Origin of the sequence: Leifsonia soli, assembly GCF_013408745.1 — a bacterium.
GTDB classification, from domain to species: domain Bacteria; phylum Actinomycetota; class Actinomycetes; order Actinomycetales; family Microbacteriaceae; genus Leifsonia; species Leifsonia soli.
Map to the genome: position 1 here is coordinate 730,448 of NZ_JACCBJ010000001.1, position 112,144 is coordinate 842,591.

Sequence of the window (112,144 nt, forward strand, 5' to 3'; positions counted from 1 at the left end):
AGGAGGGTCTCTCCGACCTCGCGGCGACCGGCGACCCGCGCACCCTGCGCTGGGGTACTGTGCTGTACGACCTGCGCGGCTGGGTGCTTCTGCGCGACGGCGACGCGGATGCCGCGCTCGCCTCGTTCGAGGACGCGGTGGAGTACGCGGAGGCGTACGGCACCCTCGATCAGCAGTTCGCCGCGCACTGGGCCGTCGGACGCTGCCTCCGCGAGCTCGGCCGGACGTCCGAGGCGCGCGAGATCCAGCGGCGCCTGGCGTCGGAGCGTCCGGACGAGCCGGCGGTACAGGCCGAGCTGGAGGCGCTGTCGAGCGCACCGGACGAGACGTGACCGCACGACCGGTGATCCCGGCGGTGGAATGCCGGAGGGGAAGAATACGATCGAGTCATGACCTCCGCCCCCGCCCCGGCCGGCTCCGGGCCTGCTGACGCCGGCACCGTCGGTCTCGACACCCGGCTGAGCGGCGTGCTCGGGGGACGCACAGCGTCCGCGTTCGAGAAGGCGTTCGGGATGCGCACGGTGGCCGACCTGCTGAGCCACTTCCCGCGGCGGTACGCCAAGCGGGGTGAGCTGACGGCACTGGCGAACCTGCCGCTCGACGAGAACGTGACGATCATCGCCGAGGTGCTGCGGGTGCAGGAGCGCCCGATGCGGGCCAGGCGCGGCAGCATCCTCGAGGTGAAGATCTCCGACGGCGAGGGCATCCTGACCCTCACCTTCTTCAATCAGGCATGGCGCTCGCGCGAGCTCCTTCCCGGCGTCCGCGGTATCTTCGCGGGCAAGGTGTCGGCGTACCGCGGCGCCCTGCAGCTCGCGCATCCCGACTACGAGCTGTTCGAGCCGGATGCGGAGAACGCGGTGATCCCCGGCAGCGCTGCCGCGAAGGAGTGGGCGCAGACGCCCATCCCGATCTACCCGGCGACGGGCACGGTGGCCAGCTGGCAGGTGCAGAAGGCCGTCGGGCTCGCCCTGGACGCGCTCGGGCCTGTGGACGATCCGGTGCCCGACCGCGTCGTCGTGGAGCGCGGGCTGGTGCCGTACCGCGATGCGCTTGAGGGGATCCACCGGCCGCAGAAGGATGCGCAGTGGCAGCGGGCGCGCGACACGCTGCGATTCCAGGAGGCGTTCGTCCTCCAGGCGGCGCTGCTGCAGCAGCGTGCCGCGTCCCGGCAGGTCGCGGCCACGCCGCGCGCGGCCGTGCCCGGAGGGCTGCTCGAACGATTCGATGCCGCCCTGCCCTTCTCGCTCACCGGCGACCAGGATGTGGTGGGCGGCGAGATCGCGCGCGACCTGGCCGGAACCGCGGCGATGCACCGTCTGGTGCAGGGCGAGGTCGGCTCCGGCAAGACGCTCGTGGCGCTGCGCGCCATGCTCGCCGTCGCCGATTCCGGCGGGCAGTCGGCCCTGCTCGCGCCGACGGAGGTGCTCGCCGCGCAGCACCTGCGGTCCATCGCAGCGATGCTCGGCCCCGATCTCTCGGCGCAGCTCATGCCGACCCTCCTCACCGGCCAGCTCTCGGCCGCAGAGCGGAAGCGCGCACTCCTGCGGACCGTGTCCGGGCAGGCCCGCATCGTCGTCGGGACGCACGCCCTCCTCGGCGACGCGGTCACCTTCTTCGATCTGGGGCTGGTGGTGGTCGACGAGCAGCACCGCTTCGGCGTCGAGCAGCGGGAGGCGCTTCGCGCGAAGGGCGGCACTCCGCCGCACGTGCTGGTGCTGACCGCGACGCCCATCCCGCGCACGGTCGCGATGACCGTGTTCGGCGACCTGGACGTGTCGACGATCGCGCAGCTGCCCGCGGGGCGGCAGGGCATCGAGAGCTTCGTCGTGCCGCTCGCCGACCGCCCCGGATGGGAGCGCCGGATCTGGGAGCGCGCATCGGAGGAGATCGCGAAGGGCCGCCAGGTGTTCGTGGTGTGCCCGGCGATCTCGGGCAAGGATGCGGAGGACGACGGCGAGGAGCCGGAGCCCGACGAGCCGGATGCCGACGGGGCTCCGCCGCGGCCGATCGCGAATGTGGAGGCAGTCGCCGCGCAGGTGCGCGCCGACCCGCTGTTCGCGGGCTCGCGGATCGGCGTGCTGCACGGCCGCCTGCCGTCGGACGAGAAGGACGAGGTCATGCGCGCGTTCGCGGCGGGCGCCATCGACCTGCTGATCGCGACGACAGTGATCGAGGTCGGGGTGAACGTGCCGAACGCCTCGGCGATGGTGGTGCTGGATGCGGACCGGTTCGGTGTGTCGCAGCTGCACCAGCTGCGCGGCCGTGTCGGGCGCGGCGAGATCCCCGGCCTCTGCCTCCTCGTCACGGCGGCGGAGCAGGGCACCCTCGCCCGGGAGCGGGTCGACGCCGTCGCGGCGACGCTGGACGGGTTCGAGCTGGCCACCATCGACCTCGAGCTGCGCCGCGAAGGCGATGTGCTCGGGAGCCGTCAGTCGGGCGGTCGATCGTCTCTCCGGCTGCTGCGCGTCGCGACCGACGGCGAGCTGATCGCTGAGGCGAGGGTCGCCGCGGAGGAGACCCTCGAGGAGGATCCGCCGCTCGCCGAGCATCCCGCGCTGGCCGCGGCGCTGGCCCGCAGGCTCGACGAGAGCGAGCGGGCGTTCCTCGGCAAGTCCTGAGCCGCCCGGACGAAACCCGTTGGTAACGGATTCACAACGAAATGCCGGGAACCGCGGGATAGTCTGGGGGTCTATGAACAGGATCGCCGTTGTCCCTGGATCGTTCGACCCGGTCACCCTCGGGCACCTCGATGTGATCGAGCGTGCCGCCGGTCTGTGGGACGAGGTCCACGTCGTGGTGGTCCACAACCCGGACAAGTCGGCCCTGCTGCCCATCGCGCAGCGCGTGGCCCTGCTGGAGCGATCGATCGAGGATGCCGGCATCGTCGGGAACATCGTCATCGCCTCCTGGTCGGTCGGGCTGCTCGTCGACTACTGCACCGACGTCGGCGCCCACGTGCTGGTGAAGGGCATCCGGTCGTCGGTCGACGTCGCCTACGAGACGCCCATGGCGATCGTGAACCGCCACCTGGCCGAGGTCGAGACCGTCTTCCTGCTGCCGAACCCGGCCAACGCCCACGTCTCCAGCTCTCTGGTGCGTCAGGTGTCGGCTCTGGGCGGTGACGTGAGCCCGTACGTGCCGCCGGCCGTGCACGAGTACCTCCAAGAGACCTAGCCGGGGGAGTCATGAACAGTTACGCGACGCGCCAGCCCACCGAGTCCTCCGTCGCACCCGAGGAGGACGCGGGCACAGCTCCTCTCATGGACCTCGACGAGCTGCGGCGCGCCGCGGAGCAGATCACCGCCAACGTGGAGTCGGTGATCGACGGGAAGCACGAGGCGGTGCAGACCGCTCTGGTGGTCCTGCTGGCCGAGGGGCACCTGCTCATCGAGGATGTGCCCGGCGTCGGGAAGACCATGCTGGCGAAGTCGCTGGCCAAGTCGGTCGACTGCACCGTCAGCCGCATCCAGTTCACCCCGGATCTGCTGCCGAGCGATGTGACCGGTGTGTCGGTCTACAACCAGGCCGAGCGCCGGTTCGAGTTCAAGCCGGGTGCGATCTTCGCGAACATCGTGATCGGCGACGAGATCAACCGCGCGAGCCCGAAGACGCAGTCCGCACTGCTGGAGTGCATGGAGGAGCGCCAGGTCACCGTCGACGGCTCCACCTATCCGCTCGCGGCGCCCTTCATCGTGGTCGCGACGCAGAACCCGGTCGAGATGGAGGGCACCTACGCGCTGCCGGAGGCGCAGCGGGACCGGTTCATGGCACGCATCGCGATGGGCTACCCGGACGAGGACTCCGAACTCGCCATGCTGACGACGCGCGACACCTCCAGCCCGCTGTCGCGCATCCGGCCGGTGGTCACGTCGGACGAACTGCGCGCGATGATGGTGACCGCCCGCGCCGTGTTCGCCTCGACGCCGGTCAAGCAGTACGCCGTCGACCTGGTGCGAGCGACGCGCGAGGACCGCGACCTGCGGCTCGGCGCGAGCCCGCGGGCCACCCTCCAGCTCATCCGCGCGGCGAAGGCGATGGCGGCGCTCGCCGGCCGCGACTTCGTCCTCCCCGATGACGTGGACGCGCTGGCCGTTCCGGTGCTCGGCCACCGGCTGCTGCCGACCAGCCGGGCGCTCGGGCACCACCACGAGAGCGCGCCCGTGATCGCGGACATCGTCCGCCGGATCGTCGCGTCGACACCGGTGCCCGTCGGCTCCGGCGGGGCCGCGGCGCCGGGCGCGACGGGTCGCTGACATGCCGCAGGGCGGCCGTTCCTCCTCTCCGCTGAAGCGGCCGCGTCCGACCGCCCGCGGCTGGACCCTCGGCGCCGTCGGGGTGGTGGCGCTCGTCGCCTCCGCCCTCTTCGGGCGGACGGACGTGCTCTTCGTCGGCGTCTTCCTGACCGTGCTCCCGCTGGCCGCGATGATCTCCGTCACCGTCGACCGGCCCCGGCTGACCGTCACCCGCAGCTTCCATCCGGATGTGGTGGCGGTGGGGGAGAAGGCCACCATCGTCACGACGGCGCGCAACCAGGCGCCGCGCCCGAGCCCCGCCGCGCACTGGCGGGAGTCCGCTCCGGCCGCGGTGGGCGTGCAGGGCTCGGCGCCCTTCCCGCGGCTCGAAGGCCATCAGGCCGACAGTCGCCTCGGGCGGGACACCGTCGTGCTCCGCCAGGACGTCGTCCCGGAGCGCCGGGGCGCGCATCCCGTCGGGCCGCTGGTGGTGAGCCGCGCCGACCCGTTCGGGATCGCCTACGCCGAGTACGCGATCGGACAGCCTCGTCAGCTGCTGGTCACCCCGCGCGTCGTCCCGCTCTCCCGCGGCGAGCTGGATGTCGCCCACAGCGAGGGAACGGAGCACGAGCTCCTGCGCCACAGCATCCCGAGCGCCGACGAGCTCATCGCGCGGGAGTACCGGCCGGGCGACCCGCTGCGTCGCGTGCACTGGAGGGCCACCGCGCGGCACGATCAGCTGATGGTGCGCCAGGAGGAGCAGCGGAGCAACCCGGAGGCGTGGATGCTGATGGACACCCGCCCCCTGCCGCCGCACACCCCGGAGGCGGCCGACGAGTTCGAGACCCTCGTCGACCTGGTCGCCTCGATCGGCGTGCACCTGCTGGACGAAGGATTCGCGGTGAGCGTCGTCGAGACCGGCGAGCGTCAGCTGTCCGGTCGCAGCGGCGCGGGCCGCACCGGGACGATGGGGGCGACGACGGCGACGTACGACGTCGGCAGCGCCGACCGCATGCTCCTGGCCGACCTCGCGGCGGTCGAGACCAGTGTCGCGTCCCGCGACGACGCGGTCGCCGAGCTCGGTGCCGGCCTGCGCCGCGCCGGACGGCCCGTCCCGGTGTTCGCCGTGCTGGCCGGGTCGCCGCCGGCGGAGCTGGGTGCTCTCGCGGCCCTGCGGTCCATGGGCGATCCGGCGGTGGCGTTCGTGGGTGCGACCCTGCCGCAGGAGACGGCGGAGGTGCTCGCCGACGCCGGCTGGCTCTGCGTGACCTTCGCCGCGGGGGACGACCCCGCCGAGTGCTGGCAGCGCGCCCTCCGGCGGCAGCGTGCGGGGGCGGTGGCGCGTGGCGACTGAGTCCGTGGCGTTCCCCGTCTCTCGCGTCGGCGTGCGGCGCCGGGTCGGCTACTGGCGCATCACCGGCGCACTCGTGCTGCAGGTGGTGGCGCTGAGCTACGCGCTCTCCGGGCTCATCCAGGGCGTCGGCTGGTGGTTCGCCCTGGTGGCGACCGCCTCCGCAGTGCTCGTCACCGGTGCCGGACTCCGCAGCCTCGGCATCCCGAAGGGCGTCGTGCCCGTGCTGCTGCTCGTGGAGTCGGCGGCGATCATGACCGTGGCGTTCGGCCGGGGGAGCGGGCTGCTCGGGGTCATCCCCACCCCGACGACGGTCACGAACTGGATGCAGTACCTCCAGCAGGCGATGCTCTCGATCTACCAGCAGGGAACACCGGCGGAGGCACTGCCCGAGTTCCTGTTCCTCGTCGTGGGCGGCGGGTGCCTGCTCGCGCTCATCCTCGACACCCTCGCCGTGGCGGTCCGCACGCCCGCTTTCGCGGCGATCGGCATCGCGGCGGTGCTCGTCGTGCCGGGCGCGCTGCTCGGCGACGGTCTCGACCCGATCGCGCTGGCCGCGTCGGCGGCCGCCTACCTGTGGCTGCTGCGCTGCGACGTGCGCAGCCGCCGCCCGGGCACACCGCGCCCCGGTGCAGCGCTCTCGGTCGGCGCGTCCGCGGTGACGATCGCGGTCGTGCTCGCCGGCACGGCCCCCGGCTTCGACCAGGGCGGCGCGACCTCCTTCACCGCAGGGGGAATCTCGATCGGCGGCACCGTCACGCCGCTGGTCGACCTCGGCAAGGACCTCCGCCGACCCGCGGCGGTGCGCGCCCTCACGTACACGACAAGCGCGGCCACCGGCCAGTACCTCAAGCTCGCCTCGCTCGACCAGTTCACCGGCTCGGTGTGGAAGCACCGGGAGCGCGACACCAACCGCCTGAGCGATGGCGCCAAGATCGGCCCGGTCGCCGGGCTCTCGGACACCGTCAAGACGACGAAGATCACCACGACGGTCGCCATCGACAACATGACGAGCCGCTGGCTTCCCGCCCCGGCGCCCGTCCAGTCGGTGAAGGGCCTGAGCGGCACCTGGTCGTGGGACCCGGACGACCTGACGATCGGCGGCATCAACTCCACGACGCAAGGGCAGAAGTACACCGCGACCTCCCTGGTGCTGCAGCCGACGGTCGACCAGCTGAAGGCCGCGGGCGGGTTCGTTCCGGTCGAGGTTCAGCGCGACCTCTTCCTGCCGCCCAATCTGCCGTCGATCATCGAGGACACGGCGCTCACCGCGACGAAGGATGCCATCTCCGAGTACGACAAGGCGGTCGCCCTGCAGGACTACTTCCGAGACAACGGCTTCGTCTACTCCACGCAGACCCCGCTCAAGCAGGGATACGACGGGGACGGCGCACGGGTGATCGCGAGGTTCCTCGAGGTGAAGAGCGGGTACTGCGTGCACTTCGCGTCCGCGATGGCGCTGATGGCCCGCACCCTCGGCATCCCGTCGCGGGTGGCGGAGGGTTATCTGCCGGGTGCGACCAGCGGGGGGACGGCGACCAACCCCGGCGAGTACACGGTGACGAGCGACGACCTGCACGCGTGGCCCGAGCTCTACTTCGCCGGTGTGGGCTGGGTGTCGTTCGAGCCGACCGTCGGCCGCGGCACGGTCCCCGACTACACCCGCCCGCAGACCGACCCGGCCGCGGCGCCGCCGAGCTCGGCCGCCACCTCCAGCTCCGCACCGCGCGCACTCGTGCCGACCGACCCCGCCAACCCGGCCGGGTCGGCCACGTTCACGCCGTCGTCGGGCGCGCAGCCGCTCGCGACCGGCATCGGGGTGGCTCTCCTCGTCATCGTCGTGCTGCTCGTCCCGGCGGTCTGGCGCAGGATGCGGCGGCGCAGACGGCTGCGTGAGCTGACCGACGAGTGGGGAGGAGCATCCATCGTCTGGGACGAGCTGCGCGACACCGTGCGCGACCTGGGCTGGACCGCCCCGCCGACCGAGACCCCCCGCGTCTTCGCCGGGCGGGTCGCCGCGGCGGTGGCCGGGACGCCGGCGGAGGACGCGGTGCTCCGGCTGCTCGGCGAACTCGAACGCGACGCCTACGGTCCGCCGACCCGCCGCTGGGCGGGCGGCCTCTCGGACGATCTCGAGACCGTCCTGTCGGCCCTGGAGGCGCAGGCCGGCCCCGTGCTGCGGACGAAAGCGCTGCTCATTCCTGTGTCCTTGCTGCCAGCGGGCTGGCCTTCCGCCGTCCGTCCCCGTGGAGCGGCGTAAAATAGTCGCTCGTGACCACCAAGAACTCGCCGTACACCGTCAATGTGTACGACCTCATCCGCCGCCCGGGCACGATGCGCGAACAGCGCATCTCCATTCCTGTGTCGGAGAAACTCGGCGAGGGCCTGATCGGCGTCCCGGAGGGCGAGACCATCGATCTCGACCTCCGTCTGGAGTCGATGCACGAGGGAATCCTCGCGACCGGAGACGCCCAGACGACCGCCGTCGGCGTGTGCGGCCGCTGCCTGATCGACATCGAGCAGACCGTCCAAGTCGATTTCCAAGAACTTTTCGCGTATTCTTCTGACGAAGCTTTCGATCATGAGGTTCACGACGACCACGTGGATCTTGAACCTCTGATCAGGGATGCGGTAGTGCTGGCACTGCCGTTCCAGCCGGTGTGCCGGCCGGACTGCCCAGGTCTCGACCCCGAGACCGGGGAGAGGCTGGCGGATGTACCGGACCGCGAGCCGTCGCAGATCGTCGATCCGCGCTGGTCTGCGCTTGCGGCCTTCCAGGCTTCCGACACCGATGAACCCCGACCGAACACAGAGAAGAGATAGTCATGGCCGTCCCGAAGCGGAAGCAGTCGCGCGCCAACACCCACGCCCGTCGTTCGCAGTGGAAGGCTGAGGTCCCCACGCTCGTCAAGACGATCGAGAACGGCAAGGTCACCTACAGCCTGCCGCACCGCGCGAAGGTCGTCGAGGACTCTGCGGGCACCGCCCTCTTCCTCGAGTACAAGGGCCGCAAGGTCGCCGACGTCTGATCGTCGCTGACGATCGGTGAACACGGTGGTCGGAGAGAACACTGACCGCACAGCACTTCTCGAGAAGCTCGGGGTCGTCATCGACCCCGAGCTTCTCGAGCTTGCGCTGACCCACCGCTCGTACGCGTACGAGCACGGGGGCATCCCCAACAACGAGCGCCTCGAGTTCCTCGGCGACTCGATCCTCGGGCAGGCCGTCACGGTCAAGCTGTTCCGGGAGAACCCGGACCTCGACGAGGGCGAGCTCGCCAAGCGTCGCGCCAGTCTCGTGAGCTCGGTCGCCCTGGCCGAGGTCGCACGCGGCATCGGACTGGGGGAGTACCTCCGGCTGGGCCGCGGCGAGAACCAGAGCGGCGGCCGCGAGAAGGCGTCCATCCTCGCGGACACGGTCGAGGCGCTCATCGGAGCGACGTACCTGGACGCGGGAGGCGATGCCGCGACCGCACTCGTCCTGCGGTTGGTCGAGCCGCTGCTCGACGACCCGGACCGTTTCGGCGCGGCCATGGATCCGAAGACCAGCCTGCAGGAGGTCGCGGCCCACCGCGGCGCGGGCCTTCCCGTCTACACGGTGACGAACACCGGCCCGGACCACTCCAAGATCTTCCACGCCACGGTCGAGGTGGGCGGGCTCGTCACCGCCACGGGCGAAGGGACGAGCAAGAAACAGGCCGAGATGGCCGCGGCGCTGAGCGCCTGGACGGAACTGACGAGACGACGTGCCCGAGCTTCCCGAGGTTGAGGTCGTCCGCGCGGGCCTGGCGCCCGCGGTCACCGGCGCGACCATCCTCGGGGTCGAGGTCTTCGAGCCGCGATCGCTGAAGCGGCACGACCCCGTCGCCGGCGCGTTCGAGGCGCTCCTGACCGGCCGGGTCATGGAGCAGCCGGTGCGCCGGGGCAAGTTCCTGTGGATCCCGCTGGCCGGCGATCCGCGACGCGCCATCGTGGCCCACCTGGGAATGAGCGGCCAGATCCTCCTGCGGGAGCCCGGAACCGAGGAAGCGGGGCTGCTGCGCATCCGTCTGCACATCGAGCATCCCGTGCACGGCGAGCTCTTGGTCGATTTCGTCGACCAGCGGATCTTCGGCTCCATGGCGGTGGACGCGCTCGTCCCCACCGCGGACGGCGCGCCGGGCGGCCGGGGCACCGACGAGCCGCTCGTGCCGACCCAGGTGACCCACATCGCCCGCGACCCGCTCGATCCCGCCTTCGACGACGCCGGCTTCGCCGCGGCGCTCTCCCGCAAGAACACGGGCATCAAGCGCGCCCTGCTCGATCAGACGCTGGTCAGCGGCATCGGCAACATCTACGCCGACGAGGCGCTCTGGGCCGCGCGCATCCACTACGCCCAGCCGGCGAACTCGCTCAGCCGGGCGAAGGTGCGCAGCCTGCTCGCGGAGGTGCGCCACGTGCTCGACAGGGCCCTCGCCGAGGGCGGGACCAGTTTCGACGCGCAGTACGTCAACGTGAACGGCGCCTCGGGGTACTTCGCGCACAGCCTCAACGCCTACGGACGCCAGGGCCGGCCGTGCCCGCGCTGCGGCACGCTGATCGTGCGCGAGCAGTTCATGAACCGCGGGTCGCACTTCTGCCCGCATTGCCAGAGGCTGCGACGGGCCCGCCCCCTGCCTGCCGCGAGCTGACCGCCGGAACCTCCGCTCCGATCCCTTCGTCGTTGCGGAAACGGAGGAGTCGCGTCGCCCGTTCGCCCGCGATCGCCTCCGTTCACAGCCGACACGCCGGTGCGCAGCCACGAACTCCTCCCTTTCGCCGGCGCGGCCTCCGCTCGCGGCGGGCTGCCGATCAGCCGACGGTCTTCTGCCAGTGGCCGGTGAGCGCGTGCGGCCGGAAGCCGAAGGCGCGGTTGATCGCGAGCATCGGGTCGTTCTCGTCGGCGTTCCAGGTGAGGATGCGCCGGATGTGCGGTGCGAGGCGGCCCAGCTCCTGGATGTTCCGGAGCTTCACCGCGGTGCCCAGCCGGTGGCCGCGGTGCGCGCGCGCCACGAGGGTGTCGTACTGCTCGGCCTTCGTCCCGTCGGCGGGGACGGCCAGCTCGGTGTACGCCGCGATCTCGCCGGTCGCCTCGTGGACCGCCGCCGTGACGAGCAGCGGCTCGCCCCGGGCGACGAGCGTCCGCTCCTGCGAGCGCACCCGCTCCCCGTCCCAGTCCTCCGGGTCGACGGCGATGCCGCCCTGCGGGATGTCGGTCGACATCCGCGCCTTCATCGCGGCGAACCGCTCCAGCAGATCGTTCGGGGCGGCGCCCCACCACGACACCAGGCGGAAGCCGCCGGGCGTCATGGTCAGGCCGGCCTCGCGCTCCGGCGGGAGCGGCAGGTGCAGCTCGCTCGACCGCTCGATCTGACCCAGCCGGTAGCCGTGCCGCAGCGCGAAGCGCACATCCCGGGATGACGCGGGCAGCCCGGCGGTGCCCGCTGGGGCCCGCACCAGACGGTCGGCGCCCTCCAGCGTCCGGACGGGGTGCTCGGTGTACGCCGAGACGACGCGCCGTCCGCCGTCGGCCGCGAGCTCCTCGCCTTTCGCGAGCAGCGCCGCTCCGATGCCGCGCCCGCGGAGCGCCGGAACGACATCCACCAGCAGCGACACCGTCTCGGAGTCCTCGTCGAGCGGGAAGATCGCCTCCACCCGGCCGACGATCGTGCCCTCCTCGATCGCGACGAAGACGATCCGCTCGACGTAGTCCTGCTCGCGATGCGCCGCGAGTGCCTGATCGGCCGTCTCGACGAAGTCGTCGTCGCCCCACAGATCGACGACGATGCCGTTGAGGACGCCGACCATCTCCTCGAAGGCGGCGGAGTTGGGGGTGCCGAGCGCGTCGGGGATGTCCAGCCGGGTCACACGCATGCGGTCGGGCACCTCCTCGAGCCGTTCGACGGCGAAGGATCAGCCTACCCAGGCGCGCGGCACAGTGTGAAGAGTCGCGCTCGGTTTGGTTTCGATCGTGTAAATCTGCGTTCCGATCGTGGTTGCAAAACGTTGCAATCCATGTATTCTCAGCACACATATTCGTGGCACGAACCGGCGAAAACGGCGAGTTCGTGACGGATTAACGTCGAGAGGCAGAAGATGCTACGGAAGAAAGTCACCATCGGTGCGGCTGTTGCAGCGTCAGTCGCACTGTTCCTCGCGGGATGTGCGAACCAGCCGTCCACGGGAGGATCCAGCGACGGGAACTCGTCGAAGGTCGACATCCCGGCGATCACGTCGGTCGATGTCCCCAAGGACGCGGTGCTCCCCGCGGGCGACGGAAAGGCCACCTGTCCTGCTGGCCTGACCATCGGCTACGTGGGTGCGGAGACGGGCCCGAACGCCCAGCTCGGTATCAACATCTACAACGGCATCCAGCTGGCCATCGACCAGCACAACGAAGCCAACAAGGGATGCCAGGTCGGCTTCAAGAAGTTCGACACGGAGGGCGACCCGAACAAGGCAACCGGCCCGGTCACGCAGGCCGTGAACGAGACCGACATCGTCGGCGTCGTCGGCCTCCCGTTCTCGGGTGAGTCGAAGGCCACCGGCAACATCTTCGAGCAGCAGGGCCTCGTCCACATCACGCCGTCGGCCACCAACCCGGGTCTGACGCAGAACGGATGGAAGACCTTCTTCCGCGGCCTCGGCAACGACGCCGTGCAGGGTCCGGCGGCCGCCAAGTTCCTGACGGACAAGCTGGAGGCCAAGAAGGTCTACCTGGTCCAGGACGACTCCGACTACGGCATCGGCCTCGGCACCCAGACCTCGAAGGCTCTCGGCGACGCGCTCGTCGGAACCGACAAGGTGACCACCGGCCAGAAGGACTTCTCCGCGGTGATCTCCAAGATCATCAACGCGAAGCCCGACGCGGTCTACTACGCGGGTTACTACGCCGAGGGCGCCCCGTTCGACCAGCAGCTGGTCAACAAGGGCTACAAGGGCACGTTCGTCGGCCCGGACGGCGTGAAGGACGACCAGTTCATCAAGCTGGCCGGCGACGCGTCCGGCAACGCGTACTTCACCTGCCCCTGCATCCCGGGTGAGCTGATCCCCGACTTCGAGTCCGCCTACAAGAAGCTCGCCAGCGCCGAGCCTGGCACGTACTCGATCGAGGGCTACGACGCCGCCACCGTCCTCCTCTCCGGTATCGACAAGGGCAAGACGACCCGCGCCGACCTGCTGGCCTGGGTCAAGGACTACGACGCCGACGGTCTGAGCAAGCACTACAAGTGGGACTCCACCGGTGAGCTCCAGGCCCCGGCCGTCTACGGCTACAAGGTCGAGAACGGCAAGATCGTGCCGATCGGCACCATCGGCTGAGGCGACACCTGAAGGGTGCCGCGGGACACGACGGCCCGCGGCACCCTCGTTTTTCGACTACGCTCGCTTTGCTTGTCGGATCGACGGAGATCCGGCTCTGAACCCTGGATGCTCGAATGCTCGAAACCCTCCTCCTTCATCCCGCCCTCGACAGCTCCTGGATCAATTTCGACGTCAACGCGCTGGTCCAGAACTTCTGGAGTGCGACGTTCGACGGCCTCACCTTCGGCGCGGTCTACGGCCTCATCGCCGTCGGGTACACGCTGGTCTACGGTGTGCTGAACCTGATCAACTTCGCCCACTCCGAGGTCTTCATCGTCGGCGCGTACGGCGTCGTGATCACCCTCACCTCGCTGGGCTTCGGGCCCAGCGCCCCCAATCTCAGTCCCGGCGCCATCATCGGCGATCTGATACTGGCGCTCCTCGTCGGTGTCGTCGCATCGGCGATCACCGCCTGGGTCCTGGAACGCGTCGCGTACCGGCCGCTGCGAAGGCGGAACGCGCCACGCCTCGTGTTCCTCATCACGGCGATCGGCGCCTCGTTCACCATCCAGTACCTGATCTTCCTGATCCGGGGCGCGAACGCGGAGCCGGCGGTGACGATGTTCATCCCGCAGCCGATCTTCGACGTGTTCGGCACCATCGTGAACAGCCAGCAGCTCATCATCGTGATCGCCTCGGTCATCCTGATGGTGGCGACGGACTGGTTCATCCGCAAGACCCGCACCGGCCGCGGTATCCGCGCCGTCGCACAGGACCCGGACACAGCAACCCTGATGGGTGTGAACAAGGAGCGGATCATCCAGATCACGTTCATCACCGGCGGCATCCTCGCCGGTGCTGCCGCCCTGTTCTACGTCATGCTCGTGCCCTCCGGCGTCATCTACAACGGCGGATTCGTGCTCGGCGTCAAGGCGTTCGCAGCGGCCGTCCTCGGCGGCATCGGCAACGTCCGCGGCGCTCTGCTCGGCGGTCTGCTGCTCGGCGTCATCGGCAACTACGGCCAGATCCTCCTCGGTGACTCGCAGTGGACGGACGTCGTGGCCTTCGTGGTCCTCGTCCTCGTGCTGCTGGTCAAGCCGAGCGGCATCCTCGGCACCTCGCTCGGAAGGAGCCGCGCATGAGCATGACAGAAGGACCCAGGGTCCTCCCCGACGGCCGCGAGGAGCAGGCGGTCGACGCCCTCGAAGCGGCCCGGGGCAAGCGCAGCACCGGACCGTTCGCGAAGCTCCGCGACCGCTGGAACAACCTGCCCCGTCCCGTGCAGTGGGCGTGGCTGCTGATCGTGGTCGTCATCGCATACGCGCTGCCGTACCTGAACTTCTTCCCGCTCACCACGGCGCCGGGAAACGACTGGGCGCTGGCCTGCTTCTCGATGGCGGTCTACGCCCTCATCGCGATCGGCCTGAACGTCGTGGTCGGCTACGCAGGCCTGCTCGACCTCGGCTACGTGGCGTTCTTCGCCGTCGGGTCGTACACGGCGGCCATGCTGACCAGCCCCGATTCGCCGTTCGTCAAGATCCCCTACCTGTGGACGATCCCGGTCGCCATCGCGGTGACGATGACGTTCGGCATCATCCTGGGCGTCCCGACGCTCCGCCTCCGCGGCGACTACCTGGCGATCGTGACGCTCGGCTTCGGTGAGATCGTGCGCATCCTCGCCACGATCATCCCGGCCATGAAGGGACAGGTCGGCTTCCAGAACGTCGGCCACCCGCCGGGGGAGAACGCCGACGGCATCCCGATCTTCTCCAACTCCAACGGCGTCCCGTGGTATTGGCTGACGATCACCGTCATCATCGTCATCCTGCTGCTGGTCGGCAACCTGGAGCGCAGCCGCGTCGGCCGCGCCTGGGTCGCGATCCGCGAGGACGAGGACGCGGCGGAGATCATGGGCGTCCCGACCTTCAAGTACAAGGTGTGGGCGTTCGCGATCGGCGCCGGTGTCGGCGGGCTCTCTGGTGCGCTGTTCGCCGGGCAGGTCGGCTTCGTGAACAACCAGAAGTTCGACGTGCAGACGTCGATCCTGTTCCTCGCGGCCGTCGTCCTCGGCGGCGCGGGCAACAAGGTCGGCGCCATGCTCGGTGGTGCGATCGTGGCGTACATCCCGCTGCGGTTCACCGTCATCGCCGACTACAAGTACCTGATCTTCGGCATCGCGCTCGTGCTGATCATGATCTTCCGTTCGCAGGGCCTGTTCCCGGCCCGGCAGAAGCTGCTGGCGTACGGCAGGCATGCCTACCGCCGGGTGGTGGATGCCACGACGGGCCGCCCCGGCCCGCGGACCGGGGCGACGCCGGCGGTCGATCCCGGCTCACTCGACGGCGACGGCGCGAAGGGAGGCGCACGATGACGGACGCACAGAACACGGTTCCGGAGGAGCCGGCGCTCGGCGCGCATGAAGACGAGTTGGAGGCCGCCGGCATCGATCTGGAGGTCGCCGAGGCCGCCGCCCCCGACCGCGAGATCGCGGTCGAGGTCGGTGAGAACATCGTCGAGGTGCGCAACCTGACGGTGAAGTTCGGCGGCCTGACGGCCCTCGACGACGTCACCTTCGACATCCGGCGTGGAGAGATCCTCGGGCTGATCGGCCCGAACGGCGCGGGCAAGACGACCTGCTTCAACGCCATGACCGGCGTATACAAGCCGACCAGCGGCGACGTGCTGCTGGAGGGTCAGACGATCAAGGGGCGCAAGCAGCACCAGATCACCCGCCTCGGCCTCTCCCGGACGTTCCAGAACATCCGGCTGTTCGGCGAGATGACGGCGCTCGAGAACGTGGTGGTCGGGCTGGATGCGCGGCACCGCACCTCGGTCCCCGGCGCGCTGCTCCGCCTCCCGCGGCACACGCGCGAGGAGAAGTCGTCGATCGAGCGCGGCATGGCCCTGCTCGAGTTCGTCGGCATCGCCGACCAGGCGGGGTCGCTGTCCCGCTCGCTCCCGTACGGCTACCAGCGCCGCCTGGAGATCGCGCGGGCGCTCGCGACCGATCCGAAGGTGCTGTGCCTCGACGAGCCGGCAGCCGGCTTCAACCCGGCGGAGAAGGAGGAGCTCATGGAGCTCATCCGCACCATCCGGGCCGACGGGTACACCGTCCTGCTGATTGAACACGACATGAAGCTGGTCATGGGAGTGACCGACCGGATCGTCGTGCTGGAATTCGGACGCAAGATCGCCGACGACACTCCGGAGGCCATCCGGAACGACCCGCGCGTGATCGCCGCCTACCTCGGGGAGCCCGAAGATGACGTTGCTTGAGCTGAAGAACATCAGCGTTTCGTACGGCCGGATCGAGGCCATCCACGACATGTCCTTCTCGGTGGAGGAGGGCGAGATCGTCAGCCTGATCGGGGCGAACGGCGCCGGCAAGTCGACGACCATGAAGACGATCTCGGGCATCCTGAACCCGTCGAAGGGGTCCATCCTGTTCGACGGCGAGGACATCACGAAGATGAAGGCGCACATCCGCGTCGTCCGGGGCATCTCGCAGGCGCCGGAGGGCCGGGGGATCTTCCCGGGCATGACGGTCCTGGAGAACCTCGACATGGGCGCGTTCGGCCGGAAGGACCGCTCCAAGATGGGCGAGGACTTCGACCGCGTGTTCGCGCTGTTCCCGCGGCTCGCCGAGCGCAAAACGCAGGTCGGCGGCACGATGTCGGGCGGCGAGCAGCAGATGCTCGCCATCGGGCGCGCGCTGATGTCCAATCCGCGGCTGCTGCTGCTGGACGAGCCGTCGATGGGCCTCGCGCCGCAGTTCATCCGGCAGATCTTCTCGATCGTGACGGAGATCAACAAGCAGGGCACGACGGTGCTGCTGGTGGAGCAGAACGCCAACCAGGCGCTGGCCCGCGCGAATCGCGGCTTCGTCCTGGAGACCGGCGTGATCACCCGCGCCGGAACCGGCAAGGAGCTCCTCGCCGACCCCGCCATCAAGGAGGCCTACCTGGGCGTCGCCTGACGCCCTTCCCACCCCTCCGCACCCCCGTCGAGTACGCGAAAACTGCACGCCATCCACCCGGATGACGTGCAGTTTTCGCGTACTCGACGGTGGGGGGACGGGGGCGCGGCGTGAACGTCCGGTAAATTCGCCTGCGTGTACTTGAAGAGTCTGACGCTCAAGGGCTTCAAGTCGTTCGCGCAGCCGACGACGTTCGCCTTCGAGCCGGGCGTCACCTGCGTCGTCGGCCCCAACGGCTCCGGTAAGTCGAACGTGGTCGACGCGCTCGCCTGGGTGATGGGCGAGCAGGGCGCCAAGACGCTCCGCGGCGGCAAGATGGAGGACGTCATCTTCGCCGGGACGGCCACGCGCGGTCCGCTCGGCCGGGCCGAGGTGCAGCTGACCATCGACAACGCCGACGGAGCGCTGCCGATCGAGTACTCCGAGGTGACCATCTCGCGCACTCTGTTCCGCAACGGCGGCAGCGAGTACGCGATCAACGGGCAGTCCTGCCGGCTGCTGGATGTGCAGGAGCTGCTGAGCGACTCCGGTCTCGGCCGCGAGATGCACGTCATCGTCGGCCAGGGTCAGCTCGACGCCGTGCTGCACGCCAGCCCGGAGGACCGGCGGGGTTTCATCGAGGAGGCGGCCGGCATCCTGAAGCACCGCCGCCGCAAGGAGAAGACCCTCCGCAAGCTGGAGGCCATGCAGACCAACCTGACCCGGCTCAGCGACCTGGCGGGGGAGGTGCGCCGTCAGCTCAAGCCCCTCGGGCACCAGGCGGAGATCGCGCGCGAGGCGCAGTCGATTGCCGCCGTCGTGCGGGATGCGCGAGCGCGGCTGCTCGCCGACGAGGTCGTCACCCTGCGCCGCACGCTCGACGATCACGGCCGCACGGAGTCCGAGCGGCACAGCGAGCAGATCGTGCTGCAGGAGCAGCTGGAGCAGAAGCAGCTGCGCCGCACCCGGCTGGAGCAGGCGCTCGTGGGCGACGCGGTGGACACGGCGCGCAGCACCGCGTTCGCGCTGGAGTCGGTGCAGGAGCGGCTGCGCGGTCTGTTCACCCTCGCCAACCAGCGGGTGGCGTTGCTGGGCAGCCAGGGCGACGCGCCCGATGCGAGCCCGAGCGTGACCCCGCAGAACGTGCAGGACGCCCGTGACGAGGTCGATCGCCTCCGCGGCGTCGTCGTCGAGGCGGAGGCCGCGTGGACGGCGGCGCAGGCGGCGACGCGGAGCGCCCGGTCCCGCCTGGATGCGGTGGACGAGGAGATCGCGGCGCAGAGCGCGCTGGTCTCCCGTCACGACCTGGAGATCTCGAAGCTGAACGGCCAGGCCGACGCGGCCGCGCAGCGGCTGGCGGCCGTCCGCGGCGAGGTGCTGCGGCAGCAGAACGCGCTGGACGCCGCGACCGAGCGCCGCGAACGCGCCCGCGCCGAGTTCGCCGCCCGCGAGGCGGAGGCCGCGACCGCGGATGTCGGCGAGGGCGACCTCGACGAGGCGTACGAGCTGGCGCAGGCGACCGTCTTCGAGGCGGAGGGCGAGATCGAGCGGCTCCGGGAGGAGCTGCACACGCTGGAGCGCGAACGCGACGCCCTCGCGGCGCGGGTCAGCGCCCTCTCGCTCGCGCTGGACCAGAAGGACGGATCCTCGGCCCTCGTCGCCGCGCGCCTCCCGGGGGTGCGCGGGCTCGTGGCCGAGCACATCCGCGTCCATCCCGGGTACGAAGCGGCCATCGCCGCCGCCCTCGGCACGCTCGCCGACGCCGTGCTCGCCGACGACCGGGATGCGGCCGTCGCCGCGGTGACGCACGCGGCGGCCGACGACCTCGGGAGGGTCGAGGTCGTCATCGCCGACGCACCGGCCGCCACCGTCGATCTCGGCGGCATCGCCGGCGTCGTTCCGGCGACGAGTGTGGTGGATGCGCCGGACGGCGTCCGCGGCATCCTCGCCTTCACCGCCATCGCCGACGACCTGGATTCCGCCCGCCGAGCGTTCGCAGCCTTCGGCGGCCGGTCCGCCGGCGGGCCGATCACGATCATCACGACCTCCGGCGACGTGCTCACCGAGCATGTGCTGCGCGGCGGGTCCGGCGCGAAGCAGAGCCGCATCGAGCTCATCGCCGACCGCGACGCCGCGCAGGAGCGTCTCACCGAGGTCACCTCGCTGATCGACCGCGCGAAGTTCGCCCTCGCCGAGCAGCGCGGCGTTCTGCAGGTCGCCAAGGAGCAGTCGCAGGCCGCGCTCGCCACCTTGCGGGAGTTCGACGCCAAGCTGGCGGCGCAGACCGAGCAGGTGAATCGGCTCAAGGTGCAGCTGGAGGCCTCGCAGGCCGAGTTCGACCGGCTCAGCCGGGCGCTCGAGCAGGCGGGCGAGCGCGTCTCCGAGGCCGAGCAGGCAGCGGAGAAGGCGAAGTCGGAGCTGGAGGCGGCGCGCTCGCGTCCGCGTCCCATCCTCGACGTCAGCGCGCGCGACGCCCTGTCGACCGAGCTGGACGCCGCCCGCGAGGCCGAGGTCGAGGCACGCCTGGCGGTCGAGACGGCGAAGGAGCGTGTCCGCGCGGAGGAGGCCCGCGGGGTGGCGCTCGCCCGGCGGCTGGAAGCCGAGCGCGCCGCCGCCGAGGAGGCGGCCCGGCGCGCCGTCATCCGCCGTCGCCAGCTGGATGCGGCCGAGAGCGTCATCGCGGCCCTCCCGGCCGTCCTCGCGTCCATCGACCGCTCCGTCGCCCAGGCGCGGCTGGAGCTCGCGACGGCGGAGGCCGAGCGCGCCAGCCGCAACGACGAGCTGTCGACCCTGCGGCGCGATGAGGACGCGGTGCGCCAGAGGCTGCAGGCGATCACCGAGTCGGTGCACGGCCTGGAGCTGCAGATCTATGAGAAGAAGCTGCACCTCTCGAGCCTGCTGGAGCGGGCGGGCAGCGAGCTGGGGCTGGTCGAGGATGTGCTGGTGGCCGAGTACGGGCCGGAGGTGCCCGTTCCCGTGGACCTGGCGCGCGACGAGGTGCGCGAGCCGGACGCCGAGGTCGAGACCGTCCCCTTCTCACGCGAGCAGCAGCAGAAGCGCCTGGCCGCGGCGGAGCGCAAGCTGTCGCAGCTCGGCCGGGTGAATCCGCTCGCCCTCGAGGAGTTCGCCGCGCTGGAGCAGCGCCACAAGTTCCTCACAGAGCAGCTCACCGACCTCACGAACACCCGCAAGGACCTGCTGACCATCATCGAGGACATCGACGAGCGGATGCAGACCATCTTCGAGTCGGCGTTCGCCGACACCGAGGAGGCATTCAAGCGGGTCTTCCCGATCCTGTTCCCGGGCGGGCAGGGCAGCATCAGCCTGACCAACCCCGACGACCTGCTGACGACCGGCATCGAGGTGTCGGTGAAGCCGGCGGGCAAGAAGATCGAGCGGCTCTCGCTGCTCTCCGGCGGCGAGCGGTCCCTGGCGGCCGTTGCGCTCCTGATCGCGATCTTCAAGGCGCGGCCCAGCCCGTTCTACATCATGGACGAGGTGGAGGCGGCGCTCGACGACGCCAACCTGGGCCGCCTGCTCACGATCTTCGAGGACCTCCGCGAGAGCAGCCAGCTGATCGTCATCACCCACCAGAAGCGCACGATGGAGATCGCGGACGCCCTGTACGGCGTCTCGATGCGCCAGGACGGCGTCTCCGCGGTCGTCGGCCAGCGCGTCGCGCAGGAGAAGGCGAGCTAGGGCCCGTCGGGAGCCGTCACTCCCCGGCCACGGCTTCGATCGCGGCGACCTTCTCGTCCAGCCCGGCGAGGAGCCCCTCGGCCCGCTGGTCGCACTCGGCGGCCAGCACGGCGATCCCGGCGGCCGCCGACGCGCTGAGACGCCTGGCGTCGGCCCGGACGCGCAGATGGCGGGCCAGGAGGACGAGGTCGCGATGATCGCCGAGCGCATCCTGCACCGTCTTCGCCGCCGCGGCGATCCGCACGGCCTCCCGGCCCAGGTCGTCGACGACGGCCTCCGCCGCGTACCGCAGCCGGCGCGCCGCCTTCCGGGTCTCGTGCCGCTGCTCGAGGCTCTCGCCGGAGCTTCTCCGCACCCGGCGGGCGGCTTTCGCCAGTCCCTTCCTGGCGACCCGTCGCGGGTGCCTCCGCCCGGGCTTCGCCAGCGGGGGAGCGGCGGCGAACCGCTGCAGATCCGCGAGCAGCGTGCGGTGCGCCCGGCTGCGCAGGTGCCGCAGCAGCTCCGCGTGCGCACGCTCGTGCTCGGCGCGGGCCTCCGCGGCGATGGCCTCGACCGCATCCACCAGCTCCGGCGCCGACTCCGCGCCGAGCAGACCCTCGAGGTCGCGAGCGCGCACCTCGGCGTCGCGCACCCGGCCGAGCCGCTCGCCGAGCCCGGTCAACCGCCCGCGCATCGCGCGCTGCGCCTCCCGGTCGAACGCCGGCCGGTACACGCTCAGGATGCTGCGCAGCCGCCGGACGCCCGTGCGCGCCTGGTGCACGGCATCCTCCCCGCCGGTCTCGATCGCGACCAGCTGCTCCGCCAGCTCCGCCGAGACCCCCACGAGCGCGTACATGAGCACACCGTACAACCGCGGCTAGTCTGAGTGTCATGGCTGACCGCACCCCCTGGTCTCTGTCGAACGCCCTGCGCGGGCTGTTCGCCAAGAAGACCATCGACGACGACACCTGGGACGACCTCGAGACGGCGCTCATCACGGCCGACTTCGGTCCGGACGTGACCGAGGCCGTGGTCGACGACCTGCGCGCGAAGGTGGAGCGGTACCACACCACCGACCCGGCGGATCTGCAGCGGATGCTGCGCGAGACGCTCGAGGAGCGGCTGTCGAAGCTCGACACCACGCTGAAGCTGAGCGAGCGGCCGGCGATCGTCCTGGTCGTCGGGGTCAACGGCGTCGGCAAGACGACCACGATCGGCAAGTTCGCGAAGTTCCTGCGGACCTACGACCGCTCGGTCGTCGTCGGCGCGGCCGACACCTTCCGTGCCGCCGCCGTCGAGCAGCTGGCGACCTGGGCCGAGCGCGCGGGAGCCGAGATCGTCCGGCCGCAGCAGCAGGGACAGGACCCGGCATCCGTGGCCTTCCAGACCGTCGAGAAGGCCAAGCGCGACGGCACCGAGATCGTCATCATCGACACGGCGGGCCGCCTGCAGACCAAGGGCGGCCTGATGGACGAGCTCTCCAAGATCAAGCGCGTCGTCGAGAAGCAGGCCCCGATCGCCGAAGTGCTGCTCGTCCTCGACGCGACGACGGGTCAGAACGGACTGGCGCAGGCGGAGGCCTTCCTCGAGCACGCGGGCGTGACCGGGCTGGTGCTGACGAAGCTGGACGGCTCCGCGAAGGGCGGGTTCGTGCTCGCGGTGCAGGAGCGCACCGGCATCCCGATCAAGCTCGTCGGCCAGGGCGAGGGCATCAACGACCTCACCGGCTTCACGCCGCACGTCTTCGCACAGCAGCTGGTCGGATAGGGAGGCGCGGCATGGCGATCGAGCACGACTTCTTCGGCCTCATCGACGAGACGGCGAGCGGCGGACTCGCATGGGACGACACCGTCGAGCTGGGCGACCAGACCGTCGAGGTCGAGCTCCTGGCCGACGACGAGAGCAGCGTCCCGGAGTTCGCCCTGGACTCGGCGGCAGCACTCATCCAGGCGCTGGAAGGCTTCGACGCCCGCGCCCGCGACGCGCTCATCGCCGAACTGAGCTCCCGGCAGTCCGCCACCTCCAGCTACATCGACGACCACGTCGAGAAGCTGGGCGACAGCCTCGTCGATCTGCTGGTCTACAACTCGGGCGACATCGCGATCGATGTGCTGCGGTCCCTCCAGCTGATGAGCGTCGTCATCCAGGCCGACCACTCCGACGAGGACGAGGTGTTCGCGACGTTCGACTACTCGATCGCCCCGGACGAGACGGATGCGCTGCTCACGGTCGCCTTCGACATCCGCGGCGATGTCGTCTCGGTCGAGACGTCGGGCGACTGACGGGCGCTCACGACGCTCAGCCATCGTCGCCCGGTAGAATGACGGGATCATGGCTACTTTCGGCACGCTCTCCGACCGTCTTGCGGACACCTTCAAGAATCTGCGCACCAAGGGCAAGCTGTCGCCGGCGGACGTCGACGGCACCGTGCGCGAGATCCGCCGCGCCCTGCTCGACGCCGACGTGGCGCTCCCGGTGGTCAAGGACTTCACCGCCAGGGTGCGCGAGCGCGCGCTGAGCGACGAGGTCAACAAGGCTCTCAACCCGGCTCAGCAGGTCGTGCAGATCGTCAACGAGGAGCTCGTCGGCATCCTGGGCGGCCAGCAGCGCCGGCTGCAGTTCGCGAAGCGGCCCCCGACGGTCATCATGCTCGCCGGCCTCCAGGGCGCCGGAAAGACGACGCTCGCCGGCAAGCTCGGCAAGTGGCTGGTGAAGGACGGGCACACCCCGCTGCTGGTCGCCGCCGACCTTCAGCGCCCCAACGCCGTGACCCAGCTGCAGATCGTCGGAGAGCAGGCCGGCGTCCCGGTCTTCGCGCCGGAGCCGGGCAACGGCGTCGGCAACCCGGTGAAGGTGGCGAAGGACGCCCTGAAGTTCGCCGAGACCAAGCAGTACGACACGGTCGTCATCGACACGGCCGGCCGTCTCGGCGTCGACGCCGAGCTGATGAAGCAGGCGGCCGACATCCGCAAGGCGACCGACCCCGACGAGGTGCTGTTCGTCATCGACGCCATGATCGGTCAGGACGCGGTGGCGACCGCCAAGGCGTTCCAGGACGGCGTCGACTTCACCGGCGTGGTGCTCTCGAAGCTCGACGGCGACGCCCGTGGCGGTGCGGCGCTGTCGGTGGCCTCCGTCACCGGCCGTCCGATCATCTTCGCCTCCACCGGTGAGAACCTCGACGACTTCGAGCCGTTCCACCCGGACCGCATGGCGTCGCGCATCCTCGATCTCGGTGACATCCTCACGCTGATCGAGCAGGCCCAGCAGGCCTTCGACGAGGATGAGGCGCGCAAGGTCGCCGAGAAGTTCGCGACCGACTCCTTCACCCTCGACGACTTCCTCAAGCAGATGCAGCAGCTGCGCAACATGGGGTCGATCAAGAAGATGATGGGCATGCTGCCCGGCGCCGGCCAGATGAAGCAGCAGCTCGACCAGTTCGACGAGCGCGAGATCGTGCGGACGGAGGCCATCATCCAGTCGATGACGAAGGCCGAGCGCACCAACCCGAAGCTGCTCAACGGCTCCCGCCGGCTCCGCATCGCGAAGGGCTCCGGCTCGACGGTCACCGAGGTGAACCAGCTCGTCAACCGCTTCGAGCAGGCCGCGAAGATGATGAAGACGGTCGCGAAGGGCGGTGTGCCGAACGTCCCGGGCATGGGGCCCATCCCCGGAGCCTCGTACGCCGGCCGCAAGCAGCAGAAGAACAAGAAGAAGGGCTCGCGCTCCGGAAACCCGGCCAAGCGGGCGGCGGAGAACGCCGCCCTGGCGGCCGGCGTCACGACCGGCGGCGCGTCGCCGAGCGGCAGCGGGTTCGGCCTCGGCGGCGGTGCTGCTGCTGCGCCGCAGGGAGCGCCGGCGGGCGGGCCGTCCGAAGAGGAGCTGGCCGCGCTGCAGAAGTTCCTCGGCCGCTGATCCGCGGCGGACCGGAGGAGTTCCGCCCGGTCGCGTGCCCCGGCCGGCCGGCGGTTACAGCGCCAGGTTGAGCGGTTGGAGCTTCGACTCGATGGTCCGGGCGACGACCTTCTGACCGGCCGCGTTCGGGTGGATGCCGTCCGCCTGCAGCAGCTCCGGGTGCCCGACGAGCGGGAAGCCGATGTCGAGCCAGGTGCCGTCGACCCCGCGCACAGCGTCCCCGACGATCTCGTCGACGCGGGTCATGGTCGCGGGGGGCTGGTCCGAGCCCCAGACCCCGGTGATGCCGACGATCGTGGCCTCCGGGAAGCGCTCGCGGAGTTCGCGCAGCATCCGGTCGGCGTTCGCGGTCACGGCGGCCGGGTCCTGCTCGCGGTCGTTGCGCGTCGCGGCGAGCAGGATCACCTGCGGATGGAGGCGGAGCGCCGCATCGACCTGCTGACGGTAGGTCGTGCCGTTCCACCCCGGCTTGACGAAGCCGGAGCCCGACACCGCGAGGTCGGTGAGCTGCCAGCCATGTGCCTCCGAGACGAGGGCGGGCCACGCCTGATCGGCCGTGACGCCCTTTCCGAACGCGATCGAGTCGCCGATCGCGACCGCGTCGACGACGCCGGAGGCGTCGCGCGCCGCACTGCCCGCTGCGGGTGCGGCGACTGCGGTCGCCTGGGCAGCGGCGGGCCGGGCAGACGGTGCGGAGGTGCAACCGGCGAGGGCCATCAGTGCCACCGTGAGTGCCGCGGGCGCGAGCAGGGGGAGCCGGGTCCTGAGCGGGCGCGAGCGGCGTCGGGTGAGGGTGCGCACGGGTGCGAGGGTAAACGGTCTCAGCTGCGAGTACGCTGTGTGCCGCTTTTGGGCGTGTCGGAACGGTGGTAGCCGGAGTTCAGACTTTCAGCTTGTCCGCGACCACCGCCGCGATCGCCTGCTGACCCGGCAGGGTGGGGTGCTCGTCGTCGTCCTGCACGAGCCCCGCCTTGCCCCGATAGGGCTGCCCCAGATCGAGCCAGGTGCCGCCCGCGGCGATGACCGCCTGTCGCAGTGCGTCGTCTCCGCCGGCGAGCTCGTCGTCCCCGGCCTGGCCGCTGAGTGCGTTGAACCCCGCGATGCGGGCATCGGGCAGCGCCGATGCGAGACGGTCGACCGTCGAATGGATGGCGGCGCTCAGCTCGGCGGGGTCGGTGCCGAGATCGTTGTCCGATGCGCCGATCAGCACGAGGTCCGGGCGTGCGGCGATCGCGGCATCCACCTGGGCGGAGAAGTCGTGACCGTCGGACCCCTGTGCGACGAAGCCGGCGCCGGGAACGCTGAGGTTGTCGAGCCGCCAGCCGTGGTCGGCGGCCACGAGGGCCGGCCACGCCTCGGACGGATCGAGCCCGAGTCCGGACTCGATGGAGTCCCCGATCACGGCGACGTGCTCTTCGTGTGCGGCGGACGACTTCGCGACGCCGGCGATGGACGCGGCGGTCGCCGACGAGCACCCCGAGAGGGCGGTCAGAGCCAGGAGCGCGGCCGTCATCGCTGTGGCCGCTGCGGCAAGGGGGCGTCGAGCGAGCATGGCAACACCGTACGCCCGGACCCTATGGATCGGCTTTGGCCGGCCGGTGGATCGGCTCGCCGCCGAGGGGCTCAGCGGGCCAGGCCCGAGCGCAGCTCGTGCGTCAGCGAGCTGACCACCGCCTGGAGGCTGCCGCCGTTCTGCTCCGCCACCGCGAGCTGCCGCTGGTAGCTGGCGCCGGTGTCCAGGATGGTGAGGACCGTCGACAGCTCGTCGACGCATCCCAGCCGCTCGGCCTCCGGCTGCAGGTCGTCCACCAGCTCGCGCAGGGAGTCGGAGACCAGACGCTCGCTGCCGTCCGGGGCCTGGATGATCTCGGCGTCGAGGCCGTACCGGGCCGCGCGCCACTTGTTCTCGCGCACGAACCAGGGCTGAAGGGTGACCGGTTCGACTCCCGCGTCCAGCTGCCCCGACATCCGGTCGGTCAGGCAGTGGATCAGCGCGGAGACGGCGCCGACTTCGTCGGCCGTGGAGAGCCCGTCGCACGCGCGCATCTCGACCGTTCCCCACTTCGGCGACGGGCGGATGTCCCAGCGCACCTCGGAGTGGTCCTCGACGACGCCCGTGGCGACCAGGTCGTCGACGTACGCCTCGTAGTTGGCCCATGTGCCGAACTGCCACGGCAGACCGGCCGTCGGCAGCTGCTGGAACATGAGCGCGCGGTTGGAGGCGTAGCCGGTGCGCGCTCCGGCCCAGAACGGGCTGGACGCGCTGAGCGCCTGGAGATGCGGGTAGTAGGTCAGGAGGCCGTTGACGATCGGCAGCGCCTTGTCGACCGAGTCGATACCGACGTGCACGTGCACGCCCCAGATCATCATCTGCCGCCCCCACCACTGGGTGCGGTCGAGCAGACGGTCGTACCGCTCGTTCGGCGTCACCTTCTGGTCGAACCACTGCGCGAACGGATGCGTCCCCGCGCACATCAGCTCGACGCCCAGGGGATCCGTCACCTCGCGCACCAGGCCGATGAGCTCCTGGAGATCGGTGATCGCCGCAGGCACCGTGCGGTGGACGCGGCTGACCAGCTCCACCGTGTTCATCAGCAGCTCGTGGGTGATCTGGGGGTGCTCGCGCCCGTCGGGCGTTCCCAGCTCGCGCAGCACCTCGTCGGCGATCTGGACGAGGTCGCCCGTCGCGCCGTCGACGAGGGCGATCTCCCACTCGATGCCCACGGTGGAGCGCTCGGACTCCGAGAAATCGATCTGCATGCGGTCGTTCCATCCGTCCGATTGTTCAAAGCAGCGCAGTATCTGACAGAATAGCTAGTTGAGTTCGACGTACCCGACCCTCTATCCGGTGCGGCGGACGAACAAAGACCTCCTGCCGCGTGTGCCCCCACGCCCACGGCAGTCAGTTCGATACAACTCATCCATTCACACAGGAGAATCGTGGCTGTCAAAATCCGTCTGAAGCGCCTGGGCAAGATCCGCGCTCCCTACTACCGCATCGTCGTCGCCGACTCGCGCACCAAGCGCGATGGTCGCGTGATCGAGGAGATCGGTCTGTACCACCCGACCGAGGAGCCTTCGCGCATCGAGGTCGACTCCGAGCGCGCGCAGTACTGGCTCGGCGTCGGCGCCCAGCCGACCGAGCAGGTCACCGCGCTGCTCAAGCTCACCGGCGACTGGGGTCGCTTCAAGGGCGACAAGAACGCCGTGAGCACCGTCAAGGTCGCCGAGGGCAAGGCCGAGTTCGTCGCCGACGAGAAGAAGAAGCCGGTCCTCAAGCCCAAGTCCGAGAAGCCCGCCGACGTCACCGCCGAGGCGGAGGCCGTCGTCGAGGCCGAGGTCGAGCGCGAAGAGGCCGCCGAGGCCAACGTCGTCGCCGAGGCCGAGGCCATCGCGGACGACGCATCCGACGAGAAGGCCTGACGTCTTGCTCGCACCCGCGCTCACGCATCTGGTCAAGGGGATCGTCGATCACCCTGACGACGTCCACGTCGTGGCCAAGAGCTCTCCGCGTGGCGAGGTCCTCGAGGTTCGTGTGAACCCCGAGGACCTCGGCCGGGTGATCGGCCGGTCCGGCCGCACGGCGAAGGCTCTCCGCACCCTGGTCGCTGCGCTGGCCGACGGCCGGCGCGTCCGTGTCGACGTCGTCGACGACTGAGGTGGCGGACCACAAACTGCCTCGCAAGGAGGTCGCCCCCCGGCCCGGTCAGACCGAGCTGCGCGTCGGGCGCCTCACGAAGGCGCACGGCCTCAAGGGCGCGCTCAAACTGGAGCTCTTCACGGACGAACCGGAGAAGCGGTTCGTGCCGGGCGCCGTGTTCACCCTGCAGGTGCCCACCGCATCCAAGTGGCACGGCAAGACGCTCGAGCTCCGCGAGTTGCGCTGGTACAACGGCCACCCGGTCGGATTCTTCGCCGGTGTCGACGACCGCACCGAAGCCGAGACGCTGGCCAAGGCGATCCTCTGGGTCAGCCAGGACGCCGCGCAGCTCCCCGACGAGGACGACGCCTGGTATGACCACCAGCTGGTCGGCCTCGACGCGGTGCGCGACGGGGTGACCGTCGGGCGCGTCGCCCGCGTCGATCACCTCCCGGCGCAGGATCTGCTCGCCATCGCGACGGCCGGCGGCGAAGTGCTCGTCCCGTTCGTGAAGGCGATCGTGCCGGAGGTCGACATCGCCGCAGGGACGGTGACGCTCACGCCGCCCGCCGGGCTCTTCGAGGAGCTGCCGGACGACGATCCGGAGCCGGAAGGCGAGCCCGCCGCCGCGGAGGACGAGCCGGAACAGGCGCCGTCCGAGGACTGAACGACATCGAAAGAGGCCGACCCGCGCGGGTCGCCCTCTTTCGTCTGCGCCGGGACCGTGCCCGTGGCTCAGGAGACGATCGCGAGTCCGCGTCCGCGCAGCGAGCGCGCGTCGGCGCCCAGTGCGGCCACCAGCCGGTCGTGGGTGCCGACGACATGCTCGTGGATGCGCGCAGCGGCCTCGTCCGCCCGGCGCGCCGCGACGAGGGCGAGGATCTCGCGGTGCTCGTCGGCGGCATGCTCGTCGCGGGCGACCAGCCAGCGCGCGCGGGCCAGCCGGGTCATCGCGTCGGCGACGGCGTCCGCGAAGAAGGCGTTGCCCGAGAGGGCCGCGAGCCGTACGTGGAAGTCCGTCCCCGCGCGGACGGCGCCGTCGGGGGAACGGTCGCCGCCCGAGCGGTCCAGGTGCTCGGCCAGTGCCGCGAACTCGGCGTCGGAGGCGCGCGCGCAGCTGAGCCGCACCGCCGCGGACTCGACCGCGTCCCGGAACTCGCTCAGGCGCGCGATCTCGGCCAGATCGATCGGCGTGACCTGCCAGCCGCGTCCGTCCCTGCCGACGAGTCCTTCGGACTCCAGCCGCATGAGGGCGGAGCGCAGGGGAGTGCGGGAGGCTCCGAGCTCGGCCTCCAGGCCGCGCTCGGTGAGCCGGGAGCCTGGCACTCGGTCGAGGTCGAGGATCTGGGAGCGGAGGCGGTCGTAGACGCGGGACGTCTCGGCGACGGGCAGATGCTCGGACATGACGCTCCTTTGGGATACCAGCGTGGTATACCGCTAGGGTATACCCATGTTCAGCGGAACCGTGCGCCGTCCCCGCCCGTGGCTCATGCTGGCCTTCGGCGTCACCGCCCAGGCGAGCTCGACCGTCTTCGTCTCGACGCCGGCGTTCCTCATCCCGCTGCTGCACACCGAGCGCGGCCTGAGCCTCGCCCAGGCCGGTCTGCTGGCGTCCGCGCCGACCCTCGGCCTCGTTCTGACCCTGATCGCGTGGGGTGCTCTCAGCGACCGGATCGGCGAGCGGTGGGTCATCGCGTCGGGTCTGGCCATCACCGCTCTCGCGGCCGTCGCCGCCATGTTCGTCGACTCCTACCTGGCGCTCGGTGCCCTGTTCCTGGTGGGAGGGATGGCGTCGGCCAGCCCGAACGCGGCGAGCGGGCGCGTGGTGATCGGCTGGTTTCCGAAGGAACGCCGCGGTCTCGCCATGGGCATCCGCCAGATGTGCCAGCCGCTCGGGGTCGCGATCGCCGCGGTCAGCGTCCCTCTGCTCGCCGCGTCCGGCGGAATCGCTGCGGCGCTCGTCGTGCCTGCCGCGCTCTGCGGGGTGTCCGCTGTGCTGTGCGCGATCGGTATCGTCGACCCGCCCCGGCCGCCGCGGAAGGCGGCCGCGGGGGAGGACGCGCATCCCCAGGCCGTCTGGCGGCCGTACCGCGAGACGTCGTTGCTGTGGCGCATCCATGCCGTCTCCATGCTGCTCGTCGTTCCGCAGTTCACGGTCTCCACCTTCGGGCTGGTCTGGCTGGTGTCGCAGCTGCACTTCTCGTCGCTCGCCGCGGGCATCGTGATCGGTGTCAGCCAGTTCGCCGGGGCGATCGGCCGGATCGGCGTCGGAGTGCTCAGCGACCGAGTCGGCAGCCACCTCCGACCGCTCCGGTGGGTCAGCGTGTGCGCGGTCGGCGTGATGCTGCTGATGGCGACGGCCTCCGCCCTCGGCTCGGTGCCTGCGGCCGTCGTCCTCATCGTCGCGGCGATCGTCACGGTCGCCGACAACGGCCTGGCGTACACGTCGGTCGCCGAGATCGCCGGGCCGTTCTGGTCGGGGCGGGCGCTCGGAGCGCAGAACACCGGGCAGTTCCTCGCCGCATCGGTCGTCGGGCCGGCCGTCGGTGCGCTGATCGGGTGGGTCGGCTATCCGATCGCCTTCGCGGTCGTCGCGCTGTGCCCGGCGGTGGCGACACCGCTGGTGCCGCGCGACCGCGAGCTGGCGGTCGTCCCGGCCTAGCGGGGCCCTCCTAGACTCTCCGTATGCGCATCGACATCGTCACGATCTTCCCGACCTTCTTCGATGTGCTCGACATCTCGCTGCTCGGCAAGGCCCGGCAGTCGGGTCTCATCGAGCTCGGCGTCCACGATCTGCGCGACCACACGCACGACCGTCACCGGACGGTCGACGACACCCCGTACGGCGGGGGAGCCGGGATGGTCATGAAGCCGGAGCCGTGGGGCGAGGCGCTCGACGGCATCCTCGACGGCGCGGCCGATCCTGTCGTCATCTTCCCGTCGCCCGCCGGCGAGGTCTTCACGCAGTCGATCGCGCGCGAGCTGGCACAGGAGCAGCACCTGGTGTTCGGGTGCGGGCGTTATGAGGGGATCGATCAGCGCGTCTTCGACGACACCGCGGCGCGTGCGCGGGTGCGGCTGATGAGCATCGGCGACTACGTGCTCAACGGCGGAGAGGTCGCGACGATGGCGATGATCGAAGCGGTCGGCCGGCTCATCCCCGGCGTCGTCGGCAACCCCGAGAGCCTCGTCGAGGAGTCGCACGAGGACGGCCTGCTCGAGTACCCCAGCTACACCAAGCCCGCGGTGTGGCGCGGCCGGGAGGTGCCTCCCGTGCTGCTCTCCGGCAACCACGGCGCCGTCGACGCGTGGCGTCGCGAGCAGCAGCTGGCGCGCACGCGCGCCGTCCGCCCCGACCTCCTGCCCTGACCTGCCTCCACCCCCGTCCCCACCGTCGAGTACGCAGAAATTGCACGCTCTCGGGGTGGTCGGCGTGCAATTTATGCGGACTCGACGGTGGGTCGGCGTGAGTCAGGGGGCCGTGAGGACGAGGGGGCCGTCGTCGGTGATCGCGACGGTGTGCTCGGAGTGGGCGCCGCGCGATCCGTCCGCGCTGCGGAGCGTCCAGCCGTCGCGGTCGGTGTAGATCTCGTCGGTGGTCTCGAGGAACCACGGCTCGATCGCGACGACGAGTCCCGGGCGCAGCGGGTAGCCGCGGCCGGCGCGTCCGTCGTTCGAGATGTGCGGGTCGCCGTGCATCGTCCGGCCGACGCCGTGGCCGCCGAACTGCGTGTTGATCGAGTAGCCCTCCGCGTGCGCGACCGCGGCGATCGCCGCCGAGATGTCGCCGATGCGCCCCCCGGGCTGCGCCGCCTGGATGCCGGCCGTGAGCGCCCGTCTGGTCGTGTCGATGAGCCGGAGGTCCTCGTCGCGCGGCGTCCCGACCACCAGGCTCACGGCCGAGTCGGCCACCCAGCCGTCGACGCTCGCGGCGAAGTCGAGGGTCAGCAGATCGCCGTCCTGCAGCCGGTAGTCGTGCGGGAGGCCGTGCAGCACCGCGTCGTTGACGGACGTGCAGATCACCTTTCCGAACGGGCTCGCGCCGAAGGACGGGTGGTAGTCGATGTAGCAGGACTCGGCGCCGCGCCGGCGGATGAGGTCGTGCGCGAGCGCGTCCAGCTCCAGAAGGTTGACGCCGACGTGGGCCGCCGCGGCCGTCTGCGCGAGCACGTCGGCGACGAAGCGGCCGGCCGGTCGCATCTGCTCGATCTCGGCGGGGGTCCTCAGCTCGATCACGGGGGCTCCTCTCGGTGTCGGACCCCTCCAGTCTCGCAGGTGGGCGTCCGGGAAATGCGCAGCCGCAGCACAGCCGGCCCCGGCTACGCTGGGCGCGTGATCATCCGCAAGGCGTTCTACTGGTGGCTCTTCCCGTCCGCCGTGGTGCTCCCGGCGTGGCTGCTGGTCGGCTGGGCCGCCTTCAGCCAGGGGAGCGGATGGTCGTTCCTCGGCCTCCTGCTGCTGTGCCCCATCCTCTTCGTCGCCATGCTCGTCGTCGGCGGGATGGTGATGGCACGGCGCAGCGTGCGTGAGAGCCGGGCGGTCTCCTGGTACGACGTCGGCCTGTTCGGCGCCTGGCACCTGGCCATCATCGCGTTCGGGTTCTTCCCGGCCGGCGTGACCGGGTGGCTCGCCGTGCTCGGCATCCTGCTGTTCATCGCCATCTTCTGGGTCGTGCTGTGGGAGCTCCTCACCGAGACCCGGGCACGGGTCGCGATGACGTTCGAGGCCTATCAGCGGGCGGCGCAGCCCCGCCAGGTGCCGCAACCGCCGGGCGAGTCCGTCGACGGAGGCGAGTACATCGTGATCGAGGAGCGCCGCGAGCGTGAGTGAATTCCGGCTCGATCGTCGGGCCGTCTCCTCCATCGATTCGAGACGCTTTGGCAAACCCGTGCTGCGCATGGCAGAATTGACCCTTGTGCCGCGGCCAGGCCCTGCCATAGGGGAGCCAGCATTTCTCGCGGACACCCACTGACCGAACCAGACGGCCGGAACTCCTGATCGGAGCCGGCCCCGAGTCCGTCCCCGACCTGTGGCGGGTACAGAGAGCGAACACCCCATGCACATCCTCGACCAGCTCGACGCCGCGTCCCTCAAGCAGGACATCCCCGAGTTCCGCGCCGGCGACACCGTCAAGGTGCACGTGAACATCATCGAGGGCACCCGCTCTCGCGTCCAGGTCTTCCAGGGCGTCGTCATCGGCCGCTCCGGCGAGGGCGTCCGCGAGACCTTCACGGTCCGCAAGATCAGCTTCCAGGTGGGTGTCGAGCGCACCTTCCCCGTGCACTCCCCGGTCATCGACAAGATCGAGGTCGTCACCCGCGGTGACGTGCGTCGCGCGAAGCTCTACTACCTGCGCGAGCTCCGCGGCAAGAAGGCGAAGATCAAGGAGAAGCGCGAGAACTGATCTCCGCCTCCCAGCGCTTCCGAAGCCCCCGACCCCTCGTGGATCGGGGGCTTCGTCGTGTCCGGAGCGGCTGACCGCGTCGTGTTCGATCGTCCGCCGGCGATGAGTGACAATGGAACGAGCTTCCCGCAGATCGAGAGGGCGGAGGACGAGGAACGCATGATGACCCCGGTGTCGCCGTCACTGCGGTTCGAGAAGGCCCTCTACCGCGAGGGCGTCACGTCCATCGTCGCCGTCGACGAGGTCGGCCGTGGAGCGCTCGCGGGGCCGGTCGCGGTCGGGATGGTCGTCATCGACACGGCCGTCAAGCGGATCCCGCCGGGACTGCGCGACTCCAAGCTGCTGCCGGAGCCGGTGCGGGAGTCGCTCGAGCCGTTATGCCGTCGATGGGCCATGCATCACGCGGTCGGCCTTGCGACGGCCGCCGAGGTCGACGCGCTCGGGATCATGCGCTGCCTGGGTCTGGCCGGAGCCCGCGCCCTCGCCCAGCTGGAGGAGCAGGGCGCCGTCGTGCACGACAGCACTCTCATCCTCGACGGCAACTACGACTACCTGAACCCGGCATTGATGCGGCCGGCGAGGGTGGTCACCCGGATCAAGGCCGACCGGGATTGCGCCTCCGTCGCCGCCGCCTCGGTTATCGCCAAAGTGCACCGCGACCGGATGATGATCGTGCACGACTCGGAGTATCCGGGCTACGGCTGGGCCAGCAACAAGGGGTACTCGACCCCGGAGCACTTCGCCGCCATCGCGGAGCTCGGTCCGAGCGCACTGCACCGGATGACGTGGCTCAAACAGCCGGCTCTGATCGACATCCCGGAGTGACCTGGTCCGTCGGTTCGTCCACAGCGTGACCGCGACCGACGCGCGAGTCGCCTCAGCGGCATAGACTTGACGGACGATGGATGATGACGAGTTCGACGACTACGACCGCGAGGTCGAGTTGGCTTTGTATCGCGAGTACCGGGACGTCGTCTCGCAGTTCAAGTATGTGATCGAGACGGAACGCCGTTTCTATCTGGCGAACGAGGTGGAGTTCGTGCGCCGCGATACGGAGCACGACTTCTACTTCGAGCTGACCATGAACGACGTCTGGGTGTGGGACGTGTACCGGGCCGACCGCTTCGTGAAGTCGGTGCGGGTCCTGACCTTCAAGGACGTCAACATCGAGGAGCTGTCCTCGAAGGAGTTCGAGCTGCCCAAGGAGCTCGCGCTCGACGAGTGATCGTGGCGGGGTCGTGAGCGCCTGATCGCTCGCCCCCGACCTGTTCACAGGCGCCGCCCACCGCCGTCTTTCCACAGATCCGCCCTCTCCGCTCCACCGACCGGCCCCACCGCCGAGGCTGGAGGCGGAGGTTGACATGGCTGAGAAAGACGAATTGGGGCGTCGCGGCGAGCAGGTCGCGGCCGAGTGGCTGCGCGGGAACGGGTACACCCTCATCGACCGCAACTGGCGGTGCCCATCGGGAGAGCTCGACCTGGTGCTCCGGCACGGCACCACCCTGGTGTTCGCCGAGGTGAAGACGCGGTCGTCGCTGACGTTCGGGCACCCGTTCGAGGCGATCACGTCGCGCAAAGCCGCACGGCTGCGGCGGCTCGCGGCCGCCTGGTGCCGCGAACGGGAGCCCGGGGCCGTGGCCGTCCGCATCGATGCGATCGCTGTGACCGATGCGTGGAGCGATCGGCCGGTTGTCGAGCATCTCACCGGGATCGCCTGATGGCTCTCGCACGCACGTTCGCGATCGCGCTCGACGGACTGCGCGGGCACGTCGTCGAAGTGGAGGCCGACATCTCGGCGGGTCTGCCCGCCTTCGTGCTCATCGGCCTGCCGGACACGGCGTTGGGGGAGTCGCGCAAGCGGGTCGGCGCCGCCGCCGTGAACGCTGGCTGCTCGCTGTCGCAAAAGAAGCTGACGGTCAACCTGTCGCCGGCCGCACTGCCGAAGCAGGGTTCCGGTTTCGATCTCGCGATCGCGGTCGCAGCGCTGTCGGCGGCGGGGGTCGTGCCTCCGGCGCCGGCGGCGCGCGCGGTGCATCTGGGCGAGCTCGGCCTCGACGGACGACTGCGTCCGGTGGCGGGGGTGCTCCCCGCCGTGCTGGCCGCGCGGGAAGCCGGGTTCGACCGAGTGCTCGTGCCGGCGGGCAACCTCGATGAGGCGTGCCTGGTGGACGGGATCGAGGTCGTGGGTGTGACGGGGTTGCGTGCAGCGGCCATCGTGCACGGCGCCGAGCTCGATCCGGTGGAGGAGGATCCGGTCCTCCCTGCTGTGGCGGAGCAGCGCGCCGCACGGGAGCCGGACATGGCGGACGTGTCCGGCAATGGCGAGGCCGTCGAGGCTCTGGTCGCCGCGGCGGCCGGCGGCCACCATCTGGCGATGGTCGGACCACCGGGGGCGGGCAAGACGATGCTCGCCCGCCGCCTGCCGTCGCTGCTGCCCGACCTGGCCGGGGCCGAGGCCCTGGAGGCGACGTGCATCCGTTCGCTCACCGGGCTGGGTGTCGGTGCCGAGCTGGTCCGGCGGCCGCCGTTCGAAGCCCCGCACCATACGGCGTCGGCGGTCTCGCTGGTCGGCGGCGGAAGCGGACGGATCACACCCGGAGCGATCGTCCGCGCCACGCACGGCGTGCTCTTCCTCGACGAGGCTGCGGAGTTCCCGCCGTCCGTGCTCGATGCGCTCCGTCAACCTCTCGAGAACGGGAGCATCACCATCCATCGCGCGAGCGGGGCCGCCTCGTTCCCTGCTCGGTTCCAGCTGGTGCTCGCGTCGAACCCCTGTCCGTGTGGTCACTACGGTTCGGCGGACGCGGAGTGCACCTGCTCGCCGATGGCCAGACGGCGCTACCTGGCGCGGATGTCCGGGCCGTTGATGGACCGCGTCGACATCCGTCTGACCGTGAGGCGCCTGGGGCTGGCCGCCCTGCACGCTGCGTCGGACCTGCACGCGCCGGGCTCGACCAGCAGTGAGTTGCGGGCACGTGTCGAGTCGGCGCGCGCCCGTGCGGCCGAGCGCCTCCGGGGAACGGGGTGGGTGCGCAACGCCGACGCCGCCGGGAGCTGGCTGCGGTCCGGGGAGCGTCGGCTCGGCGCCACAGCGATCGCACCCCTCGACCGTGCGCTGGAGCGCGGCGGCATCACCATGCGCGGCTACGATCGCACGCTGCGCCTCGCGTGGACCCTTGCCGATCTCGACGGCGCCTCGTCACCGGACGTCGATCATGTCGGTCGCGCGCTCTTCCTGCGACGGGGAATCAGCGCATGAGCGGGGCGTGCGACGGGTGTGCGGTCGCGGGGCTCGCCCGTGCCGACGCGCAGCGAGACGAGCCGGACGCGGAGGGTGTGGTCGCGGAGGGTCCGGACGCGGTGAGTCCGGACCCCGAGAACGGTCCGGCGCGTTGCGAGGAGACGGCAGCCGCGACGGGGCGCGAGTCCGATGGCGGCGATCCGTCCCGGACTGTGCCGCCGTCGCCCAGTGAGGGACGCCGTGCCCGGACGGTGCTCCCGGGGTTGTCCGATACCGAGGTCGTGCGACTCGTCACGGCGGTGTCGGGCGGCGCGCCCGGCGGCGGGGCGTGCTCATCCGACGCGGCGGTCGAGCGCTTCGCGCGAGCGGCGTTGACGACCGCGGTCGAACCCGGAGATCTGGAGGCCGGACGCCTGGTCGCCGCGCTGGGCCCGGAGGGGGTCCTCCGGGCCGTCGTCGAGGGCCACGACGCCGAGCGGGTGCTGCGTGCCGCCCGCCACGCGGAAGTCGTGCCGCTCCGGGGCGCGCCGCGAGCAGCGTTCGAGGACGCATCGCCCGAACGTGCGGCGGAGGACGCGCGAGCCGTGCGCCGGATCGCGGAGTGCCTCGAACGGTGGAGGCCCCGATTATCGCTCGACGAGTCGTGCCGCGCCGTGGAACGGGCGTCGCGTCTCGGCGTGCAGCTCCTGACGCCCGACTCGGACGCCTGGCCCGAGGGCTTCGCGTCGCTCGAGGGCGGCGAGCCGCTCGCCCTGTGGATCCGAGGCGACCCGAACCGGCTTGCGCGGCTGGAGCATTCTGTCGCGCTGGTCGGTGCGCGCGCCTCGACCGACTACGGCGAACACGTCGCGATGGAGGCGGCAGCCGGACTCGTCGGGCGCGGGTTCGCCGTCGTCTCGGGAGGCGCATACGGGATCGATGCTGCAGCCCATCGAGCGACGCTGGCGAGTGGTGGGCTCACCGTCGCCTTCCTCGCCGGAGGGGTCGACCGCCTGTACCCCGCTGGTAACAGCGACCTGTTGCGCCGCATCGCGGGGGAGGGCGTGCTGGCGGCGGAGCTCCCTCCCGGCAATGCGCCGACGCGATGGCGCTTCCTGATGCGCAACCGGCTCATCGCCGCGGCAGCCAGCGCGACCGTCGTCGTCGAAGCGGGTCGCCGGTCGGGCTCACTCAACACGGCAGGCCACGCCGCCCAGCTGGGGCGACCGCTCGGCGCCGTGCCCGGCAGCATCCTGTCGCCGGCATCGGCGGGATGTCACCGTCTCATCCGCGAGTACGCGGCGATCTGCGTCACGTCGGCCGAGGAGATGGCGGAGCTCGCCGACCCGTTGGGGACAGGGCCGACGGGATCTCCCGCCGCGGCGGCGGTCCGTCCCGTGGAGGGGGAGCCGCGTGGCGGGGATGCGGAGGGGGTCGTCCTGTCGGTTTTGTCGTCGGCACGCAGGGCCGACGCGGACGAGATCGCGGCTCGGGCGGCTCTGCCGTTCACGACGGTCGCCGCGATTCTCGGTCGCCTCGATCTCGCAGGCCGTGCCCGCGAGAGCGGGGGAGGCTGGACCTTGAGCGAACGGAGGCACGCATGACGGTGCCCGGCCGGCCGCCGACCGGTGATGCCGAGCGTTCGGCCGACCGCTCGTCGTATAGAGCGCGCGTCGCTGCTGCTGAGGGCCGTGTTCCAGGGTCAAGCTGAGGGGGTGGGTCTGGATGCGGCGATCGAGCAATACGAGCGGCACCTGCGGGTGGAGCGCGGGTACTCGCCGCAGACGATCCGCGCCTACCGATCGGACCTCGGGGCGCTCGCCGCCTTCGCGGCGGAGCGGGGCGTGGCGTCCACGGATGCGCTCACCCTCGACCTCTTCCGGGACTGGCTGTGGGAGGGGTCGAAGCGAGGCCTCGCCAAGTCGACGCTCGCCAGGCGCGCGGCCTCGGTCCGCGGATTCAGTGCATGGGTCACACGCCAGGCCGAAGGGGAGGACAGGCTCGGCTCTCCCGCGAGTGCGGTGGGGTCGCTCACGGCGGGCGGCATGAGCGAGGAAGACGCGGACTCCGGGACACCGAGCGCGGAAGCGGCGGAGGTGGCGAAGGTGGTCGCCGATCCGGCGGTGCGCCTGCGCTCGCCGAAGGCCGACAAGACGCTTCCCCGGGTGATCACGCGCGAGCAGATCGACGGGATCCTCGTGGGACTCGCCGCCCGGGCGGAGGACGGCGACCCGGGGTCGCTCCGCGACGTCGCCGTGATCGAGCTGCTCTACGCGGCGGGGATCCGGGTGTCCGAGCTCACCGGCCTGGACGTCGACGACGTCGACCTCGATCGGCTCACCGTCCGCGTGATCGGCAAGGGGTCGAAAGAGCGCGTCGTGCCCTTCGGAGTGCCGGCGCTGCGGGCGATCCGTGCGTGGCTGACGGCCGGGCGGCCGCGGCTGGCCTCGGGCGCGTCCGGGCCGGCACTCTTCCTCGGCGCCCGCGGTGCGCGGCTGGGAAGCCGAGCCGTCTACCAGCTGGTGGCCGGTCTCCTCGCCGACGTGCCGGGGCGGGGGCCGTCCGGACCGCACGCCCTCCGGCACACCGCCGCCACGCACCTGCTGGACGGCGGAGCGGACCTTCGCGCGGTCCAGGAGCTGCTGGGCCACGCGAGCCTCGGGACCACCCAGATCTACACGCACGTCTCCACCGAACGGCTCAAAGAGGCGTACCGCATCGCCCACCCGCGCGCTTAGGCCGCGCTCCGATCGCCGTCCCGATCCCGCGCCGCGCCGCCGCAGTCGGGGCAGACAGACCCTCGGCGTCGCTCGCATCCCGCCTCCGCTCACCCGCTCCCGAGCGGCAGGAGGACAGCCGGCGGCACGCGAGCGAAGAACAGCATCGGCGACACGTACTCGCCGTGCATGCGCACACCGACGTGCAGACATCCGCCGCCGCAGTGACCTCCCGACCCGACCAGGCCGATGACCTCGCCACGCGCGACGGCGGAGCCCACCGGAAGATCGGACGACAGCGGCTCGAAGCTCGACAGCACCCCGCCGCCGTGATCCAGAGTCAGAACAGGACGGTCGACGACGGTCCCGGCGAAGCGCACCACGGCGCCATCCGGTGCGGCGACGGGCGTGCCCGCCGCCGCTGTCAGGTCGATGCCGCGGTGACCGGCGGCATACCTCGTCGGTGGAGCGGCGTACGGAGCGGCGACCGTGGGAGAGACGACCGGCCAGCTCCAGCGGCCCTCCGGCTCGGAAGGATCCACTCTCGACGTCGAGACACGATCGCGCCCGTCCTCGCTCGCGGCCGCTCCCCACCGACCTTCCGTGCCCGGATCCGAGACAGCACCGGCGGCTCCCGGCCGGGCGACCAGCACGCACACGACCAGCGCCCACGAGACGAGACACCACCGGCCCGCCAGCCGTCGGCGACGTGTCGCACCGCCCCGCCGAGCACCGCCCCGCCGCGCACCGCCCCGCCGCGCCCCGCCCCGCCGCGCGCCGCCCCGCCGCGCGCCGCCCCGCCGCCGCATGCGGCATCGTCCGTCGCCCTCCCGCATCCGTCCCACCTTCCGTCCGTCCCTGCGATCACGACCACCCTCTGCTCCAGCGCCGTCGTGCGCGGGCGGCATCCCGGATCGGTGGAGAACCCGCGTCCCGTCGCTCCTGTGGACACACCCGCGACCGATGGTTCTCCCCGGCGCGATCCCGGCGTACCGTGAGATTCGCCTTCGCGGCCCCCGACCGGTGCCGCCGACAGCGAGCCGCACAACCGAAAAAGGGATGAGATGACTGAAGAGAGCAGGAACGCAGCCTCCACGAGCGAGGAGAACGTGCCTCGGCCGACGGCGGCGATGCGGCGCAGGGTCACCGGACTGGCGATCGCCGCGGCGGTCGGCGGGTTCCTGTTCGGTTTCGACTCGTCGGTCATCAACGGCGCCGTCGACTCCATCCAGAAGAGCTTCGCACTGAACGCCTTCGTCACGGGGTTCATCGTCGCCATCGCCCTGCTGGGCTGCGCCGTCGGCGCGTTCATCGCCGGTCGTCTCGCCGATCGCTGGGGCCGGCTCAAGGTGATGCTGCTCGGCGCCGTGCTCTTCCTCGCCAGCTCCATCGGAGCCGGCCTGGCGTTCTCGGCCTGGGACCTCGGGTTCTGGCGCGTCATCGGCGGTCTCGGGATCGGCATCGCCTCGGTCGTCGCCCCGGCCTACATCGCCGAGATCTCGCCGCGGCAGTCGCGCGGGCGCCTGGCCTCGCTGCAGCAGCTGGCCATCACCATCGGTATCTTCGTCGCCCTGCTGTCCGACGCCCTGCTCGCCGGAGTGGCCGGATCCGCATCCCAGCAGCTCTGGTTCGGGCTCGAGGCGTGGCGGTGGATGTTCCTGGTCGGCGTCATCCCGTCTGTCGTCTACGGCATCCTGGCGCTGACGCTGCCCGAGTCGCCGCGCTTCCTCCTCGCGAACGGGCGCCACGACGAGGCGCGCCAGATCTTCACGACGCTCGTCCCCGAGGAGGACATCGACCGTCAGATCGGCGACATCGAGCGGGCGATCCAGGAGGACAAGGAGGGCGCGAAGGCGACCCTCGTCGGCAACCGGCTGGGGTTGAAGCCGATCGTCTGGATCGGCATCATCCTGTCGGTCTTCCAGCAGTTCGTCGGAATCAACGTGATCTTCTACTACTCGACGACCCTCTGGAAGGCGGTCGGCTTCACCGAGAGCAACTCGCTGCTCATCACGGTCATCACCTCGGTGACGAACGTGGTCGTCACGATCGTCGCCATCCTGCTCGTCGACCGCGTCGGCCGACGCCCCATCCTGCTCACCGGCTCGGTCGGCATGGCGCTGTCGCTCGGGGTGATGGCCCTGTCCTTCGCGTTCGCGGTCAAGGTGGACGGCGCCGTGTCGCTGCCCAACCCGTGGGGCCCCATCGCGCTGGTCGCGGCGAACCTCTTCGTCATCTGCTTCGGCGCATCGTGGGGACCGCTGGTCTGGGTGCTCCTCGGAGAGATCTTCCCGACCAAGATCCGTGGAAAGGCCCTCGGCGTCGCGGCGGCCGCGCAGTGGATCGCCAACTTCCTGGTGACCGTCTCGTTCCCGCCCATGGCCGACTTCTCGCTGCCCTTCACGTACGGTCTCTACGCGATCTTCGCGGCCCTCTCGTTCTTCTTCGTGTTCTTCAAGATCCCGGAGACGAACGGGATGGCGCTGGAGCACGCCGAGACCCTCTTCCGCGAGGCAGGGGGCAAGCGGAGGGGCGTCCAGGTGCGCTCCAGCGGCGACTCCGCCTGACGCCCGCTTCCTGATAGGATGTCTGAAGCACTCCGCTCGTCGGAGTGACTACGCGTGCCCGTAGAACCTCGCAAGAGGCGCCTTTCACCGGGCGGGGCGCGCATCCACCGGTCTCCCACTCCACTCGACGGCTTCGCCGTGCGGGCGGCGGGATGCGGATGCGCGCGGGGCACCAGGAGTGGCGGCCGCCGGCCGTCGCAGACAACCGCAACCAAAGGAGAAACGGCAATGGCCGTCGTCACCATGCGCCAGCTGCTCGACAGCGGCGTCCACTTCGGACACCAGACCCGTCGCTGGAACCCGAAGATGAAGCGCTTCATCCTCACCGAGCGCTCGGGCAGCTACATCATCGACCTGCAGCAGTCGCTCGCGTACATCGACAAGACGTACGACTTCGTCCGCGAGACCGTCGCCCACGGCGGCACCATCCTCTTCGTCGGCACCAAGAAGCAGGCCCAGCAGGCGATCGCCGAGCAGGCGACCCGCGTGGGCCAGCCCTACGTGAACCAGCGCTGGCTGGGCGGTCTGCTGACCAACTTCTCGACCGTGTCCAAGCGCCTCGCCCGCATGAAGGAGCTCGAGGAGCTCGACTTCGAGGGCACCACCAGCGGCTTCACCAAGAAGGAGCTGCTGATCAAGAAGCGCGAGCTGGACAAGCTCCACAAGTCGCTGGGCGGCATCCGCAACCTCAGCAAGACGCCGAGCGCGCTCTGGGTGGTCGACACCAAGAAGGAGCACCTCGCGATCGACGAGGCCAAGAAGCTGGGCATCCCGGTCATCGGCATCCTCGACACGAACTGCGACCCGGACGAGGTCCAGTACCCGATCCCGGGCAACGACGACGCCATCCGCTCCGTCACGCTGCTGACCCGCATCGTCGCCGACGCGGCGGCCGAGGGCCTCATCCAGCGTCACCAGAAGCCGGAAGAGGGCGCAGAGCCGGCCGAGCCGCTCGCCGAGTGGGAGCAGGAGCTCCTGCAGCAGTCGTCCGAGGAGGTCCAGTCGAGCGCTGAGACCGCCAAGGCCGCTGACGCCGACCTGGCCGAGGCCAAGGCCGACTCCGCCGAGGTCATCGCCGAGGGCGAGGCCGACGCCGAGGCCGCCGACGTCGTCGCCGAGGTCGAGGCGGACGCCGCGGCTGCGGACGCCGAGTCCAAGTAATCCGCGTCTCTTAGAAGTCTTCGAGTAGAAGAAGGTTCCAGTCAGAACATGGCAAACATCAGCATCGCCGACATCAAGGCTCTCCGTGAGCAGCTCGGCACGGGCATGGTCGACACCAAGAAGGCCCTCGAGGAGGCCGGTGGCGACATCGAGAAGGCCACCGAGATCCTGCGCCTGAAGGGTGCGAAGGGCAACGCGAAGCGTGCCGACCGCTCCACCAGCGAGGGCCTCGTCGCCGCCAAGGAGAACGGCAACGGCACCGCCACCATGATCGAGCTCGCGTGCGAGACCGACTTCGTGGCGAAGGGCGACAAGTTCATCGCCCTGGCCGACAAGGTGCTCGACGCGGCCGCGGCCGCCAGCGCCACCACCGTGGAGGAGGCCCTCGCGGCCCCCGCCGGCAGCCAGACCGTCGCCGAGCTCATCGGTGACGAGGCCGCCATCCTCGGCGAGAAGGTGGAGCTCCGCCGCATCGCCGTCGTGAACGGCGAGCACTTCGCGATCTACCTGCACAAGACCTCCAAGGACCTGCCGCCGCAGGTCGGTGTCGTCCTCGGTTACACCGGCGACGACGCGGAGACCGCCCGCAGCATCGCGCAGCACATCTCGTTCGCGAACCCGACGTACCTCGACCGCGCGGACGTTCCGGCCGAAGATGTCGAGAACGAGCGTCGCATCGTCGAGGAGATCTCGCGCAACGAGGGCAAGCCCGAGGCCGCGCTCCCGAAGATCATCGAGGGCCGTCTCGGCGCCTACTTCAAGCAGGTCGCCCTGCTCGAGCAGGAGTACGCACGCGACAACAAGCTGACCATCGCCCAGGTGGTGAAGGACGCAGGCCTGACCATCACCGGTTTCGCCCGCTTCAAGGTCGGCGCGTAACAGATCATGAAGGAGTCCGGATCGTGAACACGATCCGGACTCCTTTTCTGTGCGCGGGAGCCACTAGCTTTAACCAGAACCACACACGGAAGGACGCTATTCACGCATGTCGTCAGCCATCCAGAGACATCCTTCACAGCGACGCAGGGTCCTTCTGAAACTCTCCGGCGAGGCGTTCGGCGGGGGACAGCTCGGCGTCAACCCGGACATCGTCAGCGGCATCGCGCGTGAGATCGCGCAGGCCGCCCAGGACGTGGAGATCGCCATCGTCGTCGGCGGCGGCAACTTCTTCCGCGGCGCCGAGCTCTCGCAGCGCGGCATGGACCGCGGCCGCGCGGACTACATGGGCATGCTCGGCACGGTCATGAACTCGCTCGCGCTGCAGGACTTCCTGGAGCAGGCCGGAGCCGAGACGCGCGTGCAGTCGGCGATCTCGATGACCCAGGTCGCCGAGCCGTACATCCCGCGGCGGGCGGAGCGGCACCTCGAGAAGGGCCGCGTCGTCATCTTCGGCGCGGGCGCGGGGCTGCCCTACTTCTCCACCGACACGGTCGCCGCGCAGCGCGCCCTCGAGATCAGCGCCGACGTCGTGCTGGTCGCCAAGAACGGCGTCGACGGCATGTACGACGACGACCCCCGGACCAACCCGGATGCGCGAAAGATCGATCAGATCAGCCACCAGGAGGCCCTGCAGCAGAACCTGAAGGCGGTCGACTCGACCGCGCTCAGCCTCTGCATGGACAACGGGATGCCGATGCGCATCTTCGGCATCGAGCCGGCGGGCAACGTCACGGCGGCCCTTCTCGGGGCCGAGATCGGCACCCTTCTCGGCTGAACGCGCGAGCGGGTCTTCTCTCGCCGCCGCCGGTCCCGCACCGGCGGCGGCGGGACCGCGCAATAGACTAGACACCGACCCACCGATCTGAAGGAGAAACCGTGATCGCGGATGTGATTTCCGATGCCCGTCAGCGCATGAGCAAGACCGTGGACGCGGCGAGGGAGGACTTCGGCACCGTGAGCGCGGGCCGGGCCAACCCGGCACTGTTCCAGAAGGTGCTGGTGGACTACTACGGTTCGCCGACGCCGCTCGCGCAGCTCGCCGGCCTGCAGAACCCGGAGGCCCGCGTCCTCATCGTCACGCCGTACGACAAGGCGGCGCTGAAGGACATCGAGCGCGCCATCGTGAACATGCCCAACCTCTCGGCCAACGTCGGGAACGACGGCGAGATCGTCCGGGTCACCCTTCCGGAGCTCACCGAGGACCGCCGCAAGGAGTTCGTGAAGATCGTGCGCGGCAAGGGCGAGGACGCCAAGGTCGCGCTGCGCAACATCCGCCGCCGCTCCAAGGACGAGCTGGACGCGCTGAAGGGCGAGATCGGCGACGACGAGCTGTCGCGCGCCGAGAAGGAGCTCGAGGCGATCACGCGCACGCACGTCGACGCCGTCGACGAGGCGCTGAAGCGCAAGGAAGCCGAACTCCTCGAGGTCTAGCCGATGACCGACGACAGCAGCCCCGGGACGCCGACGCCGGGGGCGTCGACGCCCGGGGCGCCGCAGCCCGTGGTGCCGCCCGTCGTGCTGCCCCCCGAGGCCTCCGGCGCCTCCGACCTCCACGGACGGCGGGGCAAGGCACGCTCGCGCGAGGAGTTCCGGGCCCACGTGCTGGCCACCCGAGCCGATTTCGAGCGGCAGGTGCAGGCCCGCAAGGCACAGCTCGACGCGACGAACGAGCGGATCGCCGAGCGCACCGGACGCAATCTGATCCTCGCGATCGTCATCGGCCTCGCCGTCGGGGCGCTCGTGCTGGTCAGCCTGATCTTCATCAAAGAGCTGTTCCTGGTGTTCGGGATGGCGATGGCCGGGTTCGCCAGCTTCGAGCTGGCTCAGGCGTTCCGGGGTTCGGGGCGCCGGGTGCCGCGCATCCCCACCGTCATCGCCGCCGTCGGGATCGTGCCGGCGACGTTCTTCCTGCACGCGGGCGGGATGCTCGTGGCGCTCTCGGCCGGCATCGTGCTCATCGTCGTCTGGCGCCTGGTGGAGGAGCTCTTCGTCGCCGCCTCGCGGCACGGCGCTCGCGCGCTCGGCCGCGATCTGCTGTGGTCGGTGTTCGTCCAGCTGTATGTGAGCCTGCTCGCCAGCTTCGTCATCCTGCTGCTGGCTGAGCCCGGTGGCGAGTGGTGGGTTCTCGCCTTCCTCATCCTGGTCGTCTCGGTGGACACTGGCGCCTACGTGAGCGGTCTCTCCTGGGGCAAGCACCCGATGGCTCCGACGATCAGCCCGAAGAAGACCTGGGAGGGCTTCGCCGGCGCCGCCGCCGCGGCGATCATCGCGGGTGTGCTGCTCTCGGTGTTCATGCTGGGGGAGGTGTGGTGGTTCGGCATCGTGTTCGGCGTCGTGCTGCTGCTGACGGCGACGGCCGGCGACCTCGCCGAGTCGCTGATCAAGCGCGATCTGGGCATCAAGGACATGAGCTCGTGGCTGCCCGGTCACGGCGGGTTCCTCGACCGGCTCGACTCGATCCTGCCGTCGGCAGCGGCCACCTACGTCCTTTTCCTGATCTTCCGATGACACAATGGGGGAGTGAGCACCTTCCCCCACAGCCCGAAGTCCAAGCCGGGCTATGACGTCGATCAGGTGGATGAGTTCCTCAAGCTGGCGCGCCGCGCCTACGACGCCGACGAGGATGCACCGACGCTGACAGCCGCCGACATCCGTCACGCGGCGTTCTCCATGGCCAAGGGCGGCTACTCGACGACGCACGTGGATGCGGCGCTGGAGCGCCTGGAGGACGCGTTCTCCGCGCGTGAGCGCGAAGCGGCGCGCGCCCGGCAGGGCGACGCCTCGTGGTTCGAGGAGGCGCGCACGACGGCGCAGGTCGTCCTGAACCGCCTCAACCGTCCGCTCGGCCATCGTTTCGAGCGGGTGAGCTTCCTCACGCTCGGCTACAACAGGAACGACGTCGATCGATTCACGAACCGTCTGGTGCGCTATTTCCAGGACGGACGGCCGATGAGCGTCGAGGAGGTCCGGACGGTGACGTTCCGCGAACAGCGCGGCGGCTACCGCGAGGTCCAGGTCGATCTGCTGCTCGACAGCGTCACCGACGTCATGCTGGCGGTTCGCTGAGTGCGGGCGTCGATTCTTGGATCTGAGGCCGATCTCCGTTATCGTTCTGTGATCGTGGGTAGACGAGAAGCAGCAGACATCGTGCCGCTGACTCCGGCCAACCCGGTCGGCGTCGCGTTCAGGCGATCCCGGCGACCGCACATCCGGTCGCGCGCAGCCCTGTGGGGCTTCGCGTTCACCGCCGCCGCCGGGTTCGCTCTGGTGAACGTGGTCGACCCCTTCTCCGGGACCACCACGACGCCCGCCTACGCGGAATCGTTGCAGCAGATCCCCACCACGGCGCGCTACGGCGACGCCCCGACGCAGAGTCTCACCGCTCCCGAGTCCGCTGCGCTGACCATCACGCGCGATGCTGTGACGGTCAAGGCGAAGCCGACACCGACCCCGACTCCGACGCCGACCCCCACCACCAGCGCTAAGAAGTCCACGTCGAGCGGTGCCCCCGCAGCGGGCACGCCCGACCCGGGCTCGGCGCAGGCCATCGCCTACCAGATGCTCAAGGACCGCGGGATGGGCGACGACCAGTACAGCTGCCTGGTCTCGCTCTGGAACCGTGAGTCCCACTGGAACGTGTACGCCTACAACGCCGGCAGCGGCGCCTACGGCATCCCGCAGGCGCTCCCGGGGAGCAAGATGGCGAGCGCCGGTCCCGACTGGCAGACCAACGCTGCCACGCAGATCACCTGGGGCCTCGGCTACATCACGGGGCGCTATCAGACCCCGTGCGGCGCCTGGGACCACTCCGAGTCCAGCGGCTGGTACTGACACCGACCGCCGCGGCGTGCAGCGTCCGCAGCCCGCTCTGCCGCCCCGTTTAGACTGGGATCATGCCGCGTTCCAACCGTCCTCGAGGCCGCAATGGCGGCCCCAGGGACGACGACCCGGACGGCCTGGAGCGACTGCTCGCCGGCTGGCGCCGCACCGAGGTGCGGCGCGGCGTCGAGTGGAACGTCCAGCCTGTCTCGGCGGCGCAGGCGCAGAAGGCCTACCGCTGTCCGGGCTGCGGCCGTGACATTCCGCCGGGCGTCGCCCACCTGGTCGCCTGGCGCGCCGACGGGGTGCTGGGGGATGCGGCCGACCTGGCCGCGCGCCGGCACTGGCACGAGTCCTGCTGGAGGATCGCATGACGACCGAGAACCTGACCCCGTCGAGCATGAGCGGCGAGCCCATCGAGATCCGTGGCGGTGTCGAGCTTCCCGCACGCCGTGAGGACATCGAGCTGCACACCGCGGACGGTCTCACCCTGGTGGGGGAGCTGGCCAGCCCGGTGGACCGCGATCCGGTCGCCACGCTGGTGACGCTGCACCCGCTGCCGACCGGCGGCGGGTTCATGGACTCGCACATCCTCCGCAAGGCCGCCGGCCGGCTCCCGGCTCTCGCCGACATCGCCGTGCTGCGGTTCAACACGCGCGGCACCGCGTCGCCGCGGGGGCGCAGCCAGGGCGCTTTCGACCACGGGATCGGTGAGCGGTTCGATGTGGAGGCGGCCATGGCGTTCGTCGCCGAGCGCGGCCTCCCGCATCCGTGGCTGCTCGGCTGGTCCTTCGGCACGGAGCTGGCGCTCATGTACGGGCGTGAGTTCCCGGTGGACGGCGTCATCCTGCTCTCCCCTCCGCTGCACCGCGCCAAGCCGGAGCACCTCGCCGCGTGGGCGGGGGATCACCGGCCGATCGTCGCGCTCATCCCGGAGCTCGACGACTACCTGCGTCCCGCAGAGGCCTCAGAGCGGTTCCGTCCGCTCCCGCAGATCGAGCTGGTCGACGTCGAGGGCGGGAAGCACCTGTGGGTGGGGGAGAACCAGACCCGGCGCGTCCTGAACGAGATCGTGGAGCGGATCAATCCCGCCGCGCTGCCGCTGCCGACCGAGTGGCCGCCGCCCGCGACCTAGCGAGGGATCGGCGCTCGGTCGCGTCAGAGCTCGTTCTGGCGCGGGATGACGACCTGCTTGACGATCAGCAGGATGGCCGCCGCGAACGGGATCGCGACGAGCGCCCCGAGGATGCCGAGGAGCGTGCCGCCGGCGAGGGCTGCGACGACGACCAGCGCGCCGGGCACGGAGACGGCGCGGTTCATGATGCGCGGGCTGAGCACGTACGCCTCGACCTGCATGTAGATCAGGTAGTAGATCGCCGCGGCGATCGCCGTCGGCGTCCCGGACAGGAAGCAGACCGCGACGATGATCACCGAGCCGGTGATCGTCCCGACGAGCGGGATCAAGGAGAAGAAGAACGCGATCGACGCGAGCAGGATCGGGAACTTGGCCCCGATGACCGTCAGGAAGATGGCACTCAGAATGCCGTTGACGAGCGCCAGCGCGACTTGGCCCATGACGTACTTGCCGACGGAGTCGGTGATCTGGTCGCCCAGGTCGGCGAACCGCGCCCGGCGGGAGGCCGGGACGAGCTGGTACGCGGAGCGCTTGATCGCCGGAAGCGACGCCGTGAAGTAGATCGTCAGGATCAGGACGATGACGACGCCGAATGCTCCCTGGACGATCCCGACGCCCGTCTGCAGCACCTTCGACGTGATGTCGGGCAGGTTCTGCTGCAGCCACTGGGTGACAGCGTCGATGTTCTGCTGGTTGACGATGCCGGGGAACTGATGCTGCAGGCTGAGGAACCACTTCTCGGCGCTGCCGTTGTTCACCCAGGTGATGGTGTTCTGGACGAGCTGGGTGGCCTGGCTGATCGCGACAGGGACGATCGCCCAGATCAGGCCGATGAACGCGCCGATGATGACGACGAGCGCGACGACCAGCGCGAGCCAGCGCGGGAACTTGCGGCGTTCGAGGAACGAGATCAGCGGCTCGATGCCGAGCGCGAGGAACAGAGCGGCGCCGATGTAGGTGATGATCGTCGCGAGGCTCGTGATCGCGCTGAGGATGAGGATCCCGAGCCCGACCCCGAGTGCGCCGATCAGGCCGAGGCGGAACGGGTTCTGGATCTTCATGATTCCCCCAGGGTCAGTCGCGGTCGGCAGTCACGCTCTCGGCCTGCTGCAGGACGCCGCGCAGGTTCTCGAAGTACCCGGCCACAGCCTCGCGCTCAATCCTAATCTGGGCCAGCCGCTCCTCCGCGTCCGCCACGAGGCGTTCTGTGCGCTCCTCCGCCTCCTGGAGCAGCGCTGCGGCGCGCTCCTCGGCGTCGTGGATGACCTGAGCGGCGGTGTCCTCTGCCTTCTTCCTGGCCTCGGTGACCGTCCGGCGGGCCTCCGCCTCGAAGGCCTCGGCCTCGGAGCGCGCCTGCGCGGTGCGCTTGACCGCGTCGGCCAGCTGGACGTTGGCCTCGTCGAGGTACTTCTGCGTCTGGGCGACCGCCTCCTGGTGCCGCGTCAGGTACTCCTTCTCGGCCTCGTCGCGGCGGGCCTTCAGCTCGACGTCGAGGTCGATGCGCGCCTGGGCGATCTCGCGCGTGCGCGCATCCAGCTCCTCGAGGGTGGAGGTGCGCAGCTGGGTGAGCTCGTTGTCGAGCGCGGCGCGCGCGTTCGCCGCCTCCTGCTCGAACTCGGCGGTGCGCTGTGCGATCTCCGCCTCGAGCGCCGTGCGGGCCTCCGCGACCTCGCGGGCGACCTCGGCGCGGGCCTCGGCGGTCTCCTTCTCGAGGGCGACCCGCGTCTGCTGTGCCTCGTCGGCGAGCGCGACACGCGTACGCTCCGCGTCCCGCTCGAGCTCGAGCCGCTGCTGCTCCCGCTGGTCGGCGAGCTCGTTCGCGGTCGCTTCGCGCTGCTCGGCGAGTTCCAGGGTGGTGCGGCGCACATCCTCGGCGAGGCGGCTGCGGGTCTCCTCCGACTCCGCGGCCAGCGCGGCCGTGGTCTGCTCGACCTCGGTGGCGAGCGCCTTCGTGGTCTGCTCGACCTCCGCCGCGAGAGCGGACTTCGTGGTCGTCACCTCGGTTTCGAGGGCGGACTTCGTCTGCTCGACCTCGGCGGCGAGCGCCTTCGTGGTCTGCTCGACCTCGGCGGCCAGCTCGGTGCGGGCGCGCTCCGCCTCGTCCGCGAGGGCGGCGCGAGTGGTGGTCGCCTCGGTCTCCAGGGCGGACGTGGTCTTCTCCACCTCGGCGGCGAGCGCCGCCTTGGTCGTGGTGACCTCGGTCTCGAGCGCGGACTTCGTCTGCTCGACCTCGGCGGCGAGGGCGGACGTGGTCGACTCCACCTCCGCAGCGAGCCGGGCGCGCTCGGCGCTGAGTTCGGCTTCGACCCTGCTCCGCTCGCGGGCGATCTCGTCGGCGAGCGAGGTGCGCGCCGCATCCACCTCGGAGGCGAGGTCGGCGCGGAGCTCGGCGGCCTCGGCCTCTAGCTGGCGGCGCTGGCGCTCCGCCTCGGCGGCCACACGCGACCGCGTGCTCTCGACCTCGGCGGCCAGCTCGCTGGCGGTCTGCTCGCGGTCGGCGGCCAGCTGGGCCGCGGTCTCCGCACGGTCCGCCTCCAGCCGCGCCCGCGTCCGGGTCGTCTCGTCCTCCAGGGTGGTGCGGGTCTGGAGAGTGTCGTCCGCGAGCTTCCTGGTGGTGCGCTCGACCTCCTCGGCGAGGGTCGAGCGGGTGGTCGTGACCTCGTTCTCGAGGGCGGCACGGGTGGAGGTCACCTCGTTCTCGAGCGCGGAACGGGTGGTCGTGACCTCGGTCTCCAGCTCGGATTTCGTGCGCTCGACCTCTTCGGTCAGCGCGGACCGGGTGCGGGTGACCTCGTCGGCGAGTTCCGCCTTGGTGCGCTCGACCTCGTCCGTCAGCGCGCTCCGGGCCGTCGTCGTCTCGGCCTCGAGTGCCGATCGGGTCTGCTCCACCTCGGCGGCCAGGGCGGCCTTGGTCTGCGCGACCTCGGCGGCGAGCGCCTTCTTCGTCTGCTCCACCTCGGTGGCGAGGGCGAGGCGGGTCGTCCTGTCCTCGTTCTCGAGGTCGGCGCGGGTTTGCGCGGCCTCCGCGGCGAGGGAGGAGCGCTGCTCCTCGACCTCGGCGGCGAGGTCGGCGCGGGCCTGAGCGGCCTCGGCCGCCAGGGCGTTGCGGGTCTCGGCCTCCTCGGCGGCGAGCCGGTCGGCGGTCTCGGCGACGCGCTTGTCGAGATCGAGACTGATCTGCGCGGACTCGCGCTCGAACGCGGCGCGATCGTCGGCCAGGGCGTTCTCGAGCTCCGCGCGGCGTGCCGCGATGGTGCGGTCGAGCTCGGCCGCCTCTGCGCGCGCCGCCTCGGCTTCGCGTGAGGCGACCGCCTTGAGCTCCGCCGCCTCGCGATCGGCTTCCGCGCGCACCGCGGCGGCCTCGCGCTTGCTCGTGGCGCGCAGCTCGGCGGCCTCCGTCGCGACCGCGCCGCGGATCGCCGCCGCTTCGCGCATCGCGTCGTTGAGCAGCGTCTCCTTGTCGGAGCGGGTCTTGGCGAGCAGCTCGCCCGACTCGATCTGCGCATCCTCCAGCAGCGTGGTGGCGCGGGCCTGGGCGTCGGCCAGGATGCGCTCCGCCTGGGCGGCCGCCGCCTTCTTGACCTTCTCGATCTCGGCGGCGACGCCGGCCCGCAGCCTCTCGGCGTCGATGTCGGCCTGGGCGATGAGGCGCGTCGACTGCTCCTCCGCGACGCGCAGCGTGTTCTCGAGCTTGGTGCCGAGACCGGAGTAAGTGGGACTGCCGACCTCTTCGATCTCGGCGTTGAGGTCCTCGATGCGCGCCTGGAGCCGCTTGATCTCCTTCGCGGACTCGGCGGACTGGGTGTTGGACTTGATGAGCTCGCGTCGCAGCTCCTGGAGGGCCTGGTCGACCTCGTCCTTGTCGTAGCCGCGGAAGACCTGCGTGAAGTTGGATTCGTCGGTGGCCACTGTGTTACTCCTGAAGGGATTCGGGTGGACTCGCTGCGCGCGCGCCGCGTCGATCCTACAATTCGGGGGTCTACGCCCGCACGGGGGGATGCGCGAGCGTCCAGGCAAGGGTTAGCTGCCTTTCAGGCACGTCCGGTATCGTCGTGTGACTGTGCCCGCCCCCGAACTTCGGCACACGAGGAGTCCTGTTTGCGTTTCGTACTCGCCATCGTCGCGTTCGTCGTCGCCGCGGTCATGATCGTGGCCGGTATCGCGCAGCGTACCGTCTTCGCTCCGCCCACCCACATCGAGGCCGGCACGTCCGTCTCCGGCGACCCGCGTTACGTGGTCGTCGACGGGTCCGTCCTGAACGCGCACCCCGGCCAGCAGACGCTGACCGTGACCGGTGCGCCCGACGGCGCGAAGCAGGTCGTGGCTTACGGCCGTACAGCGGACGTCAAGGCCTGGCTCGGCGATCAGAAGTACGTCGAAGTCGGCTACCGCACCGCTACGGGCAAGCTCACGACCAAGAACGTGACGCCGAAGCCGGGCACCAAGGACGAGGGCGCGGCGGACGAGGGCGCGGCGGACGGCTCGACCGCGACGCCGTCGCCTGCTGCCACGCCGTCCGCGTCCGCCGGGGCCGCGTCCGCCGGGGCCGCGTCCGGCTCGACGAGCGGCGACGCCGCGAAGACCGCCGGACCGAACCCCGCCGGCTCCGACCTGTGGCTCGAGGAGTTCGACGGCGAGGCGGCCCAGGTCACCCGCATGAACATCCCGGACGACGTCAGCGTCATCGTCGCCTCTGACGGCACCAAGGCCGCGCCGTCGCGCGTCACGGTCACCTGGCCGGTCGACTCCAGCACGCCGTGGGCGTTCCCGCTGATCATCGGCGGTATCGTCCTGCTGCTCATCGGCATCGCCCTCTACCTCTGGGGCCTCTACGCGCACCGCCGCTCGCGCGGCCCCCGCCGGAAGAGCGGACCGAAGATGCCGAAGCTCCCCAAGGCCCCCAAGTACAAGCCCACCGCCATGATCGAGACCACCTCGCGCGGCCGCCGCTCGACCCGCCGCGCCCGCGTGATCATCCCCGCCGCCCTCGCCGGAGTCCTCGCCCTGACGGGGTGCACGGCGGGCACGGGCGCCGCGACCACGCCGACCAAGACCGCGACGCCGCTCGCCACCGAGGCGCCCGACGCCAAGGACCAGCTGCCTCCCGCCGTCACCGTGCCGCAGCTCGAGCGCATCGTGAAGCGCGTCTCGGAATCCGCCGCGCAGGCCGACGCCCAGGCGAGCCCGGACCTCGCCAAGGTGCGCTTCACCGGGCCGGCCCTCCAGCTCCGCGAAGCCAACTACGCCATCCGCGCGAAGAAGTCCGACGAGCCCGCGCTGCCTGCGATCCCGGCGAGCCCGATCGTGCTGTCGCTGCCGCAGGCCACCGACGCGTGGCCGCGCACCGTCGCCGCGGTGATCGAGACGCCGAAGGACGCCAAGGGCACCGCGCAGGCGCCGATCGCGATCACCATGGTGCAGGAGACCCCGCGCGACAACTACCAGGTGGAGTACGCCGTCTCGCTCGAGCCGAAGGCGAAGGTCCCGAACCTGGCGCCGGCGAGCATCGGCTCCGCGGTCGTGCCTCCGGACTCCAAGCTGCTCGCGCTTCCTCCCCAGAAGGTCGCCGCCGCCTACGGCGACATCCTCATGAACGGCGACAAGAGCCAGTACGCCAAGCTGTTCAGCGCAGAGGGCGACACCCTGCGCACCCAGGTGGGAGCGGACTGGAAGGCGAAGCAGAAGGCCGCCGTGCCGGCCACCGCATCCCTCGAGTTCACGAGCCAGACAGGGGCGGGGACGGACGTCGCCATGGCCACCAACGACTCCGGTGCGATCGTGTGGACGGACCTGCAGGAGTCGCAGGTGCTCAAGGTCGTCGAGGCGGGCGCCGAGGTGAGCGCGGGCGCGACGGCTGCGGCGCTGACCGGCGTCGCCTCGTCCAAGACGGGCATCGAATCCACCTTCGGCTATCAGCTTGCCTTCTACGTGCCGCCCGCGGGCTCCGATGCGAAGATCACGCTGCTCGGCTTCTCCCAGGGCATGATCGCCGCCAAGCAGCTCTGATCGCCCCGTCGAGTACGCAAAAACTGCACGCTTTCACCCCGGTGAGCGTGCAGTTTTTGCGTAGTCGACGGGGGTGCGGAGGGTGCTCGGGCGCGCGAGGGCGGCACGGACGCGAGTATCCTTGATTCTCGTGCTGTTACGCGACGCGCGCACGCATCTGGAGGAACAATGAGCAACGTCCCGCCGCCGCCCACCAACCTGCGCGGAGCAGTCGACCTGAGCTCCCTCGTCAATCGCCCGCCCGCCGGCGAGGCGCCCGCGGGGGAGCAGCCCGCCGGCGCCCTCACCCTTCCGAGCCTGTTCTTCGAGGGCACGGACGCGAACTTCAACGACTTCATCGACCTGTCGATGCGGGTGCCGGTGGTCGTCGACCTCGGCACCGAGCGCTCCGACCAGTGGAAGCAGTTCACCGCCGTGCTCGACCGCGTCGTCGCGGGCTTCGGAGGACGCCTCGTGCTGGTCAAGGTGGATGTGGATGCGAACGCGCAGCTGGCGCAGGCCTTCCAGGCCCAGTCGGTGCCCGCGGTGGCCGCGCTCGTGGCCGGACGTCCCGTCCAGCTCTTCGTCGGGGCGCTGCCCGAGTCGCAGATCAGCGATGTCTTCGAGCAGCTCCTGCAGCTCGCCGCGCAGAACGGCGTGACCGACACCGTCACGGTCGAGGGCGGAGCGTCGCCCGACGCCGACGCCGACGCCGCGGCCGAGCCCGCTCCGGAACCGCCGCTGCCGCCGCTGCACGCCGAGGCCTACGACGCGATCGAGCGCGGCGACTACGACGGCGCGATCCGCGCCTACCGCACCGCGATCGCCCAGGACCCCCGCGACACCCTGGCGGTCGCCGGACTCGCGCAGGTGAGCCTCCTGGCGCGCCTGAGCGGCCACACGGCCGACGAGCTCCGGTCGGCCGGGGCGCAGGCTCCCGACGATGTCGACGCCCAGCTGGGCGTCGCCGACCTCGACATCTCGGGCGGCCACATCGACGACGCCTTCGATCGTCTGCTCACCCTCTTCCCGAAGCTCGATGCGAACGGCAAGGAAACCGTTCGCACGCGCATCCTCGACTATTTCGAGATCGTCGGCGTCGACGACCCCCGCGTCGGCAAGGCCAGGGCTAGGCTGGCTTCGCTGCTGTACTGAGCCCGTCCCCACCGGGAAGCGCGGCAGCCCATCGTCGTGCCGGACATCTCCGGCAGTCGAAGCCGAGGGAGAGACCCCCCATGTCCCGTGTGCTCGTCATCGGAGGCACCGGCCTGGCCGGGCGCGCCGTGACCGCAGAAGCGGTCGAACGCGGCCACGAGGTGGTCGTCGCGGCCCGCCGCGTACCGGACGACGACTCCGAGCAGTACGTCCTCGGAGCCGCATACGTCACGGCGGACATCGTCACCGGCGACGGCCTCGAGGAGGCGGTGGACGGCGTGGATGTGCTGATCGACACGAGCAATGCGGTCGGCAAGCAGGCCGCCCATGTCTTCGCCACGGGTGCGCAGAACCTCGTGCACACCGCCGCCCGATTCGGTGTGCGCCGCGCCGTGCTGCTCTCGGTCGTCGGCACCGACCGGTCGGCGTACGGCTACTACCGTGCGAAGGCCGCGCAGGAGCGCGTCTACCTCGACTCGCCGCTCGACACGCGGGTGGTGCGTGCCACCCAGTTCCACGACTTCGTCACCGCGATCTTCGACCGGGGGAGACCGCTCGGCGCCATCCTCGCGCCCTCCGGGGTGCGGTTCCAGCCGATTGCCGTCACCGACGTTGCGCGTGTGCTGGTCGACGCCGCCGAGGGGGCGGGGGAGCCGGACAGCGTGATCGCCATCGGCGGCCCGCGCGTGGAGTCGGCACGCGATCTGGCCGAACAGCGCAAGCGGGCGAGCGGGAGCCGTCGCTACATCCTGCCGATCCGCCTCGGCGGAGCGCTCGGAAGCACCTGGCGGGCCGGCCGGAACCTGGCGCCGGAGCACGCCGTGGACGGCGTCGGCTACGGCGCCTGGCTCGAGACCGGGGCCTGAGCCCCGGCCTTCGGAGAGCCGGTCAGCGTCGTGGCTTCAGCCACAGCGCGCCGAGCGGCGGCAGGGTCAGCACCGCCGATGCCCGGCGGCCCATCCACGGTTCGTCGACCGCCGTCACGGACCCGAGGTTGCCGACTCCCGACCCGCCGTACGCTTCCGCGTCCGTGTTGAGCAGTTCCTCCCACTCGCCGGCGAACGGCAGCCCGATGCGGTACCCGTCGTGCGGTGCGCCCGAGAAATTGAAGAGCATCGCGATCGGCTCGCCGTCGCGGTCCTTGCGCAGGAAGGCGATGACGTTGCCCTGCGCATCGGACCCGTCCAGCCATTCGAACCCGGCGGGCTCGTTGTCCAGGGCCCACAGCTGCGGGTTCTGGCGGTAGACGGCGTTCAGCTGCGCGACGAGGTTCCAGAGGCCCTGGTGCGCCGGCTGGTCCAGGATCCACCAGTCGAGACCGCGCTCCTCGCTCCACTCCGACGGCTGGCCGAACTCCTGGCCCATGAAGAGCAGCTGCTTGCCCGGATGCCCCCACATGTACGCGAGGAACGCGCGCACGTTCGCCAGCTGCTGCCAGTGGTCGCCGGGCATCTTGGTGAGCAGGGAGCCCTTGCCGTGCACGACCTCGTCGTGGCTGATCGGGAGCAGGAAGTTCTCGCTCCAGGCGTAGACGAACGAGAAGGTGATCTCGCTGTGGTGGTAGCTGCGGTACATCGGGTCCTCGTGGATGTACTGCAGCGAGTCGTGCATCCAGCCCATGTTCCACTTCAGGCCGAAGCCGAGGCCGCCGGAGGACGTCGGAGCGGTCACCCCGGGGTAGCTGGTCGACTCCTCGGCGATCATCACCGTGCCCGGGTTGCGCTTGTACGCGGTCGCGGTGACCTCCTGCAGGAAGCCGATCGCCTCCAGGTTCTCGCGCCCGCCGTGGATGTTCGGTTCCCACTCGCCGTCGGCGCGCGAGTAGTCGAGGTAGAGCATGGAGGCGACGGCGTCGACCCGCAGACCGTCGACGTGGAACTCCTCCAGCCAGTACAGGGCGTTCGCGACGAGGAAGTTGCGGACCTGCGAGTTGCCGTAGTCGAAGATGTACGTGCCCCAGTCCTTGTGCTCGCCGCGGCGCGGGTCGGCGTGCTCGTAGAGCGGCTGGCCGTCGAACCGGGCCAGCGCCCAGTCGTCCTTGGGGAAGTGGCCGGGCACCCAGTCCAGGATGACCCCGATGCCCGCCTGATGGAGCCGATCGATGAGGTACTTGAGGTCGTCAGGGGAGCCGAACCGGCTCGTCGGCGCGTAGTAGCCGGTGACCTGGTACCCCCACGAACCGCCGAAGGGGTGCTCGGCGAGCGGCAGGAACTCGACGTGCGTGTAGCCCAGGGCTCCGACGTAGTCGATGAGCTGGTCGGCGGCGTCGCGGTAGCCGAGTCCCGGCCGCCACGAGCCGAAGTGCAGCTCGTAGACGCTCATCGGCCCCGCGTGCGGGTCGGTCTCGGAGCGGCGGCGCATCCACTCGTCGTCCGCCCACGCGTGGTCGCTGACGGTGATGCGGGAGGCGGTGGCCGGCGGGATCTCGGCGAACTGCGCCATCGGGTCGACCTTGCGGACCCAGCGGCCGTCCTGCGCGAGAAGATCGAACTTGTAGATCTCCCCGGCGCCGATGCCGGGAACGAACAGCTCCCAGACGCCGGAGGCGCCCATGTTGCGCATCGAGTGAAGGGTGCCGTCCCAGCCGTTGAAGTCGCCGACCACGCGCACGGCGCGGGCGTGCGGCGCCCAGACCGTGAACGCGGTCCCGACGACGCCGCCGAGGTCGCGCACGTGCGCGCCCAGGGCCGTCCACAGCGTCTCGTGCCGTCCCTCGCCGATCAGGTGCAGGTCGAGCTGGCCGATCGTCGGGAGGAAACGGTAGGGGTCGTCGGCCGTCCACACGCTGCCGTCGTCGTAGCGCGCCTTGATGAGATAGGCGCCGGGGCCGACGATGTCGACGCCCTGCCAGATGCCGTGCCCGACGTGGGCGAGCTCGATGTGCGCGCCGGTCGGGAGCACCGCGACCACCTCGGCGGCGAGCGGGCGGAGTGCCCGGATGACCGTGATGGGGTCGGCGACGCCCGGCGCGGCGACCTGGTGCTGGCCGAGGATCGCGTGCGGGTCGTGGTGGCTGCCCGTCGCCACGGCCGCGAGCAGCGCGTCGTCCAGGGCGGGCAGGTCGACGGCGGCGGCACCTTCGGGGATCGGGGACATGGCGGTACTCCTCAGGTTGTCTTCTGGTCGGTCACAGCGGTCGGACGGCCAGGATGTGCACGGGTTCGGTGAACGCGTCCAGGCGCACGTAGTCGTCGGCGCCCCAGGTCCAGCGCTGGCCGGTCACCCGGTCCTTCACCTCGAACTGGGAGCCGGCAGGCAGGCCGAGCGCGGTCACATCGAGGTGCACGATCGTCTCGCGCACGGAGTGCGGGTCGACGTTGGCGACGACGATCACCGCATCCGGCTTGCCCGTCCGGGTGAACTTCCCGTCCAGGTACTTCGAGTACACGAGGACGCTGTCGTCCTCGCTGTGGTGGAGATGCAGGTTGCGCAGCTGCCGGAGCGCGGGGTGCTCGCTGCGCGCCCGGTTGAGCATGGTCAGATAGCCCGCGAGCGAACGGCCCTGCGCCTGCGCCTTGGCGTAGTCGCGCGGGCGGTACTCGTACTTCTCGTTGTCGATGTACTCCTCGGCACCGGGACGCGCGACGTTCTCGAACAGCTCGTAGCCGGAGTAGACGCCCCAGGTGGGAGCGGCGGTCGCCGCGATGGCGGCGCGCACCTTGAACGCGGCGGGGCCGCCGAACTGGAGGTACTCCGTCAGGATGTCCGGCGTGTTCACGAACAGGTTCGGCCGCAGGTAGTCGGCCGTCTCGTGCGCGAGCGAGTCGAGGAACTCCTCGAGCTCCTCCTTCGTGTTGCGCCAGGTGAAGTAGGTGTACGACTGCTGGAAGCCGGCCTTCGCCAGGGTGCGGAGCAGCGCAGGACGGGTGAACGCCTCGGCGAGGAACACCACGTCCGGGTCGGTCGCGTTGACCGTGTGGATCAGCCACTCCCAGAAGTGCAGCGGCTTGGTGTGCGGATTGTCGACGCGGAAGATGCGGACGCCGAGCGACATCCAGTGCCGGACGATGCGCAGCACCTCCTGGCGCAGCCCCTCGTAGTCGTTGTCGAAGTTGATGGGGTAGATGTCCTGGTACTTCTTCGGCGGGTTCTCGGCGTACGCGATGGTGCCGTCGGGGAGCGTGGTGAACCACTCCGGGTGCTCGGTCACCCACGGATGGTCGGGCGACGCCTGCAGGGCGAGGTCGAGCGCGACCTCCAGGCCGGCCTGCTTCGCCTTCCCGAGGAAGAACGCGAAGTCCTTCTCGGTGCCGAGGTCGGGGTGGATGGCGTCGTGGCCGCCCTCCGCACTGCCGATCGCCCAGGGAGACCCGGGGTCGTTCTCCCCGGCGTCGAGCGTGTTGTTCGGGCCCTTGCGGAAGGTCCGGCCGATGGGATGGATCGGCGGGAGGTACACGACGTCGAAGCCCATCGCGGCGACCTCCGGGAGCCGCTTCGCGGCGGTGCGGAAGGTGCCGGACTTCCACGAGCCGTCGGGCAGCTGCTTCGCGCCCTCGGAGCGCGGGAAGAACTCGTACCAGCTGCCGACGCCGGCGCGCGTCCGCTCCACCTGGATGGCGCGCGTGGCGGAGAGGGTGGGAAGGCTGACGACCGGGCGCTCCGTGAGCACCTGCCGGATGCGGTCGTCGACGGCGGCGGCGAAGCGCTCGTCCACCGTCCGCGTGGTGTCGGCGACGACCTTGGCCGCCTCGGAGAGGTGCCGTCGCTCGGCCGTGCTGCGGCGCTTGTCCTTGGAGGCCGTGACGAGGAGGTCGTGGCCCATCCGCAGCATCAGCTCCACGTCGATCCCGGCCGGGACCTTCACCTCGGCGTTGTGGTGCCAGGTCGCGTACTCGTCCGCGTACGCCTGCACGCGGTAGCGCCAGAGGCCGGTCTGGTCGAGCTGCACCTCCACCTCCCACCGATCGGTGCCGGGGGTCAGCGGGTGCATGTGGTGCTCGGTCTGCTGCCCCGCGGGGTCGAGCAGGATGAGGTCGACGCCGATCTTGTCGTGACCCTCCCGGAACGCCGTGGCGCGGAACGGGATGACCTCCCCGCTGAACGCTGCTGCAGCCCAGAGTCCCTCGTCGACCTGGGGGGACAGCTCCAGGATCGGGATGCGGCCGAGCAGAGGCTCGTACGGGCCCGGCTCCGGGGCGCTGGGGGCCGCCTCTGTCGCGGCGGCTACGGACCTGGTCGCTGCGTTCTTCACCACGCACCCGACCGTACACTCATTAACCCGCCCGTCACGCGGCTCGTTTACAGTGGACCGAGTGAAGGCCATCCGAAGATTCACCGTCCGCGCCGTCCTCCCCGAGAACCTCTCAGCACTGGAGGAGATCGCAGGCAACCTCCGCTGGTCCTGGCACGAGCCCACCAAGGAGCTGTTCGCCCGCATCTCGCCCGAGCTGTGGCAGCAGGTGAGGCACGATCCCATCGCTCTGCTCGGCGCCGTAGAGCCGTCGCGGCTCGCCGAGCTCGCCGCCGATCAGGGCTACGTCGAGTGGGCGACCCACATCCGCGACGACCTGCGCGCGTACATCCACGACCCGCGCTGGTATCAGTCGCTCGGCGATGCCGCGCCCCAGACGATCGCCTACTTCTCGCCCGAGTTCGGCATCGCGGCGACCCTGCCGCAGTACTCCGGCGGTCTCGGCATCCTCGCCGGCGACCATCTGAAGGCCGCGAGCGACCTCGGCGTGCCGCTCGTCGCCGCCGGCCTGTTCTACCGCTCCGGCTACTTCTCCCAGGCGATCACGCCCGACGGGTGGCAGCTGGAGAGCTACCCGGTCCTCGACCCGGACGGCCTGCCGCTGAGCGTCCTGCGCAACCCGGACGGAACGCCCGTCCAGATCTCCCTCGCGCTGCCGGACGGCGTGCTCCACGCCCGCGTCTGGCGCGCCGCCGTCGGCCGCGTCACGCTGCTGCTGCTCGACACCGACATCCCCGACAACGAGGAGCGCCTCCGCTCGGTGACCGACCGTCTGTACGGCGGCGGCGGCGAGCACCGCCTGCTGCAGGAGCTGCTGCTCGGCATCGGCGGCGTGCGTGCCGTCAAGGCGTGGACCGAGCTGACCGGCGCACCCGAGGCGGAGGTGTTCCACACCAACGAGGGGCACGCCGGCTTCCTCGGGCTCGAGCGCATCTCCGACCTGATCGGCGAGGGGCTCACCTTCGACCAGGCGCTGCAGGTCGTGCGCGCCGGGACCGTGTTCACGACGCACACCCCCGTCCCCGCGGGCATCGACCGGTTCGACAGGGCGCTGGTCCAGCGGTACTTCTCCACCTCGCTCCTCCCCGGCGTGAGCGCGGACGAGGTCCTCCCGCTCGGCGCGGAGGACTACCCGGGCGGCTCGCCCGACGTGTTCAACATGGCGGTCATGGGCCTGCGCCTCGGCCAGCACGCCAACGGCGTCTCGAAGCTGCACGGCGACGTCTCCCGGCACATGTTCAACGGCCTCTATCCGGGATTCGACCCCCAGGAGGTGCCGATCGACTCGGTGACCAACGGCGTCCACGCCCCCACCTGGACCGACCCGATGCTGCGCGCCCTGGCGCTCGAGCGTCTCGGGACGGAGGACACCACGCACGCCGACTGGGGCAACGCGTCCGCCGTCGCCGACGCCGACCTGTGGAGCGTCCGCAACCGGATGCGCGAGCAGCTGGTGCAGGACGCCCGGCGCCGTCTGATGGCGGCGTGGGAGGACCAGAACCCGGGCGGAATCGCGCCGGCCTGGATGAGCGACCTGCTCGACCCGAACGTCCTCACCATCGGCTTCGCCCGTCGCGTGCCGACGTACAAGCGGCTCACGCTGATGCTGCACGACCCGGACCGGCTGCGGCGCATCCTCACCGACCCCGACCGGCCGGTGCAGTTCGTCATCGCGGGCAAGTCGCATCCGGCCGACGACGAGGGCAAGCGCCTCATCCAGAAACTCGTGCAGTTCGCGTCGGAGGCGGACATCCGCCAGCGCATGGTGTTCCTGCCCGACTACGACATCGGGATGGCGCAGCTGCTCTATCCCGGTACCGACGTCTGGCTGAACAACCCGCTGCGCCCGCTGGAGGCGTGCGGGACGTCCGGCATGAAGGCGGCCCTCAACGGCGCGCTCAACCTGTCGATCCTCGACGGCTGGTGGAACGAGTTCTACGACGGCGAGAACGGCTGGGCGATCCCGTCGGCCGACGCCGCCGGGGACGGCGCCGAGCGCGACGCGCTCGAGGCCGAGGCGATGTACGACCTGATCGAGCACCAGATCGCACCGCGCTTCTACGAGCGCGACGGCGACGACGTCCCGACGGCGTGGGTGTCGCGCATCCGCCACACGCTCTCGACCCTCTCGTCGCCGCTGTCGGCCGAGCGCATGGTGCGCGAGTACGTCGAACGTCTCTACCTGCCCGCGTCGGACTACGAGAACCGCCTGAGCGCGGACGACTTCGCCCGTGCGCGGTCGCTCGCCGCCTGGAAGGAGCGGGTCGAAGCCGCGTGGCCCGGCGTCGCCGTGACGCACGTCGACGCCGGCGGCGTGGATGCGGTGCCGCAGGTGGGCGACGAGCTGCACGTGCGCGCGCTGGTCCAGCTGAATGGGCTGCAGTCGTCGGACGTCGAGGTGCAGGTCGTCTACGGCCGCAGCCGCGACGGCGACGAGCTCACCGACGTCCACCGGCAGGCGCTCACCGTCGACGGCGGTGTGCCCGGAACCCACGACGCGTCGGTGCCGTTCGAGTTCGTCGGCACCGTCCGCCTGGCGTGGGCGGGCTCGTTCGGCTACACCGTCCGTGTGGTGCCGGTGAACGACCTCCTGCTCACTCCCGCCGAGCTCGGCCTGGTCACCACCGCCTCCTGACCCCGTCGCCCACCGTCGAGTCCGCGATTTTTGCACGTTCGCACCCCGCGCAGCGTGCAAAGATTGCGGACTCGACGGTGGGGCGGGAGGAGCGGGGGACGGGTCAGCGGGTCATGCGGACGGCGAGGATGGTGGCGTCGCCGGCGGGATGCGTCATGGTGGCGCCGTCGCGCGTGAAACCGTTGCGGAGGTAGAAGGCCTCGGCGCGGGGGTTGCCGTCCATCACCCACAGGTAGGCGGGAGCGTCGCCGATCGCTGCGTCGAGCAGTCGCTGGCCCGCGCCGGAACCGTAGGCGCTCGCCAGCAGGTAGATGCCCTCCAGCTCGCGATCGCGCGGAGCGTCGTCGTCGCGGCCCGCGCCGGCAGTGGCCCAGCCGATGATCGCGCCGCCCTGCTCGGCGACGAAGGCGTCCGTCTCGCCGCGCTCCAGGATTCGGGTCCAGCCCGCCGCCCGGCGATCGACGTCGAGGGAGGCCAGGAACTCGGCGGGCATCCGACCCGCGTACGCCTCGCGCCACGCCGTGACGTGCACCTCGGCGACGCCGCGCGCATCGTCGACGGTGGCCCGCCTGACCGTCATCTCGTCCATGTCGCGATCGCTCCGAAGGCTCCGCCCGTCGCGCGCAGGAGGTCGGCGGGGGAGAGCTCGACGTCGAAGCCGCGCTTGCCGCCGGAGACGAAGACGGTGTCGAACAGCTGCGCGGTCTCGTCCACGACGGTGACGTGGCGGGTCTTCTGGCCGATGGGGCTGATCCCGCCGACGACGTAGCCGGTGCGACGCTCGGCGACCGCCGGGTCGGCCATCGTGGCCCGCTTGGCGCCGACCGCTGCGGCGAGCGCCTTGAGGTCGAGCATCCCGGTCACCGGGACGACACCGACGACGAGGCCGAGATCGGTGTCGGCCAGGAGCGTCTTGAACACGCGGTCGGGTTCGACGCCCAGCGCCTCGGCGGCCTCCAGCCCGAACGACGGCGCTGCGGGGTCGTGCACATAGGGATGCGCGCTGAACGGGATGCCGGCCGCCGTCAGCGCGACCGTCGCCGGAGTCCCCGCCGGCGGCTTCTGCCGTGCCATCAGACGCGCGGCCCGTTCGCCCGGTACAGCTGCATGGACGTGCCGCCCACCAGCCGGGTCGCTCCGGGTGGGAACTCGGTCTCGTCCTCCGCGATCGGGACCTCGGTCGCCGAGTCCCAGAGCAGCTGGTACGACGTCACGCCCGGCGCCGCGGGAAGCGACACCTCCACGTCGTCCTCCACCCCGTGCACGATCAGCAGGACGCGGTTGAACTCCTCCTTGTCGGGGGTCGACGCGGCGAGGTACTGCAGGGTGCGGTTCTCCGGCGAGTTCCAGTCCTCGTCGTCCATCCGCTGGCCGGTCGCGTCGTACCAGTCCATGTGGCTGGCGTTCGGCGTGGTCTGGCCGTCCACGGCGTACCGGCTGGGGCGGAGGGCCGGATTCTCCCGGCGCAGCTGAAGCAGCCGCTTCGTCGTGTCGTACAGCTCCCGCTGCTCGCGCGTGCGCAGCCAGCTCAGCCAGGTCAGCTCGCTGTCCTGGCAGTAGGCGTTGTTGTTGCCGCGCTGGCTGCGCCCGTACTCGTCGCCCGCGGTGATCATCGGGACCCCGGCGGAGAGCAGGAGGGTGCCGAGCAGGTTCCTGATCGCCTTCGCGCGCGTCAGCAGGACGGCCTCGTCCGTCGTCGGGCCCTCGACGCCGTGGTTGAACGACCGGTTGTTGTCCGTCCCGTCGCGGTTGTTCTCGCCGTTGCCCAGGTTGTGCTTGACGTCGTAGGCGGTGAGGTCGGCCATCGTGAAGCCGTCGTGCGCTGTGACGAAGTTCACCGAGGCGAGCGGTCCGCGCTCCGGCGAGAAGGTGTTGGACGATCCGGCGAGCCGGGTGGCGAATCCGCCGATGCCCACGGGAGCCTGGCCGTTACGGCGCGCCTCCGCGATGTCGGCCAGCCAGAAGTTGCGCACCCGGTCGCGGTAGCGGTCGTTCCACTCCGACCAGCCCGCGTGCCCGTCGGAGGGCCCGGGGAAGTTGCCGGTCTGCCAGCCGCCGAGGCCCACATCCCACGGCTCGGCGATCAGCTTCACACCCGCGAGCGCCGGATCGGACGCCGCCGCGAGGAGGAGCGGATGGTCGCGGTGGAAGGACGCGTCCTCCCCGCGACCGAGCGTCGCCGCCAGGTCGAACCGGAAGCCGTCGATCTGCATCTCGTTCGCCCAGTAGCGGAGCGAGTCGAGCACCAGCCGCTGCGGGACGGGGTTGCCGAAGTCGACCGTGTTGCCGCATCCCGTCACGTCGATGTACGCGCCGGTCTCGTCGTGGCGGTAGTAGGTGGCGTTGTCGATGCCGCGGAAACTCGTGCGCGGACCGCCCATGCCCTCCTCGGCGGTGTGGTTGTACACCACGTCGAGGATCACCTCGATGCCGGCCAGGTGCAGCAGCTTCACCATGCCCTTGAACTCGGCGAGCACCGCCTCCGGTCCGGCCGCCTGCGCCGCCCGCGACGCGTACGGGCCGTGCGGCGTGAAGAAGTTGAGAGTGTTGTAGCCCCAGTAGTTGGTGAGGCCCTCCTGCTGCAGCCGCTGCTCCGAGACGAATGCCTGGACGGGCAGGAGCTCGACCGCGGTGACGCCCAGATCCTTCAGGTAGGCGATGGTCGACTCGTGCGCCAGTCCGGCGTAGCTCCCGCGCAACTCCTCCGGCACCGACGGGTTCAGCCGGCTGATGCCCTTGACGTGTGCCTCGTAGACGACGGTGTGGTCGAGCGGGGTCGCCGGCTTGCGCGCATCCCCCCAGTCGAAGCCGTCGGCGACGACGACGGAACGCCAGCCGTCGGAGCTCACGTGCAGGAGGCCGCGCGCGTACGGGTCGATCAGCAGCGCCTCCGGGTCGAACAGGTTGCCGGGCGCCTGGGGGCCGGACACACGGACGGCGTAGCGGCTGCCGACGGCGAGGGACCGCGAGCGGCCCACCCACACGCCGTTCGCATCCCGGCTCATCGGCACGGTCTTGACCAGCCAATCCGGGTCGTGCTCGTCGAACAGGCACAGCTCCATGGCGTCCGCGTTGGCCGAGAAGACCCTCAGCTCACCCCCGTGCGGCCCGACACGGACACCCAGGTTGCGCGGGGGATCGGTCGAGGTCATGCGATCTAGAGTAGTGACACACGCCTGGATACTTCGGAGGGCACCGTGCCGGTCTACCTCGACCACGCCGCCACCACGCCGATGCGCCCGGAGGCGATCGCCGCCTACACCGAGGCCATGGGCGTCGTCGGCAACCCGTCGAGCATCCACAGTCAGGGACAGCAGGCCAGGCGGATGCTGGAGGAGGCCCGGGAGACGGTCGCGGCGACCCTCGGCGCCGACCCGATCGAGGTGGTGTTCACCTCCGGCGGCACGGAGGCGATCAACCTCGCGATCAAGGGGATGTTCTGGGCGAGGAACGACACGGCCCGCCGCCCGCGCATCCTCGTCCCGGGCGGAGAGCACCACGCGACCGTCGACACCGTCGAGTGGCTGGAGCGGGCCGAGGGGGCCGAGATCGGCTGGCTGCCCCTCGACGGAGACGGCCGCATCGCGGTGCCCGGCGGGATCGCAGGAGACGACACGGCGCTGTTCACCTTCCTGGCGGTGAACAACGAGGTGGGGACGATCCAGCCCGTGCCCGCGCTCGCCGCGGTCGCGCGGTCGGCGGGGGTCCCCGTCCACGTGGACGCGGTGGCGGCGTACGGGCACGTGCCCCTCGACTTCGCCGGGCTCGGCGTGGACGCGCTCAGCGTCTCGGCGCACAAGATCGGAGGGCCGGTGGGGATCGGCGCGCTCGTGCTGAGCCGCGCATCCACCGTCGTCCCGCTGATCCACGGCGGCGGCCAGCAGCGGCAGGTGCGCAGCGGGACGCAGGACGTCGCGGCAGCGGTGTCGTTCGCGGCCGCGGCCCGGTTGGCGGAGGCGGAGCGCGAGGCCGAGACGGACCGGCTGTCCGCGCTGCGCGACCGGCTGATCGCTGGGGTGCGGGCGGTCGTTCCGGAGGCGGTGCTCAGCGGACCGGAGCCGGGCTCGGGGGAGCGGGTGGTATCCAACGCGCACTTCACCTTCCCGGGCGCGCAGGGCGACTCTCTGCTGTTCCTGCTCGACCTCGCGGGGGTGTCGGTGTCCACCGGCTCGGCATGTCAGGCGGGCATCCCGGAGCCGTCGCACGTGCTCCTCGCGATGGGACGCGACGAGACGGAGGCGCGCAGCGCGCTGCGGTTCACCCTCGGTCGCGGGTCGACCGACGCGGATGTCGACGCGCTGCTCGCGGCGCTGCCCGGCGCGTACGCGCAGGCGTCGCGCGCCGGCCTCGCGGAGCGCGCGCCGCGCCTGGGACGCTAGCGCCCGCCGTCCTCGTCCGTGGGATCGAGATGTGGCGCACATCGTCGTTCTGCGGCGGCGATGACGGAGATGTGGCGCAAATCTCTCGAGCGGTAGGCGGCGGGTAGAATCGGCGGGTGAAGGTTCTTGCGGCGATGAGCGGTGGTGTCGACTCCGCAGTGGCGGCGGCACGTGCCGTCGAAGCGGGGCACGACGTGGTCGGAGTGCATCTGGCGCTGAGCCGGATGCCCGGGACGCTGCGCACCGGCAGCCGCGGCTGCTGCACGATCGAGGACTCGATGGATGCGCAGCGCGCCGCGAACATCATCGGCATCCCGTACTATGTGTGGGACTTCTCCGAGCGCTTCAAGCTCGACGTCGTCGATGACTTCATCGCCGAGTACTCGGCCGGCCGGACGCCCAACCCCTGCATGCGCTGCAATGAGCGCATCAAGTTCGCCGCCCTGCTGGAGAAGGCGCTCGACCTCGGGTTCGACGCGGTCTGCACCGGGCACTACGCCGCCATCGTCACCGATGAGGACGGCAACCGTGAGCTGCACCGCGCGAGCGCCTGGGCGAAGGACCAGTCGTACGTCCTGGGCGTTCTGACCGCCGAGCAGCTGGCGCACGCGATGTTCCCGCTCGGGGCGACCCCGTCGAAGGCGGAGGTGCGGGCGGAGGCGGCAGCGCGCGGTCTGAGCGTCGCGAACAAGCCGGATTCGCACGACATCTGCTTCATCCCCGACGGCGACACCCGCGGCTGGCTGGCCGAGCGGGTCGGCACAGCGACGGGCGACATCGTCGACCGCGAGGGCAACCGGCTCGGCACGCACGAGGGCGCTCACGCGTACACGGTCGGCCAGCGGAAGGGCCTCAACGTCGGCTACCCGTCTCCGGACGGCCGGCCGCGGTTCGTGCTCGAGGTGCGGCCGAAGGAGAACACCGTCGTAGTCGGGCCACGCGAGGCGCTCGACATCGCCGAGATCGCCGGCTCCCGCTACACCTGGGCGGGGATGGCTCCCGCCGACCCGACGACGCCCTTCGCCTGCGAGGTGCAGATCCGCGCGCACGCCGACCCGGTGCCCGCTGTCGCGTCCGTCACCGGCGGAGAGCTCGTGATCCGTCCGGACGTGCCGCTCAACGGCGTCGCCCCGGGCCAGACGGCCGTCGTCTACGTCGGCACCCGCGTTCTCGGCCAGACAACGATCGACCGCACCGTCTCCGCCGTCCCCGTCTGACCCGCACCGCTCCGCCCCCCCTCTCTCCCGCGCTCCGCCCCCACCGTCGAGTCCGCGATTTTTGCACGCCGGCGGGGCGTGTCGCGTGCAAAGATCGCGGACTCGACGGCGGGGGCTCGACGGCGAGGGCTCGACGAGGGAAGCGGGCCGCGGCGTCGGGGGTCGCGAATAAGCTGGTGGGGTGGCGATCGAGACGACGACCGACGACCAGCCCGCGGAAGCGCGGGCCGAGGCGCAGCAGCTGACGACGCGCATCCTGGAGTTGCGCGACGCGTACTACGAGCGCGACACGGTGCTCGTCAGCGACGAGGAGTACGACCGCATGATGCGGCGGCTGGAGGAGCTCGAGCGGCTCCATCCGGAGCTCCAGTCGCAGGACAGCCCGACGCAGACCGTCGGCGGCCGCGCCCAGACCACCCTGTTCGCGCCGGTGCAGCACGCCGAGCGGATGCTGAGCCTCGACAACGTCTTCTCCCTGGAGGAGTTCGAGGCCTGGGCCGCGAAGGTCGAGCGCGACGCCGGCCGGCGCGTCGACTACCTGTGCGAGCTGAAGATCGACGGCCTGGCGATCAACCTGCGCTACGAGAACGGCGTGCTCGTCTCGGCGGCGACCCGCGGCGACGGCGTCGTCGGCGAGGACGTGACGGAGAACATCCGCTGGATCCCCGCCATCCCCGCCCGGCTCGCGACCGACGAGCCGCCGGCGCTCGTGGAGGTGCGCGGCGAGGTGTTCTTCCCCGTCGCCGAGTTCGAGGAGCTCAACGCGCACCAGCAGGAGGCGGGCGAGCGCGTCTTCGCCAATGCCCGCAACGCGGCGAGCGGGTCGCTCCGGCAGAAGGCCGAGGGCAAGAACCCGGCACAGCTCGAGCTCATGCGCGACCGCCTGCGCCGGCTCCACATGCTCGTCCACGGCATCGGCGCGTGGCACAACCCGCCGGTCGACGCGCAGTCGAAGGTGTACGACCTGCTCAAGGGCTGGGGCCTCCCGACCTCGACGCACTTCCGGGTCGTCGACGACGCCGCGAAGGTCGACGAGTTCATCGAGTACTACGGCCAGCACCGCGGTGCGGTCGAGCACGAGATCGACGGCATCGTCATCAAGGTGGACGAGCTGGCCCTGCACGACGAGCTGGGCGCCACCAGCCGAGCGCCCCGCTGGGCCATCGCCTACAAGTACCCGCCGGAGCAGGTGAACACCAAGCTGCTCGACATCGTCGTCAGCGTGGGCCGCACCGGCCGGGCGACCCCGTTCGCGGTCATGGAGAAGGTGCGCGTCGCCGGCTCCGAGGTGCGTCAGGCCACCCTCCACAACCAGGAGGTCGTCAAGGCGAAGGGCGTGCTCATCGGCGACACCGTCGTGCTGCGCAAGGCGGGGGACGTCATCCCCGAGGTCCTCGGCCCGGTGGTCGAGCTGCGCGACGGCACCGAGCGCGAGTTCGTCATGCCCGAGAACTGCCCCGAGTGCGGCACCCGGCTGGCGCCCGCGAAGGAGGGCGACATCGACCTCCGCTGCCCCAATGCCGAGTTCTGCCCGGCCCAGGTGCGCGGCCGGGTCGAGCACATCGGCTCGCGCGGAGCCCTCGACATCGAGGCGCTCGGCGAGGTCGCGGCCGCCGCGCTGACGCAGCCGCGCTTCCCCGCGGAGCCGCCGCTCCCGACCGAGGCCGGGCTGTTCGGGCTGACCCTCGCCGACCTGTTCCCGATCGAGGTCGTGGTGCGGGATTCGGAGACCGGACTGCCGAAACTGACCGACGCGGGGGAGGAGAAGGTAGACACTCCGTTCCGCCGTCGCCGCCAGAAGAAGGACGGCCCGTTCGACCCCGCCACGGAGGAGTTCTCGGGCGACGAGCTGCATGTGCCGTCGAAGAACGCGATCGAGCTGCTCGCCAACCTGGCTGCGGCGCGCGAGAAGCCGCTCTGGCGCATCCTGGTCGCCCTGAACATCCGCCATGTCGGCCCGGTCGCCGCCCGTGCGCTGGCGAACCACTTCGGGTCGCTCGACGCGATCCGCTCGGCATCGCGCGACGAGCTCGCTGCCGTCGACGGCGTCGGCGGCATCATCGCGGACGCCGTGCTGGCGTGGTTCGAGGTGGACTGGCACCGCGAGATCATCGAGAAGTGGGCCGCGGACGGCGTGCAGTTCGCCACCCCGGGGCACCCGGGCCCCGGGCGGGCGGATGAGGCGGGCGGCGTGCTCGCCGGCCTCACCGTCGTCGCCACCGGCTCGCTCGAGGGATTCACGCGCGAGGGTGCGCAGGAGGCGATCATCGCCGCGGGCGGGAAGGCCGCATCCAGCGTCTCGAAGAAGACCGATTTCGTCGCGGCGGGGCCGGGCGCCGGGTCGAAGCTCGCGAAGGCGGAGGAGCTCGGCGTGCGCATCATCGATGCCGCCCAGTTCAAGACGTTGGTGGAAGAGGGCCCCGCAGCGCTCGATTCCTGAGGATTCCGGTCCTCCTTCTCGCGGACAGGCGATGAATTCTCCCCCTGAATCGGGGGTAGAACGGCTCGCCGTCGGCCACCCGTTCACGGGTAGAGTCGAAGCGTGCGCTCCCCCCGGACGCACATGCAAGGGCTTAGCTCGCTCGCTCTCGGAGGGACCCGGACGGAGTGCTGGTCGGCTTTGCAGCTGTTCTCACTGTCACCTCGGCGGTCTCCGGACTGACCGGGGCCTTTGTGCTGCCTGCCGACGCCCCCGCTGCGCCGATCGCGGCGGTGTCCTACGCTTCCGTCCCGGTGCCCGGCGCCTCGGCCTCCGGCCCCGTCTCGGACGTCCCCGCCGGACCTGCGGCGCGCTCCGCGTCGACGGCGCTGCTCGGCGCCATCGCGAGCGTGGACGCATCGGCGCTCCCGTCGTTCCTCGACGCCAACCGCGCCAAGCTCGACGCGCTCCTCCTCGACGCACCGGCCGCCGTGGATGTGAGTCGGCTGTGGAACCTCATCGACCCCGACAAGCAGAAGGCGCTCATCCAGGCCGCCCCGCACGTCATCGGCAATCTGGAGGGCGTGCCCTACGACGTGCGCGGCCGTGCCAACAGCCTCGACCTCAAGCAGACCATCGCCAGCGTCACCCGAACGCTCAAGACCGAGCACGGGCGCGCGGAGCGGGTCGCGCTGCAGCGGCAGCTCAAGACCCTGCACAACGTCTCCACCGCTCTCGCGAAGCACGACGGGGTCGCGAGGACGCTGGTGACCCTCGACCCGTCGGCGGACGCCAAGGCGGCGATCGTTGTCGGCGATATCCGCACGGCGGACTACGTGAGCGTGCTGGTCCCGGGCATGTACATGTCCGTCGGGGAGCAGATCGAGGCGTGGGCGAAGGTCGCGCAGGAGCAGTACGACCTGCAGACCGGTTTCCTCCGCCGCATCCTCGGCCCGCGCGGCCACGGGGGAGCCCCGGGCGTCGCGGTCGTCGCCTGGATCGGCTACCAGACGCCGGTGCTCACCAACATCGGCGGGACGGCCCTGGCGGAGCAGGGGGCGGACAGCCTGGAGCGCACGCTGGAGGGCATCCGGGCGCTGCGCGGAGCCGACCAGCCCTACCTGAGCGTGTTCGCGCACTCCTACGGCTCCACGGCCGCGCTCATGGCGCTCGAGCGGCACACGGTGACGGTGGACGCGCTGGCTCTGATGGGATCGCCGGGCAGCGCGGCGCAGTCGGTCGCCGGACTCGCGGTGAGCGACGGGAACGTGTTCGTCGGAGAGGCGCCGATGGACCCGATCGTCAACAGCGCCTTCTTCGGCAGCGACCCCGGCTCGCCCGGGTACGGCGCGAAGCCGATGGGGGTGGATGGCGCGGTCGATCCGCTGACGCACGCGTCGCTCGCCGGCTCGTCGGGCCACAATGCGTACTTCACCGCGGGGACCGAGTGCATGAGGAACCTCGCCATGATCGGCATCGACCGCGGCGACCTGGTCATCTCGGGCACGAGCGCCGCCAGCACGTCGTCGCACTGAAGGCATCCCGAGCCTCCGCGCGTGTGTCGGCGGGGCAGCACATAATGGATGGGATGCGACCGGATGACGACCCCTCCCGCCCCGAGCCCCGCGGCTCCAGCAGGCGCGCGTTCCTGAAGGGCGCCGGGCTGGTCGCCGCCGGTGCTGTCGCCGGGGGTGCGGCAGGCGGCGCGGCTGGTGCGGCGTTCGGCGTGGCCGCCGGGCAGACCTCCCCGACCGCGGACGAGTCGGGCGAGGAGTACCCGCCGCTTCCCCCGCGAGGCGGAGGGCCGGGGTTCGACCACCTGGTCGTGCTCATGTACGAGAACCGCTCGTTCGACAACCTGCTCGGTCACCTCTACGACGAGGAGACCCTGCCGGAGGGCAAGCGGTTCGAGGGGCTGGCATTCGGCGACTACAGCAATCCCGACCCCGCGGGCGGCCCGGACATCCCCGCGCACATCTACCAGGGCACCACCGACTTCGTGATGCGGCAGCCGTCGCCCGACCCGGGCGAGGTCTATCCGCACGTCAACACCCAGCTGTACGAGGTGATCGATCCGCCGTCGAACGCGGATGCGCGCCTGCGCGAGATGCAGCCGCCGTACAACGCGCCGAAGCCGGGGGCCCGGCCGACCATGCGCGGTTTCGTCCGCGACTATCAGGGCGTGCTCCGCAAGGACACCGGCCGCGAGCCGGGCGTGGACGACTACCGCCGGGTGATGGGCGGCTTCTCGCCCGACATGCTTCCGGTCTTCTCCACCCTCGCCCGGCAGTTCGCCGTCTACGACGACTGGCACTGCGCCGTGCCGTCGCAGACATTCTGCAACCGCTCGTTCTTCCACGCCTCCACCTCGCACGGCTACGTCGACAACGGGGGAGCCGAGGGCCTCCGCAAGTGGTTCGACCCGAAGAACGACACCCCGACCATCTTCAACCGGCTGGAGGAGGCGGGCCGCAGCTGGCGGGTCTACTTCGACGACCGGCAGCTGATCTCGCTGACCGGCTTCATCCACGCGCCGGCGCTCGAGCCGTACTGGAAGACCCACTTCCGCACGATGTCGCAGTTCTACGCGGATGCGGCCGAGGGCACCCTGCCGGATTACGCGTTCGTCGAGCCCCGGCTGCTCTACGACCACAACGACATGCACCCGCCGGGCGGTCCGATGACGGGGGAGGACGTCGCCGGCGAGGTCATCGTCGGCGGCGCGATCTCCGACGTGCGCGCGGGCGACCTGCTGCTGCACCGCGTGTACTCGGCCATCCGCTCTGCGCGCAGCGCGAAGGGCTCGAACGCGCTCAACACCATGCTGCTGGTGACGTTCGACGAGCACGGCGGCACCTACGACCACGTTCCGCCCGGCCCTGCGACCCCGCCCGACGACAGCGGCCCCGGCGAGAACGGCTTCGGGTTCGACCGCCTCGGCGTGCGGGTCCCCGCCATCGCGATCTCCGCCTACACCGAGCGCAACACGATCATCCACGAGGAGATGCACCATTCCGCGGTCGTCGCCACGCTCTGCAAGAAGTTCGGGATGAAGCACCTCACGGCGCGCGACCGCGGCGCCCGCACGATCGACAACGCGATCAACCGCACCTCCCCGCGGCAGCCGGGGACGTGGCCGGACACGCATCCGCAGTACCTCCCCGCGAACCCGGAATCGGATGCGCCTGCGCCGCAGGACGAGGACCGCCCGCTGAGCCCGCCCGGCGTCGGTCTCGTCGGTCTGCTGATGGCGCGCTACGGCGCGCCCGGCGCGGCGGTGCCGCGCACCTACAAGGAGGCGTACCACGCGGTCGACGGGCTGGGGCGCGGGCTGTTCGGCTCGCCCTAGAATCGAGAGGGCGGGTTGCGACACCAGCTCCCGTCACCCACCACCGAATCCACGGAGACGCACCCTTGTCTGAAACCAGCGCAAGCGAGATCAGCGCAGAGCAGGTCGCGCACCTGGCCAACCTCGCCAGGATCGACCTCAGCCCGGAAGAGCTCGAGAGCCTCACGAAGGAGCTCGGCCAGATCGTCGAGTCCGTCGCGAAGGTGCAGGAGGTGGCCGGGCCGGATGTGCCGGCGACCAGCCACCCGCTCCCGCTCACCAACGTGTTCCGCCGGGACGAGGTGCGGCCGTCGCTGACCGTCGAGCAGGCGCTGTCCGGTGCTCCGGAGCGCGAGGGCGACCGCTTCAAGGTGCCCACCATCCTGGACGAGGAGTAGGACGACATGACCGATCTGATCAGGCTCTCCGCCTCCGCCCTCGCCGAGAAGCTCGCCGCGGGAGAGGTCTCGTCCGTCGAGGCCGTCCGCGCCCACCTCGACCGCATCGAGTCCGTCGACACCGACGTGCACGCGTTCCTCCACGTCGCCGCCGAGAAAGCCATCCGCACGGCCGCCGAGATCGACGGCCGCCGCGCTGCCGGCGACCCGCTCGGACCGCTCGCCGGGGTCCCCATCGCGATCAAGGACGTCCTCGCGACCGAGGACATGCCGTCCACCTCCGGCTCCAAGATCCTCGAGGGCTGGATCCCGCCCTACGACGCGACCGTGGTCCGCCGCCTCCGCGAGGCCGACCTCGTTCCGCTCGGCAAGACGAACATGGACGAGTTCGCCATGGGCTCCTCCACCGAGCACTCGGCGTACGGCCCGACCCGCAACCCGTGGGACCTGGAGCGCATCCCGGGCGGATCGGGCGGAGGCTCCGCCGCGGCCGTCTCGGCCTTCGAGGCGCCGCTCGCACTCGGCTCCGACACCGGCGGCTCGATCCGCCAGCCGGCCGCGGTGACCGGCTCGGTCGGCGTGAAGCCGACCTACGGCGGTGTCAGCCGGTACGGCGCGATCGCCCTGGCGAGCTCGCTCGACCAGGTGGGCCCGGTGTCGCGGAGCGTGCTCGACGCCGGCCTCCTGCACGACGTCATCGCCGGTCACGACCCGCTCGACTCCACCTCGCTCACCGACACCTGGCCGTCGATGGCGGACGCCGCCCTCGCCGGCCGGCGGGAGGGCGCCCTGAAGGGCGTGCGCGTCGGTGTCATCCGCGAGATCGCCGGCGACGGTTTCCAGGCGGGCGTCAAGCAGCGCTTCGACGAGGCGCTCGCCCTGCTGGAGTCCGCCGGGGCGGAGATCGTCGAGGTCAGCGCCCCGAGCTTCGAGTACGCGGTCGCCGCGTACTACCTGATCCTCCCCGCGGAGGCGTCGAGCAACCTCGCTCGTTTCGACTCGGTGCGCTTCGGTCTGCGCGTCGACCCCGCCGACCCGCCCGTGACCGTCGAGCGCGTCATGGCCGCCACGCGCGACGCGGGCTTCGGCCCGGAGGTCAAGCGCCGCATCATCCTGGGCACCTACGCCCTGAGCGCCGGCTACTACGACGCCTACTACGGCAGCGCGCAGAAGGTGCGCACGCTCATCCAGCGCGACTTCTCGGCCGCGTTCGAGCGGGTGGATGTGCTGGTCAGCCCGAGCGCGCCGACCACCGCGTTCAAGCTGGGCGAGAAGATCGACGACCCGATGGCGATGTACCTGAACGACATCACCACGATCCCGGCGAACCTGGCCGGGGTGCCGGGGATGGGGCTCCCGATCGGCCTCGCGCCGGAGGACGGCCTGCCGGTCGGCCTCCAGCTGATGGCGCCGGCCCGCGCGGACGCCCGGCTCTACACGATCGGAGCGGCGCTCGAGCAGCTCCTCGAAGAGAAGTGGGGCGGCCCGCTGCTCAGCCAGGCGCCGGATCTGACCGCCACCGAGATGTTCGCGAGCGAAGAGGGAGCCGTCTGATGGCGAACGCCACTGCCCACACAGCGGAGCTGATGGACTACGAGAAGGCGCTGGAGCTGTTCGAGCCCGTTCTCGGCTTCGAGGTCCACGTCGAGCTGAACACCAAGACCAAGATGTTCTGCGGCTGCGCCAACGAGTTCGGCTCCGGCGCGAACACGAACACCTGCCCCACCTGCCTCGGGCTCCCGGGCGGAATGCCGCAGGTGAACGAGAAGGCGATCGAGTCGAGCATCCGGCTGGGTCTCGCGCTCGGCTGCGACATCGCCGCGTCGAGCCGCTTCGCCCGGAAGAACTACTTCTACCCGGACCTCGCCAAGAACTTCCAGACCTCGCAGTACGACGAGCCGATCGCGCACGACGGCGCGATCACCATCGAGCTGGAGAACGGCCGCGAGCTCACGATCGAGATCGAGCGCGCGCACATGGAGGAGGACGCGGGCAAGCTCACCCACGTGGGCGGGGCGACCGGCCGCATCCAGGGCGCGGACTACTCCCTCGTCGACTTCAACCGCGGCGGCGTTCCGCTTGTCGAGATCGTCACCAAGATCATCGAGGGCGCCGAGGCGGACGCACCGGAGGTCGGCCGGACGTACGTTCGCGCCATCCGCGACATCGTGAAGGCGCTCGGCGTCTCCAACGCCCGCATGGAGGAGGGGAACGTGCGCTGCGACGCGAACGTCTCCCTGCGCCGCCGCGGGTCGACGGAGCTCGGCACACGCACTGAGACGAAGAACGTCAACTCGCTGCGCTCGATCGAGCGCGCGGTGCGCTACGAGATCCAGCGACAGGCCGCGATCCTCGAGGCGGGCGGCACCATCGTCCAGGAGACGCGCCACTGGCACGAGGACTCCGGCACGACGAGCGCCGGGCGCCCCAAGTCGGACGCGGACGACTACCGCTACTTCCCGGAGCCCGACCTCGTGCCGGTCGCCCCGAGCAGCGAGTGGATCGAGGAGCTCCGCGGAACGCTCCCGGAGCAGCCGACGCTGCGCCGGAAGCGCCTCACCGCCGAGTGGGGCTTCACCGCGCTCGAGTTCCAGGACGTCGCCAACGCCGACCTCCTCGACGAGGTCGAGGCCACGATCGCCGCCGGCGCCACCCCCTCCGCCGCGCGCAAGTGGTGGACGGGCGAGATCGCACGACTTGCGAACGCGCAGAACGTCCCCGCCGGCACGCTGGTCAGCCCGCAGAACGTCGCCGAGCTGGCCGCGCTGATCGAGGCGGGAACGCTCACCGACCGCCTCGCGCGTCAGGTGCTCGAGGGCGTCGTCGCGGGGGAGGGACGGCCCCAGGAGGTCGTCGACGCCCGCGGGCTCGCGGTGGTCTCCGACGACGGCGCGCTGATCGCGGCCATCGACGACGCGCTGGCGGCACAGCCGGACGTTCTGGCGAAGATCCGCGACGGCAAGGTGCAGGCCGCCGGCGCCGTCATCGGCGCCGTCATGAAGGCGATGCGCGGCCAGGCGGACGCGGCGCGCGTGCGCGAGCTGGTGCTCGAACGCGCGAACGCCGCCGAGTAGCCCCACGCCCGTGGGGAGCATCCTCGTCGAGCGTGTGACGGAGGAGAGCGCGGAGGCCGACGCCGCCGCGCTCTCCTCCGTGCTCGCGGCGACGGTGGCGGCCGGAGCGAGCGTCGGCTGGATCACGGCGCCGTCGGCGGCGGAGGCCACGGACTGGTGGCGGGCGCTGTTCGCCGACCCCGACGCGGCCAGCTGGGTCGCCCGCGGCGAGGACGGCCGTGCGATCGGCACCATCACCCTGGTGCGCTCCCCGAAGCCGAACGGCTCCCACCGCGGCGAGGTGGTCAAGCTGATGGTGCATCCCGCCGCCCGCGGGCGCGGCGTCGCACCCGCGCTGATGGAGGAGCTCGAACGGCACGCGGTGGAAACGGGGCTGACCCTGCTCGTGCTCGACACCGAGACCGGCAGCCGGGCCGAGGGGCTGTACCGGCGGTGGGGCTGGGACGCGGCCGGCAGCATCCCGGATTTCGCCGTCAGCCCGTCGGGCGTGCTGCACGGCACCACCGTCATGTACAAGCGGCTGGGCCGCGGCGGCGACGGACCCGAGCTGTTTGCGGACTCCCAGGCGGCGCGGGCAGAGTAGGCGCATGGGCGTCTTCACTCTCGGCGGTCTGACCTCCGCACCGGCTTCCTCCCGCACCGACCTGCTCGCGCCGCCGACGCTCGCAGCGCTCGACGCGCTCGGCTGGCTGGACGAGGTGGGCGTCGTCGAGATCGACCCCGACGTGTCCGACACCGCGGCGACGCGCGACGAGTTCGGGCTGGATGCGGGGGATCTGGCCAACTGCGTCGTGGTCGCGGGCAAGCGCGAGGGCGTCGAGCGGATCGCCGCGTGCGTCGTGCTCTCCACCACCCGCGCGGACGTCAACAACACGGTCAAGCGCCTGCTCGACGTGCGCAAGGCATCCTTCCTGCCGATGGAGCGGGCCGTCGAGCTGACCGGCATGGAGTACGGCGGCATCACGCCCATCGGTCTGCCCGCCGGCTGGCCGGTGCTCGTCGACGCCCGCGTGATCGACGACGGCGTCGTGATCATCGGCTCCGGCGTCCGACGCTCGAAGCTCCTCCTCCCCGGCCGGCTGCTCGGCGAGCTACCCGAGGCGCGGGTGATCGACGGCCTCGGCCTCGAGATCCCGGGATGAGCGGGCCCGCATGACCGGAGCCGCCGTCGAACGGGTGCTCGCGCCCGTCCGTTCCCGTCTGATCGAGACGCTCGCCGGGCGGTCGGACGAGGTGCCCGCGTGGATCCTGCGGCTGGAGGACGGCGAGGACGCGGGCTACTTCGGTCCGGGCAGCGCCGCGTGGGCGGTCCACGGCGGAATGCCGACGCTGGTCGCGGGTGTCCGCGCCCTGCTGCTGCAGGCTCTGCACCCGGGCGCGCTGGCCGGGGTGCGCGACTTCTCCCGCTACCGGGAGGATCCGCTCGGCCGGCTGGCCGGCACCATCCAGTGGATCCACACCGTCACCTTCGGCAGCCGCGGGCAGGCGGTCGCCGGCTCGGAGATGGTCCGCTCCCTGCACCGTCGCGTCACCGGCAGCTACGTCGACGGGCACGGCGTGGAACGGCCGTACTCGGCCAACGACCCCGACCTCGCCCGCTGGGTCCATCTCGCCTTCACCGACGCCTTCCTGACGGCGCACGAGAACTGGGGCGGGCCCATCCCCGGTGGCGCCGACGGCTACGTCGCCGAGTGGGCGACGGCGGCGGAGCTCATGGGGGTACCCGACGCTCCGCGTTCGGCCGCGGCGCTGCGTGCCGAGATCGACGCCGTCACCGATGCGGGGGAGCTGCGCGGCGGCCCGGAGGTCGAGGAGATCGTCCGCTTCATCCGGCGGGCGCCGCTGCGCCGGATGCTGCGGCCGTCGTACCGCATCGTCTTCCGCGCGGCGGTGTCGACGCTGGAGCCGCGGCACCGCGATCTGCTCGGGTTGCCGGCCACGGCGGCCGAACGCGTGCTGCCGCTGCACGGAGCGACCTCCGCCGTGCTCGCCGGAGCGCGCACGCTGCTGGGCCCGCAGACGCAGGCCGAGCTCGCCGCTCGGCGGCGGCTCGCCCGGCTCGCGGGCGCCTGACCAGCGAGCGCTGACCGGGGACCATCGCGCGTGCGAGGATGACGGCATGCACGACGCCGGCACGGACCAGACCCGCACCCGCACCGTCCACTGGGAGGACCCGGCACCGGGCGTCGCCCGGATGCCCACGATGACCGGCCTGGAGTACCTCCGGTCGATGCTGCGCGGCGAGCTGCCGCCTCCTCCGATCACCGAGCTGATGCGGATGACGCTGGTCGCCGCCGACCCGGGCACCGCCACGTTCACGTGCGAACCCGACGAGTCGCACTACAACCCGATCGGCACGGTCCACGGCGGGTTCGTGTGCACGGTGCTCGACTCCGCTCTGGGGTGCGCCGTGCAGACGACACTGCCGCAGGGGCAGGGCTACACGTCCATCCAGATCACCGTCAACTACCTGCGCCCGGTGCACGCCGGGACGGGTCCGCTGACCTGCACCGCGACCGTGACGAAGCCCGGCAACCGCGTCGCCTTCGCCGACGGTGTGATCACCGATGCTGCGGGAAAGACGGTCGCGACGGCGACCGGATCTCTGCTGGTCTTCCCGATCGGCGACTGACCCGGCCCGCGCCTGCTACTGAGGCCGTGCGGCGAGCAGCTGGTCGCGCACCTTGCGGCGGATGACCTTGCCGACGATGGAGCGCGGCAGCTCGTCCACCTGCACGACGTGCTTGGGCACCTTGTACGGCGTGAGGCAGTCGCGGCCGAACGCCCGGATGGCCTCCTCGTCGAAGGAGGCGCCCGGCTCCATCACGACGGCGGCGACCACGTCCTCGCCGCCGCGGCGGTGGGGGAGGCCGACCACGGCCACGTCGGCGACGCCCGGGAAGGAGCGCAGAGCGTCCTCCACCTCGGTCGGCGACACATTGAAGCCACCGGTGACGATGAGCTCCTTGATGCGGTCGACGATGCGGACGAAGCCGTCCTCATCCATCGTCACGATGTCTCCGGTGCGGAACCAGCCGTCGTCCGAGAAGACCTTCGCGGTCTCGTCGGGCTTCCGCCAGTAGCCCGAGAACACCTGCGGACCGCGGGCGAGCAGCTCGCCCTCCTCGCCGAACGCCCGGTCGACCGAGGGGTCGTCCGGGTCCGCGACGCGCAGCTCGGTGCTCGGCAGGGGCAGGCCCACCGTGCCCTCGCGCCTGGTCGCTCCGACCGGGTTGGCCATGAGCACGGGCGAGCACTCCGAGAGGCCGTAGCCCTCCACGAGGTAGCCGCCGGTCTCGTGCTCCCAGAGGTCGACGATGCCCTGCGGCAGGCTCATCGCGCCCGAGATGGCGATCTGGATGCCGGAGAGCGACACCTTCCGCTTCTCGGCCGCCTGCACCAGCCGCTCGTAGATCGGAGGGACCGCGGGGAGGAACGTCGCGGGGTGCTTCTTCACCACATCCAGCACCAGGTCGGGGTCGAACTTGGGGAACAGCACCAGGCGTGCTCCCATGCTCATGGCGAAGGTGAGGCAGAGCGTGAGCCCGTAGGCGTGGAACAGCGGGAGCACCGCGTAGACGACGGACGTGCCCCGCTCGATGGTCGGCACCCAGGCGCGGGACTGCGCCGCGTTCACATTCAGGTTGCCGTGGCTGAGCATGGCGCCCTTCGGAAGTCCCGTGGTGCCGGACGTGTACTGGATGAGCGCCAGGTCGTCGCTCTCCGGGCGCGGGGAGGTCTTCGCGATGCGGCGGGAGGCGACCAGGGAGTCCCAGGCGATCGTTCCCGACGCCTTCGCGGTCAGCTGCTCGCGCGCCGTGCGCGCGGCCGGGACAGGCAGCCGCAGGGCGAACCGCTTGGCGGCCGGCATGGCGCGGGTGAGGTCGACCGAGATGATCGTGGTGACCCCGAGGTCGGCCGGGAGGTCCTGCACGGTGGCGGCCACCTTGTCCCAGACGATCGCGACGGTCGCGCCGTGGTCCTCGAACTGGTGGCGGAGCTCGCGCGGCGTGTACAGCGGGTTGTGCTCGACCACCACCGCGCCCAGACGCAGCACGGCGTAGAACGCCGCGACGTGCTGGGGGCAGTTCGGCAGCACCAGGGCGACCCGGTCTCCCTTCGAGACGCCGAGCTTCCTGAGCCCCTCTGCGGCGCGCTCGATCTGGTCGCCCAGCTCGGCGTAGGTCGTCGTCGCGCCGAAGAACTCGAGCGCGACGTGTTTTCCGTACGTCTTGACCGACTCGTCGATGAGGTGCGACAGCGATCCGGACGGCACCTCCACCTCGGCGGGAACCCCCGGCGCGTAGCCGGCGATCCAAGGCTTCGAGTCGTACGGCGGGTGGTCGGCGCCCGCGGTCGCGGCTCCGTCGCTGGTGGCGCTGTCGGTGGTCACGGCGGCAAGCCTACGCGGAGGCGACCTGCGCCCGCACGGCGTCCACGATCGGGGTGTCGCCCCCGATGACCTCCCACTGGCGCCCGATCGACCCCGGCTCGTCGAGCACGGCGGCGATGAGGGCGGCGACATCCTCGCGGGCGATGCTGCCGCGCGGGACGCTGTCGCCGAGCGTGATGCGCCCGGTGCCCTCGTCGGTGGTCAGCCCGCCGGGGCGGAGGATGGTCCAGTCGAGCCCGGAGTCGCGGAGCGCGGCGTCGGCGTCGCGCTTGGCCTCGACGTACGCCTTCCACACCGGGTCGGCGTCGTCGACCGGGGCGTCGACGCCCCAGGCCGAGACCTGCACGAACCGGCGGATGCCGGCCGCTGCGGCCGCCTGCTGCGCCTTCACCGACCCGCCGTAGTCGACGGTGCGCTTCCGCTCGATGCCGGAGCCGGCACCGGCGCCCGCGGTGAAGACGACGGCGTCGCAGCCGCTGATCGCCGCAGCGAGCGCGTCGGCGTCCGCCTTCTCGATGTCGACGAGGGCACCGAGGCCACCGAGCCGGTAGACGTCCTCGGCGTGCTCGTCGTTGCGGACGACGCCGACGAAGTCGTCACCGCGGTCGTAGAGCACCCGCATGAGCTGCTGGGCGACTTTTCCGTGGGCTCCGATGATCGCGACTCGAGTCATGACCCCATCCTTCCACCGAGTGTCGACGGGATGCGACACGCGTCCGCCTCGCGCGAACGCTCTCGGCGTTCCGGACGCGCTCTGTTACGGTCGACTCCATGACCGCCCTGCTCGAGCTTCTCGGACGCACTCTCGCGTCCGTGCTCGGCGTGGTCGGCGGCGGCAGCCCGGCCGGAGTCGTAGCGCTGGCCGGTGTCGCCGGCGCTCTCGGTCTCGTGGCCGTCGTCGCCGCGGCGGCGCTGCGGTCGGTGGCGGCTCTCGCCGCCTCCCTGCGGGTGCGCTCCGCGTGGTCCCGGCCGATCCTCCCGGTCGCCGGGTGGCTCGCCGAGAGCCAGTCGGCTCCGGATGCCGACGGCCGGCCGCGCCCCAGGGCGCCCGGCATCGCCCTGCCGGTCGCGTAGCCGCACCCCGGATCCCGCCACCCGGCGGACGGAGGCGCCCGCGCGACCAGACGCGTCCGCATCCGTCCGAATCGCAGGGATCACACCATCATGGACTTCTACTCCTGGCCGCCGATCGCGGCCCTCCTCGACGGGGCGTACGGCCTCGTCACCGCCCTCTCCGACGCCGTCGAACCGATCGCCGGGACGGCCGCCGGTCTCGTCGCCGTCGTCGTCCTGACGCTGCTCGTCCGCGTCGTCCTCATCCCCGTCGGTGTCAGCCAGGTGCGCGCCGAGTACCACCGGCGGCGCATCGCACCCCGACTCGCCGAGCTGCAGAGGCGCCACGCGGGCGACCGCGAGACCCTCGCGCAGAAGACGATGGAGCTGTACCGGGAGGAGCAGGTGTCGCCGTTCGCCGGGATGCTGCCGCTGCTCGCCCAGATCCCCGTCGTGACACTGCTCTACGCCGTGTTCACGCATCCCACCATCGCCGGTCACGCCAACGCGCTGCTCGGCGAGCACGCCTTCGGGGCGCCGCTCGGCACCAGCTTCGTCGGCCTGACGGGAGCCTCGGCCGGCGTCTGGCCCGCGATGCTCGTCTACCTGGGCGTCCTCGCCCTGATCGCCATCGTGACCACCGTCTCCCGTCGGGTGCTGACGCTGCCGCAGCCGGAGGGGTCGACGGCGCCGACCGGGATGCTCCGTGCGCTCTCGTTCCTGCCGTACGTGACCGTGGTGTTCGCGGCGTTCGTCCCGCTCGCGGCCGCCGTCTACATCCTCACGTCCACCACCTGGACCGTCGCAGAACGGTGGACGCTGCGACGCCTCCTCGACCCGGCCCGGCGAACTGGCGGGTCCGCACGGCCGACGACGTCGCACTGAGCCGATCCAGTGCGGACCCTGAGGCGGCGCTGAGGCCTCCCACAGCCGCGTGGTGGCAGCATGGACCGCATGTGGAGACGCGCATCCGGTGACCGATCGACGGCAGGCAGGGGGGCGGAGACCTCCGGGAGCCGGGGACCCGGCCTCGGCGTCGGCGTCCAGGTGTACGTGCGGGAGCACGAGCCGGCGACGTCGGACGACTGGGTCGGCGAGCCGACCGGCGTGATCGTCGCGCCGGGCGACCGGGGCCTCCGCAACGTCTACGGTCCGCAGGACGGGCTGACGACGTGGACGGTGTCCTTCTTCGAGCCCCAGCACCGCCGCGACGGACGCGGGCCGTACGAGACCGCGGTCATCCCGGCGTCGCTGCTGGTCGCCGAAGAGCCCTACGACCGTTGATCGTGCCCGTCCCGGCCCGCGGCTGAACCGGTTCGGCACCCCCTACCTCCCGGCGCGCCGCGAACCTACAATGTCGGCATGTTCGTCGAGGGCACCCTTCGATGGCAGGTCACGGAGGACTGCCCGTGGGACCTGCTCGTCGCCCTCGCCGTGCGCGAGCTCGCCGGCCTCGACGGCCGGGTGGAGCCTGCGCTTCCGCGGGTCGAACCGGCGGTGGTCCCTGTGCTCCAGTCGCGGCGCACGGAGGCGGCGGACGGGCGGGGGACGTCCGCGCCCGTCCAGCGCGCCCGGCCGGCTCCCGTCATCCACCCCGCTCGCCCTGCCGGACGCCCCGCAGCGCCGGCGGCCGACGCCGGGGGACCGGGGGATGACCGCATCGCGGCCCTGGCCCGGCAGTGGGAGGCGTGGTTCGAGGTCGCGGCCGACCGTCACCGCCGCCTGACGGCTCCGCTGCTGCGGCCCCCGCACTTCGCGGCGTTCGACCGGGTCATCGAGCTGCAGGACGCGGTGATCGCGCACTTCGATGCGGCGGCAGGCTGGGCGACGGCGCGGCACGCCGAATACCTGGCGGACAGCGCGGAGCACCACGCCCGGCGCGCCGCCGACATCGTGGATGTCGTTCGGGAGCGCGAACACGAGCTGCGGCGCCAGGCCGGGTACTTCCGGCTCGACATCGACGTGCTGCCGCTCGCCGAGAAGGGGACGTGGATCGTCGGGCCGCACACCGTGGTGGTCAGCGCGTCGCTGCGGAACGACTCCGTCGCGTTCCGCGACTGGCTGCGCCCCCTGGTCGCCGCCCTCGTCTGACGTCCCTCCCCGCCGAGTCGCGACACCATGTCACCACTCGGCGGGGATTCCGACAACGACTCACGACTCGACGGCCTGGCGGACAGGCGGCCAGAGGGGGAGGGGGAGGGGTGCGGGCGCGGTCAGGCGGGGCGACGGGCCGGGGAGGCGGTGAGCGCCGGGTCGGTCTGGGCGACGTCCCCGACGGCCTCGTCGATCCGGCCCATGATGTCGCCGGAGAGCCGGATGCCGGCGGCCGCGGCGTTCGACCGCACCTGCTCCGGGCGCGACGCCCCGACGATCGCGCCGGACACGTTCTGGTTCTGCAGCACCCACGCGACGGCGAGCTGCGCCATGGTGATGCCGAGCTCGTCCGCGATCGGCTGGAGCCCCTGGACGGCGGTCAGCACCTCATCGCGCAGGAAGCCGCGGATGGCGTCGGCGCCGCCCTTCGTGTCGGCCGCGCGGCTGCCCTCCGGCGCCTGCTGCCCGGGACGGTACTTGCCGGTGAGCACGCCCTGGGCGACGGGCGACCAGACGATCTGCGAGATCCCCAGCTCGCCCGAGGTCGGGACGACCTGCTTCTCGATGACCCTCCACAGCATCGAATACTGCGGCTGGTTCGAGATCAGCTGGACGTTGAGCTCCTTCGCGAGCGCGTGCCCCGCCCGCAGCTGGTCGGCCGTCCACTCGCTGACGCCGATGTAGAGGGCCTTGCCGGAGCGGACGACGTCGGCGAACGCCTGCATCGTCTCCTCGAGCGGGGTCTCGTGGTCGTAGCGGTGCGCCTGGTACAGGTCCACGTAGTCGGTTCCGAGGCGCTGCAGCGACCCGTCGATCGACTCGAGGATGTGCTTGCGCGAGAGCCCGACATCGTTGTGGCCCTTCGGACCGGTCGGCCAGTACACCTTGGTGAAGATCTCGAGGGAGGCGCGCCGCTGGTTCTTGAGGGCGTCGCCGAGCACCTGCTCCGCCACCGTGTTGGCGTACGCGTCCGCCGTGTCGAACGTGGTGATGCCCGCGTCGAGGGCGGCGTGGACGCACTCGGTCGCCGTGTCGTTCTCCACCTGCGAGCCGTGGGTGAGCCAGTTGCCGTAGATGATCTCGGAGATCTTGAGTCCGCTGTTGCCGAGGTACCTGAATTCCATGTGCCCAACGTATCCCCGTTCGTCGCGGGTGTCGGCGGAGGGTGAGAAGCTGGAGTCGTGGGACGAGCGGATGGCAGCCAGCGCCAGGTGAGCGCGTCCGACGTCGACGACTCCGAGTCCGCCATCCTGCATGTCGACATGGATGCGTTCTTCGCCTCCGTCGAGCTGCTGGAGCGTCCCGACGCGCGCGGCAAGCCGGCGATCGTCGGGCACGCCGGGGGCCGTGGCGTCGTCACGAGCGCGACCTACGAGGCGCGGCGGTACGGCGTCCGCAGCGCGATGCCGATGTCGCAGGCGCTGCGGCTGTGCCCGAACGCGATCATCCTGCCGCCGCACTACGAGCGCTACACCGAGTACTCGGCCAAGGTGATGGAGATCTTCCGCGAGGTCACTCCGCTGGTCGAGCCGCTCAGCATCGACGAGGCGTTCCTGGACGTGTCCGGCGCGCGCCGCCTCCTCGGCTCCCCGCGCCGCATCGCGGAGCTGATCCGCTCGCGCGTGTGGGAGGAGACCGGCCTGACGTGCTCGGTCGGGGTGGCCGCGACCAAGTTCATGGCGAAGCTCGCCTCGGGCCGTGCGAAGCCGGACGGCCTCCTGGTCATCCCGCGCGCGGAGACGCTCACGTTCCTCCGGCCGCTCCCGGTCGGCGCGCTCTGGGGTGTCGGCGCGAGCACGCAGGCGTCGCTCGAACGGATGGGTCTGCTGACGGTGGGCGACCTGGCGGACGCCCCGCTGCACGTGCTGCAGAAGGCGGTCGGCGATGCGGGCGGACGAAAGCTCCACGACCTCGCGAACGGGCGGGATGCGCGCCGCATCGTCACCGAGTCGCGCGAGAAGAGCATCGGCCACGAGAACACCTTCGGGACGGACGTCGGCGACCTCGACACGCTCCGCCGCGAGTTCCTGCGCCTGTCCGGCCGGGTCGGCGAACGCCTCCGCACGCACGCGATGATCGCCCGGACGGTGTCGATCAAGGTGCGGTTCTCCGACTTCCGCACGATCACCCGGTCGCGGACGCTCGCCGAGCCGACCAACGTCGGCAGACGGTTGTTCGAGGAGGCGTGGGATGTGTTCGGCGCCCTGAACCTCGACGTGCGGCAGACCCCGCTCCGGCTCATCGGCGTCCGTGCCGAGCAGCTGCTCGACGCGGGCGGCGACGCCGTCGCGCTGTGGGATCCGGACGAGGAGTGGCGGGAGACCGAGCGCACCCTCGACGCCGTGAGCGCGCGGTTCGGCCGCGGGATGATCGGCCCGGCCTCGCTGGTGCGCCGCGCGCGCGACGCGGACGAGGAGGAGCGCGACGGCCGGAACCCCCGGTACGTCAGCGACTGAACGGGCCTGGCAACGCCGGAGGGCGGGGGCTACGGTGGCTACCATGACGAACATCTCGCTCCAGCTCGCGGAGACCCTCAGTGCCTCCGGAATCAAATCGGTCTACGGCGAGCCGGTCGTCGTCAACGGGACGACCATCGTCCCGGTCGCGGCGGTGCAGTTCGGGTTCGGCGCAGGCAACGTCGGCGATGGCGGCGACGACGCGCCGGGCGGCGGTGGCGGCGGTGGCTGGGCCGTGCCCTTCGGCGCGTACGTCTCCGACGAGACCGGGGTCCGCTTCCGGCCCAACCTGATCACGCTGCTGGCCGTCGGCATCCCCTTCCTCTGGGTGGCCGGACACGCCTGGTCGCGGGTGATCCGCGCGCTCAAGAAGTAGCGACGAGCGCTGCGCCCCCGGCGGACTAGTATGGGGGCGAACACGGGAGTCCGGTGAGCCGGGCTGAGAGGAGACTTCTCCAAGTCTCGACCGTCGAACCTGATCTGGGTCATGCCAGCGCAGGGAGGCCATCTCACATCCCGTGCCCTGTTTTCGCTGAATGAAAGGGCACGTCCAGTGCATGCAACCATCACGTCCTCGTCCACCGGCGCGCGGTCGCGCGTCCTCCGCTGGCGCGTCGTCGACATCGTCGTCGCCAGCGTCGTCGCCGTCGCGTCCGGCGTCGTCTTCTGGGTCTGGGGTGTCGTCCAGAACCCGATGTCCGGTCCCGTCGGGGCCGCCCTGCCCGGGTACCAGGGCATCCTCAACGGCCCCTGGCTGTTCGCCGGTGTGCTCGTCGCCCTCATCGTCCGGAAGCCGGGGGCGGCCTTGTTCGGCGAGGTCGTCGCCGCGACCGTCTCCGCGCTGATCGGCACGCAGTGGGGCTTCGCGACCCTGCTCTCCGGTCTGGTGCAGGGGCTCGGCGCCGAGATCGTGTTCGCGCTGTTCCTCTACGCGAACTGGCGCCTCGTCCCCGCTCTGCTCGCGGGCGCCGGGGCCGGCATCGCCGAGTCGATCCTCGACCTGCTGTACTGGTACCCGGGCTCGAAGCCGGAGTTCGCGATCACCTACGCGATCACCACGACGATCTCGGGGATCGTGTTCGCCGGTCTCGGATCGTGGCTGCTGGTCCGCGCCCTCGCGGCGACCGGCGCGCTGAGCCGCTTCGCCGCAGGCCGCGAGTCGCGGACGTCCCGGGCCTGACGGCCATGGAGTCAGGACGGACCGGCCCGGCCGCCGTCCGCGTCGACGGCTGGGGCTGGCGTTACGAGGGACGCGACGGCTGGGCCGCCCGCGGCGTGGATCTGCGCATCGAGCCGGGGGAGCGCGTGCTGCTGCTCGGCGCCTCCGGTGCGGGCAAGAGCACGCTGCTCGCCGGTCTCGCCGGTGTGCTCGGCGGCGACGACGACGGCGAGGCCGAAGGGTCGCTGACCGTCGCGGGACGCCCTCCCGCGTCTGCGCGGGGGACCGCCGGGCTGCTGCTGCAGGACCCGGACGCCCAGGTCATCCTCGCGCGTGTCGGCGACGACGTCGCCTTCGCGTGCGAGAACCTCGGCGTGCCGCGGGAGGAGCTGTGGCGCCGTGTCCGGCGCGCGCTCATCGACGTCGGGCTCGACGTTCCGCTCGACCGGTCCACGAGCCGGCTCTCCGGCGGTCAGAAGCAGCGTCTGGCGCTGGCGGGGCTGCTCGCCATGCAGCCCGGGCTGCTGCTGCTCGACGAGCCGACGGCGAACCTCGATCCGGACGGGGTGCTGGAGGTGCGGGACGCCGTCCGGTCGGCTCTCGACGCCACGGGTGCGACCCTGGTCGTCGTCGAGCACCGCGTCGCGGTGTGGCGCGACCTGGTGACCCGGGTCGTCGTACTCGGGGCGGACGGCGGCGTGCTGGCCGACGGTGAGCCCGACCGGGTCCTCGCGGACACCGCGGGCGAGCTGCGGCGCGCCGGCGTCTGGCTGCCCGGCACGCCCGTCCCGCGGTCGCCGGCCGTCGCCGATGGTGCCCCTCTGCTGACGGCCCGGTCGCTGGAGTTCGGCCGCGGACCGGCGGTGACGCGCCGTCGGAAGCGCGTGCGTCCTCCGGTCGGGGCCCCGGTCGGCCGTCCGGTCGACGCCGACGTGCGCGAGGGTTCCGCTCTGGCGCTCACCGGCGCGAACGGCGCGGGCAAGTCGACCCTCGCACTGACCATCGGCGGCCTCCTCCCGCCGCTCGGCGGGGCGCTCGTCGCCGAGCCTGCGCTGGCGGCCGGGGCATCGGCCGATCCCTCGGCCTGGCGCTCCCGGGAGCTCCTGACGCGGGTCGGGAGCGTCTTCCAGAATCCCGAGCACCAGTTCATCGCCCCCACCGTCCGCGAGGAGCTCGCCGCCGGACCCCGGGCTCTCCGGCTCCCCGACGGGGAGGTCGAGCGTCGCGTCGACGAGCTGCTCGACCGCCTGGCGCTGACGGAACTCGCCGATGCCAACCCGTTCGCGCTGTCCGGCGGCCAGAAGCGACGGCTGTCGGTCGGGACGGCGCTGGCGACCCGCCCGCGCCTGCTGGTGCTGGACGAGCCCACGTTCGGGCAGGACGCCCGCACCTGGGACGGCCTGGTGCGGACGATCGCCGAGCTGCGCGGCGACGGCCACGCCATCGTGGCCGCGACGCACGACGCGGAGTTCATCGAGGCGGTGGGGGCGGCGCGGCTCACCCTCGACGCTGCGGAGGTGCGGGCATGAGCCTCGTCCAGCCGCTCCGCACCGGTCCGCTCGCGACGCTCAACCCGGTCGCCAAGCTCGGCGCCGCCTTCATCGTCACGCTCGCCCTGCTGCTCTCGATCGACCCGGTGTCGGCGGGCGTCGCCCTCGTCCTGGAGCTCGTCCTGCTGACCCTCGCGCGCATCCCGCTGCGGACCATCGTCGCCCGCACCGCCCCGGTCTGGATCGCCGCGCCGCTCGCCGGGCTGACCACCGTGCTCTACGGCCAGACCTCCGGGACGGTCTACGTCCAGTGGTGGGCGGTGGAGATCAGCGACGGCTCGATCGCCCTCGGCGTCGCCACCGCCCTGCGCGTGCTCGCCATCGGGCTGCCCGCGGTGCTGCTGTTCATCACGATCGACCCGACCGACCTGGCGGATGGATTGGCGCAGCTGGTGCGGCTCCCCGCGCGTTTCGTGATCGGCGGGCTCGCCGCTCTCCGTCTGGTGGGGCTCTTCGCCGAGGACTGGCGCGCGCTGACGCTGGCACGCCGTGCTCGCGGCGTCGCGGAGACGGGCGCGGTGCGGCGCCTCCTCGGGCAGTCGTTCGCCCTGTTCGTGCTCTCGCTCCGGCGCGGCACGAAGCTGGCGACCGCGATGGAGGCGCGCGGTTTCGGCGCCCCCGGCGCGCGCACCTGGGCGCGCCCCTCCGTGTTCCGCGGCCGCGACTGGGCGGCCCTGGGAGTCGCGGCACTGGTCGCCGCCGCCGCGATCGCGGCGGCCGTCGCAGTGGGGAGCTGGAATGCGCCGCTCAGCTGACGACCCGCTCGGGGCCCTCTGGTCGGCCGTGGGCCGGTCGGTCGCCGACGCCACCGCCGCGGGTCATACCCCGGTCATCCTGATCGACGGGCCGAGCGGCGCGGGCAAGAGCACCCTCGCCGACCTCCTGATCGCGCGCTGGCCGGCGGAGGGCCGGCCGCGGCTGGTGCGGATGGACGACCTCTACCCGGGATGGGACGGCCTCGACGCCGGAAGCGAGGCACTCGGCCGCGACCTCCTCGAGCCGCTGCGCGCCATCGGCGCGGGCAGCTGGCAGCGCTGGAACTGGGCAGGACGCCATCCGTCCGGGGTCGAGCTGGTCGCCGGCGGCGAGCCGCTCGTCGTCGAGGGATGCGGCACGCTCTCCCGCCGGAATGTCGCCAGAGCGGACCTCGCCGTCTGGCTGGAGGCCGACGACGTGCTCCGCAAGGAACGCGCGCTCGCCCGCGACGGCGCGACCTTCGCGGCGGAGTGGGACCGCTGGCAGGCGCAGTTCGACCGGTTCGTGGCCAGGGAGCATCCCCGCGCGTCGGCGGGTGTCGTCCTGGATGTGTCCGGTCTCGACCTGCCCGGTGGCCTCACCGATGTGCCTGCGGGTACTACGGTGGAGTCATGACCGACGCACGCCAGGACCCCGAATACATCGTCGAGTACGCCGACGGCCCCCTCGCCGGCCAGACCGACCGCCGCTTCCTCGTGGACGGCAAGGTGGACGAGCGCATCGGCGTGATCGCCGCCGTGGAGGGGCTGGAGTCGACGTTCTGGTACGTCGCGGGCGACGAGCGCGAGGTCGAGGGCCAGAAGCTGGTGTCGTACCACTTCGACGCTCCGGACTCCGACCCTGTCGAGGCCGACCCGGAGGACGAGTCGATCTTCGGGTACGGCGCCTGACCCTCTGCTGACGCGGGCCGCCGGTTTCGCCGGCTAGGCCCAGCCCAGCTCGTGCAGACGCTCATCGTCGATGCCGTAGTAGTGGGCGATCTCGTGCACGAGCGTGATGTGGATCTCGTCGCGCAGTTCGTCCTCGTCGGCGCTGATGGCGAGGAGCGGCTCCCGGTAGAGCACGATCCGGTCCGGCATCTCGCCGAAGCCGTAGGTGTCGCGCTCGGTGAGTGCGACACCGTCGTACAGTCCGAGCACGTCGAGGGAGCCGTCTTCCGGGCGGTCCTCGACGACGAACACGACGTTGTCGAGGCCGTCGACCATCTCGTCCGGCAGCAGGTCGAGCTCGTCCGTGACGATCGCCTCGAAGGCGTCGTGGTCGAGGTCCAGAGTCACCGGAGGCTCACCACGCCTCGGCGACGGCGGCGTGCAGGTCGAGCAGCCCGGCCGTGCGCTCGCTCGGGCCGCGCCCGAACCCGCACTCGGTCGCCACGCCGAAGCGGGGCTGCGCGGTCGCGGCCGCCTGAGCCCGGCGGCGGGCGCCCTCCACGCCGTCCTCGTGGTGCAGAAGGCCCAGGTACAGTTCCGTCCCGTCGGGGACGACCACGTCGGCGAGCGGGGCGAAGTAGGCGGCGTCGTCCCGCTCGATCGGCACCGGGAGGTGCACCCACGTGACCGGGCGGGGAGCGGCGTCGAGCAGGCCGTCGAGCACCGCGGCGAGCCGTCCGGCGTCGGCCGGCTGCACGAAGTGCTGCTCCTCGACATCGCCGTAGCAGAGGTGGTAGCCCAGCTCGACATCCCCGGGCACGACGGCGGCCTGCCGGGCGGCGCGCTCGACGACGCCCGCGAGCACGTCGTCGCCGAACCACGACGGCATCCGGCCCTCGAGCAGCGCGAACTCGACGGCGGTGTCCCACTGGATCGCGAGATCGTCGTGCGGGATGCCGTCGAGGATGCGCTGCAGCTCGCCGAAGAGGGCCCGCTCGTACGCGGGTTCGACCGCGGCGCGGTCCGCCGGGACGACGAACGGCCCCACCACGCCGGCCGGCGTCGGCAGGGACACCTGGAACCGCACGCCGTTCGGGATGACGCCGTCCGCGCGGAGGCTCCGGAAGACGGCGTACGAGTCGAGCGCCGCCTCCGCGTAGCCGAGGTCGGGGAAGACGAGGTCGTCGGCCGAGACGCCCTCGTCCAGCTGGAACGGGCGCGGGTCGAAGACGCCGCGCAGCAGCGGCGCGTCGCCGGGCACACGGGAGAGGCCGCTCATGGTGTCGAGACGGCCGGTCTGGAACTGCACCCAGTAGAAGCGTTCGCCCACCTCGCCGTCCGGGATGCGGCGCATCCGGTCGCCGAGGTGGGCGCTCACCGTGCGGAGCACCGTCTCGGCATCGGGCAGGTTGACGCTGCCGACGAGGTGGGCTCCACGGATGACGGGGGAGGAGGCGGGGGCGTGCTCGGTGCTCACTCGCGGGAGTCTACCGGCGCGCCGCTCCCGCCTCCGCTGCTCTCAGGTCAGTACCAGTTGACGGACTCCGAGTGTCCCCAGGCGGAGCAGGGCGTCCCGTAGCCGCGGGAGATGTAGTCGAGTCCCCACTTGATCTGGGTGGTGGCGTTGGTCGCCCAGTCGGACCCGAAGGTCGCCATCTTGCTTCCGGGAAGCGCCTGCGGGATGCCGGTGGCGCCGCTGCCGGAGTTCGAGGCCTGGTAGTTCCAGCCGGACTCGCGCTGCCAGAGCTTGTCGAGGCACTGGAACTGGTCGGCACCCCAGCCGTACTGGCTGGCGGCGATGCTGGCCGCGGTCGCCTTCGCTCCGGCGGGGGTGTTCGCGTTCGCGAGGGCGGCGGCCGCTGCTGCTGCGGCCTCGGCGGCGCGGCGGTCGGCCTCGGCTCCGGCCGCAGCCAGGGCGTCGGAGGCGGCCTGCGTCTCCACGATGCTGTCGCGGAGGGTGCCCTCGTCGAGCTGCGTGTATCCGCTCAGGCCGGCGATCGCGGTCTTCGCCGCCGACGCGTCGGCCTTCGCCTCGTTGGCGGCGACGGTGGCCTCGGCGCCGCTCAGGGTGGTCTTCGCCTCGCGCTCGAGACGGTCGCGCACGATCGAGTCGTAGACGGACAGCTGCTCGTGGCGCATCCCGGTGGCCTGGGAGAGCTCGCGGGTCTTCTGCTCGCTCTCCTGCTGCTGGGCCATCGCAGGGGCGAGGAGGCTGGCGCTGACCAGCACGGCGGCGGCGCCGGCGACGACGCGGCCGAAGGGGACGGGACTGTTCTTGAGGGTGGTACGGAGAGAACTCAGCATGCTTTTCCTGGATCGGGCTTCCCCGCCTGACGCGTGGCGACGCCGTGGGCGTGCACGCGACCGGACCAGGTGATGTCGGGTGGTCCTGCGGGCTGACGACCGCGAAGCACGCGCGGAAGCGCCCCGTGGACCCGTGGTCCGGAAGGCGCGGCATGCGACGCGGATGTGCCGGGCGTGAAGAGCTGCGCGTCCAGGGCGACGCCGTCGGGCGTCTCAGGTGGGGGTTGGGGGCTGGATGCGCGCCTGCGCGGCACGGACGGCTTTCACTGCCGTCGACCATCGACCCTAGGCGCTGTTTCTGGACGGTTCGGGCATAGAGCCTGGCAAAGTCGTGTACGCGTCAACGACCTGACGTGGCGTCCCCGACGGCCTGCTGCTCCTCTTCCTCGACCGCCGACTCCGCCTCGTCCATGCGCCGATCCGTGATCCAGAGCATCGGGATGAGCTGGAGGACGACCAGGATCCCCATGACCAGGAACACCCAGCGCACGCCGAACAGCTGGCCGATGAGACCTCCGGCAAGCGCCCCCAGCGGCATCGTCCCCCAGGCGAGCAGCCGGTAGGCGCTGTTGAGCCGGCCGAGGAGGCGCGTGGGGGTCACACGCTGACGCAGGGAGACCGTGATCACGTTCCAGACCGAGACGGTGATGCCGCCGATCAGCATCCCGCCCGCGATGAGGAAGGGGTTCGCGGTGAAGAACGGGGTGGCGACGGTGAACAGCGAGCCGATGACGGTCAGCGTGAGGGCACGCGCCCGGCCGAGCAGCCGCTCCGCCGGCTCGGCGAGGAAGGTGCCGAGCACGCTCCCGATCGCCGAGGCCGTGAGCAGCAGGCCGTAGGCGGGATCGGTGAGCTTCATCGCGGACTGCGGGCCGACGGCGTAGAGCACGAAGACGGTGTACACGGCGGAACTCGCGAAGTTGAAGACGCCGACCATGATCGCGAGGGTCCGCAGCAGCGTGCTCCTGCCCAGGAAACGCAGCCCCTCGGCGATGTCGGCGCGGATGGTCGTGCGCTCGGGGCGGTCGGCCCGGAATCGTCCGCGGAGCAGCAGCAGCATCCCGATCGCCGCCACCCAGAGCAGAACGGGCGTTCCGAAGGCGAGCGCGACCCCGGTCGCCACCAGGAACCCGCCGAGCGGCGGTCCGATGAATTCGTTCGCGGTGAGCTCGGCCGCGTACAGCCTCCCGTTCGCGCGGGAGAGCCGGTCGCGGGGGACGAGCTGCGGGAGGATCGACTGCGCCGACGTGTCGTAGACGGTCTCGGCGACCCCGATGCAGAGCGCCGCGGCGTACAGCATCCAGATGGATCCGATCCCGGTCAGGGTGGCGACCGTCAGGAACGCCAGGAAGAGCGCGCGCGCCGCGTTCGCGATGAGCATGAGCCGGCGGCGGTCCAGCCGGTCGGCGAGCGCGCCGGCGGTCAGGGCGAAGAGGAGCCAGGGGAGGGTGAAGGCGAACGTCAGGCCGGCGATGAGGGCGGGGGAGTCGGTGTAGCGCACGGCGACGAGCGGCAGCGCGACCTTCATCACGCCGTCGGCGAGGTTGGAGAGGCTCGCCGATGTCCACAGCTTCGCGTAGCGTGCGCCGAGTCCGTTCGCGGTCATAGGGCAAGGGTCGCACATCGATTGAGAAAACTCAATCGATGATGGGAATCCAAATCGGGGCTAGAGTCGGACCGTGACCGACGAACGCCGCACCGACCCAGAGGCCAAGCGCCGCCCGGCGACTCCGCAGGAGCTCAAGGCGCTGTCGCACCCTTTGCGCGTGCGCATCGTGCGTCTCTGCGGCGACCGCGAGCTCACCAACAAGCAGCTCGCCGACCGGCTGGGCGTCGACCCGGGCACCGCCTACTATCACGTGCGCCAGCTCGTGGACGCCGGGTTCCTGGAGCCTGCGGAGGTGCGCACGGGGGAGACGGGTGCGCTCGAGAAGCCCTACCGGTCCACCGGGCGCACCTGGTGGCTGTCGGTGCCGCTCGAGGATCTCGATCTCAGCGAGGGCTTCGCGCCGGTGGACGCGTTCCAGCAGGAGCTCGCCGAGGCCGGTCCCGACTCCATCGCGACGTATGCGCGCTTCTCGCTGCACCTGTCGCCGGAGGACGTGGCCGAGCTCGACCGGCGGATCGTCGCGGTCATCGACGAGTTCGTCGAGACCGACGCCGAGCGGCGGCATCTTCCGGCGCACGGCGGGCTCTTCCTGCTGCACAGGACGGAGCCGTCGCACGGCGCCCCGGGAGGAACCGCGCCCGCCGGCGACTAGAGCGCGGTGGCCGCCGCGGCCAGCACCTGCGCCAGGGTCGGGACGCCCTCCGCGCGGAAGACCTCGGTGCCGTCTGCGGCCTCGACGATCACCGTCGGGGTCGAGCGGATGCCGTCGTGCTCGGCGCGCTCCAGGTGGCGTGCCACATCCAGCTCGGTCACCACGATCCGCGGCGCGAGCCGTGTCGCCTCGGCCAGCACAGCGCGCGTCTGCATGCAGGGCTCGCAGAAGGCGGACGTGTAGAGGGTGAGCTGCGCCTTCCCGGTGACCTCCGGGACAACGGCCGGTGTCGTATCCACACCGTCAGTGTACGTCCGGGGAAATCGCGGCGACGATCCCGCGGAACCGGGCGTCCCGTCCGCTCCCGGAAGGCCAGGGCCAACAGAATCGTCCCGTGAGCCGATCGACCTTCACGCGCTACGTCGCCCTCGGAGACTCGCTCACCGAGGGTCTCTGCGACCGCGCCCCCGGGCAGCCGGACGCCTTCCTCGGCTGGGCCGACCGCCTGGCCGGCATCCTCGACGGCGACGCACGGCTCGCCGGCGCCTCGCTGGAGTTCGCCAACCTCGCCGTGCGCGGGCGGCGCATCGCGGACGTGGTGGATGCGCAGATCCCGCACGCGATCGACCTCCGGCCCGACCTCGTCTCCGTGATGATCGGGGGCAACGACCTGATGAGCCCCTCCGCGGATCCGGACGCGCTCGCCGGTCGCCTCGAAGCGGGCATCCGCGCCCTCCGGGCGTCCGGGACGACCGTCCTGCTCGCCAACATCTTCGACCCGCAGTTCGCGTTCTTCCTCAAGCCGTTCCGCGGGCGCGCCGCGGTGTTCAACGCGAACATCTGGAGCATCGCCCGGGACCAGCGTGCGATCGTGCTCGATGTGTGGGGCGTGCGGGAGTTCCGCGACCCGGCGATGTGGGCGTCCGACCGGGTGCATCTGAGCACGCGCGGCCACCGGCTGCTCGCCGCGCAGGCCGCCCATGCGCTCGGGGTCCCGTACGCGGAGGTGAGCAGGCCGGAGGCGGTCGCGCCGGAGGCAGCCGCGCCGACCCCGCCCGACGCCGTGCCGTTCCGGACCTGGCTGCGCGTCTACGCCCTCCCGTGGATCGCCCGGCGCGTCCGCCACGTGTCGACGGGCGACGGGATGGGGCCCAAGCTGCCCGTGCCGCAGCGGGTCGAGTTCGGTGGCCTGTCCGGCCCTGTCGGCCTGTCCGGGGGTGTCGGCCTGTCTGGCGGTGTCGGCCTGTCCGGGGGTGTCGGGGGCCCGCATTAGACTCCTGTTATGGCTACTTCCTCGGATCGACTGGTCTGGATCGACTGCGAGATGACCGGCCTCGACCTCGAGGTCGACGAGCTGGTCGAGATCGCGGTGGTCATCACCGACTTCGAGCTGAACGTGCTCGACCCGGGCCTCAGCATCGTCATCAAGCCCGACGACTCGGCGCTCGCGAACATGGGCGAGTTCGTCCGGCAGATGCACACCACATCCGGCTTGATCGACGAGATCCCCGACGGCAAGAGCCTGGCCGAGGCCGAGTACGAGGTGCTCGAGTACGTGCTGAAGTTCGCACCGGCCGCTCGCACCGCCCCGCTCGCCGGCAACACCATCGGCACCGACCGCATGTTCCTGGCCAAGTACATGCCGCGTCTCGACAACCACCTGCACTACCGCAACGTCGACGTGTCGTCGATCAAGGAGCTCGCCCGCCGCTGGTTCCCGCGGATCTACTTCAACGCACCGGAGAAGAACGGCGGCCACCGGGCGCTCGCCGACATCCTGGAGTCGATCCGAGAGCTCGACTACTACCGCTCCGCCGCGTTCGTCGCCCCGCCCGGGCCCACCACCGAGGACACCCAGGCGCTGGCCGCGGGTGTGGTGGAAAAATGGGCTCCCCGGATGTACTAGAATCGATGAGTTGCTTCGGTCGGTCCGCGTGATCGGCGAGGCGCCGTGGTGGGTATAGCTCAGTTGGTAGAGCGCCTGGTTGTGGTCCAGGAGGTCGCGGGTTCAAGCCCCGTTACTCACCCCACACAAAGGGCCGGACTCGCAGAGTCCGGCCCTTTTCGCATCCCCGCCGCCCACCGTCGAGTCCGCAAACTTTGCACGCTCAGCGTGCCGACAGCGTGCAGAGTTTGTGTACTCGAGAGTGGGGAGGGGGTGCCCCCGGCAGGAATCGAACCTGCGACCAAGAGATTAGAAGGCTCCTGCTCTATCCGCTGAGCTACGGGGGCGACGACTCCACGATACCGGAGCCGTTCCCGAGCTCCGCGTCAGAGCGTCTGGCCGGTCTTGCCCGCGCGGTTGACGATCGCGATCACCGGTCGGCGCCCGCGGAGGCCGAAGCGGAGGCGGAGGCTGGCCTGCCGGGCGATGAGCACGGCGATGACCGCGGCGGCCGCGGCGGGCACGAGTCCGGAGATCGCCATGGCGATGTGCGGGCCGACCTGCTCCACGATCCATCCCATCAGCGGGCCGCCGATGGCCTGCCCGCCGAGCAGCACGAGGATGTAGAGCGAGATGACGCGTCCGCGGATCTGCACGTTGGACGACATCTGCACCAGTGAGTTGGCGGCCGTGATGAAGAGGAGGTTCCCGACTCCGACGGCGACCAGCAGGAGGCCGAAGGCGAGCTCGCCCGGAGCGAACCCGGCCAGTGCCTGCACGACGCCGAGGGCCGCAGCCGTGCCGACCACCATCGACAGCCGGACGCTGGTGCGGCGGGTCGACGCGAGCGCTCCCGCGAGGGCGCCCGCGGCGACGAGGGCGTTGAACATCCCGTACCCCTGAGCGCCGACGTGATAGACGTTGTTCGCGTACGCGGCGAGGAACACCGGCATGTTGAAGGCGAAGACGGCGATCACCGCGACCATGACGACCGTCCAGAAGATGACCGGCTTGCGGCGGACGTAGCGCATCCCCTCGGCCAGCTGCCCCTTGCCGCGCGGCGCCGCCGGGGACGCGTGCAGCTCCGACCGCTTCAGCGTCGCCACCGCGAACACCACAGCCAGGCAGGCCACGGCGTTGATCGCGAACGACCAGCCGCCGCCGACCGCGGTGATGAGGATGCCGCCGACGGCCGGGCCGATGAGCCCGCCGAGCTGGAAGATGGAGGAGTTGAGGCTGATCGCGTTGCGCAGGTACCGCGGTCCGACGAGTTCGTTCACGAACACCTGCCGTGCCGGGTTGTCCACGACGGTCACCAGCCCCAGGACGAACGAGATCGCGTAGACGTGCCAGACCTGGACCTCGCCGCTGAGCGTGAGCACGGCGAGCAGGGCTGCGAGCGCGGCCGCGCACGACTGCGTGATGACGAGCAGCCGCTGCTTCGAGTAGCGATCGGTGATGACGCCGCCCCACAGACCGAACAGCAGCATCGGCGTGAACTGCATGAACACGGTCACGCCGACCGCTGCAACGCTCCCGGAGAGCTGGAGCACCAGCCAGTCCATCGCGATGCGCTGCATCCACACCGCCGTGTTGGCGACCAGGTTGCTCGCCGCGAACCGGCGGTAGTTGGGCACCCGCAGGGAGGCGAAGGTCTCTCGCCATGGCGGCCGGGTGGTCAGGACCGGCATGGGTCCGGTGGGCGGGGCCGCTGCGGGGGAGTGCGCCACGTGCGTGTTACCTCGATGTCGTCGCTGGTTCCGTATGAAGTCTCCCTTCGAGGTTACGCACTCCAGGCTATTCTTGGAGCCGATCACGGCTATAAGTCCCATTGGCTTTTCGAATGGATGCGTATGTTCGACCCCGTCCTGCTCCAGACCTTCCTCGCCGTCGCCGACACGCGCAGCTTCACCAAGGCCGCCGGGCGGCTCGGCATCAGCCAGCCGACCGTGAGCCAGCACATCCGCAAGCTGGAGCAGGCGGCGAAGCGGCAGCTGATCGCCCGCGACACGCGTGAGGTGCGACTGACCGACAACGGGGATGCGATGGCCGGCTTCGCCCGCGCCATCCTGGCCGCGCATGCCGAGGCGGACAGCTACTTCAGCGGTTCGGCGATGCGCGGGCGGCTGCGGTTCGGCGCCGCCGACGATCTCGCGATCACGACCCTCCCGCGCATCCTGCGCCACTTCCGCCAGCAGAACCCGCAGATCAACCTGGAGCTGACGGTCGACCAGTCCGGTCCGCTGCACCGCAAGCTGAAGGCCGGGCAGCTCGACCTCATCTTCATCAAGCAGACGCCGGGGACGACCGAGGGTGCGGTGGTGGCCACCGACGAGCTGGTGTGGATGGGGCAGGAGAAGACCGTGCTCGACCCGGACGGGCCCGTCCCGCTCATCTCGTACCAGGGTCCGAGCCTCAGCCGTCAGGCCGCCATCGACGCCCTGGAGGCCTCCGGACGCACCTGGCGGATCACCTGCAACACCCGTGAGGTGAACGGAGTGCTGGCGGCGGTGCGCGCCGGGATCGGTGTCGCCGTCTTCCCGCGATCCCTCATCCCGACCGATCTGATCAAGGTGACGAACCGCTTCGGGCTGCCGGAGCTGGGCCATGTCGACTTCACGCTGCTGTCGAACCCGTCGGCCGCCCGGGAGCCGGTGGATGCGCTGACCACCGCGATCCTGGCGCGCGCGGTCAGCCGCGTCGCCTGAACCGGCTCACCCCTCGATCGGCACCGCGTCCGGATCGGACGGCCGGATGCCGCCGTCCGCCGACGACCGCCGCAGGGTGAGGGCGATCAACGGGAAGAGCAGCACCGACAGCATCCCGGCTCCCACCAGGGCCGTCGCGGTGCCGACCGGGAGGTCGTGCTCGCGCACCCCGATCGCCGTCACCGCCACGATGATCGGGAGCCCCGTCGCACTGAACAGCGTGAGGGCGGCGCGGTCGCGGAACGTCGAACCGGGCGGGGCCGAGAACGAGGCGGGCACGCCGCGCAGGAGCAGCAACAGGACGAGGAAGATCGGCAGCAGGATGAGCGCGCGCGGGTCCCCGAGCAGCGCCTTCAGGTCGAACCCGATGCCGGTGTTGATGAAGAAGACCGGCACGAGCACGCCGAACGCGACCGCCTCCAGCTTGCTCTCGATGTGGTGCGCGTCCTCCGGCTTCGCCCCGGAGAGCAGGATGCGGCAGAGCACCCCCGCCGCGAACGCGCCGAGCAGCATGTCGAGCCCGAGCGCGATGCTGAGCCCGACGAGGGCCGCGATGACGCACACCACGAAGCGGACGGCGAACTGGCCGCTGGTGTGCAGCGTCGCCCGCACCAGGCGGTGGAAGCGCTCGTGGCCGCCGCGGGAGGCGACCCAGATCGCCGCACCGGCGATCACCGCGAAGCCGATGAGCACCAGGGCGGCGGCGAGCGGCTTGCGGCCGCTGAGGAACAGCGAGATCGCGAGCAGCGGGCCGAACTCGCCGACGGCGCCGATCGCGGTCACGACCCGGCCGAACGGCGTGTGCATCTCGCCGGCGTCGCGCAGCACCGGCATCAGCGTCCCGAGGGCGGTCGAGGTCAGCGCGATGCCGATGTAGACGCCGGGGACGATCGAGCCGGCGATGAGGGTGGCGAGCACGATCGCGACCACGAGCGAGAACAGCCAGCCGAGGGAGGCGCGGCGGATCGGCCGGCCCGCGATCGCAGGGAAGTCGATCTCGTTGCCCGCCATGAAGAACAGGAAGGCGAGGCCGAAGTTGGCGATCGCATCCAGCCCGCCCGTCTCCGGCACCCAGCCGAGGACGCTCGGGCCGATGATCAGGCCGAGGACGATCTCGAAGACGACCAGGGGGATCTTCACGAACCGGCCGACGGCGGTGGTGAGGAGCGCGGCGAGGACGCCGAGGAGGGGGACGAGCACGACGCTCGAAACGGCGGGTTCCATGCGCGCATGCTAGCGACCGCCGCATCGTTCGCGGCAGACCGTGCGCGGGGGAGCGGCGCGTTCACACGGGCGAAATCCGGCGGGGATAATCTGGCGTCATGCGCGAACTTCAGGCACAGATCATCGAAGAGCTGCACGTCCGTCCGGAGATCGACCCGGCCGCCGAGATCGAGCGGCGCGTCGGCTTCCTGGTGGACTACCTCCGGTCGACGGGGGCGGCCGGTTTCGTCCTCGGCGTCAGCGGCGGCCAGGACTCCAGCCTCGCCGGGCGTCTCGCCCAGCTGGCGGTCGAGCGGCTCGCCGCGGAGGGCACCGACGCCGACTTCATCGCGGTGCGGCTCCCGTACGCGGTCCAGCGGGACGAAGAGGATGCGCAGCTGGCGCTGTCGTTCATCCAGCCGAAGAACTCGGTGGTCTTCAACATCCAGCGGGGCACGGACGGGGTGGAGGACGAGTACGCGGACGCGCTCGGCGAGCCCATGAGCGACTTCGTGAAGGGCAATGTGAAGGCGCGCATCCGCATGGTCGCGCAGTACGCCATCGCAGGCCAGCGCACGCTGCTCGTCATCGGCACCGACCACGCAGCGGAGGCCGTGACCGGCTTCTTCACCAAGTACGGCGACGGCGGGACGGACATCCTCCCGCTCAGCGGCCTCACCAAGCGGCAGGGCAAGCAGCTGCTCGCGCACCTCGGCGCACCCGCCCGGCTCTACGAGAAGGCGCCGACGGCCGACCTGCTCGACCTGAACCCCGGGCAGACCGACGAGGACAACCTGGGTCTGACGTACGCGGACATCGACGACTTCCTCGAGGGGAAGGACGTGGCGGACGAGGTCGCGGAGGCGCTGGAGGCGCGGTACCGCGCCACCGAGCACAAGCGTCAGCCGCCGGCGAGCATGTTCGACTCGTGGTGGGGCGAGGGAAGCTACAGCCGCTGATCCTCAGCGGGGACGACGAAGGGCGCCGGCGTGATGCCGGCGCCCTTCGTGTCGGGTGGAGTGCCTGCCGCCGGAGCGGCGGACGTCAGACGGGCTGCCCCAGGCGGGACGTGGGGGACGTGTCCTGCGGCCCGGCGCCGGCGGCCGCGGCCTGGACGAACGGGTTCGTCTCTGCCGTGTCGTCCCGCGTCGTTGCCGCCGAGGCGGGTGCGGCCGGTGCCGCGGGAGCCGCGTACTGCTCGTGGTGCTGCTGGGCGACCCACGCGTCCTGCTGGGCGATCAGCGAGCGCTCGGTGTCGGTGTTCTCGAAGCGCCACCGCTCGAGGTCGCTCTGGAAGATGCGCCGAGCGCGACGCGGGTTGTTCTGCCATTCGAGCAGGCGGTCGCGGAACTCCGCGATCGCCGGGTCGAGCTGGTAGCCGAAGGTGGCAGAGGCCCGCTTCATCTCGGCGAGCTGGTGGCCCGCCCACGTGGCGGCCAGACCGGCCGTCTTGATGGGGAGCAGCCGGACCATGATGTCCGCCTGACCGACGGCGCGGTCCGACAGCACCTGCTCCGCCGGGGTGAGTGAGTTCCAGACGGAGGCCTCGGTCGCGGCGTCGACGAGCGCGGCGATCGCGGACGCCTTCTGCTGACGGTCGGTGCGGGAGAGGAGTCCCTTGAGGGCGCCCCGGGCGATCCACGCGGAGATCAGGCCGGAGACGATCACGGCGACCGCGAGGACCGCCGCGTAGAAGACCGCCGGGCGCGCGGCCGGCGACGTGAGCCAATCGACGAAGTCATTCCACCAGTGCATGCCGTGATGGTAGCCGGGGTTCCGTGCGCGGCCGGGGACCCTCCGCGTCGTGTCGTCAAACGGGCGCACGGCTCGGTCTGCGAGCGGCAGAATGGAGCCAGAGGATCGAAAGGGGACCCCATGCAGACCTTCGTGCTGGCAGGCGGATGCTTCTGGTGCCTGGATGCCGTGTACCGCGTGCTCCGCGGCGTTCAGGATGTCGTGTCCGGGTACACCGGCGGGACGGCCGTCGACCCGACCTACGAGGAGGTCTGCACCGGCCGCACCGGTCATGCCGAGGCGGTCGCGGTGACGTTCGACCCCGAGGTCATCCCGCCCGGCGTCATCCTCGACGTGTTCTTCACGCTGCACGACCCGCGCCAGCTGAACCGCCAGGGCAACGACATCGGCACCCAGTACCGGTCGGCGATGTTCTACGACAGCGAGCATCAGCGCGAGCTGTTCGAGGGCGCGCGCGACCGCGCGGCGGAGTACTGGGACGGCGGCATCGTGACCACCATCGAGCCGCTCGGGCCGTTCTACCGAGCCGAGGAGTACCACCAGGACTTCTTCGCCAAGAACCCGGGGCAGGGCTACTGCCTCGCTGTCGCCCTCCCGAAGGTGAACAAGATCCGGGCCTCGTACTCGGACTACGTGGCGGCCTGAATCCGTCCACCTCTTCGCGGGTGCGCCGGTTCTCCACAGATGTGATTGTCGGCGGTCGGCGACCCCGCCCGAACGGCGAGGCTGGGACTGTGCCCGCCGCCGGGGCGGGCGCAGAGAAGAGGAGACCATGTCCGACACCGTCGCCGTCCGCGGCTTCGTCGCCACCGAGCCCCGTCACATCGTCACCGAAGGCGGCCTGCCGATCACGAGCTTCCGGCTCGTCACCACGCATCGCCGGTACAACCGCCAGGCGTCGTCGTGGGAGGACGGCGAGAGCAACTGGTACACCGTGAGCGCGTTCCGGCGTCTCGCGCTCGGCGCAGCAGCCTCCGTCGCCAAGGGCGACCCCGTGCTGGTCGCCGGCCGGCTGTGCCTGCGCGAATGGACGGGCGAGAAGCAGGGCATGACCGTCGAGATCGAGGCGGAGTCGATCGGACACGACCTCACCTGGGGCCGATCCCGGTTCACCCGGGCGGCCGGAGCCGATCCCGCCTCGGATGCCGCAGCGGATGCCGCAGCGTCGGAGCGGGCGGATCCTTCGCCCCCGCGTCCCGAGGGCCCTCCCGAGGGAATCCCAGCGGCGGCACCCTAAGATGCCGGATATGCCGTCTTCCGTGATCCGCCGGGCCGGTGCGTCCGCTCTCGGCCTGGTGGCCGGACTGACCATCGCCCTCGCCCTGGCCGGGTGCACCGGGTCCACGCCGCAGGCCACCGCATCCCACACCGCGACGCCGGCTGCTACGAGCACGGCGACGCCGACTACGGCGGCGGGGCTCGTGCCCGGCGGAACGGCGCAGGAGAACCTGGCGTACTTCAATACGGTCAACCAGGCGACGCTCGCCGCGAACCCGAATGCACAGGGCCGCGACTTCATCGACGCGCTCGTCGCGGCCGGCTTCACCAAGGCCGACATGCAGGTGACCGTCGACACCACGACCATCGGCCTGAAGGCGAACTCGATCCAGTTCTCGGTGCGGATGGGCGACAGCTGCCTGATCGGCCAGAACGGCGCCGACGCCGGCGGCTACTCCAGCATGGTGACGCCCGTGCTGTCCACCGGGAGCTGCCTCATCGGGCAGACCCGTCCGATCGACTGGTAGGGCCGGAGCCGCCCGCGAGGCGGCGCAACGCCGGTATCCTCGAATACGGCAGTCAGCCGACGACAGGGAGTTGAAGAAGAAGAGTGGCCGAATACATTTACTCGATGGTGCGCGCCCGCAAGGCGGTCGGCGACAAGGTGATCCTCGACGATGTCACGATGGCGTTCCTTCCGGGAGCGAAGATCGGTGTCGTCGGTCCCAACGGCGCCGGTAAGTCCACCATCCTGAAGATCATGGCCGGTCTGGACACGCCCTCCAACGGCGACGCCAAGCTCAGCCCCGGCTACACCGTCGGCATCCTGATGCAGGAGCCCGAGCTGGACGAGAGCAAGACCGTGCTCGAGAACGTCCAGGAGGGCGTCGGCGAGATCAAGCAGAAGGTCGACCGCTTCAACGAGATCTCCGGTCTGCTGGCCGACCCGGACGCCGACTTCGACACGCTCCTCGCCGAGATGGGCACGCTGCAGGAGCAGATCGACGCCGCCGACGCGTGGGACCTCGACTCCCAGCTCGACCAGGCGATGGACGCGCTCCGCTGCCCGCCGGGCGACTGGCCGGTACACACGCTGTCCGGTGGTGAGAAGCGCCGCGTGGCGCTCTGCAAGCTGCTGCTGCAGAAGCCCGACCTCCTGCTCCTCGACGAGCCCACCAACCACCTCGACGCCGAGAGCGTGCTCTGGCTCGAGCAGCACCTGGCCAAGTACCACGGCGCCGTCCTCGCCGTGACCCACGACCGGTACTTCCTCGACCACGTGGCCGAGTGGATCGCCGAGGTCGACCGCGGGCACCTGTACCCGTACGAGGGCAATTACTCGACCTACCTCGAGAAGAAGCGCGAGCGGCTCGAGATCCAGGGCAAGAAGGACGCGAAGCTGGCCAAGCGCCTCTCCGAGGAGCTCGACTGGGTGCGCAGCAACGCCAAGGGACGCCAGGCGAAGTCGAAGGCGCGTCTGGCGCGCTACGAGGAGATGGCGGCCGAGGCGGAGCGCACGAGGAAGCTCGACTTCGAGGAGATCCAGATCCCGCCGGGGCCGCGCCTCGGCCAGGTCGTGATCGACGCCAAGAACCTCGAGAAGGGCTTCGGCGACCGCAAGCTCATCGACGGCCTCACCTTCACGCTGCCCCGCAACGGCATCGTCGGCGTCATCGGCCCGAACGGCGTCGGAAAGACCACGCTGTTCAAGACGATCGTCGGGCTCGAGCCGCTCGACGGCGGCGACCTGAAGGTCGGCGAGACCGTGCAGATCTCCTACGTCGACCAGACCCGCGGTGGAATCGACCCCAACAAGAACGTCTGGGAGGTCGTGTCCGACGGGCTCGACTACATCCAGGTCGGCAAGACCGAGGTGCCGTCGCGCGCCTACGTCTCGACCTTCGGCTTCAAGGGTCCGGACCAGCAGAAGAAGGCCGGCGTGCTCTCGGGTGGTGAGCGCAACCGCCTCAACCTGGCGCTCACGCTGAAGCAGGGCGGTAACCTGCTGCTCCTCGACGAGCCGACCAACGACCTCGACGTCGAGACGCTCTCCAGCCTCGAGAACGCGCTGCTCGAGTTCCCCGGCTGCGCGGTGGTCATCACCCACGACCGGTGGTTCCTCGACCGGATCGCGACCCACATCCTCGCCTACGAGGGCACCGAGGAGAACCCGGCCGACTGGTACTGGTTCGAGGGCAACTTCGAGGCGTACGAGGAGAACAAGGTCGACCGCCTCGGCCCGGACGCCGCGAAGCCGCACCGGTCCGCGTACCGCAAGCTCACGCGCGACTGAGCGGCCCGGCCATGCGACTGCACGTCCCGATCAAGCTCCGCTGGAGCGACCTCGACGCGTACGGCCACGTCAACAACGCCGAGATGCTGCGCCTCCTGGAGGAGGCGCGCATCGAGGCGTTCTGGGCGACCGACGACACCGCGACCGACGACGGGACGCCTGTCGACGGAACGGTCGGAAGCGGGCAGGCGGTCGGCGGGTCGACGGCGGTGCTCGACGGCCGCCCGGGAGCGGACACGCTCACGCTGATCGCACGGCAGGAGATCGAGTACCTCGCGCCCATCCCGTATCTGCGCCAGCCGCTCGACGTACAGCTGTGGCTCGGGCGGCTCGGGGGCGCGAGCCTCGAGGTCTGCTACGAGGTGTGGTCGCCGGAGGGCACGGAGCCGAAGACGCTGTTCACGCGTGCCGCCACGACGATCGTCCTGGTCGACGCGACCAGCCAGCGTCCCCGGCGGATCAACGAGCGCGAGCGGGACGCCTGGACCCCGTACCTCGACGAGCCGGTGGCGTTCGCCAAGCGGACGTAGCCGCGACCGGCCGCGCGGCGTCCCGCTCCGCGCTCACGGCGTCGGCGTGGGACTGCTCTGGATCGGGTCCGGGCTGAACGAGTTCTGCCAGATCGCCCGGGACCCCGCTTCGCCGATCAGGACGACCTCGACGGTGGTCCCGACGGCCAGCACGAGCGCGAGCACCGTGAGCACGACGATCGCGATCCGCCGCACCACAGCGCTGGGCCGGCGCGGCGAGTCCGGCCGATCGAAGAAGAAGAACCAGGCCCACTGCACGACCGTGAAGACGAACAGGGCGATCACCCACGGCAGCAGCATGCGGCCGAGAGCGGCGTGCTCCTGGATCAGCGGCGTGGCGGGCACGCGGGCCATCAGCCACTCGCCGGCGGACATGACCACAGGGACCAGGATCAGATCCGCGAGCGCCAGCAGCGGCACCACGATGCCCAGCCGCCTGCGGGCGGCGGGCCAGATCGGAACCAGCACCGCGGCGATCGCCGTCAGCGGCACCAACACGACGACGAAATGGACGAGCAGGACGTGCAGCGGCAGCCCGTTGACCTCCATGGCGCGCCTACGCGGAGACGGTGACGGAGTCGCCCGACACGGTCGCCTTCAGCTTCGGCAGCGGGTCGCGCGCCGGGCCGTTGAGCACATCGCCCGTCGTCGCATCGAACTTCGAGCCGTGGCAGGGGCAGTCGAACTCCTTGCCCTGCGGAGCGACCGTGCAGCCCTGGTGCGTGCAGACGGCGCTGAACGCCACCACCTGACCGGCGCTCGGCTGCGAGACGACGATGGGCTTGCCTGCGAGCGTCGCCGACACAGCCCCGCCGACGGGGATGGACGCGAGCGAGACCTCGGCCGTGCCCCCGCCCCCCGAGGACGAACCGCCGGAGTCCCCGGTGCCCGCCCCGTTCGCACTCTGGCCGCCTCCCGGCGTGCAGGCGGCGAGCAGGACCGCTCCGGCGGAGGCCCCGCCGATCGTGACGAGGGTGCGGCGGGTGAGCGGTGCGTGGTCGTTCATGCGGATTCCTCCCGTTCGGCGGATGCGTCTTCTACGGTTATCACGAGACGGTCGCGCGGTCGGTTCAACCGTTCCGCATGAACCTTTCCGTCGGCTGCATCGTGTACGAGATGGAGGTGAACATGCCGGAGGAGGACGCCCGCCTGCTGCGCGAGCTGCACGATCAGCACGCGCAGGCCGTCTGGCGGTACGTCGTGCACCTCACCGGCGACCGCGCGATGGCCGACGACGTGGTGCAGGAGACGCTGTTGCGCGCCTGGCGGAAGCCGTCGGTGCTCGATCAGTCGCAGCAGTCCGCGCGCACCTGGCTCTTCACCGTCGCCCGCAACCTCGTCATCGACGGCCGCCGGAGCGCTGCCCACCGGCACGAGTTCGGCACAGACACCCTCCCGGAGCACCCGGCGCCGGACAGCGAAGCGGACGCCGTCCTCGACGCCTGGCTGGTGTCGGACGCCCTGGCGGAACTGTCCGTCGAACACCGCGCGGTCATCGTGCACGCCTACTACGGCGGACGCTCGATCGCCGAGATCGCGCGCGAACTCGACATCCCGGAGGGCACGGTCAAGTCGCGCCTCCACTACGGCCTGCGCGCCCTGCGGCTCGCACTTCAGGAGAGAGGGGTGACGGAACGATGACCACGCACGACGAGTTCGCCACCTGGGACGCCGCGTACGTGCTCGGCGCGCTCTCACCGACGGAACGCCGCGCCTTCGAGGCGCACCTGCGCGAATGCGACCGGTGCTCGGAGGCCGTGGCGGAACTGGCGGGGATGCCCGGCATCCTGAGCCGCGTCCCGCGTGAGCAGGCCGCTGCCCTGCTGGAGGAGCCGCTTTCCGCTCCGAGCACGGCCGACCGGGCCGCCGCCGACGGCCCCGGGCCCGACGTGCTCCCGTCGCTGCTGCACCGGGCACGCCGTCGCCGCGTCCGCGCCCGCTGGCTGGTCGCCGGACTGTCGGCCGCGGCGGCAGCGATCGTGGTGGGTTTCGCCGCCTTCGCCCTTCCCGCGATCCTGCAGCCCGCCTCCGCGCCCACCGCATCCGTCGTCATGAAGCAGGTCGAGCCCAGCCCGCTCACCGCCGACCTCCGGCTGACGTCCGAACCCTGGGGCACGCGTATCGACTCCGACTGCCGCTATGCCCGTCTCGCGGGTGACGAAGGCGGTCACGCCTGGACGTACGCGATGGTCGTCACCGACCGCTCGGGCGCGCAGCACCAGATCTCGACCTGGACGGCCGAGGAGGGCACCGTCGCGACACCGGTCGCGACCACGAGCATCCCGATCGCCGACATCGCCGCGGTCGACATCCGCGCGGCGGGCGGAACGGTCCTGCTGCGGAGCACGTTCGACTGAAGCCGCCGAGCCCGCGTGCGGGCGGTCTCAGTCGGCGTGGGGCAGCCGGATGGTCGCCTCCTGTGCAACGCTCGCCACGAGGCGCCCGTCGCGCGAGAAGATGCGTCCGAGCGACAGCCCGCGCCCACCGCCGGCGGTGGGCGACTCCTGTACGTACAGCAGCCACTCGTCCACCCGCGCCGGCCGGTGCCACCACATCGCGTGGTCGAGGCTCGCCGCTTTGAGCCCCGGGGTCGCCCAGGCGATGCCGTGCCGGCGCATGATCGACTCCATGATCGTGTAGTCGCTCGCGTAGGCGAGCGCGGCGCGGTGCAGTGCAGGGTCGTCCGGCATGTCGCCGATCGTGCGGAACCAGACCGCCTGGTGCGCGACCTGGTCGCCCTCGACCGACAGGTAGACCGGCGAGGTGACGTGCCGCATGTCGAACGGGCGCTGGCTGGCCCAGTACTGCGCGACAGGATGCC

At 71.0% G+C, this 112,144-nt stretch carries 110 protein-coding genes, 2 tRNA genes and 1 riboswitch (2 of these 113 cut by a window edge); of the genes, 82 read left to right on the plus strand and 30 right to left on the minus strand.

From position 1 onward, the window contains the following. From BJ963_RS03565 to mutM, 10 genes are all read left to right on the plus strand, one after another. On the plus strand, positions 1–332 hold the 3' portion of the coding sequence (locus BJ963_RS03565) for a tetratricopeptide repeat protein (protein WP_246297981.1). Its footprint begins 403 nt before the window's first position; 332 of the gene's 735 nt are visible here — the last part of the coding sequence; the start codon falls outside the window, past its left edge; its stop codon occupies positions 330–332. 57 nt (positions 333–389) lie between these two features. Further along, positions 390–2,621, plus strand: coding sequence for an ATP-dependent DNA helicase RecG (locus tag BJ963_RS03570; protein WP_179454675.1), 2,232 nt, complete (start codon positions 390–392; stop codon positions 2,619–2,621). A 73-nt stretch (positions 2,622–2,694) separates the two neighbouring features. Next, on the plus strand, positions 2,695–3,177 hold the full coding sequence (coaD, locus tag BJ963_RS03575; RefSeq protein WP_089911786.1) for a pantetheine-phosphate adenylyltransferase: 483 nt from the start codon (positions 2,695–2,697) through the stop codon (positions 3,175–3,177). Between the two features lie 11 nt (positions 3,178–3,188). Then, the gene (locus BJ963_RS03580) at positions 3,189–4,256 is read left to right on the plus strand and encodes an AAA family ATPase (protein WP_089911783.1); all 1,068 of its coding nucleotides are present in this window, start codon (positions 3,189–3,191) and stop codon (positions 4,254–4,256) included. A 1-nt stretch (position 4,257) separates the two neighbouring features. After that, complete coding sequence (locus BJ963_RS03585) at positions 4,258–5,589, plus strand: DUF58 domain-containing protein (protein ID WP_179454677.1); 1,332 nt, start codon at positions 4,258–4,260, stop codon at positions 5,587–5,589. Then, positions 5,579–7,846, plus strand: a complete 2,268-nt coding sequence (locus tag BJ963_RS03590; protein WP_179454679.1) for a transglutaminaseTgpA domain-containing protein — start codon at positions 5,579–5,581, stop codon at positions 7,844–7,846. The genes BJ963_RS03585 and BJ963_RS03590 overlap by 11 nt, the downstream gene beginning before the upstream one ends. Positions 7,847–7,857: 11 nt before the next feature. Further along, entirely contained in the window at positions 7,858–8,409 is a 552-nt protein-coding gene (locus BJ963_RS03595) for a YceD family protein (protein WP_089911777.1), read from the plus strand. A gap of 2 nt (positions 8,410–8,411) precedes the next feature. Further along, positions 8,412–8,615, plus strand: coding sequence for a 50S ribosomal protein L32 (rpmF, locus tag BJ963_RS03600; protein ID WP_018190667.1), 204 nt, complete (start codon positions 8,412–8,414; stop codon positions 8,613–8,615). 25 nt (positions 8,616–8,640) lie between these two features. Further along, positions 8,641–9,354 (plus strand): ribonuclease III, encoded by a 714-nt coding sequence (rnc, locus tag BJ963_RS03605; RefSeq protein ID WP_089916790.1) that lies wholly within the window; start codon positions 8,641–8,643, stop codon positions 9,352–9,354. Next, positions 9,332–10,255, plus strand: a complete 924-nt coding sequence (gene mutM / locus BJ963_RS03610; RefSeq protein WP_179454681.1) for a bifunctional DNA-formamidopyrimidine glycosylase/DNA-(apurinic or apyrimidinic site) lyase — start codon at positions 9,332–9,334, stop codon at positions 10,253–10,255. Before rnc ends, mutM begins: the two co-directional genes overlap by 23 nt. A 160-nt stretch (positions 10,256–10,415) precedes the next feature. On the opposite strand, the gene BJ963_RS03615 is transcribed toward mutM, so the two are convergent. Then, positions 10,416–11,477, minus strand: coding sequence for a GNAT family N-acetyltransferase (locus BJ963_RS03615; RefSeq protein ID WP_179454683.1), 1,062 nt, complete (start codon positions 11,475–11,477; stop codon positions 10,416–10,418). 222 nt (positions 11,478–11,699) lie between these two features. Between BJ963_RS03615 and BJ963_RS03620 the strand changes: the two genes are divergently transcribed. The 6 genes from BJ963_RS03620 to smc all read left to right on the plus strand — a co-directional run bounded on the left by BJ963_RS03620 (position 11,700) and on the right by smc (position 20,559). Continuing rightward, complete coding sequence (locus BJ963_RS03620) at positions 11,700–12,923, plus strand: branched-chain amino acid ABC transporter substrate-binding protein (protein ID WP_179454685.1); 1,224 nt, start codon at positions 11,700–11,702, stop codon at positions 12,921–12,923. A gap of 116 nt (positions 12,924–13,039) precedes the next feature. Further along, positions 13,040–14,047, plus strand: a complete 1,008-nt coding sequence (locus tag BJ963_RS03625; RefSeq protein ID WP_089911765.1) for a branched-chain amino acid ABC transporter permease — start codon at positions 13,040–13,042, stop codon at positions 14,045–14,047. Next, entirely contained in the window at positions 14,044–15,276 is a 1,233-nt protein-coding gene (locus tag BJ963_RS03630; RefSeq protein ID WP_089911764.1) for a branched-chain amino acid ABC transporter permease, read from the plus strand. Before BJ963_RS03625 ends, BJ963_RS03630 begins: the two co-directional genes overlap by 4 nt. Further along, positions 15,273–16,181 (plus strand): ABC transporter ATP-binding protein, encoded by a 909-nt coding sequence (locus tag BJ963_RS03635; protein WP_179454687.1) that lies wholly within the window; start codon positions 15,273–15,275, stop codon positions 16,179–16,181. The genes BJ963_RS03630 and BJ963_RS03635 overlap by 4 nt, the downstream gene beginning before the upstream one ends. Continuing rightward, complete coding sequence (locus tag BJ963_RS03640) at positions 16,168–16,881, plus strand: ABC transporter ATP-binding protein (RefSeq protein ID WP_179454689.1); 714 nt, start codon at positions 16,168–16,170, stop codon at positions 16,879–16,881. Before BJ963_RS03635 ends, BJ963_RS03640 begins: the two co-directional genes overlap by 14 nt. 135 nt (positions 16,882–17,016) lie before the next feature. Beyond that, the gene (gene smc / locus BJ963_RS03645) at positions 17,017–20,559 is read left to right on the plus strand and encodes a chromosome segregation protein SMC (protein ID WP_179454691.1); all 3,543 of its coding nucleotides are present in this window, start codon (positions 17,017–17,019) and stop codon (positions 20,557–20,559) included. A 16-nt stretch (positions 20,560–20,575) separates the two neighbouring features. Here smc and BJ963_RS03650 read toward each other — a convergent pair whose 3' ends face one another. Next, positions 20,576–21,394, minus strand: a complete 819-nt coding sequence (locus BJ963_RS03650; RefSeq protein WP_246297982.1) for a CHAD domain-containing protein — start codon at positions 21,392–21,394, stop codon at positions 20,576–20,578. Positions 21,395–21,429: 35 nt separating this feature from the next. Here BJ963_RS03650 and ftsY point away from each other — a divergent pair, with 35 nt between their 5' ends. The 3 genes from ftsY to ffh are packed head-to-tail and all read left to right on the plus strand — an operon-like array spanning position 21,430 to position 24,453. After that, positions 21,430–22,305, plus strand: a complete 876-nt coding sequence (ftsY, locus tag BJ963_RS03655) for a signal recognition particle-docking protein FtsY (protein WP_089911749.1) — start codon at positions 21,430–21,432, stop codon at positions 22,303–22,305. Between the two features lie 11 nt (positions 22,306–22,316). Continuing rightward, positions 22,317–22,820: a DUF2004 domain-containing protein gene (locus tag BJ963_RS03660; RefSeq protein WP_089911747.1), complete on the plus strand. Its 504-nt coding sequence runs from the start codon at positions 22,317–22,319 to the stop codon at positions 22,818–22,820. Between the two features lie 49 nt (positions 22,821–22,869). Further along, entirely contained in the window at positions 22,870–24,453 is a 1,584-nt protein-coding gene (gene ffh, locus BJ963_RS03665; protein ID WP_179454693.1) for a signal recognition particle protein, read from the plus strand. A gap of 54 nt (positions 24,454–24,507) precedes the next feature. On the opposite strand, the gene BJ963_RS03670 is transcribed toward ffh, so the two are convergent. The 3 genes from BJ963_RS03670 to BJ963_RS03680 form a co-directional block, all read right to left on the minus strand. Beyond that, positions 24,508–25,254 (minus strand): GDSL-type esterase/lipase family protein, encoded by a 747-nt coding sequence (locus tag BJ963_RS03670; RefSeq protein WP_179454695.1) that lies wholly within the window; start codon positions 25,252–25,254, stop codon positions 24,508–24,510. A gap of 79 nt (positions 25,255–25,333) precedes the next feature. Then, positions 25,334–26,005: an SGNH/GDSL hydrolase family protein gene (locus tag BJ963_RS03675; protein ID WP_179454697.1), complete on the minus strand. Its 672-nt coding sequence runs from the start codon at positions 26,003–26,005 to the stop codon at positions 25,334–25,336. Positions 26,006–26,076: 71 nt separating this feature from the next. After that, positions 26,077–27,213, minus strand: a complete 1,137-nt coding sequence (locus tag BJ963_RS03680; protein ID WP_089911736.1) for a glutamate--cysteine ligase — start codon at positions 27,211–27,213, stop codon at positions 26,077–26,079. Between the two features lie 180 nt (positions 27,214–27,393). Between BJ963_RS03680 and rpsP the strand changes: the two genes are divergently transcribed. From rpsP to rimM, 3 genes are read left to right on the plus strand one after another with little or no spacing between them, the layout of a single operon-like run. Further along, positions 27,394–27,876 carry a 30S ribosomal protein S16 gene (rpsP, locus tag BJ963_RS03685; protein WP_089911733.1) on the plus strand — a complete coding sequence of 161 codons (483 nt, stop codon included), beginning with the start codon at positions 27,394–27,396 and terminating at the stop codon, positions 27,874–27,876. Positions 27,877–27,880: 4 nt separating this feature from the next. Beyond that, positions 27,881–28,111, plus strand: a complete 231-nt coding sequence (locus tag BJ963_RS03690) for an RNA-binding protein (RefSeq protein WP_018190686.1) — start codon at positions 27,881–27,883, stop codon at positions 28,109–28,111. 1 nt (position 28,112) lies between these two features. Then, complete coding sequence (rimM, locus tag BJ963_RS03695; protein WP_179454699.1) at positions 28,113–28,760, plus strand: ribosome maturation factor RimM; 648 nt, start codon at positions 28,113–28,115, stop codon at positions 28,758–28,760. A 68-nt stretch (positions 28,761–28,828) separates the two neighbouring features. On the opposite strand, the gene BJ963_RS03700 is transcribed toward rimM, so the two are convergent. Then, positions 28,829–29,497: a GntR family transcriptional regulator gene (locus BJ963_RS03700; RefSeq protein WP_179454701.1), complete on the minus strand. Its 669-nt coding sequence runs from the start codon at positions 29,495–29,497 to the stop codon at positions 28,829–28,831. 46 nt (positions 29,498–29,543) lie between these two features. Between BJ963_RS03700 and BJ963_RS03705 the strand changes: the two genes are divergently transcribed. Beyond that, positions 29,544–30,755, plus strand: a complete 1,212-nt coding sequence (locus BJ963_RS03705; protein WP_179454703.1) for an MFS transporter — start codon at positions 29,544–29,546, stop codon at positions 30,753–30,755. Between the two features lie 23 nt (positions 30,756–30,778). Further along, positions 30,779–31,462 carry a tRNA (guanosine(37)-N1)-methyltransferase TrmD gene (trmD, locus tag BJ963_RS03710; protein WP_179454705.1) on the plus strand — a complete coding sequence of 228 codons (684 nt, stop codon included), beginning with the start codon at positions 30,779–30,781 and terminating at the stop codon, positions 31,460–31,462. Between the two features lie 102 nt (positions 31,463–31,564). On the opposite strand, the gene map is transcribed toward trmD, so the two are convergent. Next, positions 31,565–32,329, minus strand: coding sequence for a type I methionyl aminopeptidase (gene map / locus BJ963_RS03715; protein ID WP_089911717.1), 765 nt, complete (start codon positions 32,327–32,329; stop codon positions 31,565–31,567). 96 nt (positions 32,330–32,425) lie between these two features. On the opposite strand from map, the gene BJ963_RS03720 reads away from it, so the two are divergent. From BJ963_RS03720 to BJ963_RS03755, 8 genes are all read left to right on the plus strand, one after another. Next, positions 32,426–32,923, plus strand: a complete 498-nt coding sequence (locus BJ963_RS03720; RefSeq protein WP_089916785.1) for a hypothetical protein — start codon at positions 32,426–32,428, stop codon at positions 32,921–32,923. Between the two features lie 226 nt (positions 32,924–33,149). Then, a complete protein-coding gene (gene rplS, locus BJ963_RS03725) occupies positions 33,150–33,497 on the plus strand; it encodes a 50S ribosomal protein L19 (RefSeq protein ID WP_089911714.1) in 348 nt (115 codons plus the stop codon). Positions 33,498–33,599: 102 nt separating this feature from the next. Continuing rightward, complete coding sequence (locus BJ963_RS03730) at positions 33,600–34,322, plus strand: ribonuclease HII (protein WP_179454707.1); 723 nt, start codon at positions 33,600–33,602, stop codon at positions 34,320–34,322. Positions 34,323–34,398: 76 nt separating this feature from the next. Then, positions 34,399–34,722: a DUF2469 family protein gene (locus BJ963_RS03735; RefSeq protein WP_089911711.1), complete on the plus strand. Its 324-nt coding sequence runs from the start codon at positions 34,399–34,401 to the stop codon at positions 34,720–34,722. 136 nt (positions 34,723–34,858) lie between these two features. Beyond that, the gene (locus BJ963_RS03740; RefSeq protein ID WP_179454709.1) at positions 34,859–35,215 is read left to right on the plus strand and encodes a YraN family protein; all 357 of its coding nucleotides are present in this window, start codon (positions 34,859–34,861) and stop codon (positions 35,213–35,215) included. Then, entirely contained in the window at positions 35,215–36,756 is a 1,542-nt protein-coding gene (locus BJ963_RS03745) for a YifB family Mg chelatase-like AAA ATPase (protein WP_179454711.1), read from the plus strand. The genes BJ963_RS03740 and BJ963_RS03745 overlap by 1 nt, the downstream gene beginning before the upstream one ends. Before the next feature lie 245 nt (positions 36,757–37,001). Then, a complete protein-coding gene (gene dprA / locus BJ963_RS03750; protein WP_246297983.1) occupies positions 37,002–38,321 on the plus strand; it encodes a DNA-processing protein DprA in 1,320 nt (439 codons plus the stop codon). Positions 38,322–38,432: 111 nt separating this feature from the next. Further along, on the plus strand, positions 38,433–39,455 hold the full coding sequence (locus BJ963_RS03755; protein WP_179454713.1) for a tyrosine-type recombinase/integrase: 1,023 nt from the start codon (positions 38,433–38,435) through the stop codon (positions 39,453–39,455). An 89-nt stretch (positions 39,456–39,544) separates the two neighbouring features. Here BJ963_RS03755 and BJ963_RS19510 read toward each other — a convergent pair whose 3' ends face one another. Further along, complete coding sequence (locus BJ963_RS19510) at positions 39,545–39,976, minus strand: murein hydrolase activator EnvC family protein (protein ID WP_343037222.1); 432 nt, start codon at positions 39,974–39,976, stop codon at positions 39,545–39,547. A 522-nt stretch (positions 39,977–40,498) separates the two neighbouring features. Between BJ963_RS19510 and BJ963_RS03765 the strand changes: the two genes are divergently transcribed. From BJ963_RS03765 to BJ963_RS03810, 10 genes are all read left to right on the plus strand, one after another. Next, positions 40,499–42,001, plus strand: coding sequence for a sugar porter family MFS transporter (locus tag BJ963_RS03765; protein ID WP_179454717.1), 1,503 nt, complete (start codon positions 40,499–40,501; stop codon positions 41,999–42,001). Between the two features lie 228 nt (positions 42,002–42,229). After that, positions 42,230–43,162, plus strand: coding sequence for a 30S ribosomal protein S2 (gene rpsB / locus BJ963_RS03770; protein WP_089911691.1), 933 nt, complete (start codon positions 42,230–42,232; stop codon positions 43,160–43,162). A 48-nt stretch (positions 43,163–43,210) separates the two neighbouring features. Then, entirely contained in the window at positions 43,211–44,041 is an 831-nt protein-coding gene (gene tsf / locus BJ963_RS03775) for a translation elongation factor Ts (RefSeq protein ID WP_179454719.1), read from the plus strand. Between the two features lie 106 nt (positions 44,042–44,147). After that, the gene (gene pyrH, locus BJ963_RS03780) at positions 44,148–44,876 is read left to right on the plus strand and encodes a UMP kinase (RefSeq protein WP_179454721.1); all 729 of its coding nucleotides are present in this window, start codon (positions 44,148–44,150) and stop codon (positions 44,874–44,876) included. Between the two features lie 101 nt (positions 44,877–44,977). Continuing rightward, positions 44,978–45,532, plus strand: a complete 555-nt coding sequence (gene frr / locus BJ963_RS03785) for a ribosome recycling factor (protein ID WP_089911683.1) — start codon at positions 44,978–44,980, stop codon at positions 45,530–45,532. A gap of 3 nt (positions 45,533–45,535) precedes the next feature. After that, on the plus strand, positions 45,536–46,609 hold the full coding sequence (locus tag BJ963_RS03790) for a phosphatidate cytidylyltransferase (protein ID WP_179454723.1): 1,074 nt from the start codon (positions 45,536–45,538) through the stop codon (positions 46,607–46,609). Positions 46,610–46,621: 12 nt separating this feature from the next. Beyond that, complete coding sequence (locus BJ963_RS03795) at positions 46,622–47,167, plus strand: DivIVA domain-containing protein (RefSeq protein WP_179454724.1); 546 nt, start codon at positions 46,622–46,624, stop codon at positions 47,165–47,167. Between the two features lie 54 nt (positions 47,168–47,221). Next, the gene (locus BJ963_RS03800) at positions 47,222–47,932 is read left to right on the plus strand and encodes an aggregation-promoting factor C-terminal-like domain-containing protein (protein WP_343037223.1); all 711 of its coding nucleotides are present in this window, start codon (positions 47,222–47,224) and stop codon (positions 47,930–47,932) included. Between the two features lie 62 nt (positions 47,933–47,994). Beyond that, positions 47,995–48,294 carry a hypothetical protein gene (locus tag BJ963_RS03805; protein WP_179454726.1) on the plus strand — a complete coding sequence of 100 codons (300 nt, stop codon included), beginning with the start codon at positions 47,995–47,997 and terminating at the stop codon, positions 48,292–48,294. Further along, positions 48,291–49,055 carry an alpha/beta hydrolase gene (locus BJ963_RS03810; RefSeq protein WP_179454728.1) on the plus strand — a complete coding sequence of 255 codons (765 nt, stop codon included), beginning with the start codon at positions 48,291–48,293 and terminating at the stop codon, positions 49,053–49,055. The genes BJ963_RS03805 and BJ963_RS03810 overlap by 4 nt, the downstream gene beginning before the upstream one ends. Before the next feature lie 23 nt (positions 49,056–49,078). Here BJ963_RS03810 and BJ963_RS03815 read toward each other — a convergent pair whose 3' ends face one another. Next, complete coding sequence (locus BJ963_RS03815) at positions 49,079–50,116, minus strand: AI-2E family transporter (RefSeq protein ID WP_089911669.1); 1,038 nt, start codon at positions 50,114–50,116, stop codon at positions 49,079–49,081. 13 nt (positions 50,117–50,129) lie between these two features. Next, positions 50,130–52,964 (minus strand): DivIVA domain-containing protein, encoded by a 2,835-nt coding sequence (locus BJ963_RS03820; RefSeq protein WP_179454730.1) that lies wholly within the window; start codon positions 52,962–52,964, stop codon positions 50,130–50,132. A 189-nt stretch (positions 52,965–53,153) separates the two neighbouring features. Here BJ963_RS03820 and BJ963_RS03825 point away from each other — a divergent pair, with 189 nt between their 5' ends. The 3 genes from BJ963_RS03825 to BJ963_RS03835 all read left to right on the plus strand — a co-directional run bounded on the left by BJ963_RS03825 (position 53,154) and on the right by BJ963_RS03835 (position 57,061). Further along, positions 53,154–55,061, plus strand: a complete 1,908-nt coding sequence (locus BJ963_RS03825) for a hypothetical protein (protein ID WP_179454732.1) — start codon at positions 53,154–53,156, stop codon at positions 55,059–55,061. Positions 55,062–55,229: 168 nt separating this feature from the next. Beyond that, a complete protein-coding gene (locus BJ963_RS03830; RefSeq protein WP_179454734.1) occupies positions 55,230–56,195 on the plus strand; it encodes a tetratricopeptide repeat protein in 966 nt (321 codons plus the stop codon). An 80-nt stretch (positions 56,196–56,275) separates the two neighbouring features. Then, on the plus strand, positions 56,276–57,061 hold the full coding sequence (locus tag BJ963_RS03835) for an SDR family oxidoreductase (protein ID WP_179454736.1): 786 nt from the start codon (positions 56,276–56,278) through the stop codon (positions 57,059–57,061). Positions 57,062–57,083: 22 nt separating this feature from the next. On the opposite strand, the gene glgB is transcribed toward BJ963_RS03835, so the two are convergent. Both glgB and BJ963_RS03845 read right to left on the minus strand, forming a co-directional pair. After that, complete coding sequence (glgB, locus tag BJ963_RS03840; RefSeq protein ID WP_179454738.1) at positions 57,084–59,291, minus strand: 1,4-alpha-glucan branching protein GlgB; 2,208 nt, start codon at positions 59,289–59,291, stop codon at positions 57,084–57,086. A 31-nt stretch (positions 59,292–59,322) separates the two neighbouring features. Further along, positions 59,323–61,305, minus strand: a complete 1,983-nt coding sequence (locus BJ963_RS03845; protein ID WP_179458018.1) for an alpha-1,4-glucan--maltose-1-phosphate maltosyltransferase — start codon at positions 61,303–61,305, stop codon at positions 59,323–59,325. A gap of 142 nt (positions 61,306–61,447) precedes the next feature. Between BJ963_RS03845 and glgP the strand changes: the two genes are divergently transcribed. After that, entirely contained in the window at positions 61,448–64,021 is a 2,574-nt protein-coding gene (gene glgP / locus BJ963_RS03850) for an alpha-glucan family phosphorylase (RefSeq protein WP_179454740.1), read from the plus strand. Between the two features lie 103 nt (positions 64,022–64,124). Here the strand turns inward: glgP and BJ963_RS03855 are convergent, their stop codons facing one another. Genes BJ963_RS03855 through glgX form a run of 3 tightly spaced genes read right to left on the minus strand, consistent with a single transcriptional unit; the run spans position 64,125 to position 67,173 of the window. Further along, positions 64,125–64,610, minus strand: coding sequence for a GNAT family N-acetyltransferase (locus BJ963_RS03855; RefSeq protein WP_179454742.1), 486 nt, complete (start codon positions 64,608–64,610; stop codon positions 64,125–64,127). Continuing rightward, entirely contained in the window at positions 64,598–65,095 is a 498-nt protein-coding gene (gene ybaK, locus BJ963_RS03860; RefSeq protein WP_179454744.1) for a Cys-tRNA(Pro) deacylase, read from the minus strand. The genes BJ963_RS03855 and ybaK overlap by 13 nt, the downstream gene beginning before the upstream one ends. Continuing rightward, a complete protein-coding gene (gene glgX, locus BJ963_RS03865; protein ID WP_179454746.1) occupies positions 65,095–67,173 on the minus strand; it encodes a glycogen debranching protein GlgX in 2,079 nt (692 codons plus the stop codon). The genes ybaK and glgX overlap by 1 nt, the downstream gene beginning before the upstream one ends. Before the next feature lie 45 nt (positions 67,174–67,218). Between glgX and BJ963_RS03870 the strand changes: the two genes are divergently transcribed. From BJ963_RS03870 to BJ963_RS03925, 12 genes are all read left to right on the plus strand, one after another. After that, entirely contained in the window at positions 67,219–68,400 is a 1,182-nt protein-coding gene (locus tag BJ963_RS03870; protein WP_179454748.1) for an aminotransferase class V-fold PLP-dependent enzyme, read from the plus strand. 116 nt (positions 68,401–68,516) lie between these two features. Beyond that, positions 68,517–69,617 (plus strand): tRNA 2-thiouridine(34) synthase MnmA, encoded by a 1,101-nt coding sequence (gene mnmA / locus BJ963_RS03875; protein ID WP_179454750.1) that lies wholly within the window; start codon positions 68,517–68,519, stop codon positions 69,615–69,617. Between the two features lie 181 nt (positions 69,618–69,798). Next, entirely contained in the window at positions 69,799–72,057 is a 2,259-nt protein-coding gene (ligA, locus tag BJ963_RS03880) for an NAD-dependent DNA ligase LigA (protein WP_179454752.1), read from the plus strand. Positions 72,058–72,350: 293 nt separating this feature from the next. Continuing rightward, positions 72,351–73,571, plus strand: a complete 1,221-nt coding sequence (locus tag BJ963_RS03885; RefSeq protein ID WP_343037224.1) for an alpha/beta hydrolase — start codon at positions 72,351–72,353, stop codon at positions 73,569–73,571. Between the two features lie 53 nt (positions 73,572–73,624). Further along, a complete protein-coding gene (locus tag BJ963_RS03890) occupies positions 73,625–75,385 on the plus strand; it encodes an alkaline phosphatase family protein (RefSeq protein WP_179454756.1) in 1,761 nt (586 codons plus the stop codon). 65 nt (positions 75,386–75,450) lie between these two features. Beyond that, positions 75,451–75,762, plus strand: a complete 312-nt coding sequence (gene gatC, locus BJ963_RS03895; RefSeq protein ID WP_089911626.1) for an Asp-tRNA(Asn)/Glu-tRNA(Gln) amidotransferase subunit GatC — start codon at positions 75,451–75,453, stop codon at positions 75,760–75,762. 6 nt (positions 75,763–75,768) lie between these two features. Further along, entirely contained in the window at positions 75,769–77,316 is a 1,548-nt protein-coding gene (gene gatA / locus BJ963_RS03900) for an Asp-tRNA(Asn)/Glu-tRNA(Gln) amidotransferase subunit GatA (RefSeq protein ID WP_179454758.1), read from the plus strand. Then, on the plus strand, positions 77,316–78,836 hold the full coding sequence (gene gatB / locus BJ963_RS03905) for an Asp-tRNA(Asn)/Glu-tRNA(Gln) amidotransferase subunit GatB (RefSeq protein ID WP_179454760.1): 1,521 nt from the start codon (positions 77,316–77,318) through the stop codon (positions 78,834–78,836). The genes gatA and gatB overlap by 1 nt, the downstream gene beginning before the upstream one ends. A 10-nt stretch (positions 78,837–78,846) precedes the next feature. Continuing rightward, positions 78,847–79,419, plus strand: a complete 573-nt coding sequence (locus BJ963_RS03910; RefSeq protein WP_179454762.1) for a GNAT family N-acetyltransferase — start codon at positions 78,847–78,849, stop codon at positions 79,417–79,419. Between the two features lie 4 nt (positions 79,420–79,423). Continuing rightward, a complete protein-coding gene (locus BJ963_RS03915) occupies positions 79,424–79,978 on the plus strand; it encodes a YbaK/EbsC family protein (RefSeq protein ID WP_179454764.1) in 555 nt (184 codons plus the stop codon). A 10-nt stretch (positions 79,979–79,988) separates the two neighbouring features. Next, positions 79,989–80,909, plus strand: a complete 921-nt coding sequence (locus BJ963_RS03920; RefSeq protein ID WP_179454766.1) for an oxygenase MpaB family protein — start codon at positions 79,989–79,991, stop codon at positions 80,907–80,909. 46 nt (positions 80,910–80,955) lie between these two features. Beyond that, entirely contained in the window at positions 80,956–81,468 is a 513-nt protein-coding gene (locus BJ963_RS03925; RefSeq protein WP_089911609.1) for a PaaI family thioesterase, read from the plus strand. A 15-nt stretch (positions 81,469–81,483) separates the two neighbouring features. Here BJ963_RS03925 and BJ963_RS03930 read toward each other — a convergent pair whose 3' ends face one another. After that, positions 81,484–83,229: a long-chain-fatty-acid--CoA ligase gene (locus tag BJ963_RS03930; RefSeq protein WP_179454768.1), complete on the minus strand. Its 1,746-nt coding sequence runs from the start codon at positions 83,227–83,229 to the stop codon at positions 81,484–81,486. A 10-nt stretch (positions 83,230–83,239) separates the two neighbouring features. Next, a complete protein-coding gene (locus BJ963_RS03935; RefSeq protein ID WP_089911601.1) occupies positions 83,240–83,902 on the minus strand; it encodes an SDR family oxidoreductase in 663 nt (220 codons plus the stop codon). Between the two features lie 98 nt (positions 83,903–84,000). Between BJ963_RS03935 and BJ963_RS03940 the strand changes: the two genes are divergently transcribed. The 4 genes from BJ963_RS03940 to BJ963_RS03955 all read left to right on the plus strand — a co-directional run bounded on the left by BJ963_RS03940 (position 84,001) and on the right by BJ963_RS03955 (position 86,373). After that, a complete protein-coding gene (locus BJ963_RS03940) occupies positions 84,001–84,303 on the plus strand; it encodes a DUF6412 domain-containing protein (protein WP_089911599.1) in 303 nt (100 codons plus the stop codon). A gap of 90 nt (positions 84,304–84,393) precedes the next feature. Further along, positions 84,394–85,167, plus strand: a complete 774-nt coding sequence (locus BJ963_RS03945) for a YidC/Oxa1 family membrane protein insertase (RefSeq protein ID WP_179454770.1) — start codon at positions 84,394–84,396, stop codon at positions 85,165–85,167. Between the two features lie 69 nt (positions 85,168–85,236). Then, the gene (locus tag BJ963_RS03950; protein WP_246297985.1) at positions 85,237–85,566 is read left to right on the plus strand and encodes a hypothetical protein; all 330 of its coding nucleotides are present in this window, start codon (positions 85,237–85,239) and stop codon (positions 85,564–85,566) included. Positions 85,567–85,644: 78 nt separating this feature from the next. Then, positions 85,645–86,373 carry a hypothetical protein gene (locus BJ963_RS03955; RefSeq protein ID WP_179454774.1) on the plus strand — a complete coding sequence of 243 codons (729 nt, stop codon included), beginning with the start codon at positions 85,645–85,647 and terminating at the stop codon, positions 86,371–86,373. Positions 86,374–86,495: 122 nt separating this feature from the next. On the opposite strand, the gene BJ963_RS03960 is transcribed toward BJ963_RS03955, so the two are convergent. Then, positions 86,496–87,500 carry an aldo/keto reductase family protein gene (locus BJ963_RS03960; protein WP_179454776.1) on the minus strand — a complete coding sequence of 335 codons (1,005 nt, stop codon included), beginning with the start codon at positions 87,498–87,500 and terminating at the stop codon, positions 86,496–86,498. A 57-nt stretch (positions 87,501–87,557) separates the two neighbouring features. On the opposite strand from BJ963_RS03960, the gene dinB reads away from it, so the two are divergent. The 7 genes from dinB to BJ963_RS03995 all read left to right on the plus strand — a co-directional run bounded on the left by dinB (position 87,558) and on the right by BJ963_RS03995 (position 93,187). Beyond that, positions 87,558–88,832 (plus strand): DNA polymerase IV, encoded by a 1,275-nt coding sequence (gene dinB, locus BJ963_RS03965; RefSeq protein WP_343037225.1) that lies wholly within the window; start codon positions 87,558–87,560, stop codon positions 88,830–88,832. A gap of 43 nt (positions 88,833–88,875) precedes the next feature. Next, a complete protein-coding gene (locus BJ963_RS03970; protein ID WP_179454778.1) occupies positions 88,876–89,208 on the plus strand; it encodes a spore germination protein GerW family protein in 333 nt (110 codons plus the stop codon). Between the two features lie 32 nt (positions 89,209–89,240). Beyond that, positions 89,241–89,351: riboswitch (TPP riboswitch) on the plus strand. A gap of 34 nt (positions 89,352–89,385) precedes the next feature. Continuing rightward, positions 89,386–90,012 carry an ECF transporter S component gene (locus BJ963_RS03975; protein ID WP_179454780.1) on the plus strand — a complete coding sequence of 209 codons (627 nt, stop codon included), beginning with the start codon at positions 89,386–89,388 and terminating at the stop codon, positions 90,010–90,012. 5 nt (positions 90,013–90,017) lie between these two features. Continuing rightward, complete coding sequence (locus BJ963_RS03980; protein WP_179454782.1) at positions 90,018–91,520, plus strand: ABC transporter ATP-binding protein; 1,503 nt, start codon at positions 90,018–90,020, stop codon at positions 91,518–91,520. Continuing rightward, complete coding sequence (locus tag BJ963_RS03985) at positions 91,517–92,296, plus strand: energy-coupling factor transporter transmembrane component T family protein (RefSeq protein WP_179454784.1); 780 nt, start codon at positions 91,517–91,519, stop codon at positions 92,294–92,296. The genes BJ963_RS03980 and BJ963_RS03985 overlap by 4 nt, the downstream gene beginning before the upstream one ends. Then, positions 92,280–92,912 carry a nucleoside/nucleotide kinase family protein gene (locus tag BJ963_RS03990; RefSeq protein ID WP_179454786.1) on the plus strand — a complete coding sequence of 211 codons (633 nt, stop codon included), beginning with the start codon at positions 92,280–92,282 and terminating at the stop codon, positions 92,910–92,912. Before BJ963_RS03985 ends, BJ963_RS03990 begins: the two co-directional genes overlap by 17 nt. Beyond that, positions 92,909–93,187, plus strand: a complete 279-nt coding sequence (locus tag BJ963_RS03995; protein ID WP_179454788.1) for a hypothetical protein — start codon at positions 92,909–92,911, stop codon at positions 93,185–93,187. The genes BJ963_RS03990 and BJ963_RS03995 overlap by 4 nt, the downstream gene beginning before the upstream one ends. A 33-nt stretch (positions 93,188–93,220) precedes the next feature. On the opposite strand, the gene BJ963_RS04000 is transcribed toward BJ963_RS03995, so the two are convergent. The 4 genes from BJ963_RS04000 to BJ963_RS04015 all read right to left on the minus strand — a co-directional run bounded on the left by BJ963_RS04000 (position 93,221) and on the right by BJ963_RS04015 (position 97,076). Beyond that, entirely contained in the window at positions 93,221–93,574 is a 354-nt protein-coding gene (locus tag BJ963_RS04000) for a metallopeptidase family protein (RefSeq protein ID WP_179454790.1), read from the minus strand. Positions 93,575–93,581: 7 nt separating this feature from the next. Next, complete coding sequence (locus tag BJ963_RS04005) at positions 93,582–94,643, minus strand: hypothetical protein (RefSeq protein WP_179454792.1); 1,062 nt, start codon at positions 94,641–94,643, stop codon at positions 93,582–93,584. A gap of 47 nt (positions 94,644–94,690) precedes the next feature. Beyond that, the gene (locus tag BJ963_RS04010) at positions 94,691–95,470 is read right to left on the minus strand and encodes an aggregation-promoting factor C-terminal-like domain-containing protein (protein ID WP_179454794.1); all 780 of its coding nucleotides are present in this window, start codon (positions 95,468–95,470) and stop codon (positions 94,691–94,693) included. 340 nt (positions 95,471–95,810) lie between these two features. After that, positions 95,811–97,076 (minus strand): MFS transporter, encoded by a 1,266-nt coding sequence (locus BJ963_RS04015; RefSeq protein ID WP_179454796.1) that lies wholly within the window; start codon positions 97,074–97,076, stop codon positions 95,811–95,813. A 73-nt stretch (positions 97,077–97,149) separates the two neighbouring features. Between BJ963_RS04015 and BJ963_RS04020 the strand changes: the two genes are divergently transcribed. Then, positions 97,150–97,731 (plus strand): helix-turn-helix domain-containing protein, encoded by a 582-nt coding sequence (locus BJ963_RS04020; RefSeq protein WP_179454798.1) that lies wholly within the window; start codon positions 97,150–97,152, stop codon positions 97,729–97,731. On the opposite strand, the gene BJ963_RS04025 is transcribed toward BJ963_RS04020, so the two are convergent. Then, positions 97,728–98,030: a thioredoxin domain-containing protein gene (locus tag BJ963_RS04025; RefSeq protein ID WP_179454800.1), complete on the minus strand. Its 303-nt coding sequence runs from the start codon at positions 98,028–98,030 to the stop codon at positions 97,728–97,730. The two genes, BJ963_RS04020 and BJ963_RS04025, sit on opposite strands and share 4 nt — an antisense overlap. Before the next feature lie 95 nt (positions 98,031–98,125). On the opposite strand from BJ963_RS04025, the gene BJ963_RS04030 reads away from it, so the two are divergent. From BJ963_RS04030 to BJ963_RS04040, 3 genes are all read left to right on the plus strand, one after another. After that, a complete protein-coding gene (locus BJ963_RS04030) occupies positions 98,126–99,004 on the plus strand; it encodes a GDSL-type esterase/lipase family protein (protein ID WP_179454802.1) in 879 nt (292 codons plus the stop codon). A 9-nt stretch (positions 99,005–99,013) separates the two neighbouring features. Next, positions 99,014–99,637 (plus strand): oligoribonuclease, encoded by a 624-nt coding sequence (gene orn, locus BJ963_RS04035; protein ID WP_089911550.1) that lies wholly within the window; start codon positions 99,014–99,016, stop codon positions 99,635–99,637. A gap of 48 nt (positions 99,638–99,685) precedes the next feature. Continuing rightward, a tRNA-His gene (locus BJ963_RS04040) sits at positions 99,686–99,761 on the plus strand. 129 nt (positions 99,762–99,890) lie between these two features. Here BJ963_RS04040 and BJ963_RS04045 read toward each other — a convergent pair. Together BJ963_RS04045 and BJ963_RS04050 are read right to left on the minus strand one after the other, a co-directional pair. Continuing rightward, a tRNA-Arg gene (locus BJ963_RS04045) sits at positions 99,891–99,963 on the minus strand. 39 nt (positions 99,964–100,002) lie between these two features. Then, positions 100,003–101,307, minus strand: a complete 1,305-nt coding sequence (locus tag BJ963_RS04050; protein WP_179454804.1) for an MFS transporter — start codon at positions 101,305–101,307, stop codon at positions 100,003–100,005. Between the two features lie 162 nt (positions 101,308–101,469). On the opposite strand from BJ963_RS04050, the gene BJ963_RS04055 reads away from it, so the two are divergent. Further along, positions 101,470–102,324 (plus strand): LysR substrate-binding domain-containing protein, encoded by an 855-nt coding sequence (locus BJ963_RS04055; protein WP_172824192.1) that lies wholly within the window; start codon positions 101,470–101,472, stop codon positions 102,322–102,324. A gap of 6 nt (positions 102,325–102,330) precedes the next feature. Here the strand turns inward: BJ963_RS04055 and BJ963_RS04060 are convergent, their stop codons facing one another. Then, positions 102,331–103,548: a cation:proton antiporter gene (locus tag BJ963_RS04060; protein ID WP_179454806.1), complete on the minus strand. Its 1,218-nt coding sequence runs from the start codon at positions 103,546–103,548 to the stop codon at positions 102,331–102,333. 98 nt (positions 103,549–103,646) lie between these two features. Between BJ963_RS04060 and nadE the strand changes: the two genes are divergently transcribed. Next, positions 103,647–104,486, plus strand: coding sequence for an ammonia-dependent NAD(+) synthetase (gene nadE, locus BJ963_RS04065; RefSeq protein WP_179454808.1), 840 nt, complete (start codon positions 103,647–103,649; stop codon positions 104,484–104,486). An 85-nt stretch (positions 104,487–104,571) separates the two neighbouring features. Here the strand turns inward: nadE and BJ963_RS04070 are convergent, their stop codons facing one another. After that, positions 104,572–105,282 (minus strand): hypothetical protein, encoded by a 711-nt coding sequence (locus BJ963_RS04070; RefSeq protein WP_179454810.1) that lies wholly within the window; start codon positions 105,280–105,282, stop codon positions 104,572–104,574. A 120-nt stretch (positions 105,283–105,402) separates the two neighbouring features. Here BJ963_RS04070 and msrA point away from each other — a divergent pair, with 120 nt between their 5' ends. From msrA to BJ963_RS04095, 5 genes are all read left to right on the plus strand, one after another. Continuing rightward, complete coding sequence (gene msrA / locus BJ963_RS04075) at positions 105,403–105,927, plus strand: peptide-methionine (S)-S-oxide reductase MsrA (protein WP_179454812.1); 525 nt, start codon at positions 105,403–105,405, stop codon at positions 105,925–105,927. A 127-nt stretch (positions 105,928–106,054) separates the two neighbouring features. Continuing rightward, entirely contained in the window at positions 106,055–106,519 is a 465-nt protein-coding gene (locus tag BJ963_RS04080; RefSeq protein ID WP_179454814.1) for a single-stranded DNA-binding protein, read from the plus strand. Between the two features lies 1 nt (position 106,520). Further along, entirely contained in the window at positions 106,521–107,027 is a 507-nt protein-coding gene (locus tag BJ963_RS04085; protein ID WP_218857017.1) for a DUF6993 domain-containing protein, read from the plus strand. Between the two features lie 83 nt (positions 107,028–107,110). After that, on the plus strand, positions 107,111–108,793 hold the full coding sequence (ettA, locus tag BJ963_RS04090; protein ID WP_089911529.1) for an energy-dependent translational throttle protein EttA: 1,683 nt from the start codon (positions 107,111–107,113) through the stop codon (positions 108,791–108,793). An 11-nt stretch (positions 108,794–108,804) separates the two neighbouring features. After that, positions 108,805–109,323, plus strand: coding sequence for an acyl-CoA thioesterase (locus BJ963_RS04095; protein ID WP_089911525.1), 519 nt, complete (start codon positions 108,805–108,807; stop codon positions 109,321–109,323). A 33-nt stretch (positions 109,324–109,356) separates the two neighbouring features. Here the strand turns inward: BJ963_RS04095 and BJ963_RS04100 are convergent, their stop codons facing one another. Together BJ963_RS04100 and BJ963_RS04105 are read right to left on the minus strand one after the other, a co-directional pair. Then, positions 109,357–109,872 (minus strand): hypothetical protein, encoded by a 516-nt coding sequence (locus BJ963_RS04100; protein WP_089911524.1) that lies wholly within the window; start codon positions 109,870–109,872, stop codon positions 109,357–109,359. Between the two features lie 7 nt (positions 109,873–109,879). Then, a complete protein-coding gene (locus tag BJ963_RS04105) occupies positions 109,880–110,329 on the minus strand; it encodes a QcrA and Rieske domain-containing protein (protein ID WP_179454816.1) in 450 nt (149 codons plus the stop codon). A 77-nt stretch (positions 110,330–110,406) separates the two neighbouring features. On the opposite strand from BJ963_RS04105, the gene BJ963_RS04110 reads away from it, so the two are divergent. Further along, positions 110,407–110,964 carry a sigma-70 family RNA polymerase sigma factor gene (locus BJ963_RS04110; RefSeq protein ID WP_089911518.1) on the plus strand — a complete coding sequence of 186 codons (558 nt, stop codon included), beginning with the start codon at positions 110,407–110,409 and terminating at the stop codon, positions 110,962–110,964. Continuing rightward, positions 110,961–111,680, plus strand: coding sequence for an anti-sigma factor family protein (locus tag BJ963_RS04115; protein WP_179454818.1), 720 nt, complete (start codon positions 110,961–110,963; stop codon positions 111,678–111,680). The genes BJ963_RS04110 and BJ963_RS04115 overlap by 4 nt, the downstream gene beginning before the upstream one ends. 27 nt (positions 111,681–111,707) lie before the next feature. Here BJ963_RS04115 and BJ963_RS04120 read toward each other — a convergent pair whose 3' ends face one another. Beyond that, on the minus strand, positions 111,708–112,144 hold the 3' portion of the coding sequence (locus BJ963_RS04120) for an acyl-CoA thioesterase (protein WP_343037226.1). It continues 436 nt past the right edge of the window; only the last 437 of its 873 coding nucleotides appear in the window; its start codon lies off the right edge, out of view — the gene reads right to left on this strand; its stop codon occupies positions 111,708–111,710.

Excerpts from the sequence above, each read along its gene's own strand:
- BJ963_RS03570 (WP_179454675.1), top strand. The coding sequence starts at position 390 with ATGACCTCCGCCCCCGCCCCGGCCGGCTCCGGGCCTGCTGACGCCGGC.
- coaD (WP_089911786.1), top strand. The coding sequence starts at position 2,695 with ATGAACAGGATCGCCGTTGTCCCTGGATCGTTCGACCCGGTCACCCTC.
- BJ963_RS03580 (WP_089911783.1), top strand. The coding sequence starts at position 3,189 with ATGAACAGTTACGCGACGCGCCAGCCCACCGAGTCCTCCGTCGCACCC.
- BJ963_RS03585 (WP_179454677.1), top strand. The coding sequence starts at position 4,258 with ATGCCGCAGGGCGGCCGTTCCTCCTCTCCGCTGAAGCGGCCGCGTCCG.
- rpmF (WP_018190667.1), top strand. The coding sequence starts at position 8,412 with ATGGCCGTCCCGAAGCGGAAGCAGTCGCGCGCCAACACCCACGCCCGT.
- BJ963_RS03615 (WP_179454683.1), bottom strand. The coding sequence starts at position 11,477 with ATGCGTGTGACCCGGCTGGACATCCCCGACGCGCTCGGCACCCCCAAC.
- BJ963_RS03620 (WP_179454685.1), top strand. The coding sequence starts at position 11,700 with ATGCTACGGAAGAAAGTCACCATCGGTGCGGCTGTTGCAGCGTCAGTC.
- BJ963_RS03625 (WP_089911765.1), top strand. The coding sequence starts at position 13,040 with ATGCTCGAAACCCTCCTCCTTCATCCCGCCCTCGACAGCTCCTGGATC.
- BJ963_RS03630 (WP_089911764.1), top strand. The coding sequence starts at position 14,044 with ATGAGCATGACAGAAGGACCCAGGGTCCTCCCCGACGGCCGCGAGGAG.
- BJ963_RS03635 (WP_179454687.1), top strand. The coding sequence starts at position 15,273 with ATGACGGACGCACAGAACACGGTTCCGGAGGAGCCGGCGCTCGGCGCG.
- BJ963_RS03640 (WP_179454689.1), top strand. The coding sequence starts at position 16,168 with ATGACGTTGCTTGAGCTGAAGAACATCAGCGTTTCGTACGGCCGGATC.
- BJ963_RS03650 (WP_246297982.1), bottom strand. The coding sequence starts at position 21,394 with ATGTACGCGCTCGTGGGGGTCTCGGCGGAGCTGGCGGAGCAGCTGGTC.
- ftsY (WP_089911749.1), top strand. The coding sequence starts at position 21,430 with ATGGCTGACCGCACCCCCTGGTCTCTGTCGAACGCCCTGCGCGGGCTG.
- BJ963_RS03660 (WP_089911747.1), top strand. The coding sequence starts at position 22,317 with ATGGCGATCGAGCACGACTTCTTCGGCCTCATCGACGAGACGGCGAGC.
- ffh (WP_179454693.1), top strand. The coding sequence starts at position 22,870 with ATGGCTACTTTCGGCACGCTCTCCGACCGTCTTGCGGACACCTTCAAG.
- BJ963_RS03675 (WP_179454697.1), bottom strand. The coding sequence starts at position 26,005 with ATGCTCGCTCGACGCCCCCTTGCCGCAGCGGCCACAGCGATGACGGCC.
- BJ963_RS03680 (WP_089911736.1), bottom strand. The coding sequence starts at position 27,213 with ATGCAGATCGATTTCTCGGAGTCCGAGCGCTCCACCGTGGGCATCGAG.
- BJ963_RS03700 (WP_179454701.1), bottom strand. The coding sequence starts at position 29,497 with ATGTCCGAGCATCTGCCCGTCGCCGAGACGTCCCGCGTCTACGACCGC.
- BJ963_RS03705 (WP_179454703.1), top strand. The coding sequence starts at position 29,544 with ATGTTCAGCGGAACCGTGCGCCGTCCCCGCCCGTGGCTCATGCTGGCC.
- trmD (WP_179454705.1), top strand. The coding sequence starts at position 30,779 with ATGCGCATCGACATCGTCACGATCTTCCCGACCTTCTTCGATGTGCTC.
- rplS (WP_089911714.1), top strand. The coding sequence starts at position 33,150 with ATGCACATCCTCGACCAGCTCGACGCCGCGTCCCTCAAGCAGGACATC.
- BJ963_RS03730 (WP_179454707.1), top strand. The coding sequence starts at position 33,600 with ATGAGTGACAATGGAACGAGCTTCCCGCAGATCGAGAGGGCGGAGGAC.
- BJ963_RS03735 (WP_089911711.1), top strand. The coding sequence starts at position 34,399 with ATGGATGATGACGAGTTCGACGACTACGACCGCGAGGTCGAGTTGGCT.
- BJ963_RS03740 (WP_179454709.1), top strand. The coding sequence starts at position 34,859 with ATGGCTGAGAAAGACGAATTGGGGCGTCGCGGCGAGCAGGTCGCGGCC.
- BJ963_RS03745 (WP_179454711.1), top strand. The coding sequence starts at position 35,215 with ATGGCTCTCGCACGCACGTTCGCGATCGCGCTCGACGGACTGCGCGGG.
- BJ963_RS03765 (WP_179454717.1), top strand. The coding sequence starts at position 40,499 with ATGACTGAAGAGAGCAGGAACGCAGCCTCCACGAGCGAGGAGAACGTG.
- rpsB (WP_089911691.1), top strand. The coding sequence starts at position 42,230 with ATGGCCGTCGTCACCATGCGCCAGCTGCTCGACAGCGGCGTCCACTTC.
- tsf (WP_179454719.1), top strand. The coding sequence starts at position 43,211 with ATGGCAAACATCAGCATCGCCGACATCAAGGCTCTCCGTGAGCAGCTC.
- pyrH (WP_179454721.1), top strand. The coding sequence starts at position 44,148 with ATGTCGTCAGCCATCCAGAGACATCCTTCACAGCGACGCAGGGTCCTT.
- BJ963_RS03790 (WP_179454723.1), top strand. The coding sequence starts at position 45,536 with ATGACCGACGACAGCAGCCCCGGGACGCCGACGCCGGGGGCGTCGACG.
- BJ963_RS03805 (WP_179454726.1), top strand. The coding sequence starts at position 47,995 with ATGCCGCGTTCCAACCGTCCTCGAGGCCGCAATGGCGGCCCCAGGGAC.
- BJ963_RS03810 (WP_179454728.1), top strand. The coding sequence starts at position 48,291 with ATGACGACCGAGAACCTGACCCCGTCGAGCATGAGCGGCGAGCCCATC.
- BJ963_RS03815 (WP_089911669.1), bottom strand. The coding sequence starts at position 50,116 with ATGAAGATCCAGAACCCGTTCCGCCTCGGCCTGATCGGCGCACTCGGG.
- BJ963_RS03830 (WP_179454734.1), top strand. The coding sequence starts at position 55,230 with ATGAGCAACGTCCCGCCGCCGCCCACCAACCTGCGCGGAGCAGTCGAC.
- BJ963_RS03835 (WP_179454736.1), top strand. The coding sequence starts at position 56,276 with ATGTCCCGTGTGCTCGTCATCGGAGGCACCGGCCTGGCCGGGCGCGCC.
- glgB (WP_179454738.1), bottom strand. The coding sequence starts at position 59,291 with ATGTCCCCGATCCCCGAAGGTGCCGCCGCCGTCGACCTGCCCGCCCTG.
- BJ963_RS03855 (WP_179454742.1), bottom strand. The coding sequence starts at position 64,610 with ATGGACGAGATGACGGTCAGGCGGGCCACCGTCGACGATGCGCGCGGC.
- ybaK (WP_179454744.1), bottom strand. The coding sequence starts at position 65,095 with ATGGCACGGCAGAAGCCGCCGGCGGGGACTCCGGCGACGGTCGCGCTG.
- glgX (WP_179454746.1), bottom strand. The coding sequence starts at position 67,173 with ATGACCTCGACCGATCCCCCGCGCAACCTGGGTGTCCGTGTCGGGCCG.
- BJ963_RS03890 (WP_179454756.1), top strand. The coding sequence starts at position 73,625 with ATGCGACCGGATGACGACCCCTCCCGCCCCGAGCCCCGCGGCTCCAGC.
- gatA (WP_179454758.1), top strand. The coding sequence starts at position 75,769 with ATGACCGATCTGATCAGGCTCTCCGCCTCCGCCCTCGCCGAGAAGCTC.
- gatB (WP_179454760.1), top strand. The coding sequence starts at position 77,316 with ATGGCGAACGCCACTGCCCACACAGCGGAGCTGATGGACTACGAGAAG.
- BJ963_RS03915 (WP_179454764.1), top strand. The coding sequence starts at position 79,424 with ATGGGCGTCTTCACTCTCGGCGGTCTGACCTCCGCACCGGCTTCCTCC.
- BJ963_RS03920 (WP_179454766.1), top strand. The coding sequence starts at position 79,989 with ATGACCGGAGCCGCCGTCGAACGGGTGCTCGCGCCCGTCCGTTCCCGT.
- BJ963_RS03925 (WP_089911609.1), top strand. The coding sequence starts at position 80,956 with ATGCACGACGCCGGCACGGACCAGACCCGCACCCGCACCGTCCACTGG.
- BJ963_RS03935 (WP_089911601.1), bottom strand. The coding sequence starts at position 83,902 with ATGACTCGAGTCGCGATCATCGGAGCCCACGGAAAAGTCGCCCAGCAG.
- BJ963_RS03940 (WP_089911599.1), top strand. The coding sequence starts at position 84,001 with ATGACCGCCCTGCTCGAGCTTCTCGGACGCACTCTCGCGTCCGTGCTC.
- BJ963_RS03945 (WP_179454770.1), top strand. The coding sequence starts at position 84,394 with ATGGACTTCTACTCCTGGCCGCCGATCGCGGCCCTCCTCGACGGGGCG.
- BJ963_RS03950 (WP_246297985.1), top strand. The coding sequence starts at position 85,237 with ATGTGGAGACGCGCATCCGGTGACCGATCGACGGCAGGCAGGGGGGCG.
- BJ963_RS03955 (WP_179454774.1), top strand. The coding sequence starts at position 85,645 with ATGTTCGTCGAGGGCACCCTTCGATGGCAGGTCACGGAGGACTGCCCG.
- BJ963_RS03960 (WP_179454776.1), bottom strand. The coding sequence starts at position 87,500 with ATGGAATTCAGGTACCTCGGCAACAGCGGACTCAAGATCTCCGAGATC.
- BJ963_RS03970 (WP_179454778.1), top strand. The coding sequence starts at position 88,876 with ATGACGAACATCTCGCTCCAGCTCGCGGAGACCCTCAGTGCCTCCGGA.
- BJ963_RS03980 (WP_179454782.1), top strand. The coding sequence starts at position 90,018 with ATGGAGTCAGGACGGACCGGCCCGGCCGCCGTCCGCGTCGACGGCTGG.
- BJ963_RS03985 (WP_179454784.1), top strand. The coding sequence starts at position 91,517 with ATGAGCCTCGTCCAGCCGCTCCGCACCGGTCCGCTCGCGACGCTCAAC.
- BJ963_RS03990 (WP_179454786.1), top strand. The coding sequence starts at position 92,280 with ATGCGCCGCTCAGCTGACGACCCGCTCGGGGCCCTCTGGTCGGCCGTG.
- BJ963_RS03995 (WP_179454788.1), top strand. The coding sequence starts at position 92,909 with ATGACCGACGCACGCCAGGACCCCGAATACATCGTCGAGTACGCCGAC.
- BJ963_RS04010 (WP_179454794.1), bottom strand. The coding sequence starts at position 95,470 with ATGCTGAGTTCTCTCCGTACCACCCTCAAGAACAGTCCCGTCCCCTTC.
- BJ963_RS04015 (WP_179454796.1), bottom strand. The coding sequence starts at position 97,076 with ATGACCGCGAACGGACTCGGCGCACGCTACGCGAAGCTGTGGACATCG.
- orn (WP_089911550.1), top strand. The coding sequence starts at position 99,014 with ATGGCTACTTCCTCGGATCGACTGGTCTGGATCGACTGCGAGATGACC.
- BJ963_RS04050 (WP_179454804.1), bottom strand. The coding sequence starts at position 101,307 with ATGCCGGTCCTGACCACCCGGCCGCCATGGCGAGAGACCTTCGCCTCC.
- BJ963_RS04055 (WP_172824192.1), top strand. The coding sequence starts at position 101,470 with ATGTTCGACCCCGTCCTGCTCCAGACCTTCCTCGCCGTCGCCGACACG.
- BJ963_RS04060 (WP_179454806.1), bottom strand. The coding sequence starts at position 103,548 with ATGGAACCCGCCGTTTCGAGCGTCGTGCTCGTCCCCCTCCTCGGCGTC.
- nadE (WP_179454808.1), top strand. The coding sequence starts at position 103,647 with ATGCGCGAACTTCAGGCACAGATCATCGAAGAGCTGCACGTCCGTCCG.
- BJ963_RS04070 (WP_179454810.1), bottom strand. The coding sequence starts at position 105,282 with ATGCACTGGTGGAATGACTTCGTCGATTGGCTCACGTCGCCGGCCGCG.
- msrA (WP_179454812.1), top strand. The coding sequence starts at position 105,403 with ATGCAGACCTTCGTGCTGGCAGGCGGATGCTTCTGGTGCCTGGATGCC.
- BJ963_RS04080 (WP_179454814.1), top strand. The coding sequence starts at position 106,055 with ATGTCCGACACCGTCGCCGTCCGCGGCTTCGTCGCCACCGAGCCCCGT.
- BJ963_RS04085 (WP_218857017.1), top strand. The coding sequence starts at position 106,521 with ATGCCGGATATGCCGTCTTCCGTGATCCGCCGGGCCGGTGCGTCCGCT.
- BJ963_RS04095 (WP_089911525.1), top strand. The coding sequence starts at position 108,805 with ATGCGACTGCACGTCCCGATCAAGCTCCGCTGGAGCGACCTCGACGCG.
- BJ963_RS04100 (WP_089911524.1), bottom strand. The coding sequence starts at position 109,872 with ATGGAGGTCAACGGGCTGCCGCTGCACGTCCTGCTCGTCCATTTCGTC.
- BJ963_RS04105 (WP_179454816.1), bottom strand. The coding sequence starts at position 110,329 with ATGAACGACCACGCACCGCTCACCCGCCGCACCCTCGTCACGATCGGC.
- BJ963_RS04110 (WP_089911518.1), top strand. The coding sequence starts at position 110,407 with ATGAACCTTTCCGTCGGCTGCATCGTGTACGAGATGGAGGTGAACATG.
- BJ963_RS04115 (WP_179454818.1), top strand. The coding sequence starts at position 110,961 with ATGACCACGCACGACGAGTTCGCCACCTGGGACGCCGCGTACGTGCTC.